Annotated in this window: 92 protein-coding genes, 1 tRNA gene and 3 pseudogenes (1 of these 96 running past the window's edge); 48 read left to right on the forward strand and 48 right to left on the reverse strand. The window is 46.1% G+C overall.

Annotated elements, in window-relative coordinates:
- Positions 1–274: 274 nt before the first annotated feature.
- The 6 genes from QT994_RS08295 to QT994_RS08320 form a co-directional block, all read right to left on the reverse strand.
- Positions 275–436 carry a hypothetical protein gene (locus QT994_RS08295; RefSeq protein ID WP_333173325.1) on the reverse strand — a complete coding sequence of 54 codons (162 nt, stop codon included), beginning with the start codon at positions 434–436 and terminating at the stop codon, positions 275–277.
- Positions 437–626: 190 nt separating this feature from the next.
- Positions 627–1889 carry a hypothetical protein gene (locus QT994_RS08300; RefSeq protein WP_333173327.1) on the reverse strand — a complete coding sequence of 421 codons (1263 nt, stop codon included), beginning with the start codon at positions 1887–1889 and terminating at the stop codon, positions 627–629.
- A 79-nt stretch (positions 1890–1968) separates the two neighbouring features.
- Positions 1969–3057: an SPFH domain-containing protein gene (locus QT994_RS08305; protein ID WP_333173330.1), complete on the reverse strand. Its 1089-nt coding sequence runs from the start codon at positions 3055–3057 to the stop codon at positions 1969–1971.
- Between the two features lie 122 nt (positions 3058–3179).
- Entirely contained in the window at positions 3180–3929 is a 750-nt protein-coding gene (locus QT994_RS08310) for a Uma2 family endonuclease (RefSeq protein ID WP_333173332.1), read from the reverse strand.
- Between the two features lie 105 nt (positions 3930–4034).
- Positions 4035–4289 (reverse strand): hypothetical protein, encoded by a 255-nt coding sequence (locus tag QT994_RS08315; protein ID WP_333173335.1) that lies wholly within the window; start codon positions 4287–4289, stop codon positions 4035–4037.
- Positions 4290–4462: 173 nt separating this feature from the next.
- Positions 4463–5716 carry an FAD-dependent oxidoreductase gene (locus tag QT994_RS08320; protein WP_333173337.1) on the reverse strand — a complete coding sequence of 418 codons (1254 nt, stop codon included), beginning with the start codon at positions 5714–5716 and terminating at the stop codon, positions 4463–4465.
- A 317-nt stretch (positions 5717–6033) separates the two neighbouring features.
- Here QT994_RS08320 and dnaK point away from each other — a divergent pair, with 317 nt between their 5' ends.
- The 7 genes from dnaK to QT994_RS08350 all read left to right on the forward strand — a co-directional run bounded on the left by dnaK (position 6034) and on the right by QT994_RS08350 (position 13454).
- The gene (dnaK, locus tag QT994_RS08325) at positions 6034–8154 is read left to right on the forward strand and encodes a molecular chaperone DnaK (RefSeq protein ID WP_333173339.1); all 2121 of its coding nucleotides are present in this window, start codon (positions 6034–6036) and stop codon (positions 8152–8154) included.
- A 103-nt stretch (positions 8155–8257) separates the two neighbouring features.
- Entirely contained in the window at positions 8258–9427 is a 1170-nt protein-coding gene (locus tag QT994_RS08330; protein WP_333047638.1) for a J domain-containing protein, read from the forward strand.
- A gap of 382 nt (positions 9428–9809) precedes the next feature.
- On the forward strand, positions 9810–12245 hold the full coding sequence (locus QT994_RS08335) for a dynamin family protein (RefSeq protein WP_333173341.1): 2436 nt from the start codon (positions 9810–9812) through the stop codon (positions 12243–12245).
- Between the two features lie 99 nt (positions 12246–12344).
- The gene (locus QT994_RS08340; RefSeq protein WP_333173343.1) at positions 12345–12548 is read left to right on the forward strand and encodes a hypothetical protein; all 204 of its coding nucleotides are present in this window, start codon (positions 12345–12347) and stop codon (positions 12546–12548) included.
- Between the two features lie 22 nt (positions 12549–12570).
- The gene (locus QT994_RS27775) at positions 12571–12690 is read left to right on the forward strand and encodes a type II toxin-antitoxin system PemK/MazF family toxin (protein WP_445243884.1); all 120 of its coding nucleotides are present in this window, start codon (positions 12571–12573) and stop codon (positions 12688–12690) included.
- A gap of 81 nt (positions 12691–12771) precedes the next feature.
- Positions 12772–13212, forward strand: coding sequence for a KGK domain-containing protein (locus QT994_RS08345; RefSeq protein ID WP_333173345.1), 441 nt, complete (start codon positions 12772–12774; stop codon positions 13210–13212).
- Complete coding sequence (locus QT994_RS08350; RefSeq protein ID WP_333146872.1) at positions 13209–13454, forward strand: HNH endonuclease; 246 nt, start codon at positions 13209–13211, stop codon at positions 13452–13454. The genes QT994_RS08345 and QT994_RS08350 overlap by 4 nt, the downstream gene beginning before the upstream one ends.
- 51 nt (positions 13455–13505) lie before the next feature.
- Here the strand turns inward: QT994_RS08350 and QT994_RS08355 are convergent, their stop codons facing one another.
- A complete protein-coding gene (locus tag QT994_RS08355) occupies positions 13506–17318 on the reverse strand; it encodes a glycoside hydrolase family 2 TIM barrel-domain containing protein (protein WP_333173347.1) in 3813 nt (1270 codons plus the stop codon).
- 229 nt (positions 17319–17547) lie between these two features.
- Here QT994_RS08355 and QT994_RS08360 point away from each other — a divergent pair, with 229 nt between their 5' ends.
- The 4 genes from QT994_RS08360 (at position 17548) to QT994_RS08375 (ending at position 29164) form a co-directional block, all read left to right on the forward strand.
- On the forward strand, positions 17548–23058 hold the full coding sequence (locus QT994_RS08360) for a PAS domain S-box protein (RefSeq protein WP_333173349.1): 5511 nt from the start codon (positions 17548–17550) through the stop codon (positions 23056–23058).
- A gap of 300 nt (positions 23059–23358) precedes the next feature.
- A complete protein-coding gene (locus tag QT994_RS08365; protein ID WP_333047630.1) occupies positions 23359–23571 on the forward strand; it encodes a hypothetical protein in 213 nt (70 codons plus the stop codon).
- A gap of 32 nt (positions 23572–23603) precedes the next feature.
- Complete coding sequence (locus tag QT994_RS08370; RefSeq protein WP_333173351.1) at positions 23604–27734, forward strand: ATP-binding protein; 4131 nt, start codon at positions 23604–23606, stop codon at positions 27732–27734.
- 107 nt (positions 27735–27841) lie between these two features.
- On the forward strand, positions 27842–29164 hold the full coding sequence (locus tag QT994_RS08375; protein WP_333047628.1) for a response regulator: 1323 nt from the start codon (positions 27842–27844) through the stop codon (positions 29162–29164).
- A gap of 145 nt (positions 29165–29309) precedes the next feature.
- Here the strand turns inward: QT994_RS08375 and QT994_RS08380 are convergent, their stop codons facing one another.
- Entirely contained in the window at positions 29310–29849 is a 540-nt protein-coding gene (locus tag QT994_RS08380) for a GIY-YIG nuclease family protein (RefSeq protein ID WP_333173353.1), read from the reverse strand.
- 59 nt (positions 29850–29908) lie between these two features.
- Positions 29909–30235 carry a hypothetical protein gene (locus tag QT994_RS08385; protein WP_333047626.1) on the reverse strand — a complete coding sequence of 109 codons (327 nt, stop codon included), beginning with the start codon at positions 30233–30235 and terminating at the stop codon, positions 29909–29911.
- 373 nt (positions 30236–30608) lie between these two features.
- Here QT994_RS08385 and QT994_RS08390 point away from each other — a divergent pair, with 373 nt between their 5' ends.
- A complete protein-coding gene (locus QT994_RS08390) occupies positions 30609–31409 on the forward strand; it encodes a hypothetical protein (protein WP_333173356.1) in 801 nt (266 codons plus the stop codon).
- Positions 31410–31502: 93 nt separating this feature from the next.
- Here QT994_RS08390 and QT994_RS08395 read toward each other — a convergent pair whose 3' ends face one another.
- Positions 31503–32366: a sulfite exporter TauE/SafE family protein gene (locus tag QT994_RS08395; protein ID WP_333173358.1), complete on the reverse strand. Its 864-nt coding sequence runs from the start codon at positions 32364–32366 to the stop codon at positions 31503–31505.
- Positions 32367–32453: 87 nt separating this feature from the next.
- Entirely contained in the window at positions 32454–33296 is an 843-nt protein-coding gene (locus QT994_RS08400) for a pentapeptide repeat-containing protein (RefSeq protein WP_333047652.1), read from the reverse strand.
- Positions 33297–33583: 287 nt separating this feature from the next.
- On the opposite strand from QT994_RS08400, the gene ilvD reads away from it, so the two are divergent.
- Positions 33584–35269, forward strand: coding sequence for a dihydroxy-acid dehydratase (ilvD, locus tag QT994_RS08405; protein ID WP_333173359.1), 1686 nt, complete (start codon positions 33584–33586; stop codon positions 35267–35269).
- A gap of 117 nt (positions 35270–35386) precedes the next feature.
- On the opposite strand, the gene QT994_RS08410 is transcribed toward ilvD, so the two are convergent.
- Together QT994_RS08410 and QT994_RS08415 are read right to left on the reverse strand one after the other, a co-directional pair.
- On the reverse strand, positions 35387–35917 hold the full coding sequence (locus QT994_RS08410) for a hypothetical protein (protein WP_333047622.1): 531 nt from the start codon (positions 35915–35917) through the stop codon (positions 35387–35389).
- A gap of 239 nt (positions 35918–36156) precedes the next feature.
- Complete coding sequence (locus QT994_RS08415) at positions 36157–38088, reverse strand: ATP-binding protein (RefSeq protein WP_333173363.1); 1932 nt, start codon at positions 38086–38088, stop codon at positions 36157–36159.
- 338 nt (positions 38089–38426) lie between these two features.
- On the opposite strand from QT994_RS08415, the gene QT994_RS08420 reads away from it, so the two are divergent.
- The 3 genes from QT994_RS08420 to QT994_RS08430 all read left to right on the forward strand — a co-directional run bounded on the left by QT994_RS08420 (position 38427) and on the right by QT994_RS08430 (position 41490).
- The gene (locus QT994_RS08420; protein ID WP_333173366.1) at positions 38427–38555 is read left to right on the forward strand and encodes a hypothetical protein; all 129 of its coding nucleotides are present in this window, start codon (positions 38427–38429) and stop codon (positions 38553–38555) included.
- 126 nt (positions 38556–38681) lie between these two features.
- The gene (locus QT994_RS08425) at positions 38682–40325 is read left to right on the forward strand and encodes a GTP-binding protein (protein WP_333173370.1); all 1644 of its coding nucleotides are present in this window, start codon (positions 38682–38684) and stop codon (positions 40323–40325) included.
- Between the two features lie 148 nt (positions 40326–40473).
- Positions 40474–41490, forward strand: coding sequence for a phosphoribulokinase (locus QT994_RS08430; RefSeq protein WP_333173372.1), 1017 nt, complete (start codon positions 40474–40476; stop codon positions 41488–41490).
- 110 nt (positions 41491–41600) lie between these two features.
- Here the strand turns inward: QT994_RS08430 and QT994_RS08435 are convergent, their stop codons facing one another.
- Both QT994_RS08435 and QT994_RS08440 read right to left on the reverse strand, forming a co-directional pair.
- Positions 41601–42113, reverse strand: coding sequence for an ARC6/PARC6 family protein (locus QT994_RS08435; RefSeq protein WP_333173374.1), 513 nt, complete (start codon positions 42111–42113; stop codon positions 41601–41603).
- Between the two features lie 154 nt (positions 42114–42267).
- Entirely contained in the window at positions 42268–42474 is a 207-nt protein-coding gene (locus QT994_RS08440; RefSeq protein ID WP_333047615.1) for a hypothetical protein, read from the reverse strand.
- Positions 42475–42584: 110 nt separating this feature from the next.
- Here QT994_RS08440 and QT994_RS08445 point away from each other — a divergent pair, with 110 nt between their 5' ends.
- On the forward strand, positions 42585–43565 hold the full coding sequence (locus QT994_RS08445) for an ABC transporter ATP-binding protein (RefSeq protein WP_445243885.1): 981 nt from the start codon (positions 42585–42587) through the stop codon (positions 43563–43565).
- A gap of 443 nt (positions 43566–44008) precedes the next feature.
- On the opposite strand, the gene QT994_RS08450 is transcribed toward QT994_RS08445, so the two are convergent.
- A complete protein-coding gene (locus QT994_RS08450; RefSeq protein ID WP_333173379.1) occupies positions 44009–45025 on the reverse strand; it encodes an adenosine kinase in 1017 nt (338 codons plus the stop codon).
- 145 nt (positions 45026–45170) lie between these two features.
- On the opposite strand from QT994_RS08450, the gene QT994_RS08455 reads away from it, so the two are divergent.
- From QT994_RS08455 to QT994_RS08470, 4 genes are all read left to right on the forward strand, one after another.
- Positions 45171–46733 carry an AAA family ATPase gene (locus QT994_RS08455; protein ID WP_333173381.1) on the forward strand — a complete coding sequence of 521 codons (1563 nt, stop codon included), beginning with the start codon at positions 45171–45173 and terminating at the stop codon, positions 46731–46733.
- Positions 46734–46819: 86 nt separating this feature from the next.
- The gene (locus QT994_RS08460; RefSeq protein ID WP_333047610.1) at positions 46820–47146 is read left to right on the forward strand and encodes a hypothetical protein; all 327 of its coding nucleotides are present in this window, start codon (positions 46820–46822) and stop codon (positions 47144–47146) included.
- Between the two features lie 210 nt (positions 47147–47356).
- Positions 47357–48151, forward strand: a complete 795-nt coding sequence (locus QT994_RS08465) for a YdcF family protein (RefSeq protein WP_333173383.1) — start codon at positions 47357–47359, stop codon at positions 48149–48151.
- A 141-nt stretch (positions 48152–48292) separates the two neighbouring features.
- Positions 48293–48526 (forward strand): hypothetical protein, encoded by a 234-nt coding sequence (locus QT994_RS08470; protein ID WP_333047608.1) that lies wholly within the window; start codon positions 48293–48295, stop codon positions 48524–48526.
- Between the two features lie 283 nt (positions 48527–48809).
- Here QT994_RS08470 and QT994_RS08475 read toward each other — a convergent pair whose 3' ends face one another.
- Together QT994_RS08475 and QT994_RS08480 are read right to left on the reverse strand one after the other, a co-directional pair.
- On the reverse strand, positions 48810–49043 hold the full coding sequence (locus tag QT994_RS08475; RefSeq protein ID WP_333047607.1) for a ferredoxin-thioredoxin reductase variable chain: 234 nt from the start codon (positions 49041–49043) through the stop codon (positions 48810–48812).
- Between the two features lie 273 nt (positions 49044–49316).
- Positions 49317–52088 carry a DUF3536 domain-containing protein gene (locus QT994_RS08480; RefSeq protein WP_333173385.1) on the reverse strand — a complete coding sequence of 924 codons (2772 nt, stop codon included), beginning with the start codon at positions 52086–52088 and terminating at the stop codon, positions 49317–49319.
- Between the two features lie 752 nt (positions 52089–52840).
- Between QT994_RS08480 and QT994_RS08485 the strand changes: the two are divergent.
- The 5 genes and pseudogenes from QT994_RS08485 to QT994_RS08505 all read left to right on the forward strand — a co-directional run.
- Positions 52841–52981 (forward strand): annotated as a pseudogene (locus tag QT994_RS08485) (nucleotidyltransferase family protein); the annotation flags it as partial.
- A gap of 111 nt (positions 52982–53092) precedes the next feature.
- Entirely contained in the window at positions 53093–53353 is a 261-nt protein-coding gene (locus tag QT994_RS08490; protein WP_332984565.1) for a DUF4160 domain-containing protein, read from the forward strand.
- 3 nt (positions 53354–53356) lie between these two features.
- Entirely contained in the window at positions 53357–53638 is a 282-nt protein-coding gene (locus tag QT994_RS08495; RefSeq protein WP_333173388.1) for a DUF2442 domain-containing protein, read from the forward strand.
- 55 nt (positions 53639–53693) lie between these two features.
- Positions 53694–54191 (forward strand): DUF4365 domain-containing protein, encoded by a 498-nt coding sequence (locus tag QT994_RS08500; protein WP_333173391.1) that lies wholly within the window; start codon positions 53694–53696, stop codon positions 54189–54191.
- Positions 54188–54730, forward strand: coding sequence for a hypothetical protein (locus QT994_RS08505; RefSeq protein ID WP_333173393.1), 543 nt, complete (start codon positions 54188–54190; stop codon positions 54728–54730). The genes QT994_RS08500 and QT994_RS08505 overlap by 4 nt, the downstream gene beginning before the upstream one ends.
- 27 nt (positions 54731–54757) lie before the next feature.
- On the opposite strand, the gene QT994_RS08510 is transcribed toward QT994_RS08505, so the two are convergent.
- From QT994_RS08510 to QT994_RS08540, 7 genes are all read right to left on the reverse strand, one after another.
- Positions 54758–55576: an alpha/beta hydrolase gene (locus QT994_RS08510; protein ID WP_333173395.1), complete on the reverse strand. Its 819-nt coding sequence runs from the start codon at positions 55574–55576 to the stop codon at positions 54758–54760.
- Between the two features lie 32 nt (positions 55577–55608).
- Entirely contained in the window at positions 55609–56808 is a 1200-nt protein-coding gene (locus tag QT994_RS08515) for an FAD-dependent monooxygenase (RefSeq protein WP_333173397.1), read from the reverse strand.
- 544 nt (positions 56809–57352) lie between these two features.
- Complete coding sequence (locus QT994_RS08520) at positions 57353–57694, reverse strand: hypothetical protein (protein WP_333047594.1); 342 nt, start codon at positions 57692–57694, stop codon at positions 57353–57355.
- Positions 57694–58053 (reverse strand): hypothetical protein, encoded by a 360-nt coding sequence (locus QT994_RS08525; protein ID WP_333173399.1) that lies wholly within the window; start codon positions 58051–58053, stop codon positions 57694–57696. The genes QT994_RS08520 and QT994_RS08525 overlap by 1 nt, the downstream gene beginning before the upstream one ends.
- 1 nt (position 58054) lies before the next feature.
- Positions 58055–59269: a divalent metal cation transporter gene (locus QT994_RS08530; RefSeq protein WP_333173401.1), complete on the reverse strand. Its 1215-nt coding sequence runs from the start codon at positions 59267–59269 to the stop codon at positions 58055–58057.
- Positions 59266–59661 carry a hypothetical protein gene (locus QT994_RS08535; protein WP_333173403.1) on the reverse strand — a complete coding sequence of 132 codons (396 nt, stop codon included), beginning with the start codon at positions 59659–59661 and terminating at the stop codon, positions 59266–59268. Before QT994_RS08535 ends, QT994_RS08530 begins: the two co-directional genes overlap by 4 nt.
- A gap of 163 nt (positions 59662–59824) precedes the next feature.
- On the reverse strand, positions 59825–60619 hold the full coding sequence (locus QT994_RS08540) for an SDR family oxidoreductase (RefSeq protein WP_333173406.1): 795 nt from the start codon (positions 60617–60619) through the stop codon (positions 59825–59827).
- Between the two features lie 312 nt (positions 60620–60931).
- Here QT994_RS08540 and cax point away from each other — a divergent pair, with 312 nt between their 5' ends.
- A complete protein-coding gene (gene cax, locus QT994_RS08545) occupies positions 60932–62053 on the forward strand; it encodes a calcium/proton exchanger (RefSeq protein WP_333047585.1) in 1122 nt (373 codons plus the stop codon).
- 1101 nt (positions 62054–63154) lie between these two features.
- Positions 63155–65221 (forward strand): serine/threonine-protein kinase, encoded by a 2067-nt coding sequence (locus QT994_RS08550; protein ID WP_333173409.1) that lies wholly within the window; start codon positions 63155–63157, stop codon positions 65219–65221.
- Positions 65222–65319: 98 nt separating this feature from the next.
- Here QT994_RS08550 and QT994_RS08555 read toward each other — a convergent pair.
- The 3 genes and pseudogenes from QT994_RS08555 to QT994_RS08565 all read right to left on the reverse strand — a co-directional run.
- Positions 65320–65772: pseudogene (locus tag QT994_RS08555) on the reverse strand (GUN4 domain-containing protein); the annotation flags it as partial.
- A 144-nt stretch (positions 65773–65916) separates the two neighbouring features.
- Complete coding sequence (locus tag QT994_RS08560; RefSeq protein WP_333047579.1) at positions 65917–67590, reverse strand: calcium-binding protein; 1674 nt, start codon at positions 67588–67590, stop codon at positions 65917–65919.
- Positions 67591–67669: 79 nt separating this feature from the next.
- On the reverse strand, positions 67670–68305 hold the full coding sequence (locus QT994_RS08565; protein ID WP_333173411.1) for a transaldolase family protein: 636 nt from the start codon (positions 68303–68305) through the stop codon (positions 67670–67672).
- A 437-nt stretch (positions 68306–68742) separates the two neighbouring features.
- Between QT994_RS08565 and QT994_RS08570 the strand changes: the two genes are divergently transcribed.
- Positions 68743–68970 (forward strand): hypothetical protein, encoded by a 228-nt coding sequence (locus tag QT994_RS08570; RefSeq protein WP_333173413.1) that lies wholly within the window; start codon positions 68743–68745, stop codon positions 68968–68970.
- 185 nt (positions 68971–69155) lie between these two features.
- Here QT994_RS08570 and QT994_RS08575 read toward each other — a convergent pair whose 3' ends face one another.
- On the reverse strand, positions 69156–69815 hold the full coding sequence (locus QT994_RS08575; RefSeq protein WP_333173416.1) for an ElyC/SanA/YdcF family protein: 660 nt from the start codon (positions 69813–69815) through the stop codon (positions 69156–69158).
- A gap of 96 nt (positions 69816–69911) precedes the next feature.
- On the opposite strand from QT994_RS08575, the gene QT994_RS08580 reads away from it, so the two are divergent.
- Both QT994_RS08580 and QT994_RS08585 read left to right on the forward strand, forming a co-directional pair.
- Complete coding sequence (locus QT994_RS08580) at positions 69912–70583, forward strand: aminotransferase class IV (protein WP_333173419.1); 672 nt, start codon at positions 69912–69914, stop codon at positions 70581–70583.
- 116 nt (positions 70584–70699) lie between these two features.
- Complete coding sequence (locus tag QT994_RS08585) at positions 70700–72151, forward strand: anthranilate synthase component I (RefSeq protein WP_333173422.1); 1452 nt, start codon at positions 70700–70702, stop codon at positions 72149–72151.
- Positions 72152–72504: 353 nt separating this feature from the next.
- On the opposite strand, the gene QT994_RS08590 is transcribed toward QT994_RS08585, so the two are convergent.
- Positions 72505–73665, reverse strand: a complete 1161-nt coding sequence (locus tag QT994_RS08590; RefSeq protein WP_333173424.1) for a quinone-dependent dihydroorotate dehydrogenase — start codon at positions 73663–73665, stop codon at positions 72505–72507.
- A 231-nt stretch (positions 73666–73896) separates the two neighbouring features.
- Here QT994_RS08590 and QT994_RS08595 point away from each other — a divergent pair, with 231 nt between their 5' ends.
- Entirely contained in the window at positions 73897–76815 is a 2919-nt protein-coding gene (locus tag QT994_RS08595) for a GAF domain-containing protein (RefSeq protein ID WP_333173426.1), read from the forward strand.
- A gap of 344 nt (positions 76816–77159) precedes the next feature.
- Here the strand turns inward: QT994_RS08595 and QT994_RS08600 are convergent, their stop codons facing one another.
- Entirely contained in the window at positions 77160–77618 is a 459-nt protein-coding gene (locus QT994_RS08600) for an ABA4-like family protein (RefSeq protein WP_333173429.1), read from the reverse strand.
- 178 nt (positions 77619–77796) lie between these two features.
- Here QT994_RS08600 and QT994_RS08605 point away from each other — a divergent pair, with 178 nt between their 5' ends.
- On the forward strand, positions 77797–78807 hold the full coding sequence (locus tag QT994_RS08605) for a leucine-rich repeat domain-containing protein (RefSeq protein ID WP_333173431.1): 1011 nt from the start codon (positions 77797–77799) through the stop codon (positions 78805–78807).
- A gap of 286 nt (positions 78808–79093) precedes the next feature.
- Here the strand turns inward: QT994_RS08605 and QT994_RS08610 are convergent, their stop codons facing one another.
- Positions 79094–80593: an NAD(P)/FAD-dependent oxidoreductase gene (locus QT994_RS08610; RefSeq protein WP_333173433.1), complete on the reverse strand. Its 1500-nt coding sequence runs from the start codon at positions 80591–80593 to the stop codon at positions 79094–79096.
- Between the two features lie 70 nt (positions 80594–80663).
- On the opposite strand from QT994_RS08610, the gene QT994_RS08615 reads away from it, so the two are divergent.
- The 3 genes from QT994_RS08615 to QT994_RS08625 all read left to right on the forward strand — a co-directional run bounded on the left by QT994_RS08615 (position 80664) and on the right by QT994_RS08625 (position 84988).
- Positions 80664–82352, forward strand: coding sequence for a hypothetical protein (locus QT994_RS08615; protein ID WP_333173435.1), 1689 nt, complete (start codon positions 80664–80666; stop codon positions 82350–82352).
- 182 nt (positions 82353–82534) lie between these two features.
- On the forward strand, positions 82535–83530 hold the full coding sequence (locus tag QT994_RS08620; protein WP_333173438.1) for a pentapeptide repeat-containing protein: 996 nt from the start codon (positions 82535–82537) through the stop codon (positions 83528–83530).
- Positions 83531–83620: 90 nt separating this feature from the next.
- Positions 83621–84988: a serine/threonine-protein kinase gene (locus QT994_RS08625; protein ID WP_333173440.1), complete on the forward strand. Its 1368-nt coding sequence runs from the start codon at positions 83621–83623 to the stop codon at positions 84986–84988.
- 201 nt (positions 84989–85189) lie between these two features.
- On the opposite strand, the gene QT994_RS27780 is transcribed toward QT994_RS08625, so the two are convergent.
- The 7 genes from QT994_RS27780 to ndhL form a co-directional block, all read right to left on the reverse strand.
- Positions 85190–85312 carry a transposase gene (locus QT994_RS27780; RefSeq protein WP_445243886.1) on the reverse strand — a complete coding sequence of 41 codons (123 nt, stop codon included), beginning with the start codon at positions 85310–85312 and terminating at the stop codon, positions 85190–85192.
- A 231-nt stretch (positions 85313–85543) separates the two neighbouring features.
- Entirely contained in the window at positions 85544–87955 is a 2412-nt protein-coding gene (locus QT994_RS08630; RefSeq protein ID WP_333173520.1) for an ATP-binding protein, read from the reverse strand.
- Positions 87956–88207: 252 nt separating this feature from the next.
- Positions 88208–88417, reverse strand: coding sequence for a hypothetical protein (locus QT994_RS08635; RefSeq protein WP_333173443.1), 210 nt, complete (start codon positions 88415–88417; stop codon positions 88208–88210).
- 836 nt (positions 88418–89253) lie between these two features.
- Positions 89254–89901 (reverse strand): DUF6658 family protein, encoded by a 648-nt coding sequence (locus QT994_RS08640; protein WP_333173446.1) that lies wholly within the window; start codon positions 89899–89901, stop codon positions 89254–89256.
- Between the two features lie 484 nt (positions 89902–90385).
- Positions 90386–91183 (reverse strand): tryptophan synthase subunit alpha, encoded by a 798-nt coding sequence (gene trpA, locus QT994_RS08645; RefSeq protein WP_333049825.1) that lies wholly within the window; start codon positions 91181–91183, stop codon positions 90386–90388.
- Between the two features lie 305 nt (positions 91184–91488).
- Complete coding sequence (locus tag QT994_RS08650) at positions 91489–91794, reverse strand: DUF3007 family protein (protein ID WP_333049826.1); 306 nt, start codon at positions 91792–91794, stop codon at positions 91489–91491.
- The gene (ndhL, locus tag QT994_RS08655) at positions 91795–92010 is read right to left on the reverse strand and encodes an NAD(P)H-quinone oxidoreductase subunit L (protein ID WP_006635828.1); all 216 of its coding nucleotides are present in this window, start codon (positions 92008–92010) and stop codon (positions 91795–91797) included.
- Between the two features lie 198 nt (positions 92011–92208).
- On the opposite strand from ndhL, the gene QT994_RS08660 reads away from it, so the two are divergent.
- Positions 92209–92293, forward strand: a tRNA-Leu gene (locus QT994_RS08660).
- Positions 92294–92503: 210 nt separating this feature from the next.
- Here the strand turns inward: QT994_RS08660 and QT994_RS08665 are convergent.
- Both QT994_RS08665 and QT994_RS08670 read right to left on the reverse strand, forming a co-directional pair.
- A complete protein-coding gene (locus tag QT994_RS08665; protein WP_333173448.1) occupies positions 92504–94279 on the reverse strand; it encodes an ATP-binding protein in 1776 nt (591 codons plus the stop codon).
- 243 nt (positions 94280–94522) lie between these two features.
- Positions 94523–97237: a DNA methyltransferase gene (locus QT994_RS08670; RefSeq protein WP_333173451.1), complete on the reverse strand. Its 2715-nt coding sequence runs from the start codon at positions 97235–97237 to the stop codon at positions 94523–94525.
- A gap of 148 nt (positions 97238–97385) precedes the next feature.
- On the opposite strand from QT994_RS08670, the gene QT994_RS08675 reads away from it, so the two are divergent.
- The 5 genes from QT994_RS08675 to ureC all read left to right on the forward strand — a co-directional run bounded on the left by QT994_RS08675 (position 97386) and on the right by ureC (position 102441).
- Entirely contained in the window at positions 97386–98261 is an 876-nt protein-coding gene (locus QT994_RS08675) for an urease accessory protein UreD (RefSeq protein ID WP_333173454.1), read from the forward strand.
- A gap of 153 nt (positions 98262–98414) precedes the next feature.
- Positions 98415–98717, forward strand: coding sequence for an urease subunit gamma (gene ureA, locus QT994_RS08680; protein WP_015179363.1), 303 nt, complete (start codon positions 98415–98417; stop codon positions 98715–98717).
- A gap of 33 nt (positions 98718–98750) precedes the next feature.
- Positions 98751–99068 carry an urease subunit beta gene (locus QT994_RS08685; protein ID WP_333049834.1) on the forward strand — a complete coding sequence of 106 codons (318 nt, stop codon included), beginning with the start codon at positions 98751–98753 and terminating at the stop codon, positions 99066–99068.
- A 363-nt stretch (positions 99069–99431) separates the two neighbouring features.
- Positions 99432–100526 carry a glycosyltransferase family 61 protein gene (locus QT994_RS08690; RefSeq protein ID WP_333173457.1) on the forward strand — a complete coding sequence of 365 codons (1095 nt, stop codon included), beginning with the start codon at positions 99432–99434 and terminating at the stop codon, positions 100524–100526.
- Between the two features lie 178 nt (positions 100527–100704).
- Positions 100705–102441: an urease subunit alpha gene (gene ureC / locus QT994_RS08695; RefSeq protein ID WP_333173459.1), complete on the forward strand. Its 1737-nt coding sequence runs from the start codon at positions 100705–100707 to the stop codon at positions 102439–102441.
- A 709-nt stretch (positions 102442–103150) separates the two neighbouring features.
- Here the strand turns inward: ureC and crn3 are convergent.
- The 7 genes from crn3 to QT994_RS08730 all read right to left on the reverse strand — a co-directional run bounded on the left by crn3 (position 103151) and on the right by QT994_RS08730 (position 109515).
- Positions 103151–103483, reverse strand: a complete 333-nt coding sequence (gene crn3 / locus QT994_RS08700; RefSeq protein ID WP_333173462.1) for a CRISPR-associated ring nuclease Crn3/Csx3 — start codon at positions 103481–103483, stop codon at positions 103151–103153.
- 43 nt (positions 103484–103526) lie between these two features.
- Positions 103527–104456 (reverse strand): DUF192 domain-containing protein, encoded by a 930-nt coding sequence (locus tag QT994_RS08705; RefSeq protein WP_333173465.1) that lies wholly within the window; start codon positions 104454–104456, stop codon positions 103527–103529.
- Between the two features lie 19 nt (positions 104457–104475).
- Complete coding sequence (locus QT994_RS08710) at positions 104476–106212, reverse strand: NAD+ synthase (protein WP_333173468.1); 1737 nt, start codon at positions 106210–106212, stop codon at positions 104476–104478.
- An 87-nt stretch (positions 106213–106299) separates the two neighbouring features.
- Complete coding sequence (locus QT994_RS08715) at positions 106300–106593, reverse strand: isochorismate lyase (RefSeq protein ID WP_333173470.1); 294 nt, start codon at positions 106591–106593, stop codon at positions 106300–106302.
- 70 nt (positions 106594–106663) lie between these two features.
- Positions 106664–107413 (reverse strand): NrtR DNA-binding winged helix domain-containing protein, encoded by a 750-nt coding sequence (locus QT994_RS08720; RefSeq protein ID WP_333173473.1) that lies wholly within the window; start codon positions 107411–107413, stop codon positions 106664–106666.
- Entirely contained in the window at positions 107374–107973 is a 600-nt protein-coding gene (locus tag QT994_RS08725) for a nicotinate-nucleotide adenylyltransferase (RefSeq protein WP_333173475.1), read from the reverse strand. Before QT994_RS08725 ends, QT994_RS08720 begins: the two co-directional genes overlap by 40 nt.
- Before the next feature lie 138 nt (positions 107974–108111).
- Positions 108112–109515: a nicotinate phosphoribosyltransferase gene (locus QT994_RS08730; RefSeq protein ID WP_333173476.1), complete on the reverse strand. Its 1404-nt coding sequence runs from the start codon at positions 109513–109515 to the stop codon at positions 108112–108114.
- 500 nt (positions 109516–110015) lie between these two features.
- Between QT994_RS08730 and QT994_RS08735 the strand changes: the two genes are divergently transcribed.
- From QT994_RS08735 to QT994_RS08760, 6 genes and pseudogenes are all read left to right on the forward strand, one after another.
- Positions 110016–110165, forward strand: a complete 150-nt coding sequence (locus QT994_RS08735; protein WP_333173479.1) for an isochorismate synthase — start codon at positions 110016–110018, stop codon at positions 110163–110165.
- Between the two features lie 614 nt (positions 110166–110779).
- Positions 110780–112057: a glycosyltransferase gene (locus QT994_RS08740; protein WP_333173481.1), complete on the forward strand. Its 1278-nt coding sequence runs from the start codon at positions 110780–110782 to the stop codon at positions 112055–112057.
- A 146-nt stretch (positions 112058–112203) separates the two neighbouring features.
- The gene (locus QT994_RS08745) at positions 112204–113484 is read left to right on the forward strand and encodes a glycosyltransferase (protein ID WP_333173483.1); all 1281 of its coding nucleotides are present in this window, start codon (positions 112204–112206) and stop codon (positions 113482–113484) included.
- Between the two features lie 141 nt (positions 113485–113625).
- Positions 113626–113901: a hypothetical protein gene (locus tag QT994_RS08750; protein WP_333173486.1), complete on the forward strand. Its 276-nt coding sequence runs from the start codon at positions 113626–113628 to the stop codon at positions 113899–113901.
- An 18-nt stretch (positions 113902–113919) separates the two neighbouring features.
- Positions 113920–114831 (forward strand): annotated as a pseudogene (locus QT994_RS08755) (ISAzo13 family transposase); the annotation flags it as partial.
- 178 nt (positions 114832–115009) lie between these two features.
- A protein-coding gene (locus tag QT994_RS08760; protein ID WP_333173523.1) for a response regulator transcription factor crosses the window boundary here: on the forward strand, positions 115010–115343 show its 5' portion. 296 nt of this gene lie beyond the right edge of the window; the window shows 334 of its 630 coding nt (coding positions 1–334); its start codon is at positions 115010–115012; its stop codon lies off the right edge, out of view.

Here is a 115343-nt window from a genome sequence, read left to right on the forward strand (position 1 = left end):
GATGCACGGGTTTTGATCTATTTTACCTGTTTTTCACGGCGATGACTCTCGAACGCACCAGTTCTTAACCCAGGCCACGTAATATGCGATCGATATATTCAGCAAGCCCTATCTAAACTCGAATAATTTTCCCACTTTAGGTCTTTTTTGGGATGTTCCCACAATTTTTCACTCTGATTTAATTCAGGACTAGAGGCAGGTAAATATATTGACATTATATGCAGATAGCCAGTCTAATAAGAGAGATTTCTGAAAGCTACCATTATCCATTCGCTTACGCATCGTCGCTAATTCTTCTCTTGTTTTGATTTTTGTGGTGGCAATCCAGTATAATAGCAGTAATTTTTCGCGTGCTTACTGCTGTTATAGCCCGTTCGAGTCGATGCTCTAGTTCCTCAACCGTTTCGTGGATTTCTACCTGAAATTTGTTGGCCATATTGGCTCTCCTCTACTTTAGCCTATATGAGCGTGTAGCTTCCTAGTGAATTGGTCTTAGCAAATTATCGCTCCTAGATGCGGTTGTACTTCGTTTAAATAAAAAATAGACTTAGGAGTGAAAAGCAAGTTTTGAAGAGGCAGGATGGCTGTTCCACAAGAATTATGCCAGAGATCTAACGAACCATCAACTACTTAGGAGAGGGAACAGGCGCTGGGGGTAATTTTTTGTTCGGTACAGGTGCGGTAGAGGGAATAGGAACTGGCGGTAATTTTTGGCTCGGTACAGGTAAGGAAGTTGGTTGGGGTTGGGGTTGAGGGAGACCGGGAACACGGATATATCTCCAATTACCAGTAAACAATAGGTACATAACACCCGCCAGCACAACACCGCTAACAACAGCAGCAGTAATTTTCCAAACACTGTAGGGACGTTCGCCTTGAACTTCAGCGGTGCGTGCATTAACCATTACTTGATATCGTTGGTTTTGATAACGATAGGCACACAGCCACACAGGTAGCAAAATATGCTTAAAAGTGATAGCATTGTAATCAGTGGAAATGCTGTGAACCCGCTGCTCGTCGCCACCAATATTCCTACAAACATCGAAGTGAATAGTACCGGCCATGACATTTTTAGCAGATTCAAACCCTTGAGTGAGAGAAACTTGCGATCGCTGCGCTTCAAACCCAGCTAAATAAGATGAATTGTAAGCGCGCAGTGACTCCTTGAGATGCCAAGGTTCTAACGCATCCAGACGCGGGCGATCGACTGAAGTTGTAGCTGGAATCAGAATATCATCAAAAGAGCGATCGACTCTGCCAGAAACAGGCCACCACCTGGTATGTTGCACTTGACGAGTTTTAGTTTCAGTTTCGCCCTGCGAGTTTGTTTCCGTATAAGTTTCAGTCACGTAGTAGTGTTCTCCGCGATCGCCCCTATAGTAACTAACCGTATAAGTGTCGTAAGTCCAAAACGGCAAATAAACCCCTTGAATTTTCTCCTGTTGGGCTAGGGATTTCAAAGCAGAGGGAGCAAACCAGCGATTGCTGAGCCACTTCTGAATGCTTTCTCTGGCCTGTTTATCACTAACTTCAAAGGGTACAATTCCCTCTGGGTGGACGCTAGGGCTAGCCTTTGCAGGTTGGGTCACAATTGGAGAAGCGCAAAATGGGCATTTACCCGCTACTTTCGGCGGTTCAAAAGTAACACTTGCTCCGCAATCATTGCATTTTACTTCCAGGGCTGTTGTTGATAAAGTTGTCAGCGTCGTGCGATCGATTTGGAGATATTGTTCGTAAGAGTTCTCCTTTACATCTTCAGCATTTTGGGGAATTGCATCTTCCCAGCCACAGTAAGCACACTTGAGCTTTCCTGCTTGGGGGTTGAACTCTAAATAAGCCCCGCAGCTAGGACAGGGAAAACGTTTAACAGCAGGTTCAGAAGTATTCATAATGGTTAATTGGTGATCTAATTGGTAATTCGTAATCGGCAAAACATACCCATTACCAATTAACTAAATATGCAAAATTTTAGGCGGCGGCTGGCGGGGGCGGCGGGGGCACTGTCGCTAACAAAGATGCTAATTCCGGCACTTGCGATGCTAACTTCCAGCCGTCAAAACCTGCACGCCAAACCATTACCTGATGTGTCAAACCATTTTGCAAAAGTTTATCCAATCCAAAAGGGCCTACTTGTTGACCGTTCTGGGCAATATACCACTGAGTTTGTGTTGGTGGGGGAGGTGGCGGCGGTGTTTGCGATGCTGGTGACTGCATCATATTTGTCATTTGTTGGCCTACTGCCATGCCCATGCCCAATTCTAATCCTTGGTTGCCGCCGCTGGGGTTATTTGCTGATGCTTCTAGCGCGTTAGCAGCTTGATATTGGGTATATTGCTGCATATTTCCCAGAAGTCCGATCGAGGCTCGTTTGTCGAGTGCTGCTTCAACTTCAGGCGGCATCGAGATGTTTTCAATTAATAGCTGAGTTAACTCTAAGCCGAATTGCTGGATACTTGGCTCTATGGCAACTCGCACCTGTTCGCCCATGTGGGTGTAGTTGGCTGCAAAGTCTAGCAGGGGAACGCGGGAATTGCCAACCCAATTGGCAAAAGCACTGACTATTGTATTGCGTAGCTGTTCGCTGATTTCATCTACTTGAAATAGTCCGTCAGTGCTGATTAGTTGTTTTAAGAGTTGTTCGGGATGAGAAACTTTAATGTTGTATGTGCCAAAAGCCCGCATTCTCACTGGGCCGAGTTCTGGATCGCGGATAATTACAGGGTTAGAGGTTCCCCATCTCAGGTTGGTAAATATTTTGGTGTTAAAAAAGTAGACTTCTGCTTTGAAGGGAGAGTTGAAACCGTAGGGCCAACCTTTTAAGGTGCTAAGAACGGGTAAATTGCGGGTGTACAGTTCGTGCATTCCCGGATCGAAGACATCGGCAACTTGCCCTTCGCTGACAAAGACTGCTATTTGTCCTGGTCGTACAGTTAGTTTAGCACCTTGTTTAATTTCGTTTTGGTGACGCTCAAATCGATAGGCAATGGTGTCACTGGTATTGTCCAACCATTCGATGATATCGACAAATTCGCCGCGAATCTTGTCAAAGAGTCCCATAGATTTATTTTGGGTTGTTGTTTGATTTTAACATCAATAGGAGTGAGGGGAGTTCCCGATCGCCATTGTAAAGTTTTTACGTGCGATCGCTAGGGATGGGCGCGATCGCAGTTGCAGACAATTCACAATTCTGGTTCAATTCCAGCCGATCGCAACTGAGCGCGCAATTGCTCTAATTGGTCTTCGGCGCGATCGGCTCTTTCTGCTCCCGATAACAACAGATTCCCTTGACTATCCCACCAGCGCAACCAAGGTAACTGAACATTTTGATACACTCCTTGCCAAATTCCCAATTCCACTCCTAACTGTGGAATCGGATAATGACCGCGCTCATTTGCAGCAACTAATTGATACCTATCTTCTATCAGGTGATAGACTTCAACACTAGCCTTGGTTACTTCATAAATTCCGTAAAATGCCGGATGGATGACATTTTCATAAATCCAGAATTTACCCGGCTTAGTTTCCTGTTGACCGGAACGCAACAACGGTGTTCTGTCCCGTTCTTCTGCACCATTGCCCGATACAAATTCTAACACAATTAACGGTGCTACAAATTCTTGCCACATCACATAAGAACGGCGCAATTGACCGTCAATAGTTGGCGGGACATTAGGCACGTAAAACCAGTCGGGTGCTTCCGCACCCCGTTCTAGCGGCTCAGTTAATCGCCAATAAATGCCGCTGTCTTGCCCGATACAATAGTTACCATCTGGATGAATGGTTTGGAAGACGGGAGTAATTGAATCGGTTAACAGAATGCTTTGGGGGTGTTCTTGAAAATTTTTCACAAAAGTACCGTCTGATTCGGGTAGCTGAGTGTGGTCTGGCCAGCCTGTAGGGTTGTTTTCTACATCTAAGGTGAATTTCATGGTTTTATTTGGGTTGCAAGTATTGTATTGTATTGAAAGAACTTTTGATTTCGATTGGTCTACCGTTCAAGTAACCGATACAGGTATTGCTATCCAGCAAATAAATCACAGCAATTCCTCCCGTTCCTGAAATTCCCCTTGTTCTCCCCGCACTAAAGGTTCATCCTGAAAGCAGCCAAAAGTTCTATCAAAAAAACTGGGCGACCAGCCTAAATCTTCCGGTGTTTTAGCTTCAGTTGCGGGTGATATGCGCTGGAAAACTACAATAACTTCCAAATCTGTATCTGTAATCCCAACCGGTATTTGCAAATGCAACATCCCATCCGAACCGACGTGCGATCGCACTTTAATACTTTGCATAACTCTGGTCTCATTAAGTTTGTACTGAAATTCAATCTTGTCACGAATTACTCATCTATGCCAAAGAAACCGGGTTTTTTACCGAATATGTAAGTGCGAAAGATTTTCGTCAAAAAACCCGGTTTATGACCACCCGTGCGTCATTCTACCTCTATATTTAAAATTGGTGTATCTCATTGATTTAGTACGCGAACCCGAGTTAATCCAAAACCAATTAATCGCGCTGGAATATTTCGCAAAATTGGTAACTGCAACAAAAGTGGCGGTGTAAATGGTCGATCGCTATTTAATGCCCCCTTAATAATTCGCTCCTGTAAAAACGACTGAAATGCTTGAATGATGCGTGTGGGCAACTCCCGCTGTCGCTGCACTTCTGCCAAATCCCACAGATGCACGCGATCGTTTTTCAGGGAGGCGCTGAGTACATTAGCCGCGACGACAGCATCTTGAATAGCATAGTTAATTCCCACACCGCCTACGGGTGACATGACGTGAGCGGCATCCCCAATTAAGAGCAAACCGGGACGATACCAGCGGGGAAGGCGACTGGATTCAACCGACAGAAAAGAAATTTGCGACCAATCTTTCAGTTGCTCGACCCTATCTGCAAATTCGGGTGCTAATTCAGCAACAGATTTTTGCAAAGCTTCTATTCCTGATTCGCGCAATTTCTGATAGCTGCCTTTCAGAATAATGTAACCGAGTTGCCAATAATCCAAGCGGTCAATCATGACTAATAAATGACCTCCCACAGCTCGACCTCCCACGCCAAAGTCTTTGGCATCATCGGGACTGCGCGGCAAACGAAACCAAAGGACATCCATCGGCGGGGAAGTTTTAATCGGTTCAAAACCTGCTAATTGGCGCAGGCGAGAAAAGCGACCGTCTGCACCGACTGTGAGGGTCGATCGCACTTCATGCCATCCCCCGCGTCCCCGGTATCGAATTCCGCACACAACCCCATTTTCGACGATCGTTTCTTGGACATTAGCTCCCATTACTAGCTGAAAACTGGGGTAGCGCTGCGCTTCGGTAATGATGAATTCGAGAAACTTGACTTGGGGAAGGATAGTGATGTAAGGATACTTGGTTTTGAGACGGGATAAATCTACGAGTGTGGCGGTATTCCCAGCAGCTTGGATGGTGAGTTGGCGCATTTTTGTATGGGGCAATTTCAGCAATTGTGCTGCTAAACCCAATTGCTCCATAATTTCCATTACAGACGGATGCAGCGTATCGCCGCGAAATTCTCGATCGAAATCTTTGTGTAGTTCTAGCAGGATGACTGGAATGTTTTGCCTCGCTAAAAGTAATGCTAAAACAGCACCCGCAGGCCCACCTCCGACAATGCAGCAGTTGGTCTGTTGCACGTCAACGATCGAGTGTTCTTGAGAGGATTCTGAATTTTGAACAGAGTTGACAGTCATATTTTTATGTTCCTCTTTGCTCAACAATCCTGCTAGCTGCTTTTAGTTTAGCAAAACGCATTAGTTAATCAATTCTGAAACTTTTTTTCCTGTCAAAAGATGAACATACAGGGCTTTCCCAAGTTCACACTCCTACTCCTCGCAGGATCTCGCCAATCCACCAGGGGAGCGATCATACCCACCCAACCGCAGCCGCTTGACCAAAGTGAGGCAATCCCCCCGCAGCCCCCGCTTCTCGACGCGGTACAATAAATGCAATCATACTTAACGCTTATATTGAAAAGGCTACACACAACGCCACAGGAGACAACTGACGCATGGGTAAAGTAGTTGGCATTGACCTCGGAACAACAAACTCAGTAGTAGCCGTCATGGAAGGCGGCAAACCGGTTGTGATTGCCAATGCAGAAGGGATGCGGACAACTCCCTCGGTAGTTGCTTTCACAAAGGAAGGAGAACGCCTTGTGGGACAGATGGCCAGACGCCAGACTGTTCTCAACCCGCAAAACACCTTTTACGCTGTCAAGCGGTACATCGGACGCAAATATACCGAACTGACTCCAGAATCAAAGCGCGTTCCTTACACAACTCGCCGCGACGACAACGGGAACATCAAAGTCAAGTGTCCCCGCCTGAAAAAAGATTTTGCCCCAGAGGAAATTTCGGCGATGGTGTTGCGAAAGCTGGCCGATGAAGCCAGCCGCTATCTGGGACAAGAGGTGACGGGGGCTGTAATTACTGTTCCCGCTTATTTCAATGACTCGCAGCGACAGGCGACGCGGGATGCGGGACGAATTGCCGGACTTGATGTTAAGCGGATTTTAAATGAGCCAACGGCGGCTTCTTTGGCTTACGGTTTGGAGAGGCGAGAAAGTCAAACTATTTTAGTGTTTGATTTGGGTGGCGGTACTTTTGATGTCTCTATCTTAGACGTGGGAGACGGAGTATTTGAAGTCAAAGCAACTAGCGGTGACACTCAATTGGGTGGCAATGATTTTGACTCCAAAATTGTGGATTGGTTGGCAGAACAATTCTTAGAAAAAGAAGGAATTGATTTGCGGCGCAACCGCCAAGCTTTGCAGCGCTTGATCGAAGCGGCCGAAAAAGCCAAGATTGAACTGTCGGGAGTCGGTGTCACAGAGATTAATTTGCCGTTTATCGATGCGAATGAAGATGGGCCTTTGCATCTGGAAACGCGGCTGACTCGCGGTCAATTTGAGGGGCTGTGCACAGATTTGGTGCAGCGATTGCGGCGGCCGGTGAAACAAGCTTTGGCTGATGCAAGTTTGAGTCCTTCTCGCATTGATGAGGTTGTGTTAGTCGGCGGTTCGACTCGCATTCCTTTGGTGCAGGAAGTTGTTCGCAGTTTGATCGATCGAGAACCCAATCAAAATGTGAATCCCGATGAAGTTGTGGCGGTGGGTGCGGCAATTCAAGCGGGTATTTTGGGTGGGGATGTCCGCGATGTGCTGCTGTTGGATGTGACGCCGCTGTCGCTGGGTTTGGAAACTATCGGCGGGGTGATGAAAAAATTGATTCCTCGCAATACTACTATTCCCGTCAGGCGATCGGACATTTTTTCTACTGCTGAAAACAACCAAACTGTGGTAGAAATTCACGTCATCCAAGGGGAACGGGAATTAGGCAGAGATAATAAGTCTTTGGGACGCTTTAAACTAACTGGAATTCCGCCGGCACCGCGAGGGATTCCGCAGGTGCAAGTAGCTTTTGATATTGATGCTAACGGGATGCTGTTGGTGACTGCTTTGGACAAAACTACGGGCAGGGAACAAAGCATTACTGTACAAGGTGCTTCGACGCTGACTCAGCAGGAAGTGAATCAAATGATTCGCGATGCGGAACAGTTTGCTCAAGCTGATAAGTTGCAGCGGGAAAAGGTAGAAAAACGCAATCGCGCTGAAGCTTTAGCTTATCAAGCCGAGCGGCAGTTGCGAGAAGTTGCGCTCGATCGCGGAATGCAGTTTGCTCAAAGAAGCCGCCAGCGAATTGAAACTTTAATTCGGGAATTACGAGACAGTTTGGAACGCAATGATGAGCGGGGAGTTGACCAAGTTGGTTCGGATTTGCAGGATGCTCTTTACGATTTGAGCCGGGAAATTTCCGCGTTTGCTGATGATGACGATGATGATGATTTCTTTGAGTCTGTGAAGCGGACTTTTACGGGCGACGGTACCAAGCGGCGCAGCGATGACAGCAGCTATTATACCAATGCTAAGCCGTACAGGCGATCGACTGTCGATCCAATTCCCGATCGCCCATATGATCGTATGGGTGATCGTATGGGTGATCGTATGGGCGATCGTATGGGCGATCGTATGGGCGATCGTATGGGCGATCGCAGAAGCAGTGCTAATCGCCCCACTCGCCCTTATCAAAATCAAAGCGACGATTGGGATGATGACGACGATTGGCTGTAATTAATGATTAGTCATTAGTCTCTAGTTTGATGCTGACAAGCCGAATGACTAATGACTAATGACTAATAACTAATGACTAATGACTAATAACTAATGACTAATAATGCAGAACTTTCGTAATTACTATCTAATTTTGGGAGTGCCCAAAGATGCCACGGCTGATGAGATAAAAAAAGCCTATCGACGGCTAGCCAGACAGTGGCACCCTGACGTAAATCCAGGTGATAAATCTGCTGAAGATAGGTTTAAGGATATTAATGAAGCTTATGATATTCTTTCCGATCTCGACAAGCGCGCTCAATACGATCAGTTTAGTAAGTTCTGGAAACAAAAGGGATTTCAAGGCCAACAAGGGGTGCGACTTCCCAATTTCAAAACTTGGGGAAACAGTAAAACTACCCGCAAAAAACCGACCGAGGATGTCGATTTTAGTGATTACTCGGATTTTAATAAATTTCTCGACCAAGTGCTCGGAAGACGCCGGGAAGTGAGGATGGCGACAGCGAATGATGCACCGGGAGTAGGCTCCTCTGAACCGTGGAGTACGGCTTCTAAGAAAACCAGTTATGTTGCTAATTCTCGCCCACCTAGAAGGGATTTCGACGATCGCGAAATGCGACGGGAAACAGTCGATCGCGAAATGCGACGGGAAACAGTCGATCGCGAAATGCGACGGGAGATAGTCGATCGCGAAATCAGAAGGGATATAGTCGATCGCGAAATGCGACGGGAAATTAGGGAAACAGTCGATCGCGAAACGAGAAGAGACATTGAGGCCAGGCTAACTCTGCCTTTGGAAAGGGCTTATTCGGGTGGTACCGAGCGAATTCGTTTGGAAGATGGGCGAGCGATCGAGGTAAATCTGCCTCCTGCTATGGTATCAGGTCAGCGGATTCGCTTGCGAAATCAAGGTATGGGGGGCGGAGATTTATATTTGAAAATCACGGTTTCTCCCCATCCATTTTTTCGATTGGAAATGTCAGATATTTGCTGCGAATTGCCTCTGACTCCCAGCGAAGCGGTGTTAGGCGGAGATATTGAAGTACCGACGCTGGATGGCCTGGTAAAGATGAAATTGCCACCGGGAGTAACGTCTGGAAAGCGGTTGCGGCTGGCTAACAAGGGCTATCCGACGGGAAATGGCGATCGGGGCGATCAATTGGTAGAAATTCAGGTGTTAATTCCCAAAGAAATTAGCGAGGAGGAACGGGAATTATACGAAAAGTTGCGACAGGTTGAGTCTTTTAAACCGCGTCAGGATTTATCGGTTTAATGTAGAGTACGCAATGCGCCCGTTTAATTTAGTAGGGGCGCAATAATGCGCGCCTTACTACTAATTGTGTACGAAAAATTAGGAGATGCTTGGCTAAATTTTACTGACATATCACATTTAGCCACTTGGCTGTAAATATATGATAACAAATCCGTTGGTATCGGAATTATTCATCTCTCTTCTCTTCCTCCGCGCCCTCTGCGGCCTCTGCGGTTTAATCATTCCCAAACAACCATAAACGATATGATTAGTCGCCAGAATAGCCGATCGCACTTTCAGCAATCCTGACTCCCATAAGTAAAATTACTGTTGTGATTATTCCTGAACTAGCAGAGAATTAACAATAAGGTAATTTTCCCACAATCAGGAGCAGTCTGCCGTCATGACTCAAATGCCCCCTCAATGCAACAATCTGCAAGAGCAAGTTGATTCTTTAGTGCAACTGCTGCGTCAGGAATCGTCTTTGCGACAACAAGACATCACGGCGGTACAAGCTTCTCTGAAAAAGGCAATTTCTCCTGAGTTTGAAATTGTGTTTGCTGGCGCTTTCAGTGCGGGAAAATCTATGTTAATTAATGCTTTGCTGGAGCGAGAATTGCTCTACAGTGCAGAGGGACACGCGACTGGTACTGAATGTTATATCGCCTTTGCTGAGCCGGAAAAAGAGCGCGTTGTTCTAACTTTTTTGAGCGAATTTGAGATTAGCCAGCAAGCTTATGTGCTTTGCCATCAGTTAGGTTTAACTACTGAACTTAATATTAATCAAACAGATGTAGTGTCGCTGTTGTCTCAGGGATGCAACATAATTATTGAAACGGAAGGCGGCGAAAATAAATCCGAACTAGCCAAAAAAGCTAAGGCTTTGATGCTGCTGTTAGAAGGTTTTGAGGCAAATCGCGATCGCATCCAAACTCTCGAAAACGCTACCTACTCGATGGAACAGTTTAATTTTTCCAATCTCAAGGAAGCTGCTAGTTATGCCCGTCGCGGTAGTAACAGTGCTGTACTCAAGCGAGTTGAATATTACTGTTATCATCCCTTGCTGCAAGATGGCAATATTATTATCGATACGCCGGGAATTGATGCGCCAGTACAACGGGATGCAGAATTGACTTATGATAAGATTGAAAGCCCGGATACTTCGGCGGTTGTCTGCGTTTTGAAAGCGGCTTCGTCTGGGGAAATGACGACGGAGGAAACCGAGTTGATGGAAAAAACACGGGGAAATCCGGGAATTCGCGATCGACTCTTTTACATTTTCAACCGCATCGACGAAACTTGGTACAACACGCAACTGCGACAGCGCTTAGAAAATCTGATTAATTCCGACTTTCGCGATACTGCGAGAGTTTACAAAACTAGCGGATTGTTGGGATTTTACGGAAGTTTGATTCGAGGGACAACAGGGCGCGATCGCTTTGGTTTAAATACAATCTTTGCCACCAGCCAAGGGCGAGTTTCTGGAGATGATAAATTAGATTCAGAGTTGCTCAGTAATAGTGAAGAGACTCCGCAATTTGTTAGTGAATTTAATCGCTACTGTGCGAATTCCGGTAAGCTATCTCCGAGCAAATTTCGCGTTTCAGTTAACAGCTACGAATCACCAAATGAAAACTACGTGCGGATTCTTGCCGAGCAAGGACAACCATTAATTACTCAATTAATTCAAGATAGCGGGATCGAAGATTTTCGCACAGCCATCACCCGTTACCTCACCGAAGAAAAACGCCCGCAACTGTTCAAAAATTTAGCTGATGACTTAGAAGACTTGTGCATTCAACTGCGGAAACATTACCAAACAATTCAGCGGAATTTGGACAGCCAGCCCCGCGAGATTGAAGCGATGAAAGCACAGGAACTTTTGCGGCTAAATCAAGAATTGCAGCAAGTTGGGGAGGAATTTCGCGAACATATCGCCGAAGAAGTCAATGAAATGATTATGAATAAATGCGATATTTTTGATACAGACTTTCGGCAACTGCAATCTCGGATGATCCGCCGCTTGGATGAATTGTTAGACGGATTTTCTGTTGAGGCGGCTTACGGACGCACTTTGCGGAATCATCCCCGCAATGCCACAGCACCTTTAATTGCTGTTTTAGTTGAAGCGCTTTATTATTTAGCGAATCAGTTGGAAGATATTTTAGTAGAGGCTACTAAGTCACTGGTTGATAATTATTTCCAGTATTTGAAAGATAGCGTTCGTAAGTCTGAATACTATCGATTACTTTATCGGTTGTTGGGGAATGATGGGGGCATTGAACAGCAGTTAGAGGAGTTATCAAAGCGGGTTTCTGATGCTTTGGTAAATGCGGCTGGCGTTGAGTGCGATCGCTACGTGCGAGAAAGTCCCCGTTTTTACGACGAAGGCACATTTTCGATTTATCAATTCCGGGAAACATTGCAGCAAACTTCTCAAGGCTACGACTGCGAAAACATGGTGGACGCCCAACCGGCAATTCGACAATTATTGCGGCTAGATTTCGAGCCAAAAGTATCTAGAACTATTCGGCAAACTTTCCGCCAAACTGTCAACCAAACCCTGAAAGAGCATTTGTTGCCGCTGGCCCAAAAGCAAGCTGATGATATTTTGCAGAAATACAGTCAAGCCCGCGATTATTTGGAGCAAACTTTGGCACAAGAAGCGGAGGAAAAGATTGCTGGGAATCTGCGGCGGCAAGCTGAGAATGAGCAGAAGATTCAAGAGTACGATCGGGCGGTTTCTGGGATTAATAGTTGTTTGCAGGCGATGAAGCTGCACGAGAATTTGTTGCCTGTAATTGGGCAAAATGATAGCGTTTCGGTGGAGGGTGAATGATTGCAATTTTGGCGATCGCAAATCGGCGATTGGAAATCGCTCGCTATCTTTATTGTGTTTATTATGCTATAATAGCCAACAAAGAGCGACTTTAATCCTATGAACATTCGCGAAAAACTTTTAACAATAATCGAACAACTTCCAGAGGATAAGTTAGCAACATTTCTGAACATAGCCCTCTTCTTGAAAATTGGGAAAGAATCTGTTCAACCGATGCTTGTATCCCAAGCTTATCAAGATTGGCTGAGTGCGGAAAATGACATTTATGACGAATTATTTGCCGATGAACTTACGGCACGGTGATGTAGTGTTGGCTCAAGTGCCAATGCCTTCTACTCAGCTAACACAGTTTAAACTACGTCCGGCTGTGATAATTTCGGCAGATAATCTTAACCAAATTCTTGAGGATGTGATGGTTGTACCTTGTACTTCAATGAGGGCATAAACCAGATCAATCGCTGTTTGATGGTAGCTTTGGAATTAGAAATAGTAGCTCAAATAGGACTTACGCCAGGAGGGCAAGAATATGAAAAATAAATTAGATTTTCACAACTGCGGTAATGATGATGCTGTATCTTTCGGTATGACTATGCTTAAAATGGAAAAACTCAAAAAAACAGTAAATAAACTTGTGTCTGAGTGGGAGTTAGGAGAAACACTTGATGATTTATTAAGAAAACAGAACCTAAATATCGATGTACCTTGCAATCATCCCCAAAAAAATTGGTCATACGAAGAATGGTTTGGTGAAGGTATAGATTGTGAAATTCTCAGAGTGGGTGCTCAGGGCTGGAAGAAAGGAAAAATTAAGCTCAAACTTAATGTCACTATAGAATTTTGCCCAGACGAACCAGAAGTCGAAGAAACACCAGAAAACCAGGAGTCAGAAACTAGCAAACCAGAATCCCCTCTCGATGATTTGCGTCGCCAACTACTAAACCCTGAAAATCAACCGAACAATTCATGAGCAAAACCCCTAGAATCCCCATTCCCCCCGAAGTAAGAAAATACGTATTCACCCGCAATAAATACCAATGCCAAAGCTGCGGCCAAACCAAACTAGAAACCCAACTGACGATCGATCATATCATCCCCCTAGCGCGCGGCGGCAGCAACGACATCAGCAACTTGCAAACCCTCTGCAGCACCTGCAACCAAAAGAAAACCGACAAATTAGACCCCCGCTTCCGCCGTCACTTTGACCTGTAATATCCTCCATAACATTTGCGTTAATCCGCGTTAATCTGCGGTTAAAAAATCCTACCATCGATAATAGCGATAAGGATCGTCCCCATTCTCAAAATCCGTCTTGTAATCCCAGTGATAAAACTCCCGACTCGAACCGTTAAACACAGATTCATCCGCCTTAAAACTCGCCCCTAAATTAGCCAAAATCTGAGCAGTTGCCCTGGTTTGCCGCCAGCGAGTAAAACGCAAATAAGTCTTAGTATCAGCATTCAAACTGTCGGGTTCAATCTGAGAGAAAATCGCCACACCTTTGCCCACTTGTACCCGACTTAACAAACCGTCAGCGCCGATTTCTCCCCCAGACTTAATCAACCAAGTATCATAAAAAGAGCGCGATCGCAAATCTGAGGCGCTAATCCCCTTCACCTCATCCCAACTCGGAACCGCCAGCGAACCGCCGAAATCCTGCGCTTGCTGCAAACCCACACCCAAACCCGCAGCAGGCACTTGACGCGGCAAGAAAAACGCCTTCCCGCCAGCATTCAAATAACCGCGCAAATCTGCATCTTTCAGATTCGCTTGTGTCCCCACAATTGCCAAACCAACATCATTAGAAAGCGAACTAGCGCGCTGATAAATTACCCCCAAACTGTCCAACTTTTGGGCATCTCTATCTCCCCCAATTAAAACCACTTGATCCGGTTTTCCAAGTACCGGAGAATTCATCCCGTAACTCACAATTTGTTGTACTAGCTGCGCCGCCCCAGCATCTACAGAATAATGGTCTTCCAAATCCAACTCGTTTAAAATCAGCCGCCCTTTTCCGTAATCCAATTCCATCAGCGGCGAATAAGCTAAATCAAACTCAGATTCCAAAATGGGGCGCCAACCGCTGCGGTGCGGCTTCTCAATTGAAGCGCTACTGACACCGCCGCGATTTCCCCAACGCCAGCCGTACCAAGGTTTATTTGCCGGGTTCAAATTAGGGCCAGTTTGGATCGTATCTGGATAAGGTTCAACCAGGGTGCTTTCCCCCACCCAATCCCGCAAATCTTCACTGTCTAAACCGCTAATTGCCGGGTGGTTGCTGTCAACTGGATAAGCGCGGCGGCTGACATGGGCAGCCACCCGGAAACCCGTATTTTTCAGCCATTCCCTGCGCTGAGGAAACACAATTGCTTTGCCGCCGTTTCGTACAAAACTTTCTAAACTTCCCGGCAACTTTTCCCCACTCGAAAACGCTTCCCTACCGATAATTAATAGCGATGAAACTTGCGAACCATTCCACGGTACAAGCTGATGACCTAACTGTTTTAACATTGCCGAGGTTTTGCCCGCTGGATCGAAAATTGCAACCGAATCTTTGATGTTAGATTGTTTCGGAAAAACGCGGAAAGCAAATGTATCAGAATGCGATCGCTCGCCCACCCGTGCCGTCAAGCGAATTTCGCCCTCAGCCTTGCTAGAAATGGTATTTGGCAATTTTACGTCTATTGGGAAAAACAGCGTTTCTGCCGACTCAATCGTCCCTTTTTGCTCGCCTTTTTTTACTTCTTTCCCACCCACCAAAACTCGCCAATTAAACGCAAATTCTTGCCTCGCCCGCGTATCGTTAAGTAACACTACTTGCTTTGCCATTTTTCCGCCCACAAACAAATTGTGATCTTTCGCAGTAAAAACCGGGTTAGCACCAGCAATCCAAGCCAAAGTCGAGCTATTATTATTCATAATTGCCTCGCCCCCAGGATGAACAGTGTAAGCTTCGGGCTGCAAATAATTCAAAAGATTATTAGAGACTTGCTTCAAATAAACTCCCCGACGACCCGGTTGAAATGCCCCAATATCCACCTTTTTTCTGCCAGCTTCGGAAATTTCCCAACCATGTCCGTCATTCCAAGGAATCATCCCCCCAGACATTCCAAAAGTCCGCCAACTCCGCCAAGTATTTGTGCTGAATAACTGCTGCAACTTTTGAAAAGCGGGTGCAAAATCTAACTCTTTTTTTAAATGCCAGCTTTGATACTCCTGACCCTTGACAAATTGCTCGCGAATTTTAGATTTATAAGCGGCAGTTTCCAACTCGTAAGCCTGCTTGCCAAAATAAATTGCCGCAAACTCAGTCATCCAAGGTTCGCTGAGAATCGCCTGACCAAAACCTTTGCGGTTCCGCATCATCGTTGCGTGCAGAGGAGTGCCAAACTCGACGGCCATGTAGGGCATGTCCCCGGTTTTGCTCCACTCAGAAATCCACTCTTCCCGTTCTTGCAAGGGAATCATATTTAAATAAGAATTCAGCGCATAAACATCGCCGAAGTTTGCGCCTTGGTGTACCATCACAGGTCTAGTTGGGTCTGCCGATTTAATCGCAGCTATAGCGTCATTTCCTAGGGGAGTGTTCACCCGCAAACGCTCGTTTTCGGAGGGACTGAGAGTTCCTTCTACTTTTCTTTTGCCGATGCGACGGGGATTTTGGTCGTCAGCGTTGCCGAAAAAATTAGGACTTGTCGCCCACATTAATACTGATGGATGATTGCGGTAGCGGCGCATTTCAGTCACCATTCGGTCTTTCCAGCGGCTTTTCCACAGGGGGTTCTTCCACTTGCCGTTCAAAGCGAGACGACTAATGTCTAAAGCGGGAGCCATAATTGGAAAACCTTTGAGGTCTGCTCTTTCCGAAAATAACTCTCGGAAGTGCCACGTACCCCGTTCGTCGTGATTCCAAGGCCACATTTCTGTTATGTTAAAACCTGCTTTTACGTAGCCATCAATTAGCCTGTCAGAAACTTCTAGTATCCCGCCTTCCCAAGACTCGGAGTGTAAGTTGGGTCGCAGCCGAATTTCTGTTCCGTTTAAGAAAAATTTGCGCCCTTCTATCCAAAATTCGCGGAAGCCAAAAGGTTGGTCGTATTGCGTGTCAATGCCGCTGCCTTTTACTTGTAATTGCAGGGTGTAAAGATTTGGTTGCCCGACATCCCAAAGACGGGGATTTGGCCAATTCCACTGAACTTGTACGGTTTGAATTGGTTTAGCTTTAACGTTGGCAGTTGCGGTGAAATTTTGTTGTACTTTGCCTTTTTCGTCGAGCATTCGCGCGATTAATTCAACTTGACCGTTTTGGGCAACGTCTTTGAGTTCAACATCTAATTTAACTTGCTTTTTTCTGGTGGAAGTTTGGACGAATACGTCGCTAATTAGCGGGCCTGGGGGAACGCTCAGAAGTCGCACTTCGCCGATGATTCCCCGCGATTGCAATTTGGATTTTTCTGTGTAGATTTCTGTGGGGCCCATGATGACGGCTTTTTCCTTTTCATCGGATACTGCCACGACTAAAATAGATAGGGTGTTTTGACCGGGTTTTGCGGCTTTGGTAATTTCAATAGTGCCGTAGGGCCATGGGATTTGACCGCAGTTAATGCCGTTGATAAAGATGACTGCATCGGTGCTGACTCTGGCTAAGTCGATAAATATGCGGCGGTTTGTCCAGTCGCCGGGAATGTCTATATTTCTCTGATACCAAGCTTTTGATAGTTGTTGGCTGTTGAAGTTTTCCCACTCTTTGCCCCTGCCGCGAGTGATGATTCCGGGTACGGATTCCTTTTTTTCTTTTTGCCAGTCTCCGGGTACTTGGATGGAACCCCAACTTGGAGAGACGGGGGGGTTTTGGAGGTTGCCAACTGCGGGCACAAATTGCCAAGTTCCGTTGAGATAGATTTGGGATCGTTTGTTGTCGATCGCCCCGACGGCCGCGATGGTAAGATTGGGGAAGCCGATCGATATCGCTGAGTTGCTGGCAAAGTTAAAATTTTGAACCGCGTAACCTATGAATCCGAAGACGGTGGCGGCTGCGAAAAATAATCCGATAATTTTGGCCAGCTTGTGATTCACTCGCTTATTGCTCCCAGAAATTAGATAATCTAATTTGTCCCTGGATCTATGATAGCAGTTGTTCCAGCACCAATCCCGCAGCCAATCTGTCTCTGGGAAGATGGCATCCGGCAGACAACTGTGGTTTTGTAAATAAAAAATAGATACTTAGTTTTAAGTTAGTTTTCACAGGGTTGTTTCATCGACATCAGCAATAGTGCGATCGCGCCATCGCTACAGGTCAACAAAAATGAGTCGCTTTCAGGTCGGGCCCTTACCTATTAAATCTTATAGTATTGCTACCTTTAGTGCCGGCATGGCATTACTGCTGACAACTCTGTTACTGTTGGCACTCACGGCAACTCCTACAATCTTCTTACTTTTTGGGGCCGCAATGGTTAGCGCTTGGTATTCTGGTTTAAAGTCCACAGAAAAAAGACTAGAAATAGAACGTAAGATTATTTCAAAAGCAATTGAGACGACGGCTTGCTTGATTGTAGTTCTCGACAGCCAAGGACGGATTGTCCGGTTTAACCAAGCTTGCGAAAAAACTACAGGCTACTCGACAGCAGAAGTGGTCAATCAATATGTTTGGGATTTGTTCTTAATTCCCGAAGAAATAGAGCCAGTTAAAACAGTTTTTGCTAAGCTCAAGATCGAAAATTTTCACAGCGAATATCAAAACTATTGGCGCACTAAAAATGGAGATAAGCGCTTAATTTCTTGGTCTAATACTGTGAGCTTAGATGGCGAAGGCTTGGTGGAATATGTGATAGCAACTGGCATCGATATTACTGACCGCAAAGAAGCAGAAATAGCCCTGGCATTATCCTACACTAAGCTAGAAAGCCGCGTCAAACAGCGAACAGCAGAACTGACAGTAGCTAAAGAAGCGCTGCAAGCTCAAGAAGAACGATTTCGCTGTTTAAGTTCCTGTTCGCCAGTCGGCATTTTTATGGCAGATTTTGAGGGGCGCTACACCTATGCAAACCCTCGCTGTCAGGCTATTTGCGGCTTGAGTTTACCAGAACTTTTAGGAGAAGGTTGGGAAAATTGCATTCACCCGGAAGACTGCGATCGCGTATTGGCCCGATGGTGGGATTATACTCGGCAAGGTGGGGAATATGCGATCGAGTATCGCCTGCAAACACCAGAGGGGATTGTGCGCTGGATTAACGTTTGTTCCTCGCCGATGTTCTCCGACTCCGGCGAACTCATCGGGTACGTGGGCACGATGAGAGATGTCACCGAAAGACAACAAGCGCAAACAGCTTTGGCAAGCAGCGAACAGCAACTGAGAAGGCTGCTAGAAAATACGCCAGACCTCATTATCCGCACGGACAAAGAACTGCGCTATATGTATGTCAATCAAGCAGTTGAAAGAAGCCAAGCAAAACCGCTTTCATTCTTCCTGGGTAAAACCAGTCAAGAAATAGGAATGCCGCCGGAACTGTGCCAGATGTGGGATGAAAGCCTGCACAAAGTGTTAGAAACAGGTCAAGAAGAAATTATCGAATTTCAGGCTTTATCAATCAACGGCCTCCGAAGTTATCAATCCCGCGTAGTTCCCGAATTGGACAAAAATGGCGTAGCAGAATCGGCCTTAATAGTCGCCCGCGATATTACAGAAATAAAACTTGCAGAAACTCAAAGATTGCAGTTAACAATCGAGCAAACAGCGAGGGAACAAGCGGAAATAGAACAGCAGCGATCGGCATTTTTAGCAGAAGTCAGCAAAATGCTGGCTGATGCGTTTGACGGGGAAACGGCGCTGCAAAAGGTAGCAGAATTAGCAATAAATTCGATCGCAGACGGGTGCTGCATTCATTTGACCGAAACCGACTCAAAAGTGCGCCAAGTCGCTGTGGCTCACGCAGAAGCCTCTATAGTTGATAGTCTGAATAACTTGAGAATCCGCAATCCGATCGCCGACAATGCTGTTAACGGCTATCCGCTGGTAATCCGCAGCGGAAAATCAGAACTACTTGCCGAAGTGGATGAGGAAATTTTAGCAGCAGTAGCCGACAATGCAGCAGAAATGGAAATATTGCGATCGCTCAATATCGGATCTCACGCTTGCGTACCGCTAAAGGCCCGCGGGCGGGTAATGGGTTCCATCACTTGCTTTACCTCTAAGTTGGGCCGCCGCTACAGTACAGAAGACATGGCAATGCTAGAAGATTTAGCATACCGCGTGGCGATCGCCCTCGACAACGCCAGACTTTACGCAGAAGCGCAGCAAGCACTATCTCAAACATCGCAATCCTTCGCCTTAATTGACTCGCTATTAGAAGCATCTCCCCTAGCGATTTGCTTTATGGATCGCGAAATGCGCTTCATCCGTATCAATCAAGTATTAGCAGAACTCAACGGTTTGCCGATAGAACAGCATCTAGGCCAAGACTTCCGGCAATTGTTGCCAGAACATGCAGCCAAATTTGCGCCGATTATTCAGCAAGTTTTAGAAACTGGCCAGCCTGTCTTAAACTTAGAAATGAGCGGCGAACCTGATGGGAAACCGGGATATTTCGGTTACTGGCTTGCCAACTACTACCCAGTGAAGAATGAAAGAGAAGAAATAATCGGAGTTGGCCTAATTATCACAGACATTACCGCAGCCAAACAAACAGAATTAGCTTTGCGGGAAAGCGAAATGCGCTTCCGCAGCGTGGTAGAATCTAACATGATCGGCATCGGTTTCTGGGATGTCAGCGGCGAAGTTACGGACGCTAACGACGCTTTGCTGGAAATGATTGGATATACGAGGGAAGACTTAGTTTCAAGAGAGATCCGCTGGCTCGAACTTACGGCGCCGGAATATCTAGAACTCGATCGCATCGCCTTGGCGCAAGTCGCAGAATTCGGAAGTTGCGCGCCTTTTGAAAAAGAATACCTCCGCAAAGACGGCACGCGCTTCCCAGTTTTAGTCGGCGGCGGAAACTTCCAAGGATGCAAAGACAAAGGAGCATTCTTCGTACTCGATATCACCGATCGCAAACAAGCCCAAAATCAACTTCGAGAAAGCGAAATACGCATTCGCCGCCAACTAGCAGAACTCGACTTAGTTTACAACACCACACCAGTCGGGCTGTGCTTTGTAGATACCAATTTGCGCTACATCCGCATCAACGAATGCCTCGCTGCCATCAACGGCCGATCGATCGCAGATCACCTCGGGCGCACCGTTAGAGAAGCGAGTCCCGAAATCGCCGATATGGTAGAGCGGATTTACGGCCAAGTGCTGGCGACGCAAACCCCCGTGCTCGACTTGGAAGTTAAGGCCGCAACCAAGCAACAGCCGGGAGTTTGGCGGGATTGGCAAATCAGCTTTTACCCCGTGATCGATGAATCAGGAACACTGCTGGGAGTCAGCACCGTGGTTGCCGAAATCACCGATCGCAACCAAGCAAAACGGGTAATGCAGCAAAGCGAAGCCATATTCCGGCGGCTGTTCGAGTCAAATATTTTCGGAGTCGCGATCGGCGATTTTAGCGGCCGCATCGCCTACGCCAACCAATCCCTGCTCAACATGGTCGGCTACACCCGCTCAGACTTGCTCTCAGGTCAAATGCGGTGGGACAGGATGACCCCCCCCGAATATCTGCACCTCGACGCCTTAGCGGCCGGGGAACTGCGGGCTAAGGGAGTCGCAACTCCTTTCAAGAAAGAGTACATCCGCAAAGATGGCAGCCGCGTGCCGCTTCTGATGGGCGGGACGACTCTGAACCCGGACGATCGCGAACCAGAAACGATCGTCGCATTCTTCATCGACTTGACCGAGATATCGCGGGTGGAAGCAGAACTCAAAAACAATCAAGAACGGCTGCAAATCGCTCAGCAAGCAGGCAAAATCGGAACTTTTGAATTGAACATCCAAACCTGCGAGGTCGCCTGTACGCCGGAGTTAGAGGCTTTGTACGGGCTGCCTGTCGGCAGTTTAGACAGCTATCAACGTTGGGCCCAAATGGTGCATCCAGACGATCGCGCTGTTACCGAAAAGCAGGTGCAGGCTGCGGTGGCCTCCGGGGAGGAATTAAACATTGAGTTCCGCATCTGCCGCCCGGACAAAAGCGTGGGCTGGATTGCTTGCAGGGCTAAGGTGTTTCAGGACGATCGCGGTTTGCCTTGGCGGATGATCGGGGTGAACGTCGATATCAGCGATCGCAAACAAGCAGAAGCAGCGCGATCGCACATCAATCAAACTTTAGAAGCCTTGATTCAGGCTTGTCCCCTAGCAATTACTGTTTTGGACTGCGACGACGGCACTGTGAAAATGTGGAACCCTGCCGCCGAAAGGATTTTTGGCTGGCATGAATCAGAAGCGTTAGGTCAATTTATACCCAGCGTTCCCGCAGACAAGCGGGAGGAATTCAGGGCTAATTTGAAAGGAATTCGCGAAGGAAACGCGATCGCTGGCATGGAAACCCACCGCCAAAGGAAAGACGGCAGCTCGATCGACATCAGTTTGTGGGCAACTCCAGTCCGCGACAGCAACGGCAACATCAACTGTATGTCGATCATCGCCGACATCAGCGATCGCAAGCAAGTCGAAGCACAACGCGCTCAGTTGCTCGATCGCGAACAAGCGGCGCGCGCCCAAGCAGAAGCCATCAACCGCCAGAAAGACGAGTTTCTAGCTACTCTTTCCCACGAACTCCGCACGCCTATAAATGTGATTCTGGGGTGGGCGCAGAGGCTGCGCGCCCTCCCGTACACGGAAGATGATTTAGCTTGCGGTTTGGAGGCGATCGAGCGTCAGTCGAGGGTGCAGGTGCAGCTAGTGGAAGATTTGCTCGACGTTTCCCGGATTATTCAAGGCAAGCTGGCTTTGAAACCCGGCTGGTTCTATATGCTAAGGACGATCGAGGCGGCTCATAATTCAGTTCGTTTGGCAGCCGAGGCCAAGTATGTCACCGTTTCCTCGGAATTTGACCCCGCAGTCGGTTTGATGTGGGGCGACGCCCAGAGGTTGCAGCAGATAGTGTCGAATTTGCTGACTAACGCCGTGAAATTTACGCCTTCGGGGGGAACTGTGGAAGTGCGCGTGTCTGCGGTAGCTGTTACCGATTCCTCATCACCTAATTGCGTGCAAATTACTGTCAGCGATACCGGAAAGGGCATTTCCAAAGAGTTTCTGCCCTACGTGTTCGATCGCTTCCGACAAGCAGACGGCTCGCTTACTAGGCATCACAACGGTTTGGGACTGGGATTGGCGATCGTCCGACACTTGGTGGAACTCCACGGCGGCACTGTGACTGCGGAAAGTCCGGGTAAAAACAAGGGTGCGACATTTACGGTGAAACTGCCGCTCAAACAGCGTCGGAGTAAGCAGCCACAGTTGAGGGAGGAAAGCAAATTCCCTCAACTCCGTCCCGGTATTTTGGCTGGTTTAAAAGTGTTGGTAGTGGACGACGAACCCGACAACCGCCAGTTTTTGATTGTTGCGCTTGAACAGTTGGGGGCGACTGCGACTGCGGCTGCTTCGGCTGCGGAGGCGATCGACATTTTACAGCAGTCGCCACCGGATATTTTAGTCAGCGATATCGGTATGCCCGTTGAGGACGGCTACTCGCTGATCCGCAAAGTGCGATCGTCCGCATCCGACAAAATCAAGCGCTTGCCGGCTGTGGCGCTGACAGCTTATGCTAGCGAAGAAGACCGCGATCGGGCGATCGCCGCCGGTTACAACGAACACTTAACAAAGCCGATCGAAAGCGCTCTATTCGCCGCCGTTTTAGCCAAGTTAAAAAATTTGCATTAGGGCGATCGGGTTCGATGAACGCACAAATCCTATCCTTTCCGTTTGATTCGGATTTTTATGATATTAAATCTTGTAAGGGCGGCTTCACCAATAATAATTGCCCATAATCCAATACGGTTCAGATAAGACCGATTCCCCCTAGCCCCCCTTAAAAAGGGGGGGACAAGAAGTTGCTCAAAGTCCCCCAACAACCAGGGGGATTTAGGGGGATCTCCGGGGAATTAACAGTGTTAACTGAACCGTATTGACCCATAATCTACAATCTCATAAACCCGCCCCCGCTGGCTTTTCATTAACAACATGATTGCCGATACACACAAAGAAATTAGAAAAGTTATCACAGTTTATGTAAGTAAAAATCAGTCAAATGCCAAACAGCTAGAAACAGAACTGACAGAAGCAAATTTTGACAGCCGCGCCCAATCCTCGCTAGTAGTTGGTTATATTGAAGCGGGCGCAAAATTCACAGTTTTTGCGCGCCAATTGCCGGGAAAGGCACGCTACAGCAGTTAAAATACGATTGTCAGCGCAATTGGTTCACACCCATGCCCATTTATCACTTCAACCGCCTAACCGCAAAATTTTTCAGCAAACTTCCGCTGCGAACGGTTCTGATTGTTCCGTTTGTTTTGCAAACGGTGAGTGTAGTTGGGCTAGTGGGCTATCTTTCTTTCAAAAGTGGTCAGGAATCAGTCGAGGATGTGGCGCATCAGTTAATCGAACAAGTAGGAGAGCGAATTAGCGATCGCCTCACCGATAATAATGGACTGTCAGCAATCAATACCTTTTTGGCTAGGCTGCATTTCTCGGCATCGGGACAAACTTTTATTATGGATCGATCGGGCAATCTGATTGCCACATCTACACGAGAAACACCCTTGGTGACGCCAGCAAAAAAGCAACCGACGCCATTGCTAGCCACCAACAGCAAGGATGCCCGAACGCGAGATATTGCTCGACAACTCGCCAACCGATTTGACCACTTTCGCACGCTGCAAACAACCCAGCGATTTACCTTGACGAGCAAGCGCGATAGGCAGTTTGTCCGCGTCACTCCCTATCGAGATGCCCGTGGTTTGGATTGGTTAATTATCGTGGTGGTGCCAGAGTCTGATTTCATGGCTCCGATTCAAGCAAATACGCGCAATACATTGTGGTTATTGGCCGGTACACTGCCGCTGGCGATCGCGATCGGATTGTTGACTTCCCGTTGGGTAACAAAGCCAATTATGCGTTTGAATACCGCCGCCAAAAATGTTGCCAAAGGAAAATGGGATCAACCTTTAGAAATTAAACGCTTGGATGAAGTCGGAGAACTGGCCAATTCCTTCAATCTTATGGCAGCGCAACTGCAACAGGCTTTTGCAGACCAAAAATCTTTAAATGAAGCTTTAGCGCAGAGGGAGAGCCAACTCCAGCAATTTATCGAAGCCATACCTGCGGGAGTATCTATCCACGATGCCTCGGGTAAAGTCGTGTACTTCAACGAAACTGCCAAGCATTGGCTCGGCGTAGAAACTATCCCCGATGCGACTTTAGAAGAAGCAGTAGAAGTTTATCAAATGTACCGCCAAAACCAGCCGTATCCAATTGAAGAACTGCCTGCATTCCGAGCACTGCGCGGCGAAACGGTATTTCTTGAAGATATAGAACTTTATCGAGATGGGAAATTTATTCCTTTTGAGGTACGCGCCACACCCATTTTCGACGAAGGCGGAAACATTATTTATGCCATCATTACTTTTTCTAACATCGCACAGCGCAAACAATATGAAAAAATATTAACTGACTACAATCGCACTTTAGAAGCCGAAGTTGCCCAACGTACCTGGGCTTTAGCTCGTGCTAGCGAACTATTACAATATGAAATGGCAGATCGCAAATTGCTCGAACAAAAACTTTACACTTCTGCCGAGCAAGTTGTAAAAATATTTGAGTCGATAACTGATGTTGTATTGATTTTTAACCATGCAGAAAAAAGCATCCAAATTTTACCTACAAAGGGGATTTTTCAATACAACTATCAGACTAATCAGATCGACTCCATTCTCGAACAATTATTTCACGAGGAAGGCGAGGAGATTTATTTCGGTCAAGTTCGACAGGCATTGGAAACCAAACAAACTATTAGTTTTGATTACAGCCTGCGGATTAATAACAAAGAAGTTTGGTTTGCTGCTAAAATTTCGCCACTGTCCGATAGCTCCGCTGTTTGGGTAGCCCGCGATATTAGCGATCGCCAGTTTGCCGAAGCCCGACTGCTGGAAGCCCAAAAAATTGCCCGTATTGGCAGTTGGGAACACGATATCGCCACAAAAACCACTACTTGGAGCGAGGAACTATATCGCATTTACGAGCTCGATCCGACTCAAAAACCGCTGCCAACCGAACAATTAATCGAGCATTTTCATCCAGAAGATCGATCGCGCTATGTCAAAATGGTTCGCGATCAAGCTATGTCGGGGCAAAGCTTTGAAATTGATCTGCGGCTAATCCGAAGAGATGGCTCGCTCAGTTACATTGAAGTTCGAGGGAAACCGGTTTATGATAAAAAAGGCGAGTTGATCCGTTTGTTCGGCACTGTTTTGGATATTAGCGATCGCAAACAAGCCGAGTCAGCTTTGCGAGAAAGCGCCGAGAGGGAACAAGCGATCGCCCGATCGATCGAGCGCATCCGTCAATCCTTAGATATTGACACAATATTCAAAACCACCACCTCTGAACTGCGACAAACCCTAAAATGCGATCGTGTCGGTATCTATCGCTTTAATCCTGATTGGAGTGGGGAATTTGTTGCCGAATCAATGGCTCCCGGCTGGATATCTCTGATGCAACAACCCGACGATGGTAATGTGCCAAACACTCTCGTCGAACACTCTCGCTGTACCGTGAAAACTATGCAAGCCGACGGTACACCAGTGCTGGATACCTATCTACAAAAAAATCAAGGCGGTATGTACGCTAGAGGCGTTCCTTACCGCATAATTGAAGACATATACAGCGCTGGCTTGAGTCCTTGTTACATAGAACTGTTAAAACAATTTCAAGCTAGAGCCTACGTTATTTTCCCCATATTTTGTGGCAGTCAACTTTGGGGTTTGCTCGCCAGCTATCAAAATTCTGAACCCCGCACTTGGCGCGAAGCAGAAATCAATATTGGGCTGCAAATTAGCACCCAATTGGGAGTCGCCTTACAACAAGCTCAATTGCTCGAAGCCACTCAACAGCAAGCAGTACAGCTTCAACAAGCCGCCTGGGCCGCAGAAGCCGCCAACCTTGCCAAAAGCACTTTCCTGGCAAATATGAGCCACGAACTCCGCACCCCGCTAAACGCAATTCTAGGCTTCTCCCAATTGATGCAGCGCTCTACCAACCTCACTCGCGAACAACAGGAAAATATCCGCATCATCAACCGCAGCGGAGAACACTTGCTCGCTCTAATCAATCAAATATTAGATTTAGCCAAAATAGAGGCGGGACGCATTACAATCAACCCAACAGACTTTCAATTAAGCAGCCTGTTGAACGATTTGGAAGAGATGTTTCAACTCCAGGCAAGGGAGCAACAATTGCAGTTAATATTTGACTGCTCTCGCGAAGTTCCCGAATACGTGCAAACCGATCAACTTAAGTTGCGCCAAGTCTTAATCAATCTCCTCTCTAACGCCATTAAATTTACGAAACAAGGAGTAATTAGGTTAACAGTAAGTGCGGTTAGGGAGGGTGAATCTCAGCAATTACTAATGAGTAATTACCAATTACATTTTGAAATAGCAGACACTGGCTCCGGCATAGCTGCTGATGAGTTAGATAAACTTTTTCAAGCCTTTGTGCAAACCAAAACAGGAACAAAATCTCAGCAAGGAACAGGCTTGGGACTGGCTATCAGCCAACAGTTTATCAACCTGATGGGTGGCGTGATTACTGTACGCAGTGAAGTAGGGCGCGGCACCACATTCGCGTTTGATATCCCCGTCAGCGCCGTTGATGCCCCGGCGACTCAACCCGTACAGCCACTGCGTCGGGTGATAGCGCTCGAACGCAACCAGCCACGCTATCGTATTTTGATTGTGGACGATCAATCGGACAACCGCCAACTGCTGATCAAACTCCTCGCTGCCTTTAACTTTGAACTCCAAGAAGCCACCAACGGCATAGAAGCTATTGAAATGTGGTCGAGTTTTGAGCCACACTTAATTTTTATGGATATGTGGATGCCCGTGATGGATGGACATGAAGCGACCAAACGCATTAAAGCCACCGTTAAAGGTCAAGCTACGGCAATTATTGCCGTGAGTGCCGGTAACGCCGAGGAAGCGCAAACCGTTACTGTATCAGATGATTGCGATGACTTTATCCACAAACCCTTTCGAGATACAGAAATTTTTGCCACCCTGCACAAACATTTGGGAGTGCGTTACATTTACGATGAACCGGAGAGTGTTCCCGAGCCAACTCAAATCGAGGCTGCGACTCCAGAGACTCTGGCAGCTTTACCTGCTGATTGGCTGGCAGCTTTAGAGAAAGCCACAATTGAGTGCGATTTAGAGTTAATTCTGATCCAAATTGAGCAAATTCGCGATCGCAATGACGCTTTAGCTAGCGCTCTAGCCACATTGGCTAACGAGTTTCAGTTCAATCAAATACTAGCTCTCATCCATCCCGAACCAAAATAATAAGGATATGGGATAGGTTTGTAGTGAGTACGCGATCGTCCTCATAAAACCCGATCGGGCGATCGTACTCACTACAAACCTATAAAGGTTATTTTACCGAAATAGATATGAATTACGAACCAACTCCCGTCATAAAAGGGAATATTTTAATTGTTGATGATATTCCGGCTAATTTACAACTTTTAGCTCAAATACTCTCGCAGCAAGGGTACAAAACACGCACCGCACCCGACGGCAAACTAGCGCTGCGGTCGATCGAATTAACTCCTCCTGACTTGATTTTGCTAGACATCATGATGCCCGGTATGGACGGCTACAAAGTCTGCGAAGTATTGAAAGCTTCTCCCACAACCAAGGATATTCCAGTTATTTTTATCAGCGCTTTGAATGAAGTATTAGATAAAGTCAAAGCATTTGAAGTTGGTGGTATAGATTATATCACAAAACCATTTCAGGAACAAGAAGTTCTCGCCCGCGTCTCAAATCAACTCGTGCAGCGCCAGTTGTTCCAACAAACACAATCCTATGCCAAGGAACTAGAACAAACCGTAACTGAACTCAAAAAGACTCAAGCTCAGTTAATACAGAAGGAAAAAATGGCTTCTTTAGGTCAGCTAGCGGCAGGAATTGCTCACGAAATCAACAATCCCGTCAGCTTTATCTACGGCAATATTTCTCTAGCGGCGGAGTATGCGCGAGATTTGCTTCGCCTCGTTGAATTGTACCGACATTACTACCCCCACCCCGTTGCAGAAATTCTCGGCGAATTGGACGAGATTCAACCCGAATTCATCGCAGAGGATTATCCAAAACTGCTGAATTCGATGACAGAGGGTGCTTCTCGGATTAGCGAAATTGTGATGTCTTTGCGGAACTTCTCCCGCCTTGGCGAACAAAAGTACAAGCCAGTGGATATTCATGAAGGCATTGACAATACTTTAGTTATTTTGCAACATCGGCTAAAGGGAGCAAACAAAGCTGGTGAGATAGAGGTCATTAAAAACTACAGCCAACTGCCAAGAGTCACCTGTTACGCCAGTGAGTTAAATCAGGTGTTCATGAATCTGCTAACTAATGCTATTGATGCCCTGGAAAATCAATCGTCCCCCCGAAAAATTACTATCAGCACTTCAGTAGGTTTTGAGTCAGAAGCTGCGCTGCACAATCACGATTCAATATTAGCCACTCAAAACAATCAATCCGTTGTGATTAACATTGCCGATAACGGTTGTGGCATGAGTGAGGAAGTGCGCCACCAGATATTTGACCCATTTTTTACTACGAAGCCTGTAGGCCGCGGTACTGGATTAGGGTTGGCAATCAGTCACGATATTGTAGTGGAAAAACATCGAGGTCAAATCAGTTGTATTTCTGCTCCGGGCCGAGGGACAGAGTTAATTTTGCAGATTCCGATATGTGTTAAATCTTAACTGTTAAAATCTTAACAGACGGAGATGATATATCAGATAGATTGTAGCCGAGCATCTGTAGGGAAACGGCAATGCAGTTTCCGGCGCGGGAATGAGGGAAACGGCAATGCAGTTTCCCTACGGTTCGCATTAAGGACTATTGTATTTACTTTAAATCGAGCAATCCGCTAGTTTTTAGCTTGGGATTAAACCGGATTTCTTCAGTTACACCGCGAGCTTTCAACAGCGATAAAATTTCATTTTCCACCCGCCGCGCGACATTTTTCAACAATTTATCTTTGGCAATTTCATCGGCGAAGATACCTTCATAATTTGCCGTTTCTTGGGCGGTCATCACAGTTTTGGTGTCGATGGGGTCGTTCCACTTGGCAGCATCGGCACCGTTACCCTGGGGTTGGGAACCGTTTTCGGCAATCCAACTTGATCGGATGCTTTCTAGGATAGTGCGGCTGGGCTTGTCAATAGTTTGGACTTTCAGCCAGTAGCAATATTGGGTTTGGCGTACCAAATGCTGTTTGAGGCTGAGGTAAATGTCGCGAGAATAGCCGACAAATTGCAGGACTTTCTCGGTGTCAAAAATCGCGTAAACGCCGATTTTTCCCTGGAGAAAATCGGGTAATTTTCCCTCGGAGTCTATGTATGGAATGAATTCTAAGCTGGCAAGAGATTGAATGTCTTCTGTCATCCGATTTTAGATTTTAGATTTTAGATTTTAGATTAAACCACAGATTAGCCAGCCTTTACCTAACTCTTAAAAACTCGATAAACGGCACAGAGGCGGCTGGGTTTAAATATTTTGGCTTGGAACATGAAATTAGGGGGGACGTTGACGATCGCAAAATCGCTCGATTCATGATACTTTTCAAATTCAGCAGGCATTCCCTTCGGCGTCTCGCTGCTGTAAGGGACTGGCTGAAAAAGTAACTCGGCAAACTCAATGCGCGAGCACTGCAATTGTAGGGCTATTTGTTGGACAAAGCTTTCACCTGTTAATAAACCGAACAGTGCAGTTTTAGCCTCTGGTTCGAGGACAAAACTGCTATCGTAGCTTTCAATAATCTTAAGACCCATTTTCTGTATACTCCTGACAGATGGCGGTTAACGGTTATTGGTTAACTGTTGATCGATCGACTTAATCCTGAATTTTACCTGAGATTGACCGTTTTGAAGGCAGAAGGTATTCGCCAGGAGGTCAATCGATTTTAGATTAAAGATTTTAGATTAAAGAATTGAAGCATTGACCCCAGGGATAAATTCGGGGGGCAAGTTTTATGGGATACAGGTTTTTTATTTCTGGACGGATGAATCCGGGGGCTTGTATCCTGGATGATTTCGGTCAATAAAAATACCACAATCAGGAAATTTTGACAAATAGCCCTGATTTATTTGCCGATCGCTTTTATCATGTCCGTATCGCCATCTATCCGACTACGACTAAAAGGCTATGCAGAAGATTGAAAAAGCATCATTCCCAGCTTCCAGAAGTGCCCCGAACCAGCCGGACTGGCTAGAATTGGTAGAATACGCCTCTGTGGCTGGTTCAGCGATTGGCACGATTGCTGCTGGATTGTCGGGCCAAATTCTCTACGCTGCCGCCCCCTTAACCGCAGCACTCTCGCTGAATCTCGCCAATCGCCAGCGTTTCGAGCAACAAATGCAACAAAAGGCAAATTCTGCGATTACGGACGTACAGGCCGCAGTAGAACGTCGATCGCAGCAAGTTCAGATACTACCTGGAGAACCTGCGGAACTCTACACCGCTGTCTCCGACTTGCAGCAAAAACTCGTGGGCTTGGAATCCGGCGTCATCGCCGAGGTACAAGCTGCCGTAGCCTCCCTCGAACGCCAAGCGCAGGCGCTGCCGGCTGATTCTCAGGATTTCCACACGCAACTGTCGGATTTGCAGCAAAAACTCCGCATTTTGGAAAATAGCGCCCTCAGAGAGCATGATTGGGAAAATGTCAACGTCCGATTTTTATTGATGGGCGAACAGTTAACTGAAGTTAAAACTATTACGACTCAGTTACAGGAGCGATCGAACGAAGTAGACTTGGATCAAATCCAAGGTTCTCTGAAGCAATTACAGGATTTGCTCGATCGACCCACAATAGACACAGGGATGTTGCAAACCGAGATTCAGCGTTTGCAGCAGCAAGTTTCCGAGTTGCAGCGGCAAAATCAAGAAATTGTCAAGCCTTATTTGCAGCGTCTGACTCGCGCCGTGAAGAAACTATCCGCAAATTAGTCTTACTTATTCGTTTTTCGTAGGGTGCAGCGCGGGCATCTTCCCGCAGTCTTTTGTAGGGTGCGCCGGGCCGCGCACCTTACCAATTACAAATTACCCGTTACTAAATTTTTGCCAAGCTTGCCAGAAAACATAAATCGATAAGATTGCCAAGAGCGATCGAAAAGCTAAACTAATAGTGCGATCGGGCAATCTCGGCAAAAACCGCGTGCTCACCTGCGCGCCCAACAAACCGCCGCCCCCCAGAATTAACCCCACAACCCACAAAACATTGCCGCGCGCCGCGTGTCCCGCCGTCGCCGAAATTGCCGTGATGACGATGACGCCCAAGCTGGTTTGAATTGCGGTTTTAATGCTTTCTCCTAACAGCAAAATTTGCAGGGGAACCATAATCACGCCGCCGCCTACGCCGAACAAACCCGCTAATAACCCCGCAGCACTGCCTGTAGCAATTTTAGCAAAAGTTGGATTGAATAAAATATTTGAATTATTGGGTAATTCGTGATTGGTAATTGGTAATTGAGCCTTGTCTCCTTGTCCCGCTTCTCCTCTTAGTTCCTCTTGTTCTGCTTCCGCTTTCTTCTTAGCTGTCAGGTGCTTGCGAACTTCAATCAAATAAATATTGAGCCACAGCAACAACCCAAAAGTAAGTAACAGCAAGTAAGGCGGAAATATCCCCGCCAAATAAGCACCGATTTGTGCGGTAATGACGGCTGGAAATCCGATGCCTGCGACTTGGCTCAAGCTGAGGTAGCCCATGCGCCAATTCTGGATGCTGCCAGAAATAGCTGTAATGACGATCGACAAACCGCTAGTAGCAACCGCCTGTACCGGAGCGTACTTGAGAGCCACCAACAAAGGCACGAGCACCGTACCGCCACCAATACCCAAAAATCCAGCTAGAATTCCGGCAAAAATTCCGGCCGCGCCGAGAATCAATAATTCAGTGATAGTCATTAGTTATTAGTCAGCAGTCAACAGTTAACAGTTAACAGTCAACAGTCAACAGTCAACAGTCAACAGTCAACAGTCAACAATCAAATTTTAAGAATCATTAGTTGTGCCGTCGGGCATAATTGCCCGCCTCAAATCTGCATCGCGGAAGTTAGTTCGATTGAGATTAGCGTCAATCAAAACCGCTTCCACCAAAACCGCCCCGCTAAAATTAGACCAGCACAGTTTGGCCCGGTACAAATTAGCACCGCTCAAATTAGCTCTTGCCAGCGTTGACCAACTCACATTAGCAACTCTCAAATTAGCATTGCTCAGATTAGCGTCGGTGAGATTAGCTCCCACCATCGTTACTTGGCGCAAGTCTGCACCAGCCAAGTTGGCCCCGCTCACCATCGCCCCGCTGAGAATTGCCTGAGTCAGATTAGCTCTCTCTAAAAGCGACTCGCTGAGGATGGCATTTGTCAGGTTTACCGCCTTGAGAGTTGACCAACTCAAATTTGCCTTCATCAAATTAATGCGAATCATGCTAGCGTCGGTTAAGTTGGCCGCAAACAAATTCGCTTCGGTAAAGTTGGCTTCGGTCAAATTAGCTTCGGTCAAATTAGCCTTGGTCATGTTGACTTCTCTGGCCATTGAGCCGCGCAGGTTGGCTCCCATCAGGTTAGCCCCGCTGAGATTGGCGCGGCTCAAATCGGTACCGATGAGATTTGCTTCGCTGAGGTTGGCTTCCGTCATATCCACCCCTGCCAATTTCACCTCGCGCAAGTTCGCTCCTGTCAGGTTAGCGCCTTTGAGGTTTGCGTCTTGGAAATTCGCTCTGGTAAAGTTAGCCTCGCTGAGGTTTACCCCTTTTAAGTCGGCCCCGGCGAGGTTAATTTCTCGAAAATTTCTTTCTCCGGCCGCATATTGCCTCAGAATTCGATCGGCCTCCATGTCATTCGCCTCGCAATTTTTTTTAAACGTTAGAGTGATGGGTGTTACCACATCATCCCAGATAACCACGGTATTCACTCTGCACGCTGTAGTATCTGTAGAATCTTTGCATTGCTTTCGGGGCACTGCGGTGCCACTGCCTCCTAAAAGGTCGGACAAATATCAACGCTTCTGAGAAAATTAGAAATAGCGTAAAACTCTCGGCACTGGGCAGTCAACAGCCAGCAGCAAAGAAAAACAGACAACTGACAAGTCAACAACAGACAACTGACAAAGGAAATTTTAAAATGCCTGAAAATTTGAGAAGCCAAGCTGTGACTGGGGGCGTGCAGCGCGCGCCCAACCGCGCAATGCTGCGGGCAGTCGGTTTTGGCGACGGCGATTTCACTAAGCCGATTGTGGGGATTGCCAACGGGTACAGCACGATTACGCCCTGCAATATGGGATTGAACGAGCTCGCTTTGCGGGCTATTGCTGGTGCAAGGGAAGCCGGCGCGATGCCACAGATGTTTGGCACGATTACTATCAGCGACGGGATCTCGATGGGAACTGAAGGGATGAAATATTCTCTGGTGTCGAGAGATGTAATTGCGGATTCCATCGAAACTGTTTGCAACGGCCAAAGTATGGACGGGTTGCTGGCTGTCGGCGGTTGCGATAAAAATATGCCGGGGGCGATGATTGCGATCGCCCGCATGAACATTCCTGCTATTTTTGTTTACGGCGGCACGATCAAACCAGGACACCACAACGGACGCGATTTAACCGTTGTCAGCGTTTTTGAAGCAGTCGGTCAATTCAGCGCGGGCAAAATTGACGAAACAGAACTCAGCGCAGTGGAACATAAAGCTTGTCCGGGTGCGGGTTCTTGCGGCGGAATGTTCACAGCAAATACGATGTCGAGCGCTTTTGAAGTGATGGGCATGAGTTTGCCTTATTCTTCGACAATGGCTGCTGAGGATGCCGAAAAAGCTGACAGCGCTGCCGAATCTGCAAAAGTTGTGGTAGAAGCTGTCCGCAAACAGTTGCTACCGAGCCAGATTTTGACTCGCAAGGCCTTTGAAAATGCGATCGCGGTCATCATGGCAATCGGCGGTTCAACCAATGCTGTGCTGCATTTATTGGCCATTTCAAATGCGATCGGCGTTGAACTGTCCCTCGACGATTTTGAAACTATTAGAGCGAAAGTGCCGGTGCTGTGCGACCTCAAACCCAGCGGCAAATATGTAGCAACCGATTTGCACAAAGCCGGCGGCATTCCTCAAGTAATGAAAATGCTGCTAGAAAAGGGTTTACTACACGGAGACGCCCTGACAATTACCGGTCAAACTGTTGCTGAAGTGTTGGCCGATATTCCAGCCGAACCCCGCACCGACCAAGATGTCATCCGTCCTTGGAACAACCCGATGTACGCCCAAGGACATTTAGCAATTCTGAGGGGAAATCTGGCAACAGAAGGAGCCGTTGCTAAAATTACTGGCGTTAAAAAACCGCAAATTACCGGCCCAGCGCGGGTATTTGAATCTGAAGAAAATTGTTTGGATGCAATTTTAGCGGGCAAAATTCAAGCCGGAGATGTGATTATCATCCGCTACGAAGGGCCCAAAGGCGGGCCGGGAATGCGCGAAATGTTAGCACCAACTTCGGCAATTATTGGCGCAGGTTTGGGCGATTCTGTAGGGTTAATTACTGACGGTCGCTTCTCTGGCGGAACTTACGGAATGGTTGTCGGTCACGTTGCACCAGAAGCACAAGTTGGCGGGACAATTGCTCTGGTAAAAGAGGGCGATTCAATTACGATTGATGCTAACAATCGCTTGTTGCAGCTCAATGTTTCTGACGCAGAATTGGAGCAGCGGCGCGCTCTTTGGCAGCCTCCTAAACCTCGCTATACTAGAGGGGTTTTGGCTAAATATGCTAAGTTGGTTTCTTCTAGTAGTATCGGTGCTGTGACTGATTTGGGTTTGGGTTAAAGTAGGAATTTTTTTAACCGCCGATGAAGGCCGATAAACGCAGATGAACGCAGATAAAATCTTATCTGCGTTCATCTGTGTTCATCCGCTGATATGTGCGGTTACAAAAATCCCAAATTAACTGCGCTGATTCAAAAAGCGGCTAGCCATAGACATTGCATCAGTAATATCTACATCACCGTCTCCATCTCCATCTAAAAACGTATTCAAAACGGGATTTCCGCCGTGGGCTGGATTTTGGGCGTTGCCGCCGGTTTGTAGCAAATTCAGTACGAGCGGCACCAAAACAGGTATCATCGCTTGCACTGTGGCGTTATTTAAACCGGTTCTTTGGGCGATATCGGCTACTATTTGCGTCAGTTGGCCTGCTCCGAACAAACTCTGTACCGCTTGGGGATTGGGATTTGTACCGCTAAATTGGTTGACAAGTTGTTGAGCTTGTGCGTCTCCTGACTGCGATCGCACGTCTTGTAATGCCGATCGCACGTGTCCGCCTAAAACCGACATTGCTAGCTGAGTCGTACCCGCATCGATGCCCTGGTTGCCACTCAACTGCTCTACCGCACCGAGAATGTTGCCCAACTGATTGGGACTTGCTTGTTGGTTGGGATTGTCGATCGCGCTCAAAATTTGGTCAAATAGTCCCATACTTTTCGCTCCGTACAGTGATTGCTCAACTTTAAATTATAGCAAATCCTGTTTTTAAAGATTACTGAAAATAGTTTTTAGTTGGGTATTATCACTCAGCGAGTGGGGTAGCAACAGCCAGTCAGTAAGCAATCTCATACCATTTTAGATTTTAGATGTGGAATAAATTATGACATTAGAGTGGGGAGCTTGCTTGCAGTTGCATTCTTTTTTCAAACAGGGATAAAAACGGATAATTTTTAACTTTTTACAGTTCCTCTTTTTTCGGCATTGGTTGGCACTTTCTCGTTGCCTCGGGAATTATATTCGGTAGCAAGTGGAGGTTGTAAGAGCGTCTTTTGCATTAAATTCTCCTGCTTAATCGGCAGGGCGATCGAAAATTCTGTCCCCGTTCCTACCTCCGACCAAAAGTTAATCGTCCCGCCGTGTTTCTGGACTATAATTTCGCGACCAATTGCCAATCCCAAACCAGTACCTACACCTCTCGGTTTAGTCGTAAAGAATGTTTCAAACATTTTTTCTTGACTCTCTGGGGCTATTCCCATACCGTTATCTGAAATTCGCACTACCACTGAGTCGTCGTCCAAGTATTCTGTAGCAATGACAATTCTCGGCGAAAAACTCGGTTTTTTCTGTTTAAGTGACTCCGAAGCAGATTGTTTTTTCGCCTCCTCAGAGCTGCTTTTCTCAATTTTTGCTTTTTCTTCCACAGCATCTAGTGCATTGTTCAGAAGGTTCACAAATACCTGGTACAGCAAACCCATATAGCCTTCAACAGTCGGGATGTTCCCGTAATTGCATACCACTTCAATGCCCTGTTTGATGCGGCTGTTGAGAATCAGCAAACTGCTGTCTATGCAGGCGTGCAAATCGACGGGATGAGGGGTCGCCTCGTCGAGGCGAGAAAAATCTTTCAAACTTAAGATAATAGCTTTGGCTCTTTCAGCCCCTAGCTGCATCGAGTCAAATATTTTGCTCAAATCTTCTTTGAGAAAATCGATGTCTATTTCTTCGCCTTTGGCGATAACTGCGGCCGGCGGGTTGGGGATTTCTGTTTCGTAAGTTTTGAGCAAATCTAAAATATCTTCAACATAATTTCTGGCTGGGTCGATATTGGCATAAATAAAATTGATTGGGTTGTTAACTTCGTGAGCAACACCGGCTAACATCCGCCCCAAAGTTGCCATTTTCTCGTTTTGAAGTATCTGGGTTTGTTGTTCAGATTTCAATTCTTCTAGCAACTGATTTACTTTCTGAATCAGTTGATTCAGCGAAGCTGCCAATACTCCCACTTCATCGGTGCTGGTAACTTGTACTTGCAACTGAAAATTAGATTCTTGAGTCACTCGCTGAGCGATTTTAGTGACAGTGGCGAGGGGTTTGGCGATCGCCCGACTGGTGAAGCCCGCCAGCAGTGCTGCAACGACGATCGACAGTGCCATACTACCCAAAATTATTTGCACCCGCAGCGCCTGGGCTCGCAGCAGATCCTCCCGCCCTGCATCTTCTTGCTCTTGGGCGCGATCGATAATTTCTGCTATATCATTGACCGCCCTATCTAGTTGCAACCCAATTTTATCTCGATCGAAATTCAACAGCAACTTACGTTTAATACTTTGTTGATCGGGGTTATTGGGCAGGTTACTAATTTTTTTATTCACTATTTCTAGTCTAGAAATATAATTAGACAATATCGAATCGCAAGTTTTTTTAAATTCTTCTAGGCCTTCTATGTCTTCCATGTAGTGAGATTTTTTTACTTCCGATAACAAGAACTTCAAATTATAAATGTTGTTTTGTATTTGTTCGTATTTGCTATCAAATATTTGGGGTTTCTCTAGCCCGTAAATTAGCCCCTCTTGGCTGTTTTGCGTTCGCAGTAAAGCCACCTGCAACTTATTTAAAAGCTGAGTTTCTCGATCGATGTGTACTTGATTGTTAGTTCTGCGATAGTAATGAGTGCCCACCAACATCCCGAGAGTCGTTCCCCCAATCGCAACACAAAGAGCCAGTGCGTACCCACTGCTGATTTTGTCGCGAATAGTGAGGTTGCCCAAGGAATAGGCTATGTGAGCGAAATAATTGAGCTTAAGTGGCGGGCTGTCTTTGATGTTATGCTCGCAAGAGGTAGAGAGTTCTTGTGAAGGCTGATTCTGATGTTTGATCTGCATAGATGCTAACCTGTGAATAATTCACGCACTGACAATTCAGTCTAACTTAACTCGCGGCTAATTTGACAGTAGTGCCGTGATATTTAATGTGATAACTTTTGTAAATTAGGATGCTCTTAGCTTGCCTAAGAAACCCCGTTTCTCGTTTCTACTTTCGGAGCTTCCAGGAGCCACTGGTGTTACAAAACCGGGTTTCTCTGTACTGAATGCCATATTTGTTTCTTAATAAAAAAGTATTGCTAGACTCGCGAGCGAATAAATCACCGAATAAATAAGTAGGTAGATGCAAATAAACCAGCCTACGGTTCGGGCGGGCGATAAGCTGTAGCTGAGTTATCGTGCAAGCTACAATTGCAGGAAGAGGGCGATCGCACTTGTCCGTCCCGCTGGCGCTCAAACTCCGCAAACCGCGCCTGCTGGACAAGCAGAATGGCGATTTGCGGACTCGCGCAGTACGATCCTCTTAGAGGGCTTCGCTAACGGGCGCTTAGCCATTTTAGATTTTAGATTTTAGATTTTAGATTTGCAATGACTGATGACTATCGGCGTAATGTAAAAATCAAAGCATAACCCTTTTATTTGCCACTCCCCTCATGCCTTTGCCACGCCTCTTAACCTTAATTGCTGCTTTCTGCCTCGCCCTGGGGCTGATTATTGGGCTGGTGAGTTCCTTAACGGGGCTTTACAGTCAAGTTGCGTGGTCTGCCTCTCCGCTGTTGGCTAATTTGCTGATTTTCCTGATAATTGTACTTTTAGGAACCCTAATTTTTGCGCTATTTTATTATTTTAGGCTGCTGCAACGCCCCCAGAAAGTTAAGGGAAAACGGCCGATTACTCCGAAGGTTCCTGTTGTTAAAAGTGAAGCTGCTTCGGAAAATCTCAAAGCAATCAGGCAGCAAGTCGATCGCATTCAAGATGAAGTAGCGCGGCAAGCTTTGCTGTTGAGAGCCCGCGAAATTGAAGCTAGCATGGCTCGCGGCAGCGTTCGAGTAGTTGTTTTCGGCACCGGTTCTGCGGGCAAAACTTCCGCTGTCAATGCGTTGGTGGGGCGGATGGCGGGACAGGTGGGCGCGCCGATGGGAACTACGGAAGTTGGAGAAACTTACACTCTGAAATTGAAAGGAATCGATCGAGAATTAGCAATTACTGATACCCCAGGCATCTTGGAAGCGGGAGTAGCGGGAACCTACAGAGAGGAATTGGCGAGGCAGTTGGCGGCGAGGGCAGATTTGATCTTATTTGTTTTGGACGGCGATTTACGCAAATCCGAGTACGAACCGCTGCGGACTTTGGCGGAAATTGGCAAAAGGTCGATCGTGGTTTTTAATAAAGTTGACCTTTATCCCGACAACGACAGAGATGAAATTCTCGATCAACTGCGGCAGCGAGTCAAAGGTTTTGTATCAGCAATGGATGTAGTGGCCATTAGCGCCAACCCGCAAAAAGTTGTACTAGAAGACGGCACAATTTTTCAGCCAGACCCGGATATTATGCCATTAATTCGGCGCGTCGCTGCGATTTTGCGAGCTGAAGGCGAAGACTTAATTGCGGACAATATTTTGCTGCAATCTCAGCACTTGGGTGACCAAGCGCGCAAGTTAATTGATGCTCAAAGAAGGCGGCAAGCTGATAAGGCAGTAGAGCGATTTCAGTGGATCGGAGCCGGAGTAATTGCTGTCACGCCTTTGCCAGTTGTGGATTTGTTAGCGACAGCAGCAGTTAACGCTCAAATGGTAGTAGAAATTGCCAAGATTTACGGCTGCGAATTAAATATCGATCGCGCGAAAGAATTGGCATTGTCTCTAGCAAAAACCCTAGCAAGTTTGGGCATAGTTGAAGGCGTAATTCAAGTAGTATCAAGGGCGCTGCAATTAAGCGTAGCCGGGTTTGTACTTGGCAAAGCAATTCAAGCAGTCAGTGCCGCTTATTTAACCCGAATTGCTGGTAAAAGTTTTATTGAATATTTCCGCCATGACCAAGATTGGGGCGACGGCGGCATCACAGAAGTCGTGCAAAGGCAGTTTCAGTTAAATAGGAAGGACGAGTTTGTAAAAGCATTTGTCAAAGATGCGATCGCCCGCGTTGTCGAACCTCTGAACATTTATCAGCAGGAATCGGAACCAGAATTAGAAATGTCAGCCGAATTGGAAGCAGAAATAGAACCAGAACCTTTGTATCAGCCGCCGCAACAAGACGATTGGGAAACTTACAGTAACAAGCGAAAGGATGACTGGTAATGGGGAATTGGCCAAACAGGGAAGTAAGAATTGGGTAATTACGATCGTTCAATGAGATGTTCCCTGAGTCTGCTTTGTTGAATTTTATTAAGAAATTTTACAATAATTTTACACATGGGGAAGACTCCGGGGGGGATCAAGTCAAACTATGCGAGAGATCGATCGAACCGAACACAATTTTGATAAGATTGAAGATTCACAACAAAATTTGCTATTGTCCGTCCGGGTAAAAACAATGAGCGATCGACCAATTATTCTCGGTATTGTCGGAGACAGCGCAGCGGGCAAAACCACCCTGACGCGGGGAATTGCCCAAGTATTGGGGCCAGAAAATGTCACTGTGATTTGCACTGACGACTATCATCGCTACGACAGAAAGCAGCGGGCCGAAATCGGACTCACAGCATTGCATCCCGACTGCAATTACCTCGACATCATGCAGCAGCACCTCAGCCTGCTACGCACCGGACAAGCAATTCTCAAACCCATCTACAACCACACCACAGGTACATTCGACCCGCCGGAATACATCAAGCCCAGCAAATTTGTAATAGTTGAAGGTTTGCTTGGTTACGCAACCCGAACAATCCGCGATTCTTACGACGTAAAAGTGTATCTTGCTCCCCCAGAAGAGCTGCGAACTCAGTGGAAAGTTAAACGCGATGTCATGAAGCGCGGTTATACTGAAGAACAGGTGCTTGCAGAGATACAAAAACGGGAACCGGATTCAGAAGACTTCATTCGCCCCCAGCGGAAAGTGGCCGACGTTGTAGTTAGTTTTTACCCGCCCGAAGTGGACAAAGAATCAAATTTGAGCGTCCGTTTAGTGCTCAGACCCACAATTCCTCACCCTGATTTTACTGAAATTTTAGGTAGAGGCAGCGATAGTTTTCAACCTGCAATTCGCTTGGGACTCGATCGGGATATGGGCAAACCTGTTGACGTTTTGGAAGTAGACTCCCACGCTACTAGCGATCAAGTAAACGAACTGGAAATGCTCTTGTGCGGCGAGTTGCCACACCTGCGGGGATTTTGCACCGCCCAAGGCAACCCGGAAATTGGCAAACTGATCGGGACAACTGGCGAAGTTTTGCAAAGTTACCCGCTAGCTTTGACGCAGTTGCTAGTTGCATATCACATGATGAAAGCAATTCATGTGTATTAGTTAGTTGTTAGTTGTTAGTTGTTATTTTTTAATGGTTATTAGGTTTTTGGTCATTAGCTTCAAATACTATTACCAATTATGATTAGTAACAAATAACAACTAACCCATGACTAATGGCTCATAATTTGAGAATCTGCAATTTTCCAGATGCCATCCCAATACTCTAAGGTATAGCGAACTACCTTAGTATTAAAACTGCTAGTCTCGACTCTGCTATTTCGGTACACTGTGGCATCTTCGGTGACTTTGACTTCAATAGTGGCTTTGTTTCCAGATGCTGCAAAGCGTTCGACGGATTCAACTTTTTGGACACCGTATCGGTACTGAGAATTGGTGTTTCTCAGATTGTCCATCGCTTTGACTGTATCGGTATACAAAATACCTGTAGTCATTTTAGCCAGCAATTGGCGATCGAATGGAGGAGCAAATATTTGCTGCTTTGCATCCAGCCACTTGCCAATTAAATCCGAAGCTTGTCCGAGAGTAATATTCGGAGCTTCACTAATATAATTTTCGCAGTAATTTGTTGCTAGCGGTTGTCTGCTACAAGTAATATTTTCCGCTTTCGCGGGCGGAGTCAACCACAAAGGAGTTAAGATAGCGAGTAGGATTATCGGTTTCATATCTAAATTCCTCAATCATCCTAAATTGACTGTGTTTAGCCAAAATTTAAGTGAGAATTATTAGAAAATAATCTCAACCTATCATTAGTTGGTCAGTAATTGGTTCTACATCATGTACTGGGGGAATTTCGGAATTTTAATTGTATTATTTTTGTCACAATTGAGAATAAATCCTCGGTGCTCGCCAAGTCGGGTTAGCCGTGCCTAATTGTTGAATTGGGGTGGAGACTGGCAATTGACTTTGAGGTGCGGGCACCATTTCGCCTCGGAAGTCCAGGAGGGTGACGAGCAGCAGATAGGCAACTGCTAAAATTATAGAAATCACCCCTGTGATAATAGCAATAATTTTGGAACGATCCATATTCAGAAAGTTTTAAGTTCAGCTAATATCAGTTTAACATTAAAAAGAGCAATTATTACTGAACTTATGCAATAGAATATAATCAGGTGCTAGTTATTTCTGTGACAAAAATGGAACCTCTTGTAGATGCGCCAAATCCCACCGAGATGCACGGAGCTACCCCAGTGGTGGAAACATTTAATCTGGGGAAGTTCTACCGTACCGGTTTCTGGATGAATGAAAAAATTGAATCGCTCAAAAATTGCACTCTGACTGTCTCTGAAGGGGAAACTTTCGGGTTGTTAGGGCAAAATGGAGCGGGGAAAACTACGCTGCTGAAAACTTTGCTAGGTATAGTGCGCCCCACTTCTGGCCGGGCGCTGCTGTTGGGGAGGCCTTTGGGCGATCGCACCGTGAAGCAGCGAGTCGGCTATTTGCCAGAAAATCCCTATTTTTACGATTATCTCACGGGCTGGGAATTCTTGCAGTTTGCGGCGGGCTTATTTCAAATTCCCCCGTCCATTCAGCGACAGCGAATTCCGAATTTGCTAGACTTAGTTGGGCTATCTCAATCGGCGGCAATTAAAAAACAGTTGCGCCAGTATTCTAAGGGAATGCTGCAACGGATCGGTATGGCTCAAGCTTTGATTAACAATCCAGATGTGGTGTTTTTAGATGAGCCGATGTCTGGTTTAGATCCGATGGGACGCTATCAGATGCGGGAGATAATTTTATCGCTGAAAAATCAAGGAAAAACAATTTTTTTTAATTCGCATATATTGTCTGATGTGGAAAAGATTTGCGATCGAGTGGCAATTTTGGCCAGAGGTGAGTTAATCTGCATTGGTGCGATCGATCAACTCCTGGGTAATACTGAAACTTACCGGGTTGAAGGTAGGGGCGGCCACTTGAATATCCTGAAAAAGTGGATACCGGATATGGAAGTTGATAATGATTTGTGGTACGGTCATTTGCAGGGCGAGCCGAAGGAGTTTCTTTCTAGTCTGAGCGGTACGGGAGGGCAGCTAATTGGGATGAATTTGGCTAAGCCTAGTTTGGAAGAGTTTTTTATGCAGCAACTGCAAGAAAGAGGGATTTATTCTAGTGGTTGAAGTCAATACATCAAGTTTATTGTGGGGTTGGGCATCTTGCCCGCCCTGACTATAGAAACGGGATCTTCGGCCCGTTCCACAGCAGATCAAGTTTATTGTGGGGTGGGCATCTTGCCCGCCCAAACTAATAAGAAAACTAGCTCTTCGGCCCGTTCCACAGGACATCAAATTTATTGTGGGTTGGGCATCTTGCCCGCCTTTTAAAGGCTAATGTTTTTTACTTCCGTTAACAATGGCCACTGTAGATTTGCACATACTAACTCTGCACAATTCCACTGCCGCAAATACTCATAGACTTCAGAAATAATCGCACTTGCCGCATCTAAATCTCCGGCTTGAGAAGCATGATAGTGTGCTCTGATTAGGGGCTTAACGCCTTCATCTGCGGTGCAAAAAAGTGCGATCGCCCTTTATACACAAAGTGCGATCGCCCCTTTCAATTCCTAACCAGAAATCACCTCACTCAAAAGATGAGCCTGAGAACCCTCCAGACGCGGCCCATGAATCTGCACCACCCTAGAAGCCAAGAAATTGCCCCAGCGAGCCGCTTGTACAGAACTCAAACCGTTAGTAATTCCAAACAAAACACCGCCCGCAAAAGCATCCCCAGCGCCCACAGTATCGATCGCCTTTACCGGAAATCCAGCTACATCAACAATCTGTTTGTTCTCCACCACCATGCAGCCTTGATCCCCATTAGTGATAAAAGCCAAATCCGAAATCTCGCTCATTTTCCGAGCGCACTCTTCCAGAGATTCCTCCTTAAAAAAGCTCCGAACTTCATCAGCATTGCAAAAAATTACATCGCAATATTCGGAAACCACCTTGTGAAAATCATCAGCAAATCGATCGACTAAAAAGCCATCCGAAAAAGTAAAAGCCACCTTCACACCCAGACGCTTAGACTGTTCCATCGTCTCAATGCTAGCCTTTCTCGGATCGGGAGCATCCCAAAGATAGCCCTCAACATAACTGTACTTGCAGTGACTCAGGCGATCGACATCAATATCAGTCGCAGCCAGAGTAGTAGAAACCCCCAGATTAGTACACATCGTGCGTTCCGCATCCGGCGTAGTCAGCACAACACAAGTACCCGTGGGCTCGTTCGACGACTCAGCAGGATGCACGTTAAAATCAATCCCCGCCGCCAGCAAATCTTGCCGATAAAATTCGCCGTTAGTATCCTTAGCAACCTTCCCCGAATAATACGCTTTACCGCCGCTCTGAGCCAAACCAATTATCGTATTTGCTGCCGAACCTCCCGATCGCATTTGCAGTGAATTGTGCTCTAAATCGTGCAAAATACCCCCCTGCGTTTCCGAATTCATCAGGGTCATCCCGCCGCGATTCAGCCCGTGGCCGAGTACAAATTCATCTTCTACCAATGCTAGGATGTCTACCAGGGCATTTCCCACGCCAAACACATCCACGGAACGGGAATCTTGATTATTTTCTGTCATCAGTAATTTTTGGTTTACACTAATTATCAACTTTATAATAAATCGACTTCAACTCACCATCTATTTTCTTTAAGTTATCTTTATCTAAATCCCCAAGCCCAAATCGATCTAATCCAAAATCCAAAATCTAAAATCCCAAATCGATATGACTGATACTTGTCTCCCACCTCTGATTCAGCAAATGTTGCAGCCCGGGTTTTACCCGCACGGGGTGACAGAACCAGTGCAGCTAATTCAGACTCATGCTTCCTTTGTTTTGCTGACAGGAGATTATACTTACAAACTCAAGAAACCAGTCAATTTTGGCTTTTTGGACTATTCAACTTTGGAGAAACGGCAGCATTTTTGCAAGGAAGAATTGCTGCTGAACCGACGCACTGCTCCGGAAATTTATCTAGAAGTTTTGCCAATTGTTCTAATTGGGGATTCGTTTCAATTTGGCAGCAACTTGCCTGGTATAACTCCGGCTGAAGTGGCTGTAGAATACGCACTGAAAATGCGGGAGTTTCCTCAAGATTCGCTGTTGCTTAGTTTGTTGGAACGCGGGCTGTTGACCGAGCAAATTATGGCAGACTTAGGGCGCGAAGTTGCCAACTTTCACAGAACGGCAATTAGTAATAGCTATATTCGGACATTTGGCGAAGTCAGTCAGATTCGGACAGCAATAGACAACAATTACCTGATTTCGCAAAAATATATTGGCGGGCCGCAGACTCAGACACAATATGACGAAACTAAAAATTATACAGATACGTTTTTTGCGGAAAACCAAGAGTTATTTAACCTGCGGATTGACAATAAAATTCGCGAGTGCCACGGAGATTTACACTTGCGGAATATAGCATTCTGGAAAGATAAAATATTACTGTTCGACTGCATTGAATTTAACGAGCCTTTCCGCTTTGTTGATGTCATGTACGATGTGGCTTTTACAGTAATGGATTTGGAATCGCGGGGGCGCAGAGACTTGGGCAATGCTTTTCTCAATACTTACATCGAACAAACAGGGGATTGGGAAGGACTGCAACTGTTGCCTCTGTATTTGAGCCGTCAAGCTTATGTTAGAGCGAAAGTAACTTCGTTAATGTTGGACGATGCCGCTATTTCAATAACCCAAAAAGCAGAGATTTCACAGACAGCAGCTCATTACTATAAACTGGCTTGCAAATACACACAACCGCACCGGGGAAAGTTAACTTTGATGTCGGGTTTGTCGGGTTCTGGCAAGAGTACAGCGGCTCGATATTTGGCTCGCCGCACTGGGGCAATTCACATTCGCTCAGATGCGGTTCGCAAACATCTAGGGGGGATTTCTTTAAATGAACGCGGGGGGCAAGATTTGTACTCGGATGAAATAACCGCCCAGACTTATGGTAGATTGTTAGAGTTGGGGATAATGCTGGCTGACCGAGGTTGGGATGTGATTTTAGATGCCAAGTTCGATCGCCAAAACTGGAGAACCGATGCGATTAATCAGGCTCAATCCCACGGCTTGCCGCTGGAAATCATTTACTGCACCGCACCAATAGAAGTATTGCGAGAACGACTGCAACAGCGCAGGGGCGATATTGCCGACGCGACGGCAGAACTATTGAGTTCGCAGCAAGCAGCTTTTGAACCTTTTACAGAATTAGAGCAAATTTCTGTAAACATTCTAGATACCCTGCAAGACTTAGAGGTACAATTAAATGTGATTTGTGGGGAGTAGTTGCAGAGCGATCGCCCTTGCCAATTTGATTGTCTGCTAATATTGTCAATATCTTTCTGTGTTATTACAAACACAACTTGCAGCTCATGCCAAAATTTACCGGAGACTCCAAGGGGTTTAGCCCCGCGCTGATATGGTTTGTGTTGTTTACCGTTGGGTTTCGCTTAGTAGGATGTAAGCTGCCCGTGAGTCTCGGCCTTGGTGTCATCGGCGGCGTGGCAGCAGGTTTAATTGTCGCTTGGTGGCACAACGAACTACTACTAAACCCGAATATGAGTTCCAAGGAGAAAACCTCGGATGCTATCCTCAATAAAGAAGTAGTGGAAACGGAGGGCAGACAATATAGCAAAACCTCTAGGCGTGAAGCTGCTACATTCTTTGACTGGTTGTCTGGGCCAGAGGATCGTCGCTAGCACGGAAAAGAGTTTTTAGTATTGAGATTGCTTCTTTCCTCGTAACGCTGCGCGGTTTTAAGTTAAAGAGTTCAGAATTCAAAACTCAATACTAAAAATTAACAAGTCCCGCCAACTAAATTACTAATTACCGATTAGCGCTTAGCGATTGTCGCTGACCGATTGCGGATTATCCATTCCCGCTAACGAGCAATTTGAATTACTTGCTGAATGTTTGTATTTCTGTCGAAACTCCTGCCGCTGTTTATTTATCCTTTGGGGTTGAGTTGCCTGTTAATGATGGCGGCTTTAATAACACTTTGGAAGCGTCCCAAATGGGCGGCGGCGCCAATTGCTGCGTCTCTAATTATTTTACTACTCGGAAGTAGCGGTTGGGTTTCAAAATCGTTAGTTCGATCGCTCGAATGGCAAAACTTACCAACCGCCGAACTCCCCCAAGCTGAAGCTATTATCGTCTTGGGCGGCGGTGTCAAAGCAGCTTTGCCACCCCGTCCTTGGGTAGAATTAGGGGAAGCGGGCGATCGAATAATCTACGGTTCCCGACTTTACAAGCAAGGCAAAGCTTCCCTGCTAATTCTCAGCGGCGGTAGAGTAGATTGGAAAGGTGGCGGGCCTCCCGAATCGGCAGACATGGCAGAAATTGCCCAAACAATCGGTGTACCGGCATCAGCAATTCTGCAAGACCCCGATTCACACAACACCTATCAAAATGCCGTCAACGTGCGGAAAATTTTAGATGGTAAAGGCATAAAAGGGCCGGTTTTGCTAGTGACATCGGCGATGCACATGACTCGATCGCTCTTAATTTTCCAGCGTCAGGGAATAAAAGCAATTGCCGCACCAACAGACTTTCAGATAACGCAGCAGGATATCGCAGCATCCCAAAGCAATTGGCAAGCAGTCGCCTTGGATTTATTGCCGGACACCTATCAGTTAAACCAATCAACTAAAGCTTTGAAAGAATACATCGGCTTAATCGTTTATCGTCTACGGGGATGGCTTTAACAGAATTTTAGATTTGGGATTGTGGATGAAAGAATTTAAGTAGTCTCAACCGTGAAGTCACTTCCAAAATCCAAAATAGATTCAGTGTGTTAGCTTAAAGTCATTACAGCCAATATTAGCCACACTCGCCCCCAAACAATCATGCTGCCCCACGAGTTGCAAAACATTGCCCCAGAACCGACTCCCGCGGCCGAAATTTTTCAGAGACACCAAATTGTCCGCGAGTTTTACGATGAAATTAAGTACCGTCAAGAACTAGAACTTCACTGCCAGTGGTATTACGCTACAGCCAAGCAGCATCAGCAGGAATTGCAGAAAATGCAGGGAGATTTGAATATCTTCGGTTGGTTTAACCGGGGACGGTCGAAAAATTAAGGTTTAAATAAAAAAGATGGTTTGTAGTAAGGACTTTAGTCCTGCCGATCGACTAAAAGCCACAGAAAAAACTGAAGTCCTCACTACAAACTCTACAACAGCTATATGAATCCCGCCCAAAAACGGATACTTGCGAACCACAGGAGTCGCCATCAGCCCAAAATTTTCGACCCTAGTTCAAGCTTCCAGATTCATCTGTGGAGTAAATCTAAAATCTAAAATCTCAAATCGACTGACCGGATTTGATATTGTCTTTGGGCTCCGGCTTCTACTTGGGAGACAGCTAGACTTCCGAAGATATCAATTCGACCTCATCCTCTTTCAGGTGAGCTCGAAATTTTTTGTCAAATTGTACTAGAACCGGCCAATTAGCACTGACAGGTCGGCCGTGCCATTCGTGAACGATCGCCACGACTTCTCCTTCCATACCCTTAATATCAAATGGTTGACTGCGATTTTGAGGGTGGTGGTAGACAACAACAGAGTTTTTAATGCAAACGCGATCGCCAACTTTCATAGACTTATATTTAGTGTTCTCTCTTCAAAACTCTGCAAAGCTTACGGGTGCTTAACACTTGTACGCTTTGCCGACAGTTTTCTTATCTTCCCACAAGTAGAGCGAAAACTTAAACAAAGTTGGCGCTTCCCTGTCGGTGCTTCGATCCCCAGCCGCTATCCACCTCAGCCGAAATGTTGATCCATTCTCGGTTGCACCCGCAGGCCCGATCGGGATTTCAACCCCGATCGGGCGGATTCTCAAGGGCGGGAATTGATTTGGCTAATCAGGAAACTATTTACTTAACTGATTTAACCAACACTCAACATCAACACCCAAGGTTTGACCCAACTCCAGCAACTGCCGGATCGAAGGCAAGTCCCAGCCGGCGCCGGAACCTGCAATCCCCAACGCAACGGCAGCGACCACACTGTCGCCCGCCGACACCTCTTGCAGTTGCAGCCAGCCCAAACACAGGGGCACAATTTGACTGTAAAGAGAATTGAAATACAGTTCCTGCGATCGATCCAGACACAAACCCAAACTCAGCCGATCGCCCACAGCAATCAAACGCTCGATCGTGCGGATATCAGCTTCTAAAGTGACAGGCGAGCGATCCTCCGCGCCCGATCCAGCTTGCAGCAGCGTGTCTAGCGATCGCCAAACCAGCTTTTCCAAAATTTCCTTGACTTCGGGAACGTTCAACCGACAGCGGAGATGGCCGCTTTCAGTGGCGATCGCCTCAATTTCCGCCAGCAGCGACTCCATGTCCTCCGTTTCCACTTCCAGGGCCTTGGCCGCCGTCAAACAGCGGTGTCCCAAAGCCACCTCAGCGGCCACCTGCAACTCTACGGGCACCTGCAGATCGTCGCGGTGGAACGCCATTATCACCCCGTAATTTTCCCGGTAAACCTGAGTGTAAAGCTGATCCAACCGAGTCAAATTTTCCTGACTCAGCAACTGCACGATCCGGTGGCGTTCCTCCGCAAATAAATCCCGCAAGCTAAAGGACTGATCCCCAAACAGGCGCACCATTTCCAGAATCGCGTGGGACGCCGAAGCTTCTTGCATAACTCCAAACAACCGCTCTTTGAGCATAGTGTAAGACCGGCGGCTGCCAAAAGGCTGAATGCAGCAGTGGAAGTCCCAGCCGCCGAGGTGCAACGCAGCAAACACAAAAATCTCTGTTTCCCGCGTAATTTCCGAGGTTAACTGCAATTGACCCACAGCCAGAGTCATCGATCCCATGCGCTGAATTTGGAAATCTTCCTGCTCGGCCTGATAGCAGTAAAGTCGCTCTTCGCGGGAATATTTGGCAAACAGAGAACTGATTGCGTAGTGGGCGGCCACTTGTTTGAGACTAATTTGGGCTGTCACCACCAGTTGGCGGTAAACTTCTGCCCCTGTTTTAAAACACTCAACGTTGCTGGGTACGAGGGCTAGTTGAGCGACAAAATCTTTTTCTAGCTGGACGCCGGTAACTTCGGCCGCCAATTCCAGCGCCCGGGCCGCGTAGCGCAGAATTTGCACGCCTTCTGGCCGCGAGATTTCTTCAAAAAACCAGCCGCAGCTAGTGAACATTAACAAGGCGTGGCGCTGCATTTCCAGCAGCCGCAGGGCGTCCACCTGCTCGGAGGCATCGAGTTCGCGCACTTGATGGCGTTGAAGGAAACTGTCAACATTACTGGGTGATCGATCCCGGATGACCTCAATATATTCATCTCTGGCTTTCCAGGGATCGCTCAACAGCTTGCGCCCCGCTTCTTCATAAATCGGAATCAGCCGATCGCGCAGCCAATTGAGAGTATCCCGCAGAGGGCGGCGCCATTTGAGGTGCCATCCGCCGCCACCACCGCAGCCGCAATCATCTTGCCAGCGATCGACCCCGTGAGAACAACTCCAGGCCGTCACGGGTTTGAGTTCCACTTCCCAAGCGCTCGGATTTTGGCTTAAATAATGAGCAAAATTCGTCACCGTCCAGCCTCGGCGGGGAAACTCTTCTGTGAAGGCGTAGGCGAGGCATTTTTCGGTACTGTTTTTGTGGTGGCCGAAAGTTTCGCCGTCCGTCGCCACGCAGATTAATTGAGCCGGTCGGTGGTCTCCCCGTACTGCTTGACCCAAGCGCCCGACCAAATGGTGGCTGCTGCTGAGAACGTCATTGAAGCCCATATCCCGCGAGATCGGGCCGTCGTAGAAAAAGATATCAATGTAAGGAGTGTTGGCAGGTGGGGCTTCGGAATTTTGGGAGTGCTGGCGGCCAAAATAGTGAGTGCTCAGCGGCGAGAGTTGGTGGTCAGCCATCAACCGCATTTCTGGTTTCAAATAGCAGCGGTACGGGCGAGTCGGATCGATTTGGCCGCCGCCGACTTCGTGCCATTCGGAATTTTCCGCTGGTTCCGCTTCGTGGCTTTGCCCGATTAGCGGGCGGCAGCGTTCGGCTTGGGAGGGGGCTAAGACAATGAAACGGATGCCTTCAGCGACTAAAACTTCGAGGGTGGCGTAGTCTACGGCGGTTTCGGCGAGCCACATTCCTTCGGGATCGCGATTGAATCGGGAGCGAAAATCTGCGATCCCCCACCGAATTTGGGTGTATTTGTCTCGCTCGTTAGCGAGGGGCATGATGATGTGATTGTAGACTTGGGCGATCGCGTTGCCGTGACCGTTGAGCCGCTGACAGCTTTTGCGATCGGCTTCCAGAATCCGCTGGTAGACTTCCGCATCGTAGCGTTCGAGCCAGCTCATCAGGGTCGGCCCGATGTTGAAGCTCATATACTCGTAGTTGTTGACGATCCCCGCGACTTCGCCGCGATCGTTGAGTATGCGGGCAAAGGCGTTCGGGCGGTAGCACTCGATGTCAATGCGTTCGTTCCAGTCGTGGGCGGGAGAGGCGCTGGCTTGGCGTTCGATCGCGTCCAGGTAAGGGTTTTCCCGGGGTGGCTGGTAAAAGTGACCGTGAACCGTCACGCACACCCCAGTTGCTGCAGCCACGCTGCTTTGGGTTGCAGCAGTTACGGTTGGCGAAGACAAAGGTAGCACATCGGATTGAGTAGTAGAAATCGAAACCATGCGATCGAATCCTCAAGTAGTTAAAGACAATAAAACGAGCCTAATTAGAAACTGAAACCTTACGCAGCAAGAGTTACAGCTAGGCATCTGTTAGGACTAAATTTGGCTGACAAGTTTTGATACATTTGTAGTATTGCGAGCAAAGCATTCGTTCCAAGATGCCAACCGTCGATCCCTGGTTTTTTTGCCAATGCTTTGCTGTTGAAAGAGTTAAAAAAGGTAGCTTTTGCTGCTTTTTGGCACTTGCGACCCATTTCGGGTTAGTGCTTGCAGCACTGCTCATTGAGAGTTTCATTTACCTTGCTGGATTGTAAAGTCTTATTCATTAAATAGCAACTTTTGCCGGAAAGATTTAATTTTTGGCACTAAATCTTGGCGGTTGTGGATATCGGTTTAATGCCCGATGAATTTATAGAATAAGAGTATTGCCCGAGTTTCGCATCATACTTTAGGTGCTTTTTACCTAAGTTCTGGAGAAGTTAGGCCAGTTGGCTTAGGGCGGGGCAGATTTGCTGCCAATGTACTTTCCAGAAGAGTTGTAACACTGGTGCGGAGTCAAAAGGCAACAAAAAAGCAAAACGGTAAGTGTTATGTTTTAACTCCTGAGAGGTATGTGGGGGCGGAGGCCTGGGAGGAGGAGGAGGAGGGTTTGGACGAGAAGATGCTGCAGTTGACGGCGAAGTTGGAGAGGCACTTTGCCGAGAGTGCCAAGTTAGAGGCGATGATCCGGGAAAATCTGCGGGGGTGGAGTTATGGGAATTGAGGAATTGCTGAAGTTCAAGCGCTCCGATATCCTGAGAATTGCTACTCACCCAGGCGCCTTAAATGTGCGCGTTTTTGGTTCGGTTGCCAGGGGTGAAGCAACAGCAGATAGCGAGGTAGATTTTTTAGTATAATTGGAACCAAAACGCAGGTTTTAAGCAATATTAAAGAATGTATTGAGCGGATTTAGTCTTACGAAACCGGGTCAAAGACGCCGAAAAAATTGTATAGGAGACAATCTAGTGCCAGAACTCAGCAGATTTTTAGGCATCATCATCACGATGTACTATAACGACCACCCGCCCCCGCACTTTCATGCCCGCTACAATCAACAAAAAGCCATCATTGATATCGAAACCCTCTCAATCCTAGAAGGCAAACTTTCCCCTCGCATCTTAGGATTAGTTGTAGAGTGGGCTGCCCTTCATCAAACAGAGCTCATGCAAAACTGGCAACTTGCCAGACTTCAAACACCATTAGAACCTATTGCCCCTTTGGAATAAACAATGCTCAAAAATATTAGCTCAGTTCAACCATTAGAAAACTATCAACTTCACCTCAAATTTGAAGATAACCAAGAGGGAGTAGTTGACATTAGCCAATTAATCGAATTTACCGGAATCTTCGCCCCCTTGCAAGACTTGACTTACTTTAACCAAGTCAAACTAAATCCAGAATGGGGGACAATTTATTGGGAAAATGGAGCCGATTTAGACCCCGATGTTCTCTACTCCATTGTCACAAACCAACCGATACAAATCAAGCAAACAATAACCAACATGATGTAATTTTATCTACGATCTAGCACTAAACAGGTTAACAAGAATAATCGCTAGGTAAAAAGTGGACATCAACCAACAAAAAGAACAATTCAGCAACATCTACCTGCAAGCTGTCACCACCGTTGCCGGCTATTCCCTCTACAAACCATTCGTAGACGATGACAACGTAGACTGGGGAGTAGCTGCGAAAGCCGGGACAGGCCCGATTAGAGCACCTCGCTTAGAATTGCAGTTAAAATCTACATCAAGAGACATCCAAGACGATAACTCTATCCGCTACCCCCTCAATCTCAAAAACTACGACCACTTAAGAATTGATGATTTCGCCATTCCCCCAATTTTAGTTGTCGTTTTAATCCCCGAAACACCCGAATACTGGTTAACCCAGTCGGAACCAGAACTCTGCATGAGAAGCTGCGGATATTGGAGCTCGCTGCGGGGAATGGCAGACACACAAAATACCAGTGCTGTCACCGTCACCATCCCTAGAACTAACCAATTTACAGTCGCCGCCCTTCAGTCAATTATGGAGGGAATTAGCCAAGGAGTCCAACCATGAAATTCACCGTAAAAGATCGCCAAACTCTCGAAACCATCGAGCTAAATCAACTGAGAAATTACTTACAAACTCACGGCTGGCATCAAGACCAACCTTTTTTAGATAATGCCACACTTTGGCACAAACCAACAACCGACGGAGAAGAATTAGAAATATTGCTACCTAATCGGCAAAATCTCCGAGATTATGGAGCGCGTATCAGCCACGCAATTCAAACCCTAGAAAACGACGAAAATCGCCCTCAAATTGAAATTTTAAGCGAACTACTTACCCGCATTCCCAACACGATAATTCAGGGAATTGTTATGCAAATTTACACCCCAAATACCCAAAAATTAAGTGGCGAAATTACTCTCATCGGCCTTGTAGTTGCCAAATTGCAAAAAATTCAAACTTCACTTGCAGACAAAGATTATATCCTGGCGATTAAAGCTTATCAAGAACGCTTACCGATTCTCTGTAGCGGTGACTTAATCAAAGACAACAACGCCTTCATCCTCAAAAACCCCCACAACTTAACCCTCGATGAGTTGTGGTAAGACTAACAGATTTTGTCGAAATCTATATTAAACACTTTCCAAACAGATATCAAGTTCCCTAGCAAAGGCTTCCGGCGCATCCAGCATCAGCCAGTGTCCAGTATCGGCGATCGTAGTTGTCGTCAGTGTGGGACGGAGGATGTGGAGGCTGAAGGGAAAAGTGTTTGAGGGAGCAATAATGGCGTGGACCAGTGTTCCAGGGGCTGCTAGGTAGCGATCGAGAGCATCAACTGCTTCAAAGGGAAACATCCCGCGATACATTCCACACAGGCAATCCCGTGGAGTCGCCGCCAACCAAGCGAGTATCCGATCGCGCGTCTGGGCCCTGCTTCCTGTCAGCGCCTCATTGAAGCTGGTTTCCACAGCAGCCCGCCAATCCTCCGTCTCCAGAGCCCTCTGGTAAAGGACGATGCGTGCCTCGTGCACCTCTGCAGGCACCTTGGTAAAGTCTCCAGGTGGGTCTGCCAGGATCAACTGCGCGATGATGCGGTGCGGTGCGCTGGCTGCTGTGGCGAGGGCAATACAAGCACCGAAACTGTGCCCGACGATCGCCACTCGATCGAGTCCCAGCCCATCCAGTACCGCCAAAACATCCGCTGCACATGAGGCGGGCGCATAGTTGCCGTCCTCCGGCGGTGCGGAATCACCGTGTCCCCGCATATCAAGGGCGATCGCGCGTCGGGTACGGGCGACACGGGCAAGCTGCGCCTCCCAGATGCTCGCAGAAACCGCCATACCGTGCACGAACACCACCGGCAGCGCTTCCGATTCCGCAGCGGTGACAGGGGGGCTGGCTTTGATGATGTGAATAGTGCCGATCGGTCCTTTGATATTTGTCGATCGCATACAATTTTCTCCTAATTGTGAATTTCCTCTTTTCACACCACCAATTTTACCTGCGTTACTCCTTGGCGCAATTCATACTGTCCTTTTACCCAAAATTGTTTAATTTTTTCACCCAAAAACGGAACTGTTTGCACCATCAATAAACGCAATAATCCATTTTTTCGCAGTTGTTCGCCTTTCCACGCTTCTTGTGCTTGAAGTTGTTGGGCGCGAATAATTTCGGGTTCGCGTTCTGCCTGAATCCGCGATAATGCTAAGTCAATATCCTCGTAATTAGCCCCTACTTTCAATAAAGGTACAAGGTGATTTGCCGCAACAATTACATCGCGTAACGCCATGTTAATTCCTTGAGCGCGAACCGGAGACATGGGATGTGCAGCATCCCCCAAAAGTAGGATTCCTGGTCGATGCCAGCGCGGACAGCGACCAACCACAACAGATAATCGCATCGGAGATTCGATCGTATCGGCACACTTGCGGAAATGTTCTGCCATCCACGCAGGGGATCGCGATGCGAAAGTTTCTGCCCAGTCTGTGTGTTTCCAATCCGTTTTGTCATCTGCCGATAGCACCCAAGCCAGATGAAGTTTTCCTGATTCTGCCCCATGAAAGACACTGAATCCGCTACCGCCATTCAGGATGGAATAAAATACATTATCCGCCACAAACCGAGGATGATCGGCAAGTTTAAACCACAGAACATCTATACTATTCTGCTGTTTTACTAACTCTAATTCTGCACGTTGTCGTACAACCGAGTTTCTACCATCTGAACCAATGACAAGTGCAGCAGGAATGTCTCGCCCATCTCCTAGCTTTACACCCGCAATGCGATCGTTGCTGTACAGTAAATCTTTTACGGGAACACCTGAGATAAATTCAAACTCTGGATGCAACTGAGCTTCTGAAATTAGTCTTTCTAGCAAAGGCGGTTGCGATACCAGCGTACAAGGTCGATTTGACCCCATTGGCTCATCAACTCGAAATAGTTGCCGATCGCCCACAACGAACTCCCAGGCATCAATTTGTCGGTGTGGAACACCTTCTAGGATAGTGGATAAGCCCATTTGTGCGATCGCATCCAATCCGCTGGGCATTAACGCTTCACCCCGAAACACTCGGTAAGAATCTTTTGCAGCCTCAACCAACGTTACAGCAATACCTCGTTTCACCAGCAGTAAGGCAAGTGCCGCACCAGTTGGCCCCGCTCCTACAATTACAACTTGCGTCATTGCCATTCCCCATTGCTTTTTAATGTATTTCTCAGTTTAATTTCCATCCTAAGAGATAAAGCACTGCCCGCAACTATTCATCCACTTCTGCTGAAAAAGATTCTGGTAAAGACCGAATTTGCTAGACTAAAATGTTTTATTAAATGATATCGATTCCGGTTGCACCGTCCGTGATTGTTGACTGTTGACTCATAACTGATGACTAATGACTGATGACTAATGACTCGGGGTCAAAAAACGGAAAATTGTGCGCTATCTTTGTTGGCAGCTTGATTCGACTTTACGCCCGACTTCGGAGCGTGGATTTGATATCAATTCCGGCCTGACTGCCGGAATTGATATGATAAAGTCAAGGTCAATCATTCCTCCTTCCCCAACGGACCACTCCCCATCATTCCGGTGTAACGGGAATTGATATGACTTGTGATCGGGCTGATGCCTCCCCAGCCACAGAAAACATTCAAACCGCTGTCTGACCGACAACTTGCAGGCTGAACCTCAAATCGATCGCCACGGCCTCCACACTGACGATAAAAATTTATCGCTAATTGGCATCTCTTTCTAACTGTTGGGAAATCTCTTTGAGCGCATCGATCGTGCAAATTAAGCGGGGATGCTCTGGATCGAATAAATCGAGTTGATCCCAGGGAATACGATATCCCTTATGTAGATTGCGGGCACCCAAAAGATGCAGCAAACCTGCGCCTAAATTCCAGGCAGACAAACGCTCGACGATCGCCGGTATGCCCACCAGATATTCTACAATGACCCAATCATCGCCTTGCTGCTGGGCGCGCACCTCTTCAATGCGTCCAACGCGATTGCCCGTTGAATCAAATACGCATTTACCCAGCAGCAGTTCTAAGTGTAGTTCGCGACTTGCCATCAACTTCCTCCTGGAATGTGTTTAATCACATGATCGCGCAGCCAGACTTCGTAGGCTAATGCGGGAGTTTGTTCGGCATCGAGATCCACTTCCACATCAATGCCGATGTTTCGCACCTTCGACCAAGCAATGCGAAACGGTTCGGTGTGTTTAGCACCCCACTTGCTGGCAATCGCGGCAACCCAACGCGAGCAACCGGGATGAACTCGATGCGCTAAGGTGGTGACTCCTGTTTCAAGATACGCCAGTCGCGGTGGCTGTCCCTCTACGAGTTCTACAACAATGCCATCGACCTTGCCCATCTGGCGTTGGTTGCGATCGACAATCTGATTATCTAAAACATCTCGAATTACATCCATATCAACCTCCAAGCACTTCTAATGGAATGGCGACGAGCGCTAGCACAAAAGCCAGAACCATTGTGAAAATGGTGATACTATTACTGAGCCAGCCGTTGCAATGGTCGCCCACATACTCGCGATCGTTCATCAAGACCAAGAACGGGATAATCGTCACCGGTAAAATTACGGCAGTCAATGCCATGGAAAATAAGGTCAGTTGCAACGGATCGATTCCCACAACCATCAGCAGTGATGCCAGAAATACAAACACTGTGTAAACAAAGCTGAAACGGGCTGCCTCTTTGGGATGCAAACTTTCACCCCAGTTCCAACCAAAGGCCTGCGCCACAATATAAGCCGTGTCTAAGCTAACTTCCAAAGCCGCTCCAAAACAAGCAATGCCCAGCGATGCAGCAAACAGCACAAATCCCCAATATCCGAAAGGTTGGGTCAACATCAAAGCTGCTTGTTCGTAGCTGTCTACTTGAATTCCTCGCGGGTGCAATACCTGTGCCGCCACAATCAGCACTCCCAGCGAGACGACACTACCAAACCCCATCCCTAGCCCAGCAACTGCACGATTTACACCGAGATGCGATTTATCCCATTTATCTTCAACCGCACCCGAGGAGTAGAAGTAAAACAAATACGGACTAATTAATGCGCCGAGGATGCTGACGGCAATAAACAGATAATGGGCGGTGTCTTGTTGGGGTACGGTTGGCAAAAGTCCTTCAGCAACCGCAGGTAATGCTGGACGAAGCTTGAACGTTGCCACCACAAACGCCAGTGTAATCAGTCCTAGGAAGGAAATGCCGTTTTCAATCAAGCCAAAAGTTCCCTTCCAAAGCAACAGCCAGATTGCAAAGGCAACGGGTAGCGCCCACCATTGAAAGCTAATGCCTGTTACGAGTTGCAGCGCTATACAGACGCCGCCAATTTCAGCACCCAGCACTAAAAAATCGACGATGACCTCGGCAATCAACGGGAATATGAAGAAATTGAAGCCCAATCTTTCGCGAACGGCATCTGCCAAAGTGTGTTGGCTGACTGCCGCGAGGCGACCTGACATTTCGACTAAAGCGATGACACAAATCGTGCCTAGAACGATCGTCCAAATCAACTGAAACTCGAAGCTAGAGCCTGCTTCTGCGGCTGTGGCGATCGCTCCCACATCTAGGAAGCCGCCAATACTGGTGACAATACCCAAGGCAATTTCCCGAATCTTGTTCACGACCGGTCTCCCTGGGCTTTTAGCAATGCTTCAAGCTGCTGTTGTTCAGTTGCAAGCTGCACCAGAGGTGTGGCGATCTCCGCTTTGCGGTGCTGCTTGACGGTGGTTGTCATCTGCTGAAGCGTTTGCTGTAACTGGTATATCTGTCTTGGCAAAGTAGGAGAGTCAGTCAAATCTTTGGTTTCCTTGGCAATTTCCTGCTGGCTCTTTTCCAAGGTCTGTTGAGCATAGAGGTCGGGAATGCTACCCTGTTGCCAAGTCTCTCCCACCATACGAGCGGTCGCTGTCCAAGATTGAACCGTTTTCAACGTTTTGACCAACTGATCGTGGGAGGACGACTGACTACAGCCAGCTAGCACCAGCAGCAGACTGGCGAATAAAGCTTTTTTCATGGGTGGCGATCGACTCCTCTAAGCAGTTTTACTAATATTTTCCTGCTTCAAATCGGCACTTAACAGCATCCTTAGAGAGATTTATCTCTTAAGAGAGGTTGGAATTAGTCCTAGAAAAGAGGGTGTTCTTAACTGATTTACGATCGCCATCTTACAAATCGGGCTAAACGATTGATCGCACAACACCGCCATCGACTCGCAAAGCAGCTCCGTTAATAGCAGATGATACCGGACTGGCAATAAATGCGACAAGTGCAGCCACCTCCGAAGTCTCGGCAAAACGCTGAATCAGCGAAGAAGGGCGAGTCTTTTCAAAGAACTCTTTCTCCACTTGTTCGCGAGTCACCTTTTGGTTTTCTGCCAATCCTTGAATGAAATCTTCTACTCCTTCCGATCGCGTCGGCCCCGGCAGCACTGAATTAACAGTCACATTGGTGCCAACAGTCGTCTCTGCCAAACCGCGCGCGAGAGAAAGCTGCGCCGTTTTCGTAACTCCGTAGTGAATCATTTCTGCTGGAATGTTGAGCGCCGATTCGCTAGAGATGAAAATAATCCGCCCCCAGTTCTTTGTCAGCATTAATGGCAAATATTGTCGAGCCAGCCGCACCCCGCTGATGACGTTTACTTCCAGAATATTCATCCATTCGCGATCGGAAATATCCTCAAATGCTTTAGCGCCATAAATTCCTAAATTGTTTACCAAAATGTCAACTTCCGGGACTTGCTGAAATAATTCCTCGGCTCCGGTTGCCGTTCCCAAATCGGCAGCGACACCTTGAAGTTTGGCATCGGGAGCAATTTCTTTGATTTGGTTGATCGCCCTTTTTACCCGTTCTTGAGTCCGTCCGTTAACGATGACAGTTGCACCTTCTTTGGCGAGTTCTGTGGCAATTGCCAACCCGATTCCGGCAGTTGAGCCGCTTACCAGTGAAATTTTACCAGAGAGTTTTAGTTCCATTTTTGTTGTTCTCTAAGAGGTATTTTAGTCGGCGGAGGTGGACTTTATAGTTTTAGTTGCATTTTTGTTGTCTAAGAGTTATTTTAGTCGGCGGAGGCGAACTTTGTTTGTGGATCATCGGGATTCTATTGGGTGGTTTAAAAGTGAATTTTTAACCAGACGTTAACATCACACAGTCCGTAACGAATAGCGATCGCCCGGTCCAGGGCGATCGCCGCCCAGCTTTGAAACACCCCCAATTCCCTAACCCAACCCATTTTTAAAATTTTCCCACAGGTTATGATTGACGGTTGGCAGCTTTTGAGAATCTAAATGCTAAACACAAATACAATTATTTCCAGCCTGCTGTTATTTATCCCGGTTTCCATCGCCGGACACTTTCTCGGTTGGGAATCCTCCACAATCTTCATCACCTCGGCCCTAGCCATCATCCCTCTAGCCGCCTGGATGGGTACGGCCACCGAAGAAATTGCCGTCGTCCTCGGCGCCAACTTGGGGGGTTTGCTGAACGCTACCTTCGGAAATGCCACGGAACTGATTATCGGCATCGTCGCCCTCAACGCCGGACTAATAGATGTTGTCAAGGCCAGCATCACCGGTTCAATTATGAGCAACCTGCTGCTGGTGATGGGATTTGCCATGCTGCTGGGCGGCTTGCGCTACAAAGAACAAGAATTTCAGCCGATAGTCGCCCGGTTGAACGCTTCAGCGATGAACTTAGCCGTGATTGCCATTTTGGTGCCGACTGCAGTTAATGCCACCTCTACGGGCATCCCTGCAGAAACTATGCAGAACCTTTCTAGCGCTGTTGCTATAGTCCTGATTGTCGTCTACGTGCTGACGCTGCTGTTTTCGATGAAAACCCACAGTTATCTGTACGATGTAGGGGTGGCAGAAATAGAAATGCTCGAAGAATTAGCCGAAAGTAACTTAGCACCAGATAGTCCTGACCACAAAGTCAATCTGCCGCTGTGGATTGGGGTGCTATTGGCCTGTACCCTGATGGTAGCTGTCGAGTCAGAACTGCTGGTGGGTACTCTAGAAGAAGCAACGGCGCGTTTGGGACTGACATCACTATTTACCGGGGTGATTTTAGTGCCGATTATTGGCAATGCGGCCGAACATACGACGGCGGTGACGGTGGCGATGAAAAATAAAATGGATTTGTCGGTTTCTGTGGCCGTGGGTTCGAGTTTGCAAATTGCTTTGTTTGTGGCCCCGGTGTTGGTTTTGGCAGGTTTTGTCTTGGGCAAACCGATGGACTTGAATTTCAACCCGTTTGAACTTGTAGCGGTTGCGGTGTCGGTGCTGATCGCCAATTCTATCAGTTCTGACGGCAACTCTAACTGGCTAGAAGGTACTTTGCTGTTGGCAGCTTATACGGTTTTGGCGCTGGCGTTCTACTTCCATCCGGTAATTGAGGGACTTGTTTAAAATGCTTTGTTCTGCTGAAGGAAGAGGGAAGAAGGAAGAAAGCAGATTTTTTCACTCCCTCACTCCCCCACTCCCCTACTCTCACTTCTTTCTTCGAGAGTGGTGGTTGCGATCGTACAATTGAAATGTAGCTCCCCTCTCGTTATTAGTTCTGGTGTGTTTGTACATTATGTGCTCTCATCAGGGATTTGTGACCTCGATCGGCTATGACAAACAACAAAAACTTTGGCCTCAACCCGATCGTTAGATCGCAGTGCCCCCGGTTATAAAAAAACACGGGATGCTGAAGTCAAGCGAGACTAAAACCTCTCTTGACTTCAGAGACGCTGCAAGATTTAAATAAAGGGTGCTCATGAGTCTTTTACTAGGTGTGCTACGATCGTCATAAGTTGAAAATTGAGTTGGACTAAATAGCCAAAAAGTTCACCAAAGTTAGTCATACTTAACTTGACTGATTAACATTCGGGGAAGTATGATTAAATCAATGCCGAAAAAAAGGCTTAATTATCTGGGAGAGTAAACCGAGCGTGCAAGTCAAAACTGACCAGCCTGTAAAAGGTCGAACGGGAGCCCGCGTTTCGTTAAATTGGTTGAAAATAGTGGATGACTCCTGGCTAAAAGCTTCAACTAAAATTAATTCAATTAGGGTGGGCTACATCCGAATTAACGCCTGTGGACAAGAAAGAGCCGACTCCCTTGGGTGAAGCAGGAAACAGACCCTTCAGGAGTAATTCTGATTGAATGGTGAGGCTTAAATAAGTTTAACCAAGTTTTGTGTAGCAGTAAACGACGGTCGATTTAAAACTGACCAGCCTATAAAAAGGTCGAACGGGATACCACGATTCGTTAAATTGGTTGAAAATAATGGTTAAACAATGGCTAAAAGCTTCCACAATAATAAATACAGACTGCAAAAATAGGGTGCTGCTCCACCCGAATTTACGCCTGTGGACAAGTAAGAGCCGACTCTCTTGGCAGAAGCAGGAATCAGACCCTCTAGAAAATACTTCTAGTTGAATGGTGAAGCTTAGATAAGTTTAGCCAAGTTTTGTAGAGCAGTGTCAAAGTAAAACTTGATAGAGCAACCTCAATCAGGGTTATGTGGCTTCTGTGAGTTATTGCCTCAATCCCAAATGCCCGAATCCCTCCGATCCAGCCAACTCTGGCAAATCCGCGTGTATCCACTGCGGGTCAGAACTTTTGTTGCAAGGTCGATATCGGCTAGTCGCCCCTCTCGGAGGCGGCGGCTTTGGCAGAACATTTGAAGTGGACGACAACGGCGCCCGAAGAGTGCTCAAAGTCCTGCTCAAAGAACATCCCAAAGCTGTAGAACTGTTTAAGCAAGAAGCCGACGTATTGGTCAGGCTCAGACATCCAGGTATTCCAAAAGTCGATCGCGACGGTTATTTTATATTTACGCCAGCTCACAGCACAGAGTCTTTTCACTGTCTGGTGATGGAGAAAATTGCTGGGGCCAATTTGCAAGACTGGCTGAAACATCGGGGCCGCCCCATCAGTCAAGAACAAGCTGTGAACTGGCTCAAACAACTGTCGGAAATTTTAGACCAAGTTCACCGCCTCAACTATTTTCATCGGGATATCAAGCCGCACAATATTATGTGCAAGCCAAACGGGCAGTTAGTGCTGATTGACTTCGGGACTGCTCGGGAAGTTTCGGCGACTTATTTCGCTAAGGTGGGCCAGGGGCAAAATGTGACTGGTATTGTTTCCCCGGGCTACACGCCGCCGGAACAAACTAATGGCAAGGCTGTTCCGCAGTCGGATTTTTTTGCTCTGGGGCGCACTTTTGTTTATTTGCTGACTGGAAAGCCGCCGACTGCGTTTCCAGAGAACCCGCGCACGGGCCGATTAATGTGGCGCAAAGGAGCTCCTCAGGTTTCCGACGCCGTGGCTAATGTAATCGATTACCTGATGGCGCCTTTTCCGGGCAATCGGCCTCAAAGTCCCCAGATGGTTCTGCAGTGCTTGGAGGAAATTAATCTCGACGGCGCGGAAAGTCAGTTGCCTACTCAGTTGCCGACGACGGGGCAAACTAAACTTCGCGCAACTTCCGGGGCGCCTGATGCGAAGAAGCAGACTTCTGTAAACCGCCTCAGACCTCTGAATTCGGGATTGAACAAGGCCGAGAAAGATGTTTTTGATTGGAAAAAGAAGTTGCTGGCGGGCACGGCTGTTTTGATGGTGAGTATTGGCGCGTCTCAAATTTACGGTTCGCTGCGTTATGGGGTGTTCCCGGCAAACCCGGTGTGGCTGCTTTCTAGTTTACCTAGCAGTCAGTTTTTGCAAAAAAGTTTGGATAATTTGGAGAGTGTAAATGCGATCGCCCTGTCGCCTGACGGCCAAAATTTGGTGAGCGCAAGCTTAGGGACAATTAGAATTTGGGATTTGAAGACGGGACGGGTGCGGACTCTCCATTCGGTGCATTCTAAAAAATCGGTCAATACGGTGGCGGTGAGCCCAGACAGCTCGATTTTGGCCAGCGGGGGCGACGACAATAATGTGATTCTCTGGGATTTGAAGACGGGGCGGCGGACGCGGACGATTCCCGCTCACAAAGCCCCCGTCAACGCGATCGCTTTTAGCAGGGACGGTCAAACTCTGGCTAGCGGCAGCGATGACAAAACTGTTCGCTTGTGGAATGTCAGAACCGGCAGCAGGTTGCGGACTTTGATCGGCCACGCCGGAGGAGTAAACGCGATCGCTTTGAGCCGGGACGGTAACACTCTGGCTAGTGGCAGCGATGACAAGACTGTGCGTTTGTGGAATCTCGATACCGGAGAAGTCAGAAGAATTATCACAGGTCACGGGGGCGCGGTTAATGCTGTGGCTTTTAGCCCAAACGGGAAAATTGTGGCTAGCGCTAGCACCGACAATACGATCCGCTTGTCGAACGTGCAAGACGGGAAGCGCACCCGCACTTTTAAAGGGCATTCGGGCGGGGTGAGGACGATCGCCTTTAGCCCGGACAGCCGCACTTTGATCAGCGGGGGCGAAGATATTATAGTGTGGGATTTGAAGACGGGAAAAGAAAGAAGCACTCTTTCTGGTCACAGTCAGTTTGTGAGTTCTGTTGCTATTGCCAGAGATAGCAAGACTTTTGTGAGCGGCAGTCCCGATCGCACTATTAAGATTTGGCGAATGCCATAGTCCTACTATTTTAGATTTTAGATTGAAGAGGCGAGGCGATCGAGAAATCCCATCCCGACTCCGACGTGGAAGTCTGGGCATTCCCCGCCCTACAACTGTTACTTGCCGCAATTGGCAAAAGTAGAAAACAGGTTAAATTCTGTAACCCTCCACGCTTGCCATGTCTGCGCGCCCGCAAAAAGACTGTACCTAGTTATGCTTTTATCGCTGTCAACATAACTTTGCCAACTTAATGAAGCAACAGTTGGATACTGGGCAGGAAACTCCCCTGGTATAGGACTTACTTGCGAGCTCATGTTCCATCCTACTTGCTTGCTAAATTCTTGAATTTGACCTTCGCAAGTGCGACAGCTAGAACCGCCCACTTTCTGCCAAATCTCTAACTGTGGAGTCAATCCATATTTGCCATTGCTCGATTGCATCCACAGCCGATCGATCGCGCGGAGGTTCGGACAAGACAGATTGGCGGAGTTGTTGCGGATCAGAGAAACTGTTTCTTGATCTGCTTCGTACCATTTTTTTGCTTCTAATAAGGATTGAAGTTTGCTGAATTCGCTGTTGCTTTCTTATGAATGAGCGGTAAATGCTGGTTGCAAAACTGCAAGAAATGTGCCTATTAATGCGAGGGATTGTTTGCCAAGTTTAATCATGTTCCCTGAGTAAAAGTGGTTTAACAAGTAATCAGTTTACCATCTCTAGACCGAGATGAAATCTTCAGAGCCGATGAGATTGGGAGCAACGCCTGTCAAAGCAGCTAAAACTTCACCGCTGCTGGCTACTCTAATTAATGTGCCGTTAGTTCCAGGGGAAATTGATAGCTGTCCGAAGGTCAAGCCATTAATTAATTGAATGGTATCTTGACCATTGCCGAAATCAGAGATTGTATCAACTCCCAACCCAGCACCTAAAACAAACACATCCTTGCCCACGCCACCCACTAGATTATCGTTGCCCAAACCGCCGTTGAGAGTGTCAGAACCTTTGCCGCCATACAGGATATCGTTGCCGTCGCCGCCATTTAAGACATCATTAGCCCGCAAACCGGTCAGCACGTCATCACCTTCCACACCGTTGATGATATCGTTGCCACTGGTGCCAGTCAGGTTGTCGTTGCCGTCCGTGCCGTTGATGACGTTTGGAGTGCTGCTGGTGTCAGCAACAAAAATGTTTCGGTAATTGCTAGTCTGCCCCGGCACGAGGTTGGAGGAATTTGAATCAAAAGCTACAAACCGCCCGTCGCCTGAGATGGAGGGATTAAATGCCTCCCCCGGATTGCCTGCTGAGTCTACAGAGACGTTGGTGGTGGTATTGGTGAGCGTGTCCCGCACCAAGATGTCGCTAAGGGGAGCCCCCACTATGTTGAAGGCATATGACTCAAACGCCACAAACCTCCCGTCGGCTGAGATGGAGGGGTTGTCGGAGTCAATGTTCCTGTGATTGCCTGCTGAATCTACTGACACGCGGGTGGTGGTATTGGTGAGCGTGTCCCGCACGAAGATGTCTCTCTCATCGTTGGTATCCCCCGGCACAAGGTTGGAGGCAAAAGACTCAAAGGCCACAAACCTCCCGTCGGCTGAGATGGAGGGGCTGTAGGAGACACTGTTCCCCTGATTGCCTGCTGAGTCTACTGACACGCGGGTGGTGGTATTGGTGAGCGTGTCCCGCACGAAGATGTCTGTCTTATCGTTGGTATCCCCCGGCACGAGGTTGGAGGCATCAAATTCAAACGCCACAAACCGCCCGTCGGCTGAGATGGAGGAGTCGTTGAAGAAGCTAATACCGTTCCCCTGATTGCCTGCTGAATCTACTGACACGCGGGTGGTGGTATTGGTGAGCGTGTCCCGCACGAAGATGTCGTTTCTCTGGTTAGTATCCCCCGGCACGAGGTTGGAGGCCTCAGAAGTAAACGCTACAAACCGCCCGTCGGCTGAGATGGAGGGGCGGTCAGAGAAACGGTTCGCCTGATTGCCTGCTGAGTCTAATGACACGCGGATGGTGGTATTGGTGAGCGTGTCCCGCACGAAGATGTCTTGGCTCGGGAAGGAGTCTGGGCTACTGTTAGTATCCCCCGGCACGAGGTTGGAGGCATAGGACTCAAACGCCACAAACCGCCCGTCGGCTGAGATGGAGGGCCTGCTGGAGCCATTGTTCGCCTGATTGCCTGCTGAGTCTAATGACACGAGGGTGGTGGTATTGGTGAGCGTGTCCCGGACGAAGATGTCTGTCTCATCGTTATTATCCCCCGGCACGAGGTTGGAAACACCAGAATCAAACGCCACAAACCGCCCGTCGGCTGAGATGGAGGGGGTGTAGGAGTTACTGTTCCCCAGATTGCCTGCTGAGTCAACAGAGACGGGAGTAATAGTCATAAGCTCTCACATTTAAGAGTATAAGAGTACAAGTTTGGAGATTCCCTAATCTTACTCACAACATACAAGATAGCAAAGCTCATATTCCCAGCCCGTTTTTGGCAAATTCATCAACAGTTTGCTGTGATAATTCATGAAGTGTCATTGCCTGCAACACGTCAAAAGGCAATGTCAAATGATGGGCGCCAGCTAATAAAGTCTTGACCGCTTCTTCCGGCGACTTAATGCTAGCTGCCAAAATTTCAGTATTAGTTCTCTGCAACACATTTGCCATATCCCGCACTAAGGCAAAACCGTCTCCTAGGAGTCGGGTGGCGCGATTCACGTAGGCGATCGCATATTTGGCCCCCGCTTCTGCTGAAACAACGGCCTGGGCCGCGCTGTAAATAGCTGTCACCGCGCAAGGAATGGACGGTGACAAATGCGCTACTGCTTGGAAACCCGCAGCCGTTGCTGGAACTTTCAAAACGGTTTGCCGCCCGATCGACGACTCAAAAGCAGCTTTTCCTTCTGCTACCATGCCATCTACATCAGATGCCATTAGCTGATAATACACTTCCCCAGGAATCAGTTGTGCCAGTTGTTTAAGGGTTTGCTCAGGAGATAACTCGCTTTTTGCCAAAAGTGTCGGATTAGTAGTAATTCCCGCTATCCATCCGAACTTGCTTGCCCGTGCGGCTTCCGCTACAATTGCAGTATCCACATAAATTGCCATCGGCTCTACACCTTCAGTTTGTTAATAATTTCCAGACACTTGCTTTCAGATTGAGATAAATCCGAGCAAAATTAATTGTTAAGCTTTAACAATATCAGAATCTCGGAAATATTACTGTTAAGTAAATATAACAATTCAGTGATGTGCATCATCGGTAGTAGTGCGTGATTTTTGAATTCAACGAAACTTACGCTCAGCACTCCCGTTTATTACAAAACATTCGTGGAGGACGACAGATCTGCGAATCAACCTCGTTTTTGAGGGGGATTGGGGAAGCGAGATTTAAGATAGCTAACAACTGAAATCACAACTTTTAAGTCAGTTGGTAACTGCGATTGTCGGGTAAGGAATACTTGACTCGCCAAATCCCGGATACAAAGAAATTAGATTTGTATTAAGGGTTATGTATGCAATAACTCCAGGAGGTGACTCAGAAAATGACCGAAGAAAAAAATCAGCAGCCACAAGTCAGCCTTGAGACATCTTCTGAACAACCTCAGTTGGAAAATTCAGCAGAAACCGCTGAAGAATTATCGATAAATCTTAAGTCTCAAACTCTGTCTCAAGCGGTTGAAAATAACGCCGAAGAGCGTTTGAAGGCTCTAGGCCGCTTAATGATGGTGAGCCTAACTTGGTCGCTGGCGGGGCTTTCCAAACGCGAGTAATTTATGGAGCGCTACCGCAACGGGCGAGTTATGATTTGTGAGTTTTGTTGTAAGTTTTGAGTTAAACAAAACTTACAACTCCCGGACTTACATGATGTCCGGTTAATTGTAATAAAACCAGTTTTTAGTGAGAAATAAAGTCCTTGCTTTAAAGACTAAAGTCTTCAACAGATCACTCATAACTTTTATTGAATTCCTTCAAAGGGCCCCAAAAAAGTCGGTTTCGGACGGGTAACGCGCACTTGCCAAAGCGCTTTAAGCACTGCAAAAAATTCGCGGACACTGTAGGCAATCATGGTATTTTGGTGAAATTTGCCCCAATCCGGCGTTCCTAAGCCGATCGCCTCTACGCCCAACTGGCGGCAGGTATAAACAGCGCGGGCTAAGTGAAAGTTTTGCGTAACTAAAACAGCTTGCGTTATGCCAAAAATCTCTTTCGCCCGGTAGCAACTTTCATAGGTGCTAAATCCGGCATAATCGAGAATGATATTATTAGTCGGTACGCCCTGGGCTTCGGCGTACTCCTGCATTGCTTTGACTTCGTTGTAATCGGCGCTGCTATTGTCTCCTGTCATCAAAAGTTTGCCCGCTCGCCCCGCTTTGTACAAATCGACGGCTGCTTGCACTCGATCGGCTAACATTGGGGTGGGAGTGCCGTCTTCCCAAACTCCGGCACCGAAAACAATGGCAATTGGTTCAGGGGGAATCTTAGCTACATCGGTGCGTAGGTAGTTGCTTGTAACTAGCCTGACGTAGTAGTTGAGGGCTAGAGGTGCGATCGCTGAGGTTAATATTAACAGCCCGATGGCAAAGCGCCATGGAATTATAAAGGATTTATGCAACATAAATTCAAGTTAACTTCCAATATAATTACACAAACAACCACCTTCGCCTGTCTCAAAAATGTCTAGTTACGGAATTTACATTATATTAACAAAAATATGATTCAACAACAGCCAAGCTTTGAATTGCTGGAATCATTTTTATGGGAACCAAAAAACGGCTATTTTTTGCTAGACAGACATCTTCAAAGATTAGAGCGATCGGCTAATTATTTTAATTTCCCCCTATCACTAACAGAAGCAAGCAAAGCTTTACAAGAATTAAGTATGACTTGCGGGTCAGTCAAACAAAAAATACGGTTAACAATATCTAGTGAGGGAAACATAACATTACAAGCTCAGACACTAGATAGCGGTATCTTAAAAATCGGTGCATCTGTGGGAATTGCCCGCAAACCGATCGATTCTCAAAACCCATTTCTTTACCACAAGACAACTTACCGATTGCCTTATACAATGGCTTTGGAGTCGCAGCCCGAATATCAGGATGTCTTTCTGTGGAATCAAGATGGAGTTATCACCGAATCCACGATCGCCAATATTGCGATCGATACACCCGCAGGTCTAATCACACCTCCCGTCAAGTGCGGTTTATTACCGGGGACGTTTCGTTCTCAACTTTTAGAGGAGAGAAAAATCAGAGAAGAATTAATTACCTTAGATGATTTGCACAGTAGCCAAACTCTATTTCTCATTAACTCCGTTAGGGGTTGGATACGCCTCAAAAAAGAAGCAAGCCGAGATGTTTGGAAAGTTGTAAGTAATGGCTGAGATAACGCTTTCAATCGATTTTAGTAGGTGCGAACTGTGCATCTTACTACTACAGATAGTGTCAAAATTGACTCATTACCTAAGTCCTGAAAGTGTTAATTATAGTGAAATCTATTATGGAAAAAATACAACCTTGGCATTGGCGAAAGCTTCCCCTAAATCAGCGCAGCGGATCTGAAATTTTTCAAATTTTATTTCTCGGTAAAACTGCCGACAGTGCAAGCTCAATATCGGATTGTTTCCCCCGCGATATGGCTGTTCTGCTAGAAAGTCCAGTTACATCTTCTACTAACTTGGCACGATATTCTATTTGTGCAGGTTCTCCCCGGATAATTAACGGTCAATCTCAGCTATGGACACCGCCAGTCGGTGAAATTTTACCTTTTTTACGCGCTCTTTTGGACTCTCAAAATCAAAATTTAGCGGTCAATGTACCGCCGGAAATTCCTTTTACGGGGGGTTGGTTGGGATGGCTAGGTTATGATTTAGCATGGGAAATCGAACACCTGCCCCAACTCAATACCGATCCGCTTCCTTTCCCGGTTAGCTGTTGGTACGAACCAGAATCTTTTGCGGTTTTAGACCGGCAAACGCAAATTCTCTGGTTGGCTGCGAGTCAACCTTCTCAACTCGATGTTATGCAGCATCAATTAGAGCAAACAGATCGAGAAATAATAGAAAATAATTTACCAGAAAATTATCAACAAGATTCCGCTACTCCTATTTTCCAATTATCTCAGAGTGAATATAAAGAAATAGTGCGAAAAGCTCAGAAGTATATTCATGCGGGCGATATTTTTCAGGCTAATTTATCTTTGCGGTTTGAAACCCGTACAGATTGCAGTAGTTGGTCAATTTACCGCGCTTTGCAACGGATTAATCCTTCGCCTTTTGCAAGTTATTGGCAAACTCCGTGGGGGGCGATAGTTAGTTGTTCGCCGGAAAGACTCGTTCAATTATTAGGAAAAAAAGTAGATACTAGACCGATCGCGGGAACGAGGCCACGAGGTTTAACCTGCATTCAAGATGAGCAGTTAGCACAGGAATTAATAGAGAATATCAAAGAAAGAGCCGAACATATTATGTTAGTTGACTTAGAGCGCAACGATATCGGGAGGGTGTGTGAATGGGGCTCGGTAAAAGTTAACGAATTTCTGACCATTGAACGCTACAGTCACGTGATGCACCTCGTCAGTAATGTTATCGGTACATTAAGACGAGATTGCGACGCGATCGACTTAATTCGAGGGGTATTTCCGGGCGGTACGATTACAGGTTGTCCGAAAGTGCGCTGTCTGGAAATCATCGAAGAATTAGAACCTGTGAAGCGCAATTTATTTTACGGTTCCTGTGGTTATTTGGACTGGCGCGGCAACCTGGATTTAAATATTTTGATTCGCACCCTTTTATATGCACCAAAAAGTGACGGTACGACGGGGGGAGTTGTTTGGGGACAAGTGGGTGCGGGGATTGTTGCTGATAGCGATCCAGAAAGGGAATGGCAGGAGTCGCTGCATAAAGCTCAAGCTCAAGTTAATGCTTTGAAATTAGCGGAAATATTTGATTAGATGCGTGTTATATAAATCGAATCGTTAAGATTATTGAAGGTTTTTAGCGTCTATTTACTTTTGATGTAATAGTAATTGAAATCTATCGAAGACCAAAGATTTCAATTACTATTACTGTTAGGGGACTGTTGGGATGGTGTTGCCTGATAGTTTTTTTAGCGATCGCACTGTGAGTCATATCAATTCCGGCAGTCAGACCGGAATGATATCAAATCCGCGCTTCGGGAGTCGGGCGTAAAGTCGAATCCCGAGGCCAACAAATAATTGGCGCAATTTTCATTTTTTTGACCCCTCCTTCAACAGTCAACAGTCATTAGTCATCAGTCAACAGTCAACAGTCAACAGTTCTATGTCTATTGATTGTCGGAACCTACTGCCTCAGAAATAGAACTAAATCCGCGTTCTTCTAACTTTTGCAACAACCCTTGTAGAATCCGACGCACCATCCAAGGCCCTTCGTAAACCCAACCAGTGTAGACTTGAATTAAACTCGCACCAGCGGCTATTTTTTCCCAAGCATCTTCGGCGGTGAAAATGCCGCCAACTCCAATTATGGGTAATTCGCCTTTTGTATATTGCCAGATAAATCGGATTACTTCTGTCGATCGCTCTCGCACTGGAAGCCCGCTAATTCCCCCGGCTTCTTCGGCGATTGGTTTGCCTGTTTCTCGCAATATTTGTGTTTTCAGTCCGTCGCGGCGGATGGTGGTATTTGTGGCGATAATTCCTGCTAGTTGGTAGGTTTTTGCTAAGTCGAGGATTGATACGATCGCCTCTGACTCCAAATCCGGCGCAATCTTGACTAAAATTGGCTTGATTCCCTGATTTTCTTGTTGCAAAATTTCCAAAATTGTGCTTAGCCCAGCAGCATCTTGGAGCGATCGCAACCCAGGCGTATTCGGAGACGAAACGTTGACTACAAAATAGTCGCCCCAATCTTTCAGCAGCTTAAAACTCTCCAAATAGTCTGCTGCTGCTTGCTCTAACGGTGTTACCTTAGATTTACCGAGATTGATGCCCAAGGGGAACCGAGACTGAGGCATGGGGCGCGAGGCATCGAATTTTGCCTGTTTCTGTGCTGCCTGAAACCGAGCCGCCATTGCCGCGGCTCCTTGATTGTTAAATCCCATGCGGTTGAGGGCGGCACTGTCCTCCGTCAAGCGAAACAAGCGAGGTTGGGGGTTTCCCGGCTGTGGTTGACAAGTGACAGTGCCAAGTTCGGCAAAGCCAAAGCCAAAATTTGCCCAAATGTCAGCAGCTACGCCGTTTTTATCAAATCCGGCGGCTAAGCCGACAGGATTGTTCAAGCTCAGTCCCCACAAAGATTGTTCGAGGCGAGAATCTTGGACTCCCACAGATTTCTGCAATCGAGAGAGCATTTGACTGGTTGCGGGGTTTGACTGGGTTCGGGCTGCAAGTTCGAGAACTTGGAGAGTGCGGTTGTGCAGCCACTCGGCATCGGTTTTCAATACGGAAAACAACAGCGGGCGTACACTTGATTGATAAATATCCAATGATTTGTACTGGGGCAATTTACAAATTAGAAATGAGAAGGGAAATAAAAATATTCACGAGCCGACAGCGAAGGCGAAGTTTTTACTTTAACTTCGATCGACTTTATCCAATGTTTGAGATTGAGGGATAAGTGAGACGATTATATTATAAGTTGACTCTTTTGCATTTTATTTTTTGGAATTTTTAAGTTAGTAATTTTAAATTAGACAAAGGTGCGGGGAAGCTTGGAAATGGGGCAGCAGCAAAGACCAAAGGATTTAGACGAACAAATCGCGACCCTAGAGCGCGTTCTCCAGACTCTCCGAGAAGAGGAGAATGTGGAAGTGCTACTTTCGACCACACTCGGTTACTTGCAAACGGAATTTGACTGGGGGTTGATTTGGATCGGGTTGTACGATCGACAGGCCCACAGATTATTCGGCAAAGGTGGCATAACTCCTAACGGCGACCTGTCTTTTCTCAAACAGCGGTTTGCTCTCAGTCCGGGGGATTTGCTCGAACAAGTGGTGATTCAGCTTCGGCCGGTGGGAGTCCCGGATTTGCGATCGGAAAGTAGAGCCGGAGAATGGCGCAAAGCAGCTCAAACTTTCAATATTCAAGGCACGACTCTGTTTCCACTGCGCTACAAAGACCGCTGCTACGGCGTGATTTTGCTCGGCACTGAGGTGTGGGGAGCGTCGCCCAAGTCGGGGGAAAAAACGCAGTTGGCGATCGTATTTGGAGCGCTGGCAACTGCTCTTTACCAAATAGAAAAAGACTGGCAGCGACAACAAGTTAAACACCCAGACGAGTCTCTTTTAGCGCTGCTTTCGCAGTTGGGGGAATTGCGATCGCTCGACCAATACTTGCAAGCGGTGGTCGAACAAACTCATGAATTTATCGAGCCGACGCGCACCAATGTTTATTGGTTCGAGCGAGAGCGACGCTATTTTTGGCGCCGAGTCAGCAACCGCGAAGTTACTCCGGGTTTGGGCGGGCCGAGCCGAGCGGCTTCGGGCATCACCGTCCAAGACTTGGGCGAATTTTATCAGGCTTTGGGCAGGGAAGAAATGGTTTGGATCGGTGAATCTCAAAGTTCTCTGAAAACTGAGCTGACGGGGCGGTTGATGCAGCAAATCCGCGCTCGCTCTCTGTTGGCTGCGCCGATTGTTTCGGAAGGGGAATTGTTGGGATTTTTGGCAGTAGAAGCCAGCGAACCCCGGATTTGGCAAGACAATGAAAAGCATTACCTGCAGGGAGTGGCGCAGTTAGTGGCTCTGACGGCTCCTGTGTCCCAGATGGAGGAGAGGATTCAGCAAACTGAGATCGATCGAGATTTAACTGCCGGAATAGCTCGCGCCATCTATAGCGATGCTGACTGGGAGGCGACTTTGAAAAATACCGCCGAGCAGTTGTGCGGGCGGCTCAAATGCGAATACTTTTTGCTGCTGCTGTACGGCGAAGAACAAAATCGCTTTGAGATTGTCTGCCAAAATTTGCCCCGCAACCGCAGGCCAGTGCCGTCGCCGCTCAACGCCCTCGATGTGGCTGACGTGGGGCTGTTGCAAGAAAGTACACCTGTGGCTATTGAAAATTGGGAGGAAGACCGGCGGTTGAGCGCTTGGCGGGAAGTGTTGGGGGAGGCGGGGGTGCGATCGCTTTTGGCATCGACCACTCGGAGGAAAAATGAAGAGGGAGAAAACCCCAATCTCAAATCGAAAATCGCCAATCGAAAATCGATCGAGGGTTTGCTGGTTGTCGGACACAATGCAACTCGCACTTGGAAGCGATCAGAGCAAGAATTAGTTCGGCTAGTGGGCCAACAGCTAGGATTGATCCTGCACTCCTGGCAGCAGAGTGCGGAAATCGAAAAATATCAGCAATTTGAGCGCTCGCTCAAATCGGGTTTGGCGGTTTTGCAGCATTCTGAGGAGGAGCAATCTGAGCAACCGATATCTGCTGCTTCACCGACGATTTTCCCAGAGTTGCCGCTACAAAAGCTCGATCGTAACTTTGCTCAACATGTTTCCCAAACACTTTCCTGTCCTTTAGTAGCCGTAATTACTTGGAATCCGGGTCAGGAGGAAGGTTCAATAGCGACGGCGCTAGCTGCCAATCCCGTATTTGCCCTCAATCCCGAGGCGGTGATTCCTGTCCAAACAGATGCTTTGATCCAACAAACCCTGGCTGCTAACTGCGTGCTGCAACAGAGCACAAGCCAACTGCAACTGGCGACGAAGCGGTGGCTCCGCAGTCCGGGAATTGGCGAGATTCTGACGGTGGCGCTGCGGACTGCCCCAGAACACGCTCCGGCGGGCATTGTGGTGGCTGCGGACGCTCCGGGCCGCCAGTGGTCGGAGTTGTCGGTGAGTTTACTCAGCTCAATGGCGTCTCAGTTGGCTTGGTGGCGCAGGTATTTGGCGGTGCAATCGGCCGCCGAGTCGCAGCGATTGGATCTGGAGCTGCTCAACTGGTACAAACAGCGCCGTTTTGAGGACTTTTACCGCACTGTGGGAGCGGGGGTGAAGGAGTTGGGGGAGTTGAGTCAGTCGATTTTGCAGTCGGCGAAGGAGCAAAAGGATGCTCTGAAAATTTTGCGCTACCAGCAGGTTTTGCGGCACATTGGCAATGCTGTGGGCTCAACTCATTTGCTGCTGAAACAGGAACAGTGGCGGCTGCAATTTGCACAAGATGCGGTGCCTGTGAGCGCTTGGCTAAGGCGATCGCTCGATCGAACGGCCCCCCTGGTCAAACAGTCGCAAGTCTTGCTGGAAGTACACAGAGAAAGTGCTGTGTCGATGCCTGCGGGTCAGACTTTGAGTGTTCGCGGGGACAGTATCAAGCTGGATTTGATCCTGTGCGAATTGCTGGCGACGGCTTGCAGGCGCTCGGCAGTTGGCGCCAAGATTGAGATTCGCTCTCAGTTGTTGGGGGAAGATTTGTTAGAATTGTCTGTGCTCGATAGCGGCGCGTGCGATCGACAGTTAATTGCTGCTTTCAACGGGGATTCCGAACCCGATATATTAGCGGTTTCTGCAAATAGGTCGATCGTGCAAAATCTCTTAATTTGTCAGCGAGCAGTACGCTTAATGGGGGGGAACTTTTATTTAGAAATGTTAGAAAACAATTTAATTGTCGCTCGTTTAGTGATCCCCCTAGCCCATTCTTAAAATTCTGTACCCGCGAGTTCACCCCTATCTGCAATTCACATACTCCGTAGTTATAAACCAACCCCTACCCAACTTTTAGCGGTCAAGTGCTTCAGGTGCACCCTACATAATTAGGTTCTGCGTCCAACAGTGGATGATTGATATCAACTCCGTTTGATTCGGACTTGTATTAGATCGAGTTCTGTTAGGTCGTAAGATTAAATGAACCGCGAAGACGCAAAGAGCGCGAAGGAAGAACTGCATTTTCTTCTTTCTCTTCCTTCGTGTCCTTTGCGCCTTCGCGGTTTTATCATTCCGATGTAACCGGATGCTGTATAACATCCAAGGTATTAAAAACCCTCTGCCTAAACCGATGAAGTAACAGTTTCCTCCGCCTCAGAACTGGCGAAAAACCTTTGAGTAATCCAAGCAGTTACAATATGAGAAAGCAATCCCATCGGCCCAGCAAAAAAACACAAAGCCAAAGAATGAACCGTCCAAACTCCTGTCCGCTGTCCTTCCCAATAAATCCAGCGCCCGACAAACAAGTCCATCACTAAAAAATGTATCCATCCCGTAGCCGCCGCCGTTTCCTCCCCCAGAAACTTAGCAATATCTGCTAGCTTGGGATTGGACAAAGCTGCCGCATTTTCCGCAGTTAGACTGCTACCAAACAAATATATGTACAAAACGGCGAGCATCGCAAACGGAATAAAGGAATTCATCACTTTTCGGGTAATTCCCCAGTTTGGTAATAAAATCATAATTGCCCAGAAAGGCACAACGAACAGATTACCGACATTAAAAATTAGTTCTGGGGTCATAGTTGGCTCTTGGCTCCTGCGAATGCAATTAAATTAAGGATGTTAAGATTACTTTACACAATTTTTGCGGAAATTTCTCAAAACCAGAAAAAAATCTCATTCACAAATGAAATAGAATTGCTATACTTATCTAAAATTTAAAATCTCCCATCTAAAATCGATTAAGGCAGCACAGCCCATGACAACTTATAATAACTTTCCCGAGTGGTGCAAGCACAAAGAAAATATCTCTCTCGGCGCCAAACATACGGTAGAAATACTGTTGCAAATATCAGATACTTCAGATTGCGATCGAGCCAATGAACTGCTTTCTAATACAACAGAACTCAACCTAAAAAATCTTCAAATTACCGATATCAGCCCCCTCTCATCTTTCACTCAACTTACTAATCTCATCCTCGGCAGTAATCAAATATCTGACATCGCTCCCCTGCAAGCTTTAACTAACCTGAAAAGTCTGGTTATAGATGTCAATCAAATATCAGATATCAGTCCACTTTCATCTCTAATAAATCTGACTATACTCGTTTTCGATACCAATCAAATCTCAGACATCAGTCCCCTAGCAGGTCTAACTAATCTTACCGCGCTTGTCTTGTTTGATAACAAAATTTCCGACATCACTCCGGTGAAAAATTTAACTAACTTAAATGCGCTGATTCTCTACAAAAATCAAATTTCAGATATAGCTCCTCTGGCAAATTTAACTGAACTCCAGACACTCTACCTTTACAATAATGAAATATCAGATCTCACCCCGCTGGCTTCCTTAAAAAATCTGACTACGCTGTTTCTGTTCGGAAATGAAATATCTGACATTACACCGTTGAAAGCTCTAACTAACTTAAATAAATTGGTTTTATTCCAAAATCACATTTCCGATATTAGTCCTTTGACATCGCTCACTAATTTAATTGAACTTAACCTCGGTAACAATCAAATATCCGACATCAGTCCGCTGAAATCGTTAACTAATTTGACTGAACTTTATCTGTTCAACAATCAGATTTCGGATAGCAGCGCGCTACAAGCTTTAAATAATTTATTTTTGCTAGACTTGTACAATAATCAAATCTCTGATATCAGTTACCTGCAATCTTTGCAAAAGTTAACTAGCTTGGACTTGCGCGGGAATCCCATTGTTAATAAAAGTTGTCCTGTCAATCCTGAATCTATATGTCGGTTTTAATTCTTAATGTCGAGGCAAGATGACGGTTTATAGAGTATAATGTTTAAGGTTAATATCAGGAGAAAGTGATGAGCGGACACGATGCTTTGATGTTAGGATTGCTGCTGTTGCCAGGTTTGGCTTTGTCGATCGCAATTCTGGGCGCTTTTGCCGCTGGTGGATAATCAGTCTTTAGCACTCATCAGCACTCCAGCAAGCAGTTTACTGGTTCGGCAAGGGCGGGTTGATCTATTTTTTGAGTTGCCGACAATATCTTTGGCAAAACCCGCCCGCTTTCTCTACCAATTTACAAAAATTGTGCTGTCACATCCGAATTTACCAAAGTATTCGCGCACAAAATACCCGATGCTGCGACGGCGGGCACGCCAATTCCCGGCATTGTGCTGTCTCCCACGCGATACAAGCCTTTGACGGGTGTTTGTGGCCCGGGCCAGGTGCCTTTTCCGGCGGCGATTGCAGGCCCGTAAGTTCCTTGATATCGGCGTAAAAATCGGGCGTGGGTTAGCGGTGTGCCGATCGACTCTAAGACTATCCGCGATCGCAAATCCGGTATAATTCTTTCTAAAGCTTGAAACAGAGATTGCGATCGCTCTTGCTTTTTCTGCTGATACAATTCGCCATATTTCCAACCTTCGTAAGGTTCCAATGTATAAGCGTGAACGGTGTGATGTCCGGGCGGCGCGAGAGTTGCATCCCAGACTGTAGGAATCGAAATCATGCAAGTATTTCCGGGTACTGTAATGTCAATCTTGCTGTCGTGAACGACGACGTGGTGGCCGGTCAAACCTTCGAGTCCTTCGGCTTTAATTCCTAAATGCAGGTGCATGAAACTGTCTACTGCTGGCATCGACAAAGCGTTTTTTCGATAGCTTTCCGGCAAATCTTCGGGTCGCAGTAACTTTGTATAAGTATCCCAGATTGTGGCATTTGAAATGACAATTGGGGCGCCGATAACTTCGCCATTTTTCAAACGAACGCCAGTGGTTTTGCCCGCTTCAACTAATATTTGCTCGACGGGAGATCCCAGGCGCAATTTTCCTCCCCAGCGCTGCAAACCTCTCACTAAAGCATCCACGATCGCACCGCTGCCACCTACAGGATATTCGATCGCACAGCGCGATCGTTCGCCAATCATAAAAGCTATTTCCGGCGCGACAGTTCCGTGCGCTTTCAAACCCGACAGCAAAAAGCACTCCAAATCTATCAAACGCCGCACCCAAGGGTCACGCACGTCCCGATCCATCAAGGAACCTGCTGAACCCGCGATCGCACCTACCAACGGTAACAGCTTCAGCAACGCAGGCGAGTACCGAGACAGCAAAACAGGTATCAACTGCCAGTCGGATCTCAGCGCTAAAGCCGGAATTCCACGCAAAGCTTCATACAAAACTAATAAATTTTTTTGAAATTGCTGTAATTCTACAGCACCTTGCGGTGCAAACTTAGATACAGCATCTAAGTAACTTCTCGCATCAGCATAAATCGGCAAACTTCCCTCTGGAAAATGGTAATGTCCCAGCGGATCGTAGGAAATTGCTGCGATCGATTCCTCCAAAACATCAAAAACTTGTCGCAAAGGATTGAACGACCGGGGGTCAGTCAAACCGCAATAAAAAGAAGGCCCCGAATCAAAGTGAAATCCTCGGCGCGAAAAGCTGTGAGCTGCCCCGCCCGCTATGATGTGGCTCTCGCAGACGAGCACCCGCTTGCCGTAGCGAGCTAGCATCGAGCCGGCGACTAAGCCCCCAATACCGCTGCCAATTACGATCGCATCAAAGTCTTGCATTTATCAAATGTGGTATAATTGTATTATTTCTTGCTGAGTGTTGACAGGGTATTTTTATGGGAGGAAAACTATGAAAGCTTTATCTATTTTAGATGAAGTTGTTCGCGAATTAGAACAAGACGTGAATCTTTCGCGCATTAAAAAAATAATATTTTTTGCTTGTAAAGAGTTCTGGGAAAACGACCCGACCAAACTCGCCAGCGCAGATGTAAGGATTTTAATTGAAGAACTGTGCGCCAAATACAGCAGGTTAGAAGATATTGAAGCAGTTTTAAATAGTATAGTCTCTAAGGTTAATAAAAAAACCGAGTATGCTTTAGTAACAGACCTCATAGTCTGTCAACTTAGCAGGCTGTATGAATTTGAAGATTTCACCAAATTAGAAATAAACATATCTAGTTTTGGCGGTCAGGAAGCTCCCGCATTTGAAGAGCACTTTAGTTCGGAAGTACCCAGCAGCGAAGAAAGGGCAAGAAACCCCGGCAAATTATTTGATGTCAGACAAAAAGTTTTGCAGCAAACAAATCCGCTGAGGGCAAAAATCCTAATTTTTTCTACTCTTTATCACCAGTTTACTTTTAGCGATCGCGATTGGCTCCTGCTGAAAACTCAAGAACTTGACAATCTACTGCGACAACTCTTTAATGTCTGTGGCAGCCTAGCCGAACTCGAATCTCGATTGTACACAACTGCTAGCAATCTCGACAACAGAGATGAAAACGACCAAGCTGCAAGCGTAATCATCAAAGCGATGAATCCTTGTTACGCAAAAATGCAACAGGAAGAACGCGATGGAGCCGAAGATTCCGCTAGCGAAGATTACGATCAGACACATTTAAACAACACTGTTTATGAAGAGAGCGAGCTGGTGGACAGGCGCAGCGATTATTTTGAGCCAGGAGATATTACTCACATCATTCAAGCTGCTCCAGCTCACTATCATTATGACCCCCAGAAGAGTTACTTAGTGGCGGACACGGCCGAAAATGTGCAGTTTAAAGAGCCCCAAAGCAGCAATAATTCTGCGACTGATTTCAGACAGGAAATGGTAGAAACATTCCCCGTGGCAGAAATGCCGACTATTATCGACATTTTAGAACCGATCGCTCCTGTTATAAATATTAGCGATTCCATCAAACGCAAGTTGGAATTGGAAGAAGAAATGACAGAATTAGTCAGTCAAAGTGCTAACTCCGCAACGGCGCAAATAGAAAATCTATTCACTAAGTTAGAAGCTGCTTTGAACGGCAAATTTTCTACGGTAAGTGTAGAGGAGCGTTTGTACTGGAAATATAAAAATCTCAGAAAGTATGTAGGAAAAGTTCAGAAGTTTACCGATAAATTGCTGGAAATTTTGAGCGAATTGGAGTCAAAAGAAAGCGGTAAACCTCCTTCTCAAATCACCGAAAACCTGATCGACAATATTTCAGACATAGCGCAGGAAAACTCTAGCCATAAAGCAAATCAGTATCAGCTTCTGGAAATGGCAAAGCAAGGCAAACCAAAGGCTATCGCCCAATTGATTAATCAATTGCTACAGCCTAAAGGAATTGCTGCTACAGCGGGCTTTAAAGATGGTTGGCTCCATGTAATTCTGGAGTCGGCTGAAGTACCCAACCAACAGGCGACAGCTACATACATTCACAAAAAACTGTGTACTTTAAAATCACAATATCTTACTCATGTGAAAATTCACGGGCGACAGTTAGGCAGCAAAACAGTTTTTTGGACTCAAGAATTTGTCAATCAAACTCATTAAATGCCCCAAGTCAAGTCTGAGGCTACACAAACTAACTCGACCTGCGTCAACTGAAATTCAAGAAATTTCATCAAATTTCTCAGACTCAAGTCTAGCGCTACAAAAACTAAGTCCGCCTGCGCGAACAAAAATTTAAGCAGTCTAGAAATAGCAGATTGTACCTAATTCACCACAAAAAAAATATGAATGCCAGCGAAATTTTAAGGAGATATACATCAGGAGAACTAGATTTTCAAGGTATGAATCTCAGAGGCGTATACCTGAGCGGTGCTGATTTAATTGGCGTCAATTTAAGCAGTGCTGACCTCGGGGGTGCCAACTTAGCGATGTCATATCTGAGCAGAATTAACCTTCAGCGTGCAAATTTAACTAATACAAAGTTGTGCGGTGCTAACTTAAATCAGGCCAACTTGAGCGGAGCAAATTTGTCCGATGCAGACTTCCACGGAGCGACTTTGCAAGGTGCAGACTTTCGCAGAGCCAATATCTCTTTGGCAGTTTTTATCGATGCAAACTTGAGCGATGCAGATATGCGAGGTGTGAATTTGCAAGGTGCAGATTTGCGCGGTGCGTGCTTGCGGGGTGCAAATTTGCGGAAGGAGCTGCGGCTTTTTGAGGGTGCAAATTTGCGGGGTGCAAATTTGCAAGGTGCAGATTTGCGGGGCGTCAATTTGCAAGGTGCAGATTTAACTAAAGCTAATCTCAGTCACGCTAATTTGACTGAAGCATTTCTGGGAGAAGCAAATCTGACTCAGGCGAATTTGAGCGAAGCTATTTTAGATGGCGTATTTTTGACGGAAGCAACTTTGGTAGAAACAAATTTTTCCTGGGCTGTAATGGTGAATGCTAAGTTAGAAAGAGCTGTGTTACTTGATGCTGAATTGGCGGGCGCTAATTTGCGCGGTGCATTTATGACTGATGTTAAGTTGAGCAATGCTAATTTAATTATGGCTGACTTGAGTCGAGCTAATTTGGTGCGGGCTGATTTGAGTCGAGCTAATTTTAATCAGGCAAATTTGAGTGAAGCTGATATGACTGATGCTTACCTGGCTAGAACAGATTTGCGGGAGGCAATTCTGCACCGCACAACTTTGATTAGGGCAGATTTGAGCACTGCTAATTTATCAGGTGCTCAATTGCGCGGTACAATTATGCCGAATGGAGAAATGCACGGGTAATTACTTCTAGTAGCAATTTAACGCTCTCGGCCAAATAGTTAATTTAATAGTTAAGGAAATTTCGTACAATAAAAAAAAGAGGGGAATGCTGTGTTAGATTCAGGAAAAATTTTACAAGACCGTTATCAATTGCAACAGCGTTTAGGACGGACAGCGGCCGGTCATCAAACTTGGCTAGCAGTAGATTTAGAGTCTCAAGAACAGGTGACACTGAAAATGTTAGCTTTTAGCCCGGAAATGCAGTGGGAAGAACTCAAGCTTTTTGAAAGAGAAGCACAAGTTTTGCAGGCGCTAAATCATCCCCGCATTCCTTGCTATCGAGATTATTTTTCCCTGGAGCGGGAAGCCGGAGCAGGATTGCCTTGGTTTGGCTTAGTGCAAGATTATATTCCGGGATTTTCACTTCAGGAATTGTTAGAAAAAGGCAAAAAGTTTTCAGAAAAACAAGTACGAAAAATTGCAAATGAAGTGCTGGAAATTTTAATTTATTTGCATGAATTAAGCCCCCCAGTTTTGCACCGAGATATTAAGCCGAGTAATTTAATTTGGGGGGAAGATCAGCACGTTTATCTAGTAGATTTTGGTGCGGTACAAGCTCAAGCGGCGGTGACAGGTGTAACGTTTACAGTGGTAGGAACGAGTGGCTATGCACCCTTAGAACAGTTTTGGGGGCGGGCGGTGGTGGCTTCGGATTTGTATGCTTTGGGAGCTACTTTAATTCATTTGTTAACGGGGATGACTCCTGCGGATTTGCCACAGAAAGATTCTCGGATTCAGTTTAGCGATCGTGTGAGTGTGAATCCTAGTTTGGTAAGCTGGATTGAGAAGATGACGGAAATCGCCTTAGAAAAGCGTTTCAGCGAGGCTAGAGAGGCTTTAGCAGCTTTGAAATCGGGAAACATACAAGGGGCTAATCTTCAAATTGAGACTGTGAGGAAAATTGCCAAACCGCGTCACAGTCGCATTCAAGTTAGCAAATCAGCGACGGAGTTAAACATTAAAATTCCGTCTAGTTTAGTCAGAAAGCCTTTTTCAGTTTCTGTTAGAGGAATATTTTTTTTACTGCTACTGGGGCCAATACCTTTATTATCTTTTATACAAGTAAATTTAGCTATGGGATTAGGATTGTTTACGATTATAGTAGCTATGGGATTAGGATTGTTTACGATTATAGCAAGTATCTTACTTAAAATTGTGGGTCAGGGTAATAAAATTACATTTAACCGGAACTACTTTAAACTGGAACATCAGATATTTGGTTGGACTTCTTCACAACAAACTGGGAAAATTTCGGAAATTTTGGGTACTTTTATATATACCATGACTGATGGAAATCAAATCAGGATTCGTTCAGGTAACGATGGGGGAACTTACTTTTATGTTTTAGCAACAGAGTTGAAAGAGGTGGAGGCGGCTTGGTTAGCGCAAGAAATTCAAGATTGGTTAAATTTAAGATAATTTTTTGTAGGGGGAAGCCTTGGTGATTAATTTTTTTTGTATAATAGACATCTCCCAAATAAAAATGGGTTACGCACTCACTTATAGGAGGTCTAAAATACCGCAGATTCCAGGTTCATTAAGTACAGTAGCAACAGCGTGTAAACCCGTTTGTGAATTCTTTAGTATTGAGTAAATAAGCGTCCAGTAGCAAGTAAAACATCAAGCTGGAGTGGTAGTGGTTGGAGAGAACTGACGTAAAAAAGCTTTCAGTTGTGACCACCATAATTCTATCGGATTAAAGTCTGGAGAATAGGGTGATAAATTGAGGAGACACTTAGCCAGCCGATTGAATCAAAAGTTCAATCGCCGCCAGCTTGTGGATCGGGAGATTATCCATAACAACGACTGCACCTTTCCATAAATTTGGCACTAAAAAGTGTGCAATGAAAAGTGCAAAAGCCTTACCATCCATCGACCCCTGCAAGTGTCATTAATCCTACTACTTTTTTTAAGCTGATTGCTCCGATAACTGTGAACCCGATCGCCCAAAAAACATTGAATTTTAATTCAAATTTATCCCTTCACAGGCAAAACGATCGCAAACTCAGTTCCAACTCCAGACTCCGCATCCACCTCGATGCTTCCGCCATGTTTTTCTACCGCAATCTGGTGGACAATTGCCAACCCCAATCCAGTTCCTTTGCCGACACCTTTCGTCGTGAACAAATGGTCGAATATCTGCTGTTTTACTTCCTCTTTCATCCCGATGCCGTTATCAGCAATTTTAATTTTAATGTGCCCTTCGCCCAGTACATCAGTGCAAATCGTGATGCGGTTGGGATTTGCAACAATTTCACTAAAACTTTGTCCTACATTTGACTCTTCTAAGGCATCGATCGCATTGGCAAGCAGGTTCATAAAAACTTGATTTAATTGACCGGGAAAACATTCAATTTTAGGGAGATTGCCGTATTTAGTTATCACTTCTATCTGCGGCCGGTGTTCGTTTGCTTTGAGACGGTGTTTCAAAATTAAAATAGCGCTATCAATGCCTTCGTGAATATTAAAAGGAACTTTGTAGTCTTTGTCGCCTCGGGAGAAGGTACGCAAACTGTTGCTGATGCTGCAAATGCGCTCGCACCCAAGTTGCATTGAATCAATCATTTTCGGTAAATCTTCCAAAAGATAGTCGAGGTCTATCTCTTCGGCGTGGTCGGCTATTTCCGATTGCGATGCACCGGAGCGATACAATTCTAAGTGTTCGATAACATCTTCCAAACTTCTTTTACCTTCGCTTAAATTGCCAGAAATAAACCCAATCGGATTGTTAATTTCGTGGGCGACTCCGGCGACTAAATTACCCAATGCCGACATTTTTTCGTTTTGCACGAGTTGCAGTTGCGCTTGCTGTAAATCTTTTAAAGTTTTTTCTAGCTGTTGGTTTTGCTCTTGCAAAAGTTCCCCTGCTCGCTTGCGATCGGTGGCATCAACACCCAAACCAATAATCCCGAGCGTCTCACCCTGGCAATTTTTTAGCTGCACTTTCGTGACTTCTAAATAGTGTAGTTTACCGTCAACAAATCTGAGAGTTTCGCTGGAGTAATGCGGCAAATCTTGGGCAAGGCAGGCGGCATCTGAAAGCAGACACCCCGCTGCATCCTCTCCCAGTATATCTTTGTAATGATCGACAGCTAGGAAAGCGCTCACAGGCACGCCCACATTTTGAGAAAAGGTTTTGTTCAAAAACTGTACTTTACCACTGGGATTAACCATCCAAATCCAAATCGGAGCGACATCAAGAATCGCTTGGAGCATTTTTTTCTGATCGGCAAGCTGAGCTTCGGTTCGGCTAATTTTTACTAGCGATCGCTCTAATTGTTGGTTGTAATCCTGATATTTTTTATATAGCAGAGCATTTTGCAAACAGATGGCTGCCTGGGAACACAGGAGATTGAGAAGTTGCAGCCGATCGCGGGTAAAAACTTTTGCGGTTAAGCGATTTTCCAGATACAAAATGCCCACTAAGTTGCCTCGATCGAGAATCGGCCAACACAAAAGGCTCTGCGGTTGGTATTTGAGGATGTAGGAGTCGGAATCCCAATCACGTTGTTGAGCGAGCTCCCGAACAATCACAGGTTTCAATAAATTTTTAACGCAGTCAACAATTTTGAGGGGCAAGATATCGCTGTTTTCATCGAGTGTTGCCGATGATAAGTCGATCGCCCACTCGACTCCCGAATTGTCGAGCGCGCTGGTAGCCACGATTTCCCATTGATTGCCGTTTGGCAAAATCAGCGCTCCTTTGTTAGCTCCTGTATTTTTCATCGCCAGTTGCATCAGTTTGGCAATCAGTCGATCGAGTTCTCTTTCACTAGAGAGCGCTTGACAAGCTTTGAGCAGTGTTGAAAAATTCCCGAAATCTGAGACGCTCGCCGAAACAGACGGATGAATGGATGGATGAATGGATGGATGAAGCGATTGATTTGGGCCAGCAGGTGTTGGAAAAGTTGCTAATGGATTTTCAGGGAGTTTTGCGGGTTCTAAAATCGGTTTTAATAATTGAGGATAACGTTTTTCTAAGTCATCAATTTTGGCTCTATCTCCCCAGCGGACATAGCAATCATAGGCATCTATCATGTAGAGTCGGGCAATTTTTTCTCTTCCCAATGACAGGTAGAACTTAGCAGCGAGTTCGCAGGCAAGAGCTTCTTCATTGACATATTCGTTAGCTTGAGCTCCGGTAATAGCTCGATCATAAAGTTCCATTGCTTCTGCTGTCTGTCCCAAAACGCCCAGCAATTCTGCCTCAACCAGATCGAACTTGTGTTGGTAATTGATCGGCGTATGGTGCGCGAATTCTTTGAGTTTTTTCTGACTAGCCCCAACGCGATTCAGGATTTGTTGGCGCTCCGCCGGTGCGGCATCTGCATAGATTGCCAAATGTGCCAGTGCATCATAAAAGTCGTGCATCATCGTTACTAGCATCAAAACACAATTCCCAAGATAAGGTTTGCCTCCATTTCGCCTGTCGATTGGCTGCGGATTACGGATCGAATATATCCCGAATCCGTGGCCTCTTTTTGCTAAAATTTATATACATCCATCTAGCAGGTAACAGGTAAGATAAATTGAAAGATTGGAAAGTTTAATGTATTTGTAAATAATCGGTCGGGGTTCGAGTTGGTAGAGAATGTCTGTTCGATTGAGGACTATTTCTACGGATGCAATTAACGCTCGCTAATGCAACTTTTTGGGATTGTGGCCGCACCGCCTTCCGCAAATCCTCCGCCACAATGGCGTAGGTTGGAGAATTTTGGCGGCAGGTTGTCGGTCTTTGTCGCGCATGAACCGATCGATAGCCGATCGAGAATCAGTGTACGATTGAGCGATCGGGCGATATCCCGGCATTACCGCAGTCAAATCTACTACATCTACTGTTGCGTCCATATCGGCTGACCTCAACTCCGACATTAGCTTGACAAAACTTATTGTATCTATCTTAGGGCATAAACCGCATAAATTTTGATCGCCAGATCGAAAACTCCAATTATCTGTTAATGAACAACATTTTATACTTGGGCGATCGCGATTAAAGCTTTTTACTTACGTATAAGTTTCTGCTATTAATCTCAAATGCGATTCAATGAACGCGAAATACCGTATAAACACCGCAATTTCCTGTCTTGAAAAATACAATCGCTAATTAATTAAATTTAATATAGCTCGATCGCCCAAATTTCCGCGAAGCCGGCCAAAAAGTTAGTACCTTAAAAAGTCCTAATATGATCTATAGAAATTATAAAGAATCCCCGTTGTGAAAGCAGTGGCATTCCAGTCCCCCCTAGAAAAGGACAGGGCCGTTGCATTGTGGTGAAACTCCCCCTCCACTCTACTTCCGACCTAATAGCCCTCCCAGGGTTAAAACCAAATCAAATAGTAATAAGCAGTAGTCTTCACATGACCGAAAGCATCCAGGATACAATCCCCCGGACTCATCCGTCCAGAAATAAAAAACCTGTATCCGATGAAACTTGCCCCCCGAATTTATCCGTGGGGTAATGCTTCAATTCTTTAATCTAAAATCTAAAATCTAAAATCGATTGACTTTACCTAGATTCCGACAGGGGTTAAAACCCGTGTCGGAATCTAGCTTCCCGAGAAGGAAACAGCGTTATTTGAGATTAGTCGATCGCGTCTGCCGCTGTTTCTGCCACTCGTTGAGTTATGTCAATATCTCGATACACTTCTAGCGAACCTTTTCCGAAGTATCTTCAGCGTTCGTTCTATCTTGCATCTCGCGCTGCATCATTGATATTTTCTTGGCCGCCGCTGGTACCATATCTCAGAGACTCCGTACCCTCTGCTGCTCTTTCTTTGGCTCCCTGGGTAGCTTCTTTAACAATATCTTTTGCTCCCTTCAAGCCTTCGCGAGTGTTTTCTTTAAGATTAGCAAAGCCTTGTTTGGTTTTGTCGCCAAAGTTATCAGCTTTGCGCTGGGCGGTGCGAGCATCATCCTTCGCCTTTTCCCCAATTTGGCCTAGTTTCTCAGGCGCGTCATCAGCTACCCGCCGTACATTTTCGCCTACATTGTTGCTAGATTTCGTGTCAATGCGGTGCTGCGCTTGCTCTTTGAGAAGCTCAGCTTTTGCTTCTGTTGTTGTCATCTTTTTGTTTCTGGGATCGACATCGGAATAGTCGTTCATGCCGCCTTTGAATTCGGACGTTACAGCCCCTGAAGGTACTTCTTCTCTAATTTTGTCGGATGTTTTTCCTATCTTCACATCAGCTTTTCCTGCCATCACATCAGGTTTTCCTGCCATAATATCAGGGCGGCTGCAGGCCGTACTCACTAATACTAAAATGCCAGCCAGAAACACTGTTAAAATTTGTACAGCTCGAATTTTTTTCACAAATGCAGTTAGTCTGTTCATAAAAATGCTCCTTTCTATTGTGAGATGCTCAAATGCCTTGTGGCTTTGTAGATGTCTAGCCTTACCAAATTAGGCACTTAAACACTTTTTAAGTATAAGAATATAAACCGTAGCTTTTCATCTATCCCAAGTTACATTCCTTAAGTTATAGCAGAAGGAAGAAGCAAGAAGAAAGAAGGAAGACGGAAGAAGGAAGACGGAAGACGGAAGACAGAATGGACAATCTTCGATATTCTAGAAATTATTCAAAGTCGGCACACCCTGCGCCGGACAAGGCAAAGCCGTTTCCCTAAATAGCTGTTTGGTTATCCATGCGCGGACTATGTTGAAATGTTGTGCGTGTTCGGCTCAAAAAAAACCTTCTAGTCAGGAACTAGAAGGAAGGTGGTATTATCTCAAGTACAACAAGGTCTTTAATCGCAATTGTGGTGGCACATCCCGATCGCAAACATCTGTCTAATGGCTGAAAGTATCTGCACAGTGGCTAATCATTTTGAATCGCTGTTTTTAGACTCTTGCAGAATTCGCCGATCGCCTCTAAACCCTGTTCTGGAGTTCCTTCGGCCAAGCGTTTGACAAAAGCACTGCCAACAATCGCAGCATCTGCACCCCATTCTTTCACTTGGCGAGCGTGTTCGGGTTTCGATATACCAAACCCGACGCCGATGGGTTTGTCGGTGACGGTGCGGAGTTCTTGCAGCAACTCTTTTGCTCTCGTTTCTAAGCCTTCGCGTACTCCCGTAACCCCCGTCACACTGACTAAGTAAATAAATCCTTGAGACTGACGAGCGATCGCTTCTATACGACTTTTGGGACTTGTCGGAGCAACTAATAATGTTAGTTCAATCCCTAATTTCTTGGCAGGTTGGATGAGACTGTCCGCTTCTTCTAAGGGCAAGTCTGGGACAACCAATCCCTGAACTCCGGCACTTTTGATTTGCTGCAAAAAGGTTTCTATACCTCGGTACAAAATCGGGTTGTAGTATGTGAAGAGAATGATGGGCGATCGCAAATTCGGACTAACTTTCGCTACCATTTCCAGCACCGAATCTAACCGCGTCCCCCGCTGCAGGGCCCTTGTAGCAGCGGCTTGAATCACCGGCCCGTCAGCTAGCGGGTCAGAATAGGGAACCCCAAGCTCGATCGCGTCTGCACCGTTATCATCCAAAATTTGCAGTGCTTTAGCCGTTGTCTCCAAGTCGGGGTCGCCAGCAGTAATAAAAGGAATCAATGCACATTGGTTGCTTTTTCGCAACGTTTCAAAACACTTAGAAATAGTCATTAGTTATTAGTCATCAGTCATTGGTTATCAGTCATCATACATAGGATTTCCCCTCGATCTATCGCAATCCAATTTGTTTGTAGTGAGGGATGCCTTCCTCATAAAACTCCCTCGGACTGAAGTCCTCACTACAAACCTATCGCGCTTATTTTAGGGAACGTGATATCAGTCATCAGTCATTAGTTAGCCGTTAATATTACTATTGATGAATTGTTATTCCCCAGTCATTAGTTCAGAGTTTATTGCTAATGACTAATCACTAATAACTCACTAATAACTAAGGACTGAGGGCTAAGGACTATTGACTAATTATCTTTTTCCTGCTCAATTTCCGCTTGAAGTTTGGCTAATTCTTCAGGAGTGAGTTCATCGAGTTGCTTCTGCAAGACAGCTTCTTTGTAGTCTTGCAATTGCTGACTGTAGGTCATATTTTGAGTCAGTGCTCGAAATAAATAAGTCACCAGCCAGCCAATCAAGCCGGCGACCAAAAACAACTGACTCCAAATCCCTGCATTCATGCTGTCGAGTCCGGCGAATTGCAGCAGCAAGTAGACAAACCCACCTGCTACAAAAAAGCCGATACTGATTCCAATTACGTCAATACGTCGCATTTAGGCTTCTATCTGCCGCCGTTTGGGCCGAAAATTCAAAAACGGAGCTAGGAGGAACATACCGGGGAAGAAGAAGAACATCAAGAAGTACATGAAGCCGCGCTCAAAAGAGGTAGCGATGTACCAGCGGCTGTTCAGGTAAGCGTAGGTGGCTGCGGGTACTACCAGGAGGTAGGCTCCTGCCAAGACGGCGTAAAGCAGTAAGGTAATATACATAGATTTGCTTTAGGGGAATAATAACACGGGTAAGTCCGTTGACACGCTCCGTTAGCTGGTTAACTATTGTACCGCTTGGGGAGATCCAGCGCGACTTTTGGGAATTTTTTGATTAGGGGTTGCGTAAATTGGGGTTTTGGCTGTAGAATAAAAGGCTGTTGCTCTTAGTGGCTCAAAACCACAGCAGCTTGACCAAAGGGGGGCGTGGCGGAATGGTAGACGCTACGGACTTAAAATCCGTTGACCCGAAACGGTCGTGTGGGTTCAAGTCCCTCCGCCCCCATGAAATTCTATCCTTTGTGAGTTAATAAGCTGTTGCGGCATTTAACTTTATTTTTTTCGGGCGATGTTCAAAGCCCACCCCACAAGAGTTTTCAGAAAGAGGATTCTTCAAATTAGATGCGCGCCAGCTTATAGTAATTCTTGCAGGATTTGTGGGATGGGCTTCTAGCCCGTCCCAAATTTGTGGAATGGGCTTCTAGCCCGTCCTATATTACGCAGCAAGTGGCAAAGTAATCACAAATTCCGTACCCTGTCCTATTTGAGAATTTACCTCAATTTTGCCGTGATGCTTGGCAAGGATTTGATAGGAAATAGCCAATCCCAATCCAGTGCCTTTGCCGATCGACTTTGTAGTAAAAAATGGGTCAAATATCTGTTGGGCACTTGCGGAGGCAATTCCCGGCCCGTTATCCCGAATCTTGACGGTGACAGTATTGTCGGCTGTAACTTCCGTGCTAACCCAAATCGTTGGCGAATAGCCTTTATCTTCCTTTTTTACTTCCTCTAACGCATCTATTGCATTGCTAATAATATTCATAAATACTTGATTCAGTTGCGCGGGATAGCACTCAAGCGCAGGCAACTTGCCGTATTGTTTAATAACTTCAATACCTTGTTTGAGTCGGTGATTGAGAATGACGAGGGTGCTATCTATTCCTTCGTGAATGTCGGCTGATTTCATTTTTGCGTCGTCCGATCGCGAAAAATTACGCATGGATATGACAATTTCGCGAATGCGATCGGCTCCCATTTTCATCGAAGAGAGGGTTTTTGGTAAATCTTCTCTGAGAAATTCGAGTTCAATGTCTTCGATGCGCTCTAGAATTGCATCTGGTGGGTTTGGATAGCATTCTTGATAGAGAGTTACCAAACCTGCCAAATCTTCGATGTATTGGTTGGCATAGTCAATGTTGCCGCCGATGAAGTTGACGGGATTATTGATTTCGTGGGCTATCCCTGCAACCATTTGACCGAGAGATGACATTTTTTCGGTCTGAATTAATTGGGCTTGAGTTTCTTTGAGTTCTTGTGTATATTCGCTAACTCGCTGAATCAATTGATTGAAAGAGACCGCTAAAAGTCCGATTTCGTCGTCGGTTGTGATTGGTACTTGCAGGTTAAAATTCGATTCGCGAGTGACTTGCTGAGCACAATTAGTAACGGTTTCGAGGGGTTGGGCGATCGCGCGGCTGGTTTTGTCCGCTAGGGTGGCGGCGATGAGTGCTGAAATTAGCATACTCCCGAGAATAATTCGGTTTCGCAAACTTCCCGCTTCTTCTAATGCTTGGGTTCCTTGCTGTTTGTGAATTTCTACTGTAAAAATTAGGTCAGTTAAACTTTGAGCCAGGTTATCTAGTACGATCGCTTCTTGGCCGCTGCTAGTCCTCAACATTTGTAGCTGTGCGGATTCGAGGCTGTTGGGCTGCAAATTCCAAACTTCCGCTTCTTTTAACTGCAATTTAATTAGCTGAGCGTAGTAATCAATGACGAGGGCAGATTTCTTCAATACAGCGTGCAATGCTGCCTCTTCTGTTGCTAGTCTCTTGGGATTTTCTCGTGCGAAAGATTCAATTTCTGCAATCAGGATTTTCGCCTGATGGATTTGCGCCAAAAACCGATCGTATTCGTATTTCAACGCCACAGTGTTTCCCAAAACGACAGGCAATCTCGCCGCGTGCGATCGGGATTCAAATACGGTATTTTGCAAATTTTGCAGCAGTTGCTGCTGTTGTTGGGCAACATTTACCTGAACTAAAGCTTGCTTGCGAAAGTAATCTCCCAATCTCATTCCCGCACCAGTTCCCACAATCGCTATGCCGATAGCTAAAGCATAACCGTAGCTAATTTTTTGGCTGATTCGCAAATGGTTGCATCCTCCCTTTAGCCCTGTCAAATTAATATTTGAAGTCGGTAACAAAGGTTTTTTAGCAGAGTGATCTTGCTCTAGTTTGCTATTTTTGGACTGACTGTGGGTAAATAATAACATGGGAAGTTCCTCCCAAACCAATCAGGAGTAATTGAGCTAAGAAAGGCAGAATGCACTTATGCTGAAGGCAGAAAGCAGTTTTGAGAGTTTAATTTTGAATTGTGGAATCTTTAACTCACAACTCACAACTCAATGCTTCCCCTAGTATCTCTGTTTTTAGACTATAGTGTTTGTGATCTATATCAACAATTTATGTGATTATACCCAAATTTACAAAATTTATGGTAACAACGATTAGTATTTTTAGTCAGTTGGGACACAAGGCCCCACTACCGGTTCTCCCCGTTTTTCTTTTTGTGCCAGTTCTAAGTTTAATTCCAGCATTTTTGCTAAAATATCGTCGCTGTCAGTAAATCCGTAAGCTTGCATTACTTCGCGATCGAGCTTAGCGTGGAGTTTATAAAGTTGACTGGTTGGTTCTTCAAAAAACTTATTGTAAAGTTGAGTGATTCCCCATTGTTTCGCTGACATTTGTTGAGTGCGATATTGGTGCAATTCGACCGCCGTTGCCCGAATTTGCTCTACTGATTGACCAGTCGGTGTCTGGGGAAAGGGGAAAGTTTCAAAGCAGGTATTGTGGGTGTAAGCGATATCTCCTTTGAGAGTTGATTTTTGAGCGTGCATCCAAATTCGGTGAATTTTAGATGAGAGAATGCCAAGAATATAGAAATCTTCTGAGGCAACCACTACTGATTTGTCTCCCGGCAGCCAACTAACGGGAGCGGGAATGAAGACAGCCCACTTTGAGACTCTCGGTACGGTGAAGTAGTGAGATAAAAGGGCGATCGCCTTTCTCATTTCTGGACGCGATCGCAAAAATTTCCACCAATAAATTCGAGATCGTGCATCTCGATTATTATCCCGTTCAAGCTTGACATGAGCTTTCACATACTCAAAAGGCAGCACATATTCACTCGCTTCTTCAATGCTCATATCATTGAAGTCAATAATCCAGCGTTCCGGCATACCGTTAGGATTCTTTGCTAGATTTGCACCCATTGAAAAAAGTTTAAGAACCTCTTGATTTTTAGTATCTTCTTTAATCCAATCATTAACCTGCTGTTGAGTAATAATAAATCCCATCCCCACTGGAATTACACCTTGAAAGCATTTATTTAAATTCGCTGACAACCTAGCAGCTTGAGAAACATCAATCGTAGCTTGCAGCGAAGAGTTGATACTAGAAACCGCGAGATTATCCAAATAGTAAACTTTCGGCTTTTCCTTGCTCCAGTTAATCAGGCTGACATGAACCTTAGCTTCCCCAGACCAAGGCTGAGTAGATACTGCCGCATAAATGTGACCGCCATTTTGCGCGACATAATCTAAAGCAGCAGCACGACTTTTTCCTTGACTGATTGAATTAGTAGCAACTAAACCAGCCCGTCCATTGAGTTCTAAATTATTGTGAGCTATACGAAACCAATAAGCACAAAAATCAACCGAATCTTTCACCTCGGGGAAGCGTTTAAACACGCGGTCAATATATTCATCTCCCAGGGCAATCCTCATGTGCTTTCCGCCTAAAAACGGAGGATTGCCGATAATCGCGTCAGCCTTCACCCAATCAGTAAATAAAGCATCAGCACAGACAATATTTTTATCCAAAGTATCTAAAGGCAGAGAAGGTTCTTTCAATCCCAAATTATCGATCGCCACCTTGCGGCCAATCATCAACGTCACCCGCGCCAACTCCACCGCAAACGAGTTAATATCCATGCCGTAAAATTGCTGCGGCGTGACTAAATTCATATAACCTCTTGTCCCGTCGCACTCGTTTAGCTTATCTAAAAGTAACTTTTCAACTTGCTTGAGTTCCTGATAAGCTACATACAGAAAATTACCAGAACCGCAAGCCGGGTCTAGGACGCGATAGCGACCTAATTCTTGGTGCAGATTTTGCAGTTTTGCTACCGTATTTGCAGCGTTAATTCGCTCTTCCCAGTAATAGCTAATTGTGGGCAAAACAATGCGGCGAATGTCTCCCTCTGTAGTAAAGTGAATCCCGTAGGCGCGGCGCTGTTTTTTATCGGTTTTCAAAGCAGATTCAAAGATATTGCCAAAAATAGAAGGGCGTACCTGACTCCAATTTTGTTCGGCACAAACTTCTAATATTTTCAACTCTCCCTGTTGCAGTTCAATGGGGTGTATTTCCGAAAATAATCCTCCGTTGAAATACTCGACTCCTTCATAACGTCCTGCGGGCGTGACTCCCTGCTGATTCATTGCTTGAAATAAGCCACCCAAGACATCATAAGAACTTGCTCCTTCCAGACAATCTTTGACGCAGCGAGTAAAGAGTGCAGGCGGCAAAAGTCCCCTATCTTCGGCAAACATTGCTAAGACGCACTGCAACACAAATCGCTGGGCTTGAAACTGATTAAATTTAGCAAATTTGCGCTCTTGACCGCGATCGATTAACATTTCCAGCAGCATCCCCATTCTGCTAGCAGCTTTTTCGGTAATCTCGACTTGGTTGTTTTTGAATATGGGGCGGCGGCTGGTAGATTCCATGAAGGCAAAAGCGGGCGATCGCGCGGGCAATTGCTTTAGGGATATAATGTCTACAGGCTGATCCGGCTGAAGGTCGAAATCGTAAATGTGAAACTCGTCAAAATTGCACATCATCACGTAGCGCGGGCGATCGTCTTTTTGGAGGCGAATATAATAGCGTTCTGTTTGGGTGCGGTGTTCTCTTTTAGTCAAATCTTCACCGCGCTTTTTCATTTCAATCAAAACGTGCTTTTTCCACACCAAATCAGCAAATCCCATTTGACCTTTTTTGCTGCTTTTTTCTATGCGTTCCTCATAGGTTGCGCCTGCTTCTAATGCCCCATCGTGGCCGAAAGCTTGAAAGAAGCGGTCTAAAAATACCTGTGCTTGTCCTTTTTCATCGCCTGTAATGTGTTGTTGGCAGTAGGTAACGAATTTCTGGAGGCTTTCAGGGGTGGCTGGCATGGGAGAATAATTTAAAACGCATATTAATTAGTATAATCTGCTATCTTGTATTATTGTTACAGCGTGTCCCTACGGGGAGGCATTGCCGTGTCCCTACGGGGAGCGATTGATATTTTTGATAATATCTATTATTGAATTCTAAAAAATTGTGATTCAAAACTCGACTGAAAAACCTACAAATAACATTCAAACTGGATGGCACGGATACCTCAATTTAACCTACGCCAACCGCAGCGGTGCAACTCAAATTATTCGCAATGAAATGCAAGCGCCCCTCAAGGTGCAGCGCCCGTTTTATCCTGAAGGGAAAGAGGTTTGCCACAGCGTCATCTTGCACACGGCTGGGGGAGTTGTCGGGGGCGATCGACTTTCCAGCCATTTTCACCTCCAACCCAACGCCAAAGCCTTGATTACCAGCGCCGCTGCTAGTAAAATCTATCGCAGCAGCGGACTAGAATCACAACAAAATATCGACATCAAACTAGAAGCCGGTGCTAATTTAGAATGGCTGCCACAGGAAACAATAGTTTTTGATGGCGCAATATATCGGCAAAATTTGCGGGTAGAATTAGCACCAACAGCGAGGATTTTACTGTGGGAAATTACCCGATTTGGACGCAGTGCTAGGGGCGAAAGGTTCTTGTCGGGAGAATGGATCTCGCACACCGAAGTCTGGCAACAAAACAGCCCTTTATGGATTGACAGACAATTGCTCAAAGGTGGAGAAAAAATGCTCGAAAGCCCTCACGGCCTCGGAGGAAAACCCGTAGTCGCCACCCTCGCTTGGGTAGGCGAACCCGTCACCACAGAACTCGTGGAAAAAGTACGAAATTTGCCATCTGAGGCAACAATTTATCCTGGTAATTCCACCGTAGGCGTCACTCGTATTCCTAACGGTTTGCTGTGCCGATATCGCGGTACATCCACAACCGCAGCTAGAGACTGGTTTGTCAACATTTGGCAGTTGCTGCGCTTGTCATTTTCACAACGCCCTTGCTGTTTGCCCAGAGTTTGGATAAAATAGGATGATCTTTGAGTTTCAATGTAGAGTTGCCCTCTCAACTAGATTATTCATCTCTCTCTTCTCTGCCTCTGCGCCCTTTGCGGTTTAATTATTCAGAAACAACCGTAAACGATATCATAATCAAATAATGCGATCGCACTTACAACCATAAAAATGCAACTCACCCCCCAAGAAAAAGACAAACTGCTGATTTTCACCGCCGCCCTCGTAGCAGAGCGCCGGAAACAAAGAGGTTTAAAATTAAACTATCCAGAAGCACTAGCCTATATTTCCGCCGCGATTTTAGAAGGAGCCAGAGACGGCCTCACCGTCGCCGATTTAATGAGTTATGGAACAACTCTACTGACGCGGGAAGATGTGATGGAAGGGATACCCGAAATGGTGCATGAAGTCCAGGTTGAGGCGACTTTCCCCGACGGAACTAAGTTGGTAACAGTACACGATCCGATCCGTTAAAAAATCAACCACAAAGACTCATAGGAGGAAAAGATGATTCCAGGAGAAATGATTGTTTCAGCAGGCGAAATAGAATTAAATGCCGATCGCCCAACCGTGCGTTTGCTGGTAGGAAATAAAGGCGATCGACCCATTCAGATTGGTTCACACTATCACTTTTATGAGGCAAACGAAGCCTTAGAATTTAATCGAGAACAAGCAAAAGGAATGCGGTTGGATATCCCCGCAGGTACAGCAGTTAGATTTGAACCAGGAGATGAAAGGGAGGTGCAATTAGTACCTTTTGTAGGTAGTCGTGAAGTCTACGGCTTCAATGGAAAAGTGAACGGTAATCTGGATGCTGAAGTATGAAGTCAGATGACCGTTCACGATTGTTGATTTAGGAATTTGAAACTTTTTAACTTCAAAGTTCTGCCAGTTTAAAAAAAGAATGCAACTGTCGGAAATCCACACCATGATACTAATAAGTCATCCGCAATCCCCAATCTAACATGGTGTCATTTCCAGCCCTATGCCTGGAGAGTGATAAAGTAAGCTCAAAAGTTTTTTTCTGCCTTGTGTATAACTGCCTTCTGGCTTTGTTTTGTTAGTTCAATCTCCGACTTTTGAGCGAGTTAAAATTTGTATTGGGCAATATACAATGGTAGTAAAAACTGTAAAGATATACAGCACAAGCACCTGATGAACCCAAAATTGGTTGACCAGATAAAACAGATGTTGAAGCAGAGCTTGCTGGCAACATCAAGGCGTGTCTGGAGAACCCCGTTAGACCGAGGCACCAGCATCAAATTGTTAGATGACAGCATCGTTTACAAAAAGCAGCACGAACCCATCAATATACCCGCATTAGCCTCGGTAAATAAAGTGCCTTCTCGGTTTTTTGCCACGGAAAAAACCGTGTCTTTTGACCCAGATTATGTGTGGAAGATTTCCCTTAATCAAAAAATAAATTCTCTAACTATTTGTACGTCGGGCAACACGCTGCTGAATAACAAGTTGCTTTTAGACTTGGATTTTCGCATTAGCGGTGCGGGCATTCTGGAATGGCCTTACAAACCTAACAAAATTACCTATCCCCTTGTAGTTGCTCCTTGGTCGCATTTGTGGTGCAGTTATTATGATTTTATCATTTTTGTGCTGGCTAAACTTTGTCGAATTGAGGAGGCTTTAGGTAAGGAAATTTGGCAAGAAGCCAAAATTTGTTATCCTTTACGACATACAGATTTTGAGTTGGGCTTTATGACTAAACTCGGTATTCCTGAAAGTTCACTAATTGACACTCGGGCTAGAGATACGGGATATCATGCAGAAAGTCTGGTGGTGGGAAACAATCAAGACTGGTATTTTCCCAGTCCTTACGATATAGAGCTTTTGCGGAAAAAATTTTGTCTTAAGGAAAAGGTAAAGCCTTATAGAAAACTTTATTTGTCTAGAAGTGGCCGGCGTCAGGTTAAAAATGAACTACAAGTGCGAGAGGTGTTGAAAGAATTTGATTTTGAAATTTTGGAAGATATCTCGCGCACTGTTGATGAACAAATTCGTCTGTTTGCAGAAGCGGCGGTGGTTGTCGGCCCTCACGGGGCTGGTTTTACAAATTTGCTGTGGTGTCAGCCGGGAACGAAAGTATTGGAATGCTTTTATGGAGGGTACACTCCGCCATATTTCTATTACATTTGCCAGCTATTGGGATTAGAATACTCCCGTATGGTTGAGGACAACAGTGTAGCGGAAGATTGGAGTTTCATTGGCATGGATATGACGGTGGATCTGGAGATTTTGAAAAGGGAAATCCAGAAAATGGTGGAGTAAATTTGCCCCTTCATAGCATTTTCGATTTTCGATTGGGAATAAATGATGCCTATCGGGGTTTTAAAGCTTGCCTAATGTTGTATTTTTTTTACTTTTTCAGATTGAGGAACTCGTCACATACTATAATTCAAGTGGGTCTCAACTGCTAACTAAAAATTTATTAATATTAGGAGCGAGAATGAGTTACAGAATGGATCGCCGCGCTTACGCGGAAACCTTCGGGCCGACTGTGGGCGATCGCGTCCGGTTAGCCGATACAGAATTATTCATAGAAGTGGAAAAAGACTTCACAACCTACGGGGATGAAGTTAAATTTGGCGGTGGGAAAGTCATTCGCGACGGCATGGGACAATCGCCTATTTCTAATGCCGACGGCGCTGTTGACACGGTAATTACTAATGCTTTAATATTAGACTGGTGGGGAATTGTTAAAGCAGATGTGGGCATTAAAGACGGCAAAATTTACAAAATTGGTAAAGCCGGAAATCCTTATATTCAAGATAGGGTAGATATTATTATGGGGCCTGGTACTGAAGTAATTGCGGGTGAAGGAATGATTCTCACGGCTGGGGGAATTGACGCTCACATTCACTTTATTTGCCCACAACAAATAGAAGTGGCGATCGCCTCCGGCATCACGACAATGATCGGCGGCGGCACTGGCCCCGCAACGGGTACAAACGCCACAACTTGCACTCCCGGGCCTTGGCATATGTACCGAATGCTGCAAGCTGCTGACGCTTTCCCCGTAAATCTAGGGTTTTTAGGTAAAGGAAATAGCAGTCAACCGCAAGGATTAATTGAACAAATTTTGGCCGGTGCAATGGGTTTGAAACTCCACGAAGATTGGGGAACTACACCAGCAACGATCGACACTTGTTTGAGTGTAGCTGACGAGTACGACGTGCAAGTTGCAATTCACACCGATACTCTCAATGAAGCGGGATTTGTGGAAGCTACAATTGCCGCTTTCAAAAATCGCGCTATTCACACCTACCACACTGAAGGTGCTGGCGGCGGACACGCACCGGATATTATTAAAGTGTGCGGACAAGCTAATGTTTTGCCTTCATCAACTAACCCGACTCGGCCTTACACTGTCAATACTTTAGAAGAACATTTAGATATGTTGATGGTTTGCCACCATTTGGATCGAGGCATTCCTGAAGATGTGGCTTTTGCTGAATCGAGAATTAGAAGAGAAACTATTGCTGCTGAGGATATTTTGCACGATTTAGGTGCGTTTAGTATGATTTCTTCCGACTCGCAGGCGATGGGAAGAGTTGGGGAAGTGATTATTCGGACTTGGCAAACGGCACATAAAATGAAAGTGCAGCGGGGACATTTACCCCCCCTAACCCCCCCTAACCAAGGGGAGGAAACAGAGGGGATTAACGACAATTTTCGGGCCAAGCGGTACATTGCGAAATATACAATTAATCCGGCGATTACTCACGGAATTAGTCAGTATGTAGGTTCGGTGGAAGAGGGAAAGTTGGCGGATTTATGTTTGTGGCGGCCAGCTTTTTTTGGGGTGAAACCGGAAATGGTAATTAAAGGAGGGGCGATCGCCTACGGGCAGATGGGAGATGCTAACGCCAGCATTCCTACGCCGCAGCCGGTGCATATGAGGCCGATGTTTGGCAGTTTTGGCGGGGCGATAGGGGCGACTTGTCTGACGTTTGTTTCCCAAGCTGCGCGCGATCGAGATATTGCCGCACAGCTCGGTTTGCAAAAGCCCACTGTAGCAGTTTCCGGCACGCGACAAATTAGCAAAAGAGATATGAAACTCAACGATTATTTGCCACAAATGGAAGTCGATCCAGAAACTTATGAAGTCAGGGCGGATGGGGAATTGTTAACTTGCGAACCGGCAACAGTTTTGCCAATGGCGCAGCGATACTTTTTGTTTTAACTGATATCTTGCACCATTGTCAGCAACAGGCAAGATGCTTGTTACACAAAATATAAATTTTCTTGTGGAACAGGCATCTTGCCTTTTCATAAAAGGCTAACTTAAAATGGTACAATATCTCAGTTTTAACCGATTATACAATTATGTATGGGCAGGTTTGACCAACAATATTTGCCAAAAACCGACAATCTCAAAAACCCGCCCCACCAACTGCCAATCTTCATCTTACTTCATTGGGGATTTGATTTCCTGTTAGAAAATTTGAGCGATTGCACTATCAAACTATGACAAACAAAAACCACAAATAAAGTGCTATATTAATCCTGCTCAACAGCTTGGGTATTCCCTCCACCAAGCTCGAAATTATCTCGTTTTTTAAAGGCAGCGCTTCTGCAAAAAACGCAACAAATAACAAACCAACGCCAATCCGCAGTCAAGCATAGGGAGTCGAGCGAATTTGCCTCCGAAAAGCTAATCTGTATGCAATTGCCAGCAGGGCGTAAAATATGACAATTGTGATTTTCGGAAAACCCGCACCTCCCAGATGAACGTGGGTACGAAAAACTTCATTGAACAAAAAGCACTGACGGGCTTGTCACCCCGTCAACCCAAAACGTTCTAATTTAATCATGACTCTCCTGGATTTTAAGATTCCCCTACCACGGGAAGTTTTATTTTTATTTATTATCACCTCAAACTCAGGAGAGTCTTAATCGCTTGGTAAACTCAATTTTAATACCTGTCCAACTGATACCTCGTGCTTGTGCGTCGCTACTACCACCGCACCTTCTAATCGCGGATCGTAACATCCAACCCAAGCCGCAGAATGACATTCGTGTACTAAATACCCGTACAGCCAAATTGCTCCTCTACCTTCAATGACAATTCCTTGGCTCAATTGAACGTCTTGAGGAAGTTTCAAACCTTGTAAATCATCGGGTGTGATGATACCGTCTTGAGTTGTAATTCGCAAGCGCAAATGTTGGTAAGCTAAACCGTCTTGAGTTTGATTGGGGATTATTTTTAATTCAATAGGATTCATTAGATGCACAAATGTTGAATGTTGCGATAAAATCATATATCTTTTAGGGTAAATTGGGAATCCGATCGCCAACTTTGAGTCCCAATTGCGCCGCCCTTCCGCCTCTGAGTTCGATCACTCCGTCAACGGGAACATCCGGGCCGTAGTTGGGGCAGGTTTCGCTCAAACAGGGCGGTACGTTAGGAATTATCGCCTGCACTACGCCTTCCCGCAGAAAAACCATATCGAGTTCAATAAACACGTTTTTCATCCAAAAACGCACGTTTCGCGCGGGTTCGATGCGGAAAAACATTCCTCTGTCGTCTGGCAATTCTGTGCGAAACATTAAGCCTGTCGCTTGTTCTTGGGGAGTTTGCGCCACTTCCAATCCGATCGCGCGATCGGCTATAATCGTGTTAACCGAAATTGGCAAAAGCTGAGCCTTATCTAGTCCGCCAAACAGCGACATAAAGTTTGATTCATTCAGATTAGAATTTCCCGAAACAACTCCTAAATATTTGCCCGAATTTTTATCTTTCATAATAGTTTGGTTATCGGAAACAGAAAGCTCTAAATCGCTAAATTTCATGCCTTCTGTCAAGACAATTTTATCATTGCCGTTGCCAAAATCTGTAATTATATCGGCTTCAGTAATAGTAGACGCGGCGGAGGTTCTTTCTATCACAAATAAATCATCCCCCGCGCCTCCTGTTAAGATATCCCCGCCTTCGCCGCCTATTAGCAAATCGTTACCCCGATCGCCAAACATCCAATCGGAGTCTTGTCCTCCATAGATTGTATCGCTTCCCTGCCCGCCCGACAGCGTATCATCGCCTTCATTTCCTGCCAGCAAATCATTGTCCCGATCGCCAAAAATTCGGTCGTTTCCGCCCAAACCTTGAACAGTATCATTACCTGCAAATCCTCTAATCGTGTCGTTGGTGAGAGTTCCCAGGAGAAAATCGAAGCCGAAAGTACCGTCGATGTTAACCATTTTGCGTTTAATGATGCGTTTAATAGAAGGAAGATTTGGCGATCGGCATCCGCCAACCGGTACCAAAAGCTCGATCGCTAATTTTCAAACCCGGGGCTGCTTGCCGCCGTTTAAACTCCGCTTGCCTCACTAATTTTACTACACGTTTAACCACCGCTTCATCGTGCCCCGCAGCCACAATTTGTTGGGCAGATTCGTGATATTCAATCAACCGCTGCAAGATGTCATCCAAAACATCGTAATCCGGCAAAGAATCTTGGTCAATTTGGCCAGGTTTCAGTTCAGCACTCGGCGCTTTAGTAATAATATTAACCGGAATAATTTCCTTTCCCTGGGGCGGGCATGGGGGCACCGCCCCTATATATCCGCCAGCATTCAGCCACCTACAAAGCGAATAAACGCGAGTTTTCGGCACATCGGAAATCACCGCCAAGCCCCCATTCATATCGCCGTATAGAGTGCAGTAACCCACCGCCATTTCCGACTTATTGCCAGTCGAAAGCAGCAAATGTCCGAACTTATTAGAAATTGCCATCAACAGATTGCCTCGAATCCGCGATTGAATATTTTCCTCAGCAATCCCGAAAGTTTTATTGACAAACAAATCGGCGAGAGTGCGATCGTAAGTTTTCATCAAATCGCCGATCGGCAATAGTTCGATCGCAACGCCCAGATTTCGGGCTAATTCCAAAGCATCATTAACCGAATGATCCGAACTATAAGGAGAAGGCATCAGCACCCCTAGAACATTTTCGGGCCCGATCGCGCAACTGGCGATCGCCGCCACCAAAGCCGAATCTATCCCGCCACTCAAACCGAGTACAACCTTAGAAAAACCGCACTTGCCAACATAATCTCGCACTCCCAAAACCAAAGCCGCCCAAATTTCTGCATCTCCCTCGGCAGGAGAAAAACTCAACGGCGTCGCCTCAATTCCTGCTGGATTTTGCTGATGGCTGCCAACTAAATCTTGTTTAGCTGCGTCATATTCCAGCACCGCAAAATCCGTCTCAAAAGAACCTAATACCTCAATCAAATCACCCTTTCGATTCACCGCACAACTGCTGCCGTCAAAAATAATATCGTCATTTCCTCCTACCTGATTAGCGTAAATAATCGGTATCCCGCAGCGGATGACGCTGTGCTGCAACATCGCCGATCGCACTCCCCGCTTCCCTGCAGAATAAGGCGATGCCGACAAATTCACCACTAAATCTACACCCAATTTTGCCAGATCGGAAACAGGATCGCCCGCGTAACTGCGTTTACCCCAAAACTCCTCATTGTTCCACAAATCTTCACAAATTGTTACGCCGATTTTGACTTCGCCAATAGAAAAGTAATTGCTGTTTTCGCCCGGTTCAAAATATCTATCTTCATCAAATACATCATAAGTAGGCAACAAGCGTTTATGAAAAACTTGTTTGACGGCGCCATTTTGCAACAAAACAGCGCTATTAAACAATGATTTCCCACCGAGTTTAACAGCATTAGCATTAGGTAAGGCAGTGCCTACTATTACTGCCAACTCCCGTGGCAAAGCTTGCGCCAGTTGCTGCAACTGTGCACCTGCATCTGCAATGAAACTCGGATTGATTAACAAATCGCGCGGCGGATAACCGATCAGGGAAAGTTCCGGTGTTAGCAATAAGTTTGCGCCCTCAACCTCAGCTTTTTTCGCAGCCTCCAGAATTAGGTTGGAGTTGCCAAAGATATCACCAATAGTAGGGTTGAGTTGTGCGATCGCAATTTTCATATTACCAAATCACTTAATAAATATTGCTAACAGTCCGCCCGCGCGGACTCACTTTCCTATAGTCCTAGATTTGAAGGTAGCGAAAGATTAATCCGATTTGTAATGTTTCAACTCTTCCTCAGTATAATAATTTACCAAATCCCGGTAAATATTTTCAACCACATCAGGATTCAAACCCGATTCTTGAGCCCACTCGCGCCGCTTCTGTAACATATCGTGAAAGCGCTCGAACGATCTAACGCTAGCTTCACTCGTTTTGAACCTTGCTGCAGCGATGACATATTGAAATCTCTTGCTCAAAGCTTCGATCACTTCTCGATCGATGATATCAATTTCCTCCCGCACTTCGTGAATATTAGCGCATTCATCAGGGTCTTTCATAGTCTGCACTCCTTAATAGCTTCTATTCTAATGTTACTAAATTGATCCCCGAATGTCATCCAAGGAACAGCTAGATAAACACCAGTGGCTTATTTTTGAAAGGAGCAAAAGCGGCCGCATCAAAGCGGTACAAACTAGCAGGGCGACCAGCCCCGCGCGAAACCTTAACACCGGTATCGCACAAAAAACCCAATTTTAACAATCGAGATCTAAAATTAGAATAATCAGAAAAATTTTCCCCCAAAATAGTTGTATAAAGCTGATACAAATCGCTCAAAGTAAAAAGCTCCGGCAAAACTTCAAAAGCTACTGGACTGTATTCAAGTTTGTTGCGAAGTCGCCGATATCCGTATTCGAGAATTTGATTGTGATCGAAGGCCAGCTTTGGAACTTGTTGCACGGGATACCAAGCAATGCCGCCGACGCGGTGGCCGACACCCGCAACTACACTCCCAGCAATTAACTCAGCTTCCTCAAAGCGAACCAAAGCAAAATAACTCACCGAAAGATAGCGATCGCCCCTGGTAAATTCCCGAGGATCGCGCCCCGGTTTCCCAAAAGTATACAGTTGCTCCAGATACAAATTTTTTACCCGAATTTTCTCAGACAAAATCCGGTAAGCCGCATTTTCAAGAGATTCTCCGTGCCGCACCAAAGTACCGGGAAGACTCCAAGAATCGATAAACGGTTCGTCTTGCCGCATTACCAACAGCACCAACAAGCGGTTCTGCACGGCATCGACGGAGAAAATCACATTATCTACTCCTACTTTAAAGTCAGCTAATGAGCAACCTTCGCCCTTTTTTGTGCCTCGTGCCATGCGTACAAATGCTCCCTATTAATGTAATCTTCGATGGTCGGAGTCAGGGCTTGGGTGTCTCCTGTTTCCCGATAGAAGGTAGAAGAAACATTGGGAGCATTCAAAGATGCGATCGCCACGTCTGCACCCATGCGCCTCAACTGCCACAAATCTAATTGCTCTGACGGATAACCGGGTCGCGGTACTATCAGCAACTCCACTTGTTTTAACAATTGTTCAAATTTGTACCAGCGAGACAGTTGCCCCACCAAGTCCGAACCTATTACCAGCGTCAAATCTGCATTCGACCACACCAATCTTGCTTGTTCCACAGTTTCCACCGTCCTCGGACTGCTGAGTTCTGGATGCAAGCAAAGATTATGTCTAGGCGAATTAATTTCTTGAATCATTAACAGCAGCATTGCCGATCGGTGTTCTAGAGAAGTCTGGTGCGACTTAAAAGGATTGTCCGACGCCCAAACTGCTACCCAATCAAAATGTTGCGAAAGCCAACTCAGAATTGTTTTGTGTCCTGCTGTGGGCGGATCGGCACTGGTTCCAAAAAGAGCAATCTTCTGCATAGGGAATCGGTAATTGTTGACTGTTGACTGTTGACTGTTGACTGTTGGCTGTTGATTGATGACTAATGACTGTTGATTGATGACTAATGACTGTTGATTGTGGCTGTTGAGTGTTGGCTCTTGATTGATGACTAATGACTAATGACTCTTTTTCGTTTTTTGGGTGAGACTCTGCAAATCTGGAGAAATTTCCACCTGCGGCGAAATTGGGTTGTCCAGTTGGCGAGTTTCGGGTCCAAGACTGGCGACAGAAGCAGCAGTTCGTTTGGCGATATCGTCCAAACTTTCCTCGTTCTGGACTCGTTTGCCGTCCTTGACAACCAATTTCATTAATGGTATAGAAGAATCGCAATTTTTAATATTTTCTTCGGACAACGCCAAACAATCTCCGAGAATTTGCCCATTTTCAATATGTCTAAAAATTTGCTTTCTTCCTGGATATGTTACCTTGCCGCTTGCCTCTTTCATCACCGGAATTCCGTCAATTTCCACCAACTTATAAACACCGTTGACAGGGGAACCGCTGACCAACTTGGTTCCCAAACCGTAACCGTCAATGCAAGCGCCGCTACTTTTTAATTTGGCAATTTCTCGATCGTCCAAATCGCCGCTAGCAAAAATAGGAACGCCCGGAAGGATCGATCGAACTTCCCGAGACAGCACCGCCAAATCGCCCGAATCCAGCCGCACGCCTTCCAACAGCATTTCACCGCTGTTGACTCGATCGGCCAACATCCGCGCCGCCGCCACAGTATCATAAGTATCGATCAGCAGCGGCGCCCCCGGAAAATAGCGGTGAAAAGCTGCAAACGCCTGATTCTCGCTGCCTTCGAGGGCAGCCACAGCCATTACCAAAGCATGGGCGATCGTACCGACAGGCTTGCGGCCCAACTTCAAAGCAGCCAAAACATTAGAAGTTCCGTCGAATCCCGCAGCCAGAGCAGCCCTAGCCGCCCAAACAGCAGCTTGAGGCCCAAAAGCCCTGCGCGTCCCGAATTCCAGCAACTTAGCCTCCGGGCCCGCCACATCGCGCAGCCGCGCTGCCCGCGTCGCAATCAAAGTTTGATAATTTATGGCATTCAGCAAATAAGTTTCCACTAACTGAGCCTGCCACAGAGGAGCCTCAATTCGTAGCAGAGGCTCATTGGCAAACACCGCCGTCCCCTCCGGCACCGCCCAAACATCGCCAGTAAAGCGGGCTGTGGCGAGTAAAGTCCAAAATCGCTCCGGCGCACCTGCAAAAATCCCAGTGGACTGCAAAGCCTGAATTTGCGCCGGAGAAAACCGAAATTTCTCCAGATAGTCGATAACTTGAGCCAAACCCATCGCGATCGCGTAGCCAAAACCCTCTGGCAGCCTGCGCGCGAATAATTCAAAACTCGCGGCCCGCCCGTCGAGCCCTTCCCCGACGTAACAAGCGGCCATCGTTAGCTGGTAGAGATCGGTCAAAAGGCTGTAATCTGCTGAAGAAACCGTCAGTTCCCGGTCTTCTAAGATTTCTTCAAAACCTGTGAGCTGCAGGCTTTCTGTGGTAGTTTTCATAAGAAAAACCCCGAACAAACTTCTTTTTTTTAATTATAGTGACAAACACCATATCTTTTTGTAAATCTTTGATAAAGATTGCAGATATTTGTCGGAAAAATTCGCTGATTATGCCCTTTAATAGCGGATTGTGGTGGATTTGTACATTAATATTATGGTAAAATCAATATAAATACTTACTTTAACAAACTCAGGAATTAACCACAAACACTCAAGCGTTGCGGGTTTTTTGCGAAAATATTTCGTTGCAGCCTTTGAATAGAGTTAGACAACCTGGTTTCTGAGCGTCGCGAGGGCGATGGCGAGTGCTTGAGTTGAGCAAGAAAAAATCTACCAGCAAAAGGTCGATCGTCCAACAAAGCGTAATTCCTAAAACCTTCAGCTTGCTTGAATGTTGCAGACCAATAAGTAATTCAAATAAATATTGCTAAAGTCATCCATAGCTCAAAAATCCGAGTAATCTAATAAGTATCAGAACCCAGATAACAGAGGCAGATTCTATGAATCTTTCTAAATCTTTGGCAAACGCGATGCGTTACGTTTCGGAAGCAGCGGTGCGGATTTTTAGCCCCAGCGATGACAACTATCCAAATAGTGGAGTTCAACCTTTTGAAGGTAAGCTCTCCAAAAATTATAAATCGAAAGAATGAGCAGCCATTCTGGCACGTTAGAGCGAGTTCGGCACAGGCATTCCGTTTAACAGTCAACAGTTAAGAATTAACTGTTGACTGTTAGCTTTTGACTTGTGACTTTGACTGTTAATAGTAATTGTAGGTGGGTTTCCCTTCCTTCTACCCCACCTACAATTACCAATCACCAATTACACTGAACTTCCCCAACTGACAAAAGGCATATTCTGTGTAGAGTAAGCATTTGAAATAAAGATATTTGCCCCCGGTTTACTGCGTATAAATTAGAGAAACACCAAGCAAAACTAGAACCTTTTGTTGCACTAGGGTTGGTTCAGTAATCTTATCAAAAACAAAACTACCACCCTTAATAGTGGATTGAATTTGATTGTGAGCTAGAGTACCCAAATCCGCTAGTAACTAACCTTTAGTTGAGGAGATTACCTGAACTTTTGGCTAGGTATCGCAGAGCGCATACAACTATATACTGGTAATACTCTCCTGCAATGACTAAAGCCTGCGTCCCATTCCTGAGTTTTTCCAAGCGATCGCCCCAACACCCCAACTCCCAACAAAAACCTCTCACACCGCCGATTAAATGCTAAAAAGGTTAAACTCACACGGAGCCTTGACTCATGACCCACTTTGGCCTCCTCTGTCCGGCATCCACCGGCCACCTCAACCCCATGACAACATTAGGCAGCGAACTGCTTCGCCGAGGCCATCGAGTCACCGTATTTAACCTCCTCGATGCTAAAACCACCACCTTAGCCAGCGGCTTAGAATTCCAGCCATTAGCTGAAGATGAATTTCCCGCAGGCTCAATGGCAGAAAGATTGGGCCAACTGGGGAAACTCAGCGGACTGACAGCCTTGCGATATACTATCAAAACATTTACCCAAATTTGGGCTGCTCTTCTCACAGAGGCTCCAACTGCCATTCAAAAAGCCGGTGTAGAAGCTTTACTCGTAGACCAACTTTCATTTGAAGGAGGAACAATTGCCGAATTTCTCAACCTTCCTTTTGTCACAGTATGCAGTGCCTTGATGGTAAATCGAGACCCTAACATTCCTCCGTTTGGTACTCCGTGGAAATACAATCCAACTTTAGCAAACCGCCTACGCAATCAAGTCACCTATCAGTTACTAAATCTGGCTGTTAAACCAATTCGAGATGTTATTGCCCAATATCGCGAAGAGTGGAAATTACCTCTGTACTCTAACCCAAATGATGGTTACTCGAAATTAGCTCAAATCACTCAACAACCCGCGGAATTCGACTTTCCCAGACAAAATTTACCCCCTTATTTCCATTTCACTGGCCCTTATCACAACCCAGCGACGCGCAAACCAGTGCCTTTTCCTTTTGAACAATTAACTGGTCAACCATTGATTTATGCCTCAATGGGAACTGTGCAAAATCGCTTGCTGGATGTTTTTCAAACGATCGCCTCTGCTTGTGAAGGATTAGATGCCCAATTGGTAATATCTCTCGGCGGAAGTGCGACTCCAGAATCCTTGCCGCCATTGCCGGGAAATCCGATCGTTGTTGGCTATGCACCGCAATTAGAATTGCTGCAAAAAGCCACTCTCACGATTACTCATGCCGGGATGAATACAACTTTGGAATCATTAAGCAATGGAGTCCCAATGGTGGCAATTCCTGTGGCGAATGATCAGCCGGGAGTGGCAGCGCGGATTGCTTGGACGGGTGTTGGTGAAGTGGTTTCATTGAAGGAATTGAGCGTTCCTAAACTGCGATCGGCAATTGTGAAAGTCCTAACCCAAGAGTCGTATAAACAAAGGGCGATCGAGATGCAAGAGGCGATCGGGCGATCGGGCGGAGTCAAGAAAGCCGCTGATATTATCGAACAGGTGGTATTGACTGGGAAACCTGCCTTGGCTGGGAAATAATCCTTTTGGGCGCTGATTTTAAGCTACTAGAAGAGCAAAAATAAATTGTAGGCAAAAAGTGCGATCGCCCCAACGCCCCAACGCCCCAACACAAACCACTCACCCGACTACAATAAAAAAAGTTAACCTCAAAGGAGCCTTAACTCATGACCCACTTCGGCATTCTCTGTCCAGCCGACACCGGCCACCTCAACCCCATGACAACATTAGGCAGCGAACTGCTTCGCCGAGGTCATCGAGTCACGGTATTTGGCTTGCTCGATGCTAAAGCAAAAACTCTAGCCACCGGATTAGAATTCCAGCCATTCGCTGAAGAAGAGTTTCCCGTCGGCTGGTTTGCAGAAATCCTTAGCCAACGGGGAAAACTTAGTGGACTTGCGGCATTGCGACATACTTTGAAGCCAGGTGGGAATACTTCAAATGCTATTCTCAGAGAGGCTCCGATGGCCATTAAAAAAGCTGGTGTAGAAGCTTTGCTAGTAGACCAAGTTTCACTGGAAGGAGGAACAATTGCAGAATTTATAAACATTCCTTTTATCACAGTTTGCAGTGCGTTACTCTTAAATCGAGACCCCGACCTTCCACCCATTTGTACCCTTTGGCAGTACGATCCGACTTGGAAAGGACGCTTACGCAATCAACTCGGCTATCAGTTACTAAATTTGCTTACCAAACCGATTCTAGAGACGATCGCCGAATCTCGCTGCCAGTGGAAATTACCTCTGTACTCTCACCCAAACGATCATTACTCTAAACTCGCTCAGCTCAGCCAGCAGCCTGCTGAATTCGACTTTCCCAGACAAAATTTACCCCCTTATTTCCATTTCACTGGCCCTTATCACAACCCAGCGACGCGCAAACCAGTGCCTTTTCCTTTTGAACAATTAACTGGTCAACCATTGATTTATGCCTCAATGGGAACTGTGCAAAATCGCTTGCTGGATGTTTTTCAAACGATCGCCTCTGCTTGTGAAGGATTAGATGCCCAATTGGTAATATCTCTCGGCGGAAGTGCGACTCCAGAATCCTTGCCGCCATTGCCGGGAAATCCGATCGTTGTTGGCTATGCACCGCAATTAGAATTGCTGCAAAAAGCCACTCTCACGATTACTCATGCCGGGATGAATACGACTTTGGAATCTTTGAGCAATGGAGTACCGATGGTGGCAATTCCTGTGGCAAATGACCAGCCGGGAGTGGCAGCGCGGATTGGTTATACGGGTGTTGGCGAGGTGGTTTCTTTGAAGGAATTGAGCATTCCTAAAGTCCGATCGGCAATTGTGAAAGTCCTAACCCAAGAGTCGTATAAACAAAGGGCGATCGAGATGCAAGAGGCGATCGGGCGATCGGGCGGAGTCAAGCGAGCGGCTGATATTATCGAACAAGCTGTATTGACTGGGAAACCTGTTTTGGCTTCTAAAATCTAAAACCTTAGGACTGAAAAATAAATAACTTGATGGATTGTTGGATATAATCAAAAACAGCACCCTGATTGCTATTTTCTCTAAAATTGATAGAAACTCGCCAGGGATTTTTATATTCTACCACTTTATCTGACCTTTAAACCTATGTTTTATTCTAGTTCAATTGAGTCGGAAATAAAGAAATTTTATAACTCTTTATCAGAAAAGGATAAAAGAAGGTATGCAGCGATCGAGGCACAAAAATTGGGATGGGGTGGAATTAGCTATATAATGCAACTTTGCGGATGCAGTCGAAATACTATTGTCCAGGGAATTAAAGATTTAGAAACAATGAATGAAACGACTATTAATAATTTAAGGGTTAGAAAAAAAGGAGGAGGAAGAAAAAGTATTTTAGCTACCAGGAGCGGTATTGATTAAGCCTTTTTAGAAGTCTTAAAGTTCCAGACAGCGGGAGACCCAATGAATGAGCTAATTAAATGGACTAATTTGACGCATAAAGAAATAGCTGTCGGACTGAAAAACGCCGGATTTTGTGTGAGTCTTTCTCTAGTAGGACAACTCCTAAAGAAACATGGATATGTGAAGCGAAGAGCACAAAAGAAACAGACAACAGGAATTAATAAAAATGCTAATGCTCAATTTGAAAATATTGCTATACTCGATACAGAGTATAGAGAGGCGGCTAATCCCATCCAACCGTTTTGATACAAAAAAAAAGAAGTTTTAGGGAATTTATATCGTCCGGGAGCTCTCTATACAACCGAGCCTGTCACTACTTTCGATCATGATTTTTGGAGCTTAGGTCCCGGAAAAGTAATTCCACATGGGATTTATGATGCTCAAGAAAATCGAGGATATATAACATTAGGCAACAGTAAAGATACAAGTGAATTTGCTTGTGAATCTCTGAAAAATTGGTGGAATAATTATGGAAAATTGATCTACCCGAATGCCACTTCAATTGTAGCAAAGTGTGATGGTGGAGGTAGTAACAATGCTAATCATTATATCTTTAAAGAAGATTTACAAAAGTTAGTTAATGAAATCGTAATTGAGATAAGGATTGCCCATTACCCTCCTTATACATCTAAATATAATCCCATCGAACATCGACTCTTTCCTCATGTTACGAGAGCTTGCCAAGGAGTAATTTTTACTAATATAGAATTAGTCAAATACCTGGTAGAAAAAACTCACACTAAAACCTGGCTCTCTGTAGTTGCAAATGTGCTTAATAAAGTCTATAAAATTGGTCGAAAGGTAGCTGATAACTTTAAAAAAACTATGCAAATTATTTTTGATGAATACTTGCCAAAATGGAACTATAGAGCCGTACCTCAAACTTAATACTTCATCAAGTTATTTATTTTTCAGTCCTTAACTGTAAACAGCCGCCCCGGAAACGGAACAGAAGTTATAGTTTCAGTTAGTCGCCAGTAAAGTAAGGTGCACATTTCGCACCATACATAGTAAGTTTGTAGTGAATTTTCAGGTTTTTTTTGATAAAATTAACACGGGAAACATGATTAACCAATCAAATATTATTCGCGTTTTAATTGCCGACGATCATTATATTGTGTGGCAAGGTTTAGTGGCGCTGCTGGAGCAGGAATCAGATGTTAAAGTTGTGGCGCAAGCAAGCAACGGCGAAGAAGCTGTGACAATGTTCCGCCAACATCAGCCCGATGTAACGCTGATGGATTTGCGGATGCCGGTGATGGATGGAGTCGCCGCCATTGCTGCGATTTGTGCGGAGTTTCCCAGCGCCCGGATTGTGGTGCTGACGACTTATGACGGCGATGAAAACATCTATCGCGGATTGCAAGCTGGTGCAAAGGGCTATCTGCTTAAGGATGCGG

Source organism: Microcoleus sp. S13_B4 (genome assembly GCF_036700885.1).
In the GTDB taxonomy this organism is placed as follows: domain Bacteria; phylum Cyanobacteriota; class Cyanobacteriia; order Cyanobacteriales; family Microcoleaceae; genus Microcoleus.

What these genes read in the sequence shown, in the direction of transcription:
- QT994_RS08630 (WP_333173520.1), bottom strand. Translation starts at nt 87,955, where the DNA reads ATGCTAGTAACGATGATGCACGACTTTTATGATGCACTGGCACATTTG.
- QT994_RS08470 (WP_333047608.1), top strand. Translation starts at nt 48,293, where the DNA reads ATGCTGCCCCACGAGTTGCAAAACATTGCCCCAGAACCGACTCCCGCG.
- QT994_RS08725 (WP_333173475.1), bottom strand. Translation starts at nt 107,973, where the DNA reads ATGCAGAAGATTGCTCTTTTTGGAACCAGTGCCGATCCGCCCACAGCA.
- ureA (WP_015179363.1), top strand. Translation starts at nt 98,415, where the DNA reads ATGCAACTCACCCCCCAAGAAAAAGACAAACTGCTGATTTTCACCGCC.
- QT994_RS08445 (WP_445243885.1), top strand. Translation starts at nt 42,585, where the DNA reads ATGGAACCTCTTGTAGATGCGCCAAATCCCACCGAGATGCACGGAGCT.
- QT994_RS08475 (WP_333047607.1), bottom strand. Translation starts at nt 49,043, where the DNA reads ATGAAAGTTGGCGATCGCGTTTGCATTAAAAACTCTGTTGTTGTCTAC.
- QT994_RS08365 (WP_333047630.1), top strand. Translation starts at nt 23,359, where the DNA reads ATGATTGCCGATACACACAAAGAAATTAGAAAAGTTATCACAGTTTAT.
- QT994_RS08435 (WP_333173374.1), bottom strand. Translation starts at nt 42,113, where the DNA reads ATGAAACCGATAATCCTACTCGCTATCTTAACTCCTTTGTGGTTGACT.
- QT994_RS08480 (WP_333173385.1), bottom strand. Translation starts at nt 52,088, where the DNA reads ATGGTTTCGATTTCTACTACTCAATCCGATGTGCTACCTTTGTCTTCG.
- QT994_RS08540 (WP_333173406.1), bottom strand. Translation starts at nt 60,619, where the DNA reads ATGGAACTAAAACTCTCTGGTAAAATTTCACTGGTAAGCGGCTCAACT.
- QT994_RS08605 (WP_333173431.1), top strand. Translation starts at nt 77,797, where the DNA reads ATGACAACTTATAATAACTTTCCCGAGTGGTGCAAGCACAAAGAAAAT.
- QT994_RS08715 (WP_333173470.1), bottom strand. Translation starts at nt 106,593, where the DNA reads ATGAAAGACCCTGATGAATGCGCTAATATTCACGAAGTGCGGGAGGAA.
- QT994_RS08635 (WP_333173443.1), bottom strand. Translation starts at nt 88,417, where the DNA reads ATGGACGCAACAGTAGATGTAGTAGATTTGACTGCGGTAATGCCGGGA.
- QT994_RS08300 (WP_333173327.1), bottom strand. Translation starts at nt 1,889, where the DNA reads ATGAATACTTCTGAACCTGCTGTTAAACGTTTTCCCTGTCCTAGCTGC.
- QT994_RS08595 (WP_333173426.1), top strand. Translation starts at nt 73,897, where the DNA reads ATGGGGCAGCAGCAAAGACCAAAGGATTTAGACGAACAAATCGCGACC.
- trpA (WP_333049825.1), bottom strand. Translation starts at nt 91,183, where the DNA reads ATGACTATTTCTAAGTGTTTTGAAACGTTGCGAAAAAGCAACCAATGT.
- QT994_RS08520 (WP_333047594.1), bottom strand. Translation starts at nt 57,694, where the DNA reads ATGGCAAGTCGCGAACTACACTTAGAACTGCTGCTGGGTAAATGCGTA.
- QT994_RS08650 (WP_333049826.1), bottom strand. Translation starts at nt 91,794, where the DNA reads ATGCGACGTATTGACGTAATTGGAATCAGTATCGGCTTTTTTGTAGCA.
- QT994_RS08440 (WP_333047615.1), bottom strand. Translation starts at nt 42,474, where the DNA reads ATGGATCGTTCCAAAATTATTGCTATTATCACAGGGGTGATTTCTATA.
- QT994_RS08735 (WP_333173479.1), top strand. Translation starts at nt 110,016, where the DNA reads ATGAATCTTTCTAAATCTTTGGCAAACGCGATGCGTTACGTTTCGGAA.
- QT994_RS08585 (WP_333173422.1), top strand. Translation starts at nt 70,700, where the DNA reads ATGGAAAAAATACAACCTTGGCATTGGCGAAAGCTTCCCCTAAATCAG.
- QT994_RS08315 (WP_333173335.1), bottom strand. Translation starts at nt 4,289, where the DNA reads ATGCAAAGTATTAAAGTGCGATCGCACGTCGGTTCGGATGGGATGTTG.
- ureC (WP_333173459.1), top strand. Translation starts at nt 100,705, where the DNA reads ATGAGTTACAGAATGGATCGCCGCGCTTACGCGGAAACCTTCGGGCCG.
- QT994_RS08565 (WP_333173411.1), bottom strand. Translation starts at nt 68,305, where the DNA reads ATGGCAATTTATGTGGATACTGCAATTGTAGCGGAAGCCGCACGGGCA.
- QT994_RS08340 (WP_333173343.1), top strand. Translation starts at nt 12,345, where the DNA reads ATGAACATTCGCGAAAAACTTTTAACAATAATCGAACAACTTCCAGAG.
- QT994_RS27775 (WP_445243884.1), top strand. Translation starts at nt 12,571, where the DNA reads ATGCCTTCTACTCAGCTAACACAGTTTAAACTACGTCCGGCTGTGATA.
- QT994_RS08385 (WP_333047626.1), bottom strand. Translation starts at nt 30,235, where the DNA reads ATGGGTCTTAAGATTATTGAAAGCTACGATAGCAGTTTTGTCCTCGAA.
- QT994_RS08685 (WP_333049834.1), top strand. Translation starts at nt 98,751, where the DNA reads ATGATTCCAGGAGAAATGATTGTTTCAGCAGGCGAAATAGAATTAAAT.
- QT994_RS08620 (WP_333173438.1), top strand. Translation starts at nt 82,535, where the DNA reads ATGAATGCCAGCGAAATTTTAAGGAGATATACATCAGGAGAACTAGAT.
- QT994_RS08600 (WP_333173429.1), bottom strand. Translation starts at nt 77,618, where the DNA reads ATGACCCCAGAACTAATTTTTAATGTCGGTAATCTGTTCGTTGTGCCT.
- QT994_RS08380 (WP_333173353.1), bottom strand. Translation starts at nt 29,849, where the DNA reads ATGACAGAAGACATTCAATCTCTTGCCAGCTTAGAATTCATTCCATAC.
- QT994_RS08430 (WP_333173372.1), top strand. Translation starts at nt 40,474, where the DNA reads ATGCGAGAGATCGATCGAACCGAACACAATTTTGATAAGATTGAAGAT.
- QT994_RS08360 (WP_333173349.1), top strand. Translation starts at nt 17,548, where the DNA reads ATGAGTCGCTTTCAGGTCGGGCCCTTACCTATTAAATCTTATAGTATT.
- QT994_RS08690 (WP_333173457.1), top strand. Translation starts at nt 99,432, where the DNA reads ATGTTGAAGCAGAGCTTGCTGGCAACATCAAGGCGTGTCTGGAGAACC.
- QT994_RS08330 (WP_333047638.1), top strand. Translation starts at nt 8,258, where the DNA reads ATGCAGAACTTTCGTAATTACTATCTAATTTTGGGAGTGCCCAAAGAT.
- QT994_RS08720 (WP_333173473.1), bottom strand. Translation starts at nt 107,413, where the DNA reads ATGGCACGAGGCACAAAAAAGGGCGAAGGTTGCTCATTAGCTGACTTT.
- QT994_RS08710 (WP_333173468.1), bottom strand. Translation starts at nt 106,212, where the DNA reads ATGAAAATTGCGATCGCACAACTCAACCCTACTATTGGTGATATCTTT.
- crn3 (WP_333173462.1), bottom strand. Translation starts at nt 103,483, where the DNA reads ATGAATCCTATTGAATTAAAAATAATCCCCAATCAAACTCAAGACGGT.
- QT994_RS08415 (WP_333173363.1), bottom strand. Translation starts at nt 38,088, where the DNA reads ATGCAGATCAAACATCAGAATCAGCCTTCACAAGAACTCTCTACCTCT.
- QT994_RS08495 (WP_333173388.1), top strand. Translation starts at nt 53,357, where the DNA reads ATGCTCAAAAATATTAGCTCAGTTCAACCATTAGAAAACTATCAACTT.
- QT994_RS08455 (WP_333173381.1), top strand. Translation starts at nt 45,171, where the DNA reads ATGACTGATACTTGTCTCCCACCTCTGATTCAGCAAATGTTGCAGCCC.
- QT994_RS08510 (WP_333173395.1), bottom strand. Translation starts at nt 55,576, where the DNA reads ATGCGATCGACAAATATCAAAGGACCGATCGGCACTATTCACATCATC.
- QT994_RS08515 (WP_333173397.1), bottom strand. Translation starts at nt 56,808, where the DNA reads ATGACGCAAGTTGTAATTGTAGGAGCGGGGCCAACTGGTGCGGCACTT.
- QT994_RS08400 (WP_333047652.1), bottom strand. Translation starts at nt 33,296, where the DNA reads ATGGAGGCCGATCGAATTCTGAGGCAATATGCGGCCGGAGAAAGAAAT.
- QT994_RS08610 (WP_333173433.1), bottom strand. Translation starts at nt 80,593, where the DNA reads ATGCAAGACTTTGATGCGATCGTAATTGGCAGCGGTATTGGGGGCTTA.
- QT994_RS08730 (WP_333173476.1), bottom strand. Translation starts at nt 109,515, where the DNA reads ATGAAAACTACCACAGAAAGCCTGCAGCTCACAGGTTTTGAAGAAATC.
- QT994_RS08390 (WP_333173356.1), top strand. Translation starts at nt 30,609, where the DNA reads ATGCAGAAGATTGAAAAAGCATCATTCCCAGCTTCCAGAAGTGCCCCG.
- QT994_RS08295 (WP_333173325.1), bottom strand. Translation starts at nt 436, where the DNA reads ATGGCCAACAAATTTCAGGTAGAAATCCACGAAACGGTTGAGGAACTA.
- QT994_RS08740 (WP_333173481.1), top strand. Translation starts at nt 110,780, where the DNA reads ATGACCCACTTTGGCCTCCTCTGTCCGGCATCCACCGGCCACCTCAAC.
- cax (WP_333047585.1), top strand. Translation starts at nt 60,932, where the DNA reads ATGCTAAACACAAATACAATTATTTCCAGCCTGCTGTTATTTATCCCG.
- QT994_RS08580 (WP_333173419.1), top strand. Translation starts at nt 69,912, where the DNA reads ATGATTCAACAACAGCCAAGCTTTGAATTGCTGGAATCATTTTTATGG.
- QT994_RS08535 (WP_333173403.1), bottom strand. Translation starts at nt 59,661, where the DNA reads ATGAAAAAAGCTTTATTCGCCAGTCTGCTGCTGGTGCTAGCTGGCTGT.
- QT994_RS08370 (WP_333173351.1), top strand. Translation starts at nt 23,604, where the DNA reads ATGCCCATTTATCACTTCAACCGCCTAACCGCAAAATTTTTCAGCAAA.
- dnaK (WP_333173339.1), top strand. Translation starts at nt 6,034, where the DNA reads ATGGGTAAAGTAGTTGGCATTGACCTCGGAACAACAAACTCAGTAGTA.
- QT994_RS08465 (WP_333173383.1), top strand. Translation starts at nt 47,357, where the DNA reads ATGTTTGTATTTCTGTCGAAACTCCTGCCGCTGTTTATTTATCCTTTG.
- QT994_RS08640 (WP_333173446.1), bottom strand. Translation starts at nt 89,901, where the DNA reads ATGAACAGACTAACTGCATTTGTGAAAAAAATTCGAGCTGTACAAATT.
- ilvD (WP_333173359.1), top strand. Translation starts at nt 33,584, where the DNA reads ATGCCTGAAAATTTGAGAAGCCAAGCTGTGACTGGGGGCGTGCAGCGC.
- ndhL (WP_006635828.1), bottom strand. Translation starts at nt 92,010, where the DNA reads ATGTATATTACCTTACTGCTTTACGCCGTCTTGGCAGGAGCCTACCTC.
- QT994_RS08310 (WP_333173332.1), bottom strand. Translation starts at nt 3,929, where the DNA reads ATGAAATTCACCTTAGATGTAGAAAACAACCCTACAGGCTGGCCAGAC.
- QT994_RS08345 (WP_333173345.1), top strand. Translation starts at nt 12,772, where the DNA reads ATGAAAAATAAATTAGATTTTCACAACTGCGGTAATGATGATGCTGTA.
- QT994_RS08460 (WP_333047610.1), top strand. Translation starts at nt 46,820, where the DNA reads ATGCCAAAATTTACCGGAGACTCCAAGGGGTTTAGCCCCGCGCTGATA.
- QT994_RS08395 (WP_333173358.1), bottom strand. Translation starts at nt 32,366, where the DNA reads ATGACTATCACTGAATTATTGATTCTCGGCGCGGCCGGAATTTTTGCC.
- QT994_RS08615 (WP_333173435.1), top strand. Translation starts at nt 80,664, where the DNA reads ATGAAAGCTTTATCTATTTTAGATGAAGTTGTTCGCGAATTAGAACAA.
- QT994_RS08525 (WP_333173399.1), bottom strand. Translation starts at nt 58,053, where the DNA reads ATGGATGTAATTCGAGATGTTTTAGATAATCAGATTGTCGATCGCAAC.
- QT994_RS08505 (WP_333173393.1), top strand. Translation starts at nt 54,188, where the DNA reads ATGAAATTCACCGTAAAAGATCGCCAAACTCTCGAAACCATCGAGCTA.
- QT994_RS08450 (WP_333173379.1), bottom strand. Translation starts at nt 45,025, where the DNA reads ATGACAGAAAATAATCAAGATTCCCGTTCCGTGGATGTGTTTGGCGTG.
- QT994_RS08425 (WP_333173370.1), top strand. Translation starts at nt 38,682, where the DNA reads ATGCCTTTGCCACGCCTCTTAACCTTAATTGCTGCTTTCTGCCTCGCC.
- QT994_RS08670 (WP_333173451.1), bottom strand. Translation starts at nt 97,237, where the DNA reads ATGCCAGCCACCCCTGAAAGCCTCCAGAAATTCGTTACCTACTGCCAA.
- QT994_RS08665 (WP_333173448.1), bottom strand. Translation starts at nt 94,279, where the DNA reads ATGTTATTATTTACCCACAGTCAGTCCAAAAATAGCAAACTAGAGCAA.
- QT994_RS08375 (WP_333047628.1), top strand. Translation starts at nt 27,842, where the DNA reads ATGAATTACGAACCAACTCCCGTCATAAAAGGGAATATTTTAATTGTT.
- QT994_RS08335 (WP_333173341.1), top strand. Translation starts at nt 9,810, where the DNA reads ATGACTCAAATGCCCCCTCAATGCAACAATCTGCAAGAGCAAGTTGAT.
- QT994_RS08745 (WP_333173483.1), top strand. Translation starts at nt 112,204, where the DNA reads ATGACCCACTTCGGCATTCTCTGTCCAGCCGACACCGGCCACCTCAAC.
- QT994_RS08320 (WP_333173337.1), bottom strand. Translation starts at nt 5,716, where the DNA reads ATGACTGTCAACTCTGTTCAAAATTCAGAATCCTCTCAAGAACACTCG.
- QT994_RS08410 (WP_333047622.1), bottom strand. Translation starts at nt 35,917, where the DNA reads ATGGGACTATTTGACCAAATTTTGAGCGCGATCGACAATCCCAACCAA.
- QT994_RS08560 (WP_333047579.1), bottom strand. Translation starts at nt 67,590, where the DNA reads ATGACTATTACTCCCGTCTCTGTTGACTCAGCAGGCAATCTGGGGAAC.
- QT994_RS08705 (WP_333173465.1), bottom strand. Translation starts at nt 104,456, where the DNA reads ATGGTTAACATCGACGGTACTTTCGGCTTCGATTTTCTCCTGGGAACT.
- QT994_RS08350 (WP_333146872.1), top strand. Translation starts at nt 13,209, where the DNA reads ATGAGCAAAACCCCTAGAATCCCCATTCCCCCCGAAGTAAGAAAATAC.
- QT994_RS08305 (WP_333173330.1), bottom strand. Translation starts at nt 3,057, where the DNA reads ATGGGACTCTTTGACAAGATTCGCGGCGAATTTGTCGATATCATCGAA.
- QT994_RS08570 (WP_333173413.1), top strand. Translation starts at nt 68,743, where the DNA reads ATGACCGAAGAAAAAAATCAGCAGCCACAAGTCAGCCTTGAGACATCT.
- QT994_RS08750 (WP_333173486.1), top strand. Translation starts at nt 113,626, where the DNA reads ATGTTTTATTCTAGTTCAATTGAGTCGGAAATAAAGAAATTTTATAAC.
- QT994_RS08575 (WP_333173416.1), bottom strand. Translation starts at nt 69,815, where the DNA reads ATGTTGCATAAATCCTTTATAATTCCATGGCGCTTTGCCATCGGGCTG.